This window comes from Isoptericola variabilis (assembly GCF_050311655.1).
GTDB classification, from domain to species: domain Bacteria; phylum Actinomycetota; class Actinomycetes; order Actinomycetales; family Cellulomonadaceae; genus Isoptericola; species Isoptericola variabilis.
In genome coordinates this window covers 1-115343 of record NZ_JBNOZM010000002.1, presented here as the reverse complement: position 1 = coordinate 115343, position 115343 = coordinate 1, and the positions used below count along the sequence as shown (strand labels likewise).

At 74.5% G+C, this 115343-nt stretch carries 99 protein-coding genes and 1 rRNA gene (1 of these 100 running past the window's edge); 31 read left to right on the top strand and 69 right to left on the bottom strand.

Translation table 11 applies throughout. From position 1 onward, the window contains the following. Window positions 1-1161, bottom strand: the 5' portion of a protein-coding gene (locus tag ACQP60_RS04950; RefSeq protein WP_429728981.1) for an acyl-CoA dehydrogenase family protein. It extends 51 nt beyond the left edge of the window; the window shows 1161 of its 1212 coding nt (coding positions 1-1161); its start codon is at window positions 1159-1161; its stop codon lies beyond the left edge, outside the window. A 99-nt stretch (window positions 1162-1260) separates the two neighbouring features. Here ACQP60_RS04950 and ACQP60_RS04945 point away from each other — a divergent pair, with 99 nt between their 5' ends. The 5 genes from ACQP60_RS04945 to ACQP60_RS04925 all read left to right on the top strand — a co-directional run bounded on the left by ACQP60_RS04945 (window position 1261) and on the right by ACQP60_RS04925 (window position 6616). Then, window positions 1261-2001, top strand: a complete 741-nt coding sequence (locus ACQP60_RS04945) for a QsdR family transcriptional regulator (protein ID WP_429728979.1) — start codon at window positions 1261-1263, stop codon at window positions 1999-2001. Between the two features lie 33 nt (window positions 2002-2034). Continuing rightward, window positions 2035-2436 (top strand): acyl-CoA thioesterase, encoded by a 402-nt coding sequence (locus ACQP60_RS04940; protein WP_429728977.1) that lies wholly within the window; start codon window positions 2035-2037, stop codon window positions 2434-2436. A gap of 122 nt (window positions 2437-2558) precedes the next feature. Next, a complete protein-coding gene (locus ACQP60_RS04935) occupies window positions 2559-3698 on the top strand; it encodes a phosphotransferase family protein (RefSeq protein WP_429728975.1) in 1140 nt (379 codons plus the stop codon). Between the two features lies 1 nt (window position 3699). Continuing rightward, window positions 3700-4917 carry an acyl-CoA dehydrogenase family protein gene (locus ACQP60_RS04930; protein ID WP_429728973.1) on the top strand — a complete coding sequence of 406 codons (1218 nt, stop codon included), beginning with the start codon at window positions 3700-3702 and terminating at the stop codon, window positions 4915-4917. A 52-nt stretch (window positions 4918-4969) separates the two neighbouring features. Beyond that, complete coding sequence (locus tag ACQP60_RS04925) at window positions 4970-6616, top strand: AMP-binding protein (protein WP_429728972.1); 1647 nt, start codon at window positions 4970-4972, stop codon at window positions 6614-6616. Between the two features lie 73 nt (window positions 6617-6689). Here ACQP60_RS04925 and ACQP60_RS04920 read toward each other — a convergent pair whose 3' ends face one another. From ACQP60_RS04920 to ACQP60_RS04880, 9 genes are all read right to left on the bottom strand, one after another. Next, window positions 6690-7964: an ABC transporter substrate-binding protein gene (locus ACQP60_RS04920; protein WP_429728971.1), complete on the bottom strand. Its 1275-nt coding sequence runs from the start codon at window positions 7962-7964 to the stop codon at window positions 6690-6692. 5 nt (window positions 7965-7969) lie between these two features. After that, on the bottom strand, window positions 7970-9142 hold the full coding sequence (locus tag ACQP60_RS04915) for a branched-chain amino acid ABC transporter permease (RefSeq protein WP_429728969.1): 1173 nt from the start codon (window positions 9140-9142) through the stop codon (window positions 7970-7972). After that, window positions 9139-10017 carry an ABC transporter permease subunit gene (locus tag ACQP60_RS04910; RefSeq protein WP_429728968.1) on the bottom strand — a complete coding sequence of 293 codons (879 nt, stop codon included), beginning with the start codon at window positions 10015-10017 and terminating at the stop codon, window positions 9139-9141. Before ACQP60_RS04910 ends, ACQP60_RS04915 begins: the two co-directional genes overlap by 4 nt. A gap of 63 nt (window positions 10018-10080) precedes the next feature. After that, the gene (locus ACQP60_RS04905; RefSeq protein WP_429728967.1) at window positions 10081-10812 is read right to left on the bottom strand and encodes an ABC transporter ATP-binding protein; all 732 of its coding nucleotides are present in this window, start codon (window positions 10810-10812) and stop codon (window positions 10081-10083) included. Continuing rightward, a complete protein-coding gene (locus tag ACQP60_RS04900; protein WP_429728965.1) occupies window positions 10809-11546 on the bottom strand; it encodes an ABC transporter ATP-binding protein in 738 nt (245 codons plus the stop codon). The genes ACQP60_RS04905 and ACQP60_RS04900 overlap by 4 nt, the downstream gene beginning before the upstream one ends. A 131-nt stretch (window positions 11547-11677) precedes the next feature. Then, window positions 11678-12448 carry a glucose 1-dehydrogenase gene (locus ACQP60_RS04895; RefSeq protein ID WP_429728963.1) on the bottom strand — a complete coding sequence of 257 codons (771 nt, stop codon included), beginning with the start codon at window positions 12446-12448 and terminating at the stop codon, window positions 11678-11680. A 120-nt stretch (window positions 12449-12568) separates the two neighbouring features. Then, window positions 12569-13621 (bottom strand): NADPH:quinone oxidoreductase family protein, encoded by a 1053-nt coding sequence (locus ACQP60_RS04890; RefSeq protein WP_429728961.1) that lies wholly within the window; start codon window positions 13619-13621, stop codon window positions 12569-12571. A gap of 73 nt (window positions 13622-13694) precedes the next feature. Then, window positions 13695-14279 carry a TetR/AcrR family transcriptional regulator gene (locus tag ACQP60_RS04885; RefSeq protein ID WP_429728959.1) on the bottom strand — a complete coding sequence of 195 codons (585 nt, stop codon included), beginning with the start codon at window positions 14277-14279 and terminating at the stop codon, window positions 13695-13697. 11 nt (window positions 14280-14290) lie between these two features. Continuing rightward, on the bottom strand, window positions 14291-15052 hold the full coding sequence (locus ACQP60_RS04880; RefSeq protein WP_429728958.1) for an SDR family oxidoreductase: 762 nt from the start codon (window positions 15050-15052) through the stop codon (window positions 14291-14293). A 159-nt stretch (window positions 15053-15211) separates the two neighbouring features. Here ACQP60_RS04880 and ACQP60_RS04875 point away from each other — a divergent pair, with 159 nt between their 5' ends. Together ACQP60_RS04875 and ACQP60_RS04870 are read left to right on the top strand one after the other, a co-directional pair. Then, window positions 15212-15742 carry a YbhB/YbcL family Raf kinase inhibitor-like protein gene (locus tag ACQP60_RS04875; protein WP_429729948.1) on the top strand — a complete coding sequence of 177 codons (531 nt, stop codon included), beginning with the start codon at window positions 15212-15214 and terminating at the stop codon, window positions 15740-15742. Continuing rightward, window positions 15739-16338, top strand: coding sequence for a YbaK/EbsC family protein (locus ACQP60_RS04870; RefSeq protein ID WP_429728956.1), 600 nt, complete (start codon window positions 15739-15741; stop codon window positions 16336-16338). Before ACQP60_RS04875 ends, ACQP60_RS04870 begins: the two co-directional genes overlap by 4 nt. A 102-nt stretch (window positions 16339-16440) precedes the next feature. Here the strand turns inward: ACQP60_RS04870 and ACQP60_RS04865 are convergent, their stop codons facing one another. From ACQP60_RS04865 to ACQP60_RS04835, 7 genes are all read right to left on the bottom strand, one after another. Then, window positions 16441-17430, bottom strand: coding sequence for a siderophore-interacting protein (locus ACQP60_RS04865; protein WP_429728954.1), 990 nt, complete (start codon window positions 17428-17430; stop codon window positions 16441-16443). Between the two features lie 54 nt (window positions 17431-17484). Continuing rightward, window positions 17485-18423, bottom strand: a complete 939-nt coding sequence (locus ACQP60_RS04860; protein WP_429728952.1) for a universal stress protein — start codon at window positions 18421-18423, stop codon at window positions 17485-17487. A 53-nt stretch (window positions 18424-18476) separates the two neighbouring features. Continuing rightward, window positions 18477-20585 carry an iron ABC transporter permease gene (locus tag ACQP60_RS04855; RefSeq protein ID WP_429728950.1) on the bottom strand — a complete coding sequence of 703 codons (2109 nt, stop codon included), beginning with the start codon at window positions 20583-20585 and terminating at the stop codon, window positions 18477-18479. Window positions 20586-20604: 19 nt separating this feature from the next. Next, window positions 20605-21591: an ABC transporter substrate-binding protein gene (locus tag ACQP60_RS04850; protein WP_429728948.1), complete on the bottom strand. Its 987-nt coding sequence runs from the start codon at window positions 21589-21591 to the stop codon at window positions 20605-20607. Between the two features lie 101 nt (window positions 21592-21692). Continuing rightward, the gene (locus ACQP60_RS04845; protein ID WP_429729945.1) at window positions 21693-22499 is read right to left on the bottom strand and encodes an ABC transporter ATP-binding protein; all 807 of its coding nucleotides are present in this window, start codon (window positions 22497-22499) and stop codon (window positions 21693-21695) included. 149 nt (window positions 22500-22648) lie between these two features. Beyond that, a complete protein-coding gene (locus tag ACQP60_RS04840) occupies window positions 22649-23503 on the bottom strand; it encodes a TrmH family RNA methyltransferase (protein WP_429728946.1) in 855 nt (284 codons plus the stop codon). Between the two features lie 49 nt (window positions 23504-23552). Further along, window positions 23553-24584 (bottom strand): AraC family transcriptional regulator, encoded by a 1032-nt coding sequence (locus tag ACQP60_RS04835; RefSeq protein ID WP_429728944.1) that lies wholly within the window; start codon window positions 24582-24584, stop codon window positions 23553-23555. 136 nt (window positions 24585-24720) lie between these two features. On the opposite strand from ACQP60_RS04835, the gene ACQP60_RS04830 reads away from it, so the two are divergent. Next, window positions 24721-25422, top strand: coding sequence for an SDR family oxidoreductase (locus ACQP60_RS04830; RefSeq protein WP_429728942.1), 702 nt, complete (start codon window positions 24721-24723; stop codon window positions 25420-25422). Window positions 25423-25494: 72 nt separating this feature from the next. Beyond that, window positions 25495-26046 (top strand): GNAT family N-acetyltransferase, encoded by a 552-nt coding sequence (locus ACQP60_RS04825; protein WP_429728940.1) that lies wholly within the window; start codon window positions 25495-25497, stop codon window positions 26044-26046. Window positions 26047-26100: 54 nt separating this feature from the next. Here the strand turns inward: ACQP60_RS04825 and ACQP60_RS04820 are convergent, their stop codons facing one another. The 8 genes from ACQP60_RS04820 to ACQP60_RS04785 form a co-directional block, all read right to left on the bottom strand. After that, window positions 26101-28080, bottom strand: a complete 1980-nt coding sequence (locus ACQP60_RS04820; protein WP_429728938.1) for a glycoside hydrolase family 43 protein — start codon at window positions 28078-28080, stop codon at window positions 26101-26103. A 102-nt stretch (window positions 28081-28182) separates the two neighbouring features. Further along, on the bottom strand, window positions 28183-29571 hold the full coding sequence (locus ACQP60_RS04815) for a non-reducing end alpha-L-arabinofuranosidase family hydrolase (RefSeq protein WP_429728936.1): 1389 nt from the start codon (window positions 29569-29571) through the stop codon (window positions 28183-28185). 267 nt (window positions 29572-29838) lie between these two features. Continuing rightward, window positions 29839-31869, bottom strand: coding sequence for an ABC transporter ATP-binding protein (locus ACQP60_RS04810; protein ID WP_429728934.1), 2031 nt, complete (start codon window positions 31867-31869; stop codon window positions 29839-29841). After that, window positions 31866-33617 (bottom strand): ABC transporter ATP-binding protein, encoded by a 1752-nt coding sequence (locus tag ACQP60_RS04805; protein WP_429728933.1) that lies wholly within the window; start codon window positions 33615-33617, stop codon window positions 31866-31868. The genes ACQP60_RS04810 and ACQP60_RS04805 overlap by 4 nt, the downstream gene beginning before the upstream one ends. Further along, entirely contained in the window at window positions 33617-34387 is a 771-nt protein-coding gene (locus tag ACQP60_RS04800; RefSeq protein WP_429728931.1) for a TetR/AcrR family transcriptional regulator, read from the bottom strand. Before ACQP60_RS04800 ends, ACQP60_RS04805 begins: the two co-directional genes overlap by 1 nt. Before the next feature lie 223 nt (window positions 34388-34610). Continuing rightward, window positions 34611-35798 (bottom strand): SPFH domain-containing protein, encoded by a 1188-nt coding sequence (locus tag ACQP60_RS04795; RefSeq protein WP_429728929.1) that lies wholly within the window; start codon window positions 35796-35798, stop codon window positions 34611-34613. A gap of 65 nt (window positions 35799-35863) precedes the next feature. Beyond that, a complete protein-coding gene (locus tag ACQP60_RS04790; protein ID WP_429728927.1) occupies window positions 35864-36337 on the bottom strand; it encodes an NfeD family protein in 474 nt (157 codons plus the stop codon). A 125-nt stretch (window positions 36338-36462) separates the two neighbouring features. After that, the gene (locus tag ACQP60_RS04785) at window positions 36463-37260 is read right to left on the bottom strand and encodes an ABC transporter ATP-binding protein (protein ID WP_429728925.1); all 798 of its coding nucleotides are present in this window, start codon (window positions 37258-37260) and stop codon (window positions 36463-36465) included. An 87-nt stretch (window positions 37261-37347) separates the two neighbouring features. Here ACQP60_RS04785 and ACQP60_RS04780 point away from each other — a divergent pair, with 87 nt between their 5' ends. Further along, window positions 37348-38112 (top strand): hypothetical protein, encoded by a 765-nt coding sequence (locus ACQP60_RS04780; protein WP_429728923.1) that lies wholly within the window; start codon window positions 37348-37350, stop codon window positions 38110-38112. A gap of 56 nt (window positions 38113-38168) precedes the next feature. Here the strand turns inward: ACQP60_RS04780 and glgA are convergent, their stop codons facing one another. Continuing rightward, on the bottom strand, window positions 38169-39461 hold the full coding sequence (gene glgA, locus ACQP60_RS04775; RefSeq protein WP_429728921.1) for a glycogen synthase: 1293 nt from the start codon (window positions 39459-39461) through the stop codon (window positions 38169-38171). A gap of 66 nt (window positions 39462-39527) precedes the next feature. Here glgA and glgC point away from each other — a divergent pair, with 66 nt between their 5' ends. The 4 genes from glgC (at window position 39528) to ACQP60_RS04755 (ending at window position 43594) form a co-directional block, all read left to right on the top strand. Next, window positions 39528-40772 (top strand): glucose-1-phosphate adenylyltransferase, encoded by a 1245-nt coding sequence (gene glgC / locus ACQP60_RS04770; protein WP_429728919.1) that lies wholly within the window; start codon window positions 39528-39530, stop codon window positions 40770-40772. A 49-nt stretch (window positions 40773-40821) separates the two neighbouring features. Further along, on the top strand, window positions 40822-41514 hold the full coding sequence (gene serB / locus ACQP60_RS04765; RefSeq protein ID WP_429729943.1) for a phosphoserine phosphatase SerB: 693 nt from the start codon (window positions 40822-40824) through the stop codon (window positions 41512-41514). Between the two features lie 62 nt (window positions 41515-41576). After that, complete coding sequence (locus ACQP60_RS04760) at window positions 41577-43031, top strand: purine-cytosine permease family protein (protein WP_429728917.1); 1455 nt, start codon at window positions 41577-41579, stop codon at window positions 43029-43031. Next, complete coding sequence (locus tag ACQP60_RS04755; protein WP_429728915.1) at window positions 43028-43594, top strand: cysteine hydrolase family protein; 567 nt, start codon at window positions 43028-43030, stop codon at window positions 43592-43594. The genes ACQP60_RS04760 and ACQP60_RS04755 overlap by 4 nt, the downstream gene beginning before the upstream one ends. 4 nt (window positions 43595-43598) lie before the next feature. Here ACQP60_RS04755 and ACQP60_RS04750 read toward each other — a convergent pair whose 3' ends face one another. The 3 genes from ACQP60_RS04750 to fabG are packed head-to-tail and all read right to left on the bottom strand — an operon-like array spanning window position 43599 to window position 45772. Continuing rightward, window positions 43599-44147: a SixA phosphatase family protein gene (locus ACQP60_RS04750; RefSeq protein ID WP_429728913.1), complete on the bottom strand. Its 549-nt coding sequence runs from the start codon at window positions 44145-44147 to the stop codon at window positions 43599-43601. Between the two features lie 49 nt (window positions 44148-44196). Beyond that, a complete protein-coding gene (gene fabI, locus ACQP60_RS04745; protein WP_429728911.1) occupies window positions 44197-44961 on the bottom strand; it encodes an enoyl-ACP reductase FabI in 765 nt (254 codons plus the stop codon). A gap of 58 nt (window positions 44962-45019) precedes the next feature. Continuing rightward, window positions 45020-45772: a 3-oxoacyl-ACP reductase FabG gene (gene fabG / locus ACQP60_RS04740; protein ID WP_429728909.1), complete on the bottom strand. Its 753-nt coding sequence runs from the start codon at window positions 45770-45772 to the stop codon at window positions 45020-45022. Window positions 45773-45987: 215 nt separating this feature from the next. Here fabG and ACQP60_RS04735 point away from each other — a divergent pair, with 215 nt between their 5' ends. Genes ACQP60_RS04735 through ACQP60_RS04725 form a run of 3 tightly spaced genes read left to right on the top strand, consistent with a single transcriptional unit; the run spans window position 45988 to window position 47689 of the window. Beyond that, window positions 45988-46428: a DUF3099 domain-containing protein gene (locus tag ACQP60_RS04735; RefSeq protein WP_429728907.1), complete on the top strand. Its 441-nt coding sequence runs from the start codon at window positions 45988-45990 to the stop codon at window positions 46426-46428. Continuing rightward, window positions 46428-46664 carry a hypothetical protein gene (locus ACQP60_RS04730; RefSeq protein ID WP_380319267.1) on the top strand — a complete coding sequence of 79 codons (237 nt, stop codon included), beginning with the start codon at window positions 46428-46430 and terminating at the stop codon, window positions 46662-46664. Before ACQP60_RS04735 ends, ACQP60_RS04730 begins: the two co-directional genes overlap by 1 nt. Continuing rightward, a complete protein-coding gene (locus ACQP60_RS04725) occupies window positions 46661-47689 on the top strand; it encodes an SURF1 family cytochrome oxidase biogenesis protein (protein ID WP_429728905.1) in 1029 nt (342 codons plus the stop codon). The genes ACQP60_RS04730 and ACQP60_RS04725 overlap by 4 nt, the downstream gene beginning before the upstream one ends. Here the strand turns inward: ACQP60_RS04725 and ACQP60_RS04720 are convergent. Next, a complete protein-coding gene (locus ACQP60_RS04720) occupies window positions 47662-49260 on the bottom strand; it encodes an ABC-F family ATP-binding cassette domain-containing protein (protein WP_429728903.1) in 1599 nt (532 codons plus the stop codon). The two genes, ACQP60_RS04725 and ACQP60_RS04720, sit on opposite strands and share 28 nt — an antisense overlap. A gap of 169 nt (window positions 49261-49429) precedes the next feature. Here ACQP60_RS04720 and ACQP60_RS04715 point away from each other — a divergent pair, with 169 nt between their 5' ends. After that, window positions 49430-50866, top strand: a complete 1437-nt coding sequence (locus ACQP60_RS04715) for a DUF2809 domain-containing protein (RefSeq protein WP_429728901.1) — start codon at window positions 49430-49432, stop codon at window positions 50864-50866. Window positions 50867-50884: 18 nt separating this feature from the next. Here ACQP60_RS04715 and ACQP60_RS04710 read toward each other — a convergent pair whose 3' ends face one another. Further along, window positions 50885-51619 (bottom strand): Type 1 glutamine amidotransferase-like domain-containing protein, encoded by a 735-nt coding sequence (locus ACQP60_RS04710; RefSeq protein WP_429728899.1) that lies wholly within the window; start codon window positions 51617-51619, stop codon window positions 50885-50887. An 81-nt stretch (window positions 51620-51700) separates the two neighbouring features. Between ACQP60_RS04710 and ypfJ the strand changes: the two genes are divergently transcribed. The 4 genes from ypfJ to ACQP60_RS04690 all read left to right on the top strand — a co-directional run bounded on the left by ypfJ (window position 51701) and on the right by ACQP60_RS04690 (window position 56041). Further along, on the top strand, window positions 51701-52606 hold the full coding sequence (gene ypfJ / locus ACQP60_RS04705; protein WP_429728898.1) for a KPN_02809 family neutral zinc metallopeptidase: 906 nt from the start codon (window positions 51701-51703) through the stop codon (window positions 52604-52606). 68 nt (window positions 52607-52674) lie between these two features. Further along, window positions 52675-53601 carry an ATP-grasp domain-containing protein gene (locus ACQP60_RS04700; protein WP_429728896.1) on the top strand — a complete coding sequence of 309 codons (927 nt, stop codon included), beginning with the start codon at window positions 52675-52677 and terminating at the stop codon, window positions 53599-53601. Continuing rightward, the gene (locus tag ACQP60_RS04695) at window positions 53598-54869 is read left to right on the top strand and encodes a glycosyltransferase family 2 protein (RefSeq protein ID WP_429728894.1); all 1272 of its coding nucleotides are present in this window, start codon (window positions 53598-53600) and stop codon (window positions 54867-54869) included. Before ACQP60_RS04700 ends, ACQP60_RS04695 begins: the two co-directional genes overlap by 4 nt. Then, window positions 54866-56041: a hypothetical protein gene (locus ACQP60_RS04690; RefSeq protein ID WP_429728893.1), complete on the top strand. Its 1176-nt coding sequence runs from the start codon at window positions 54866-54868 to the stop codon at window positions 56039-56041. Before ACQP60_RS04695 ends, ACQP60_RS04690 begins: the two co-directional genes overlap by 4 nt. On the opposite strand, the gene ACQP60_RS04685 is transcribed toward ACQP60_RS04690, so the two are convergent. The 7 genes from ACQP60_RS04685 to ACQP60_RS04655 form a co-directional block, all read right to left on the bottom strand. Then, complete coding sequence (locus ACQP60_RS04685) at window positions 56013-57737, bottom strand: sensor histidine kinase (RefSeq protein ID WP_429728891.1); 1725 nt, start codon at window positions 57735-57737, stop codon at window positions 56013-56015. The two genes, ACQP60_RS04690 and ACQP60_RS04685, sit on opposite strands and share 29 nt — an antisense overlap. Continuing rightward, the gene (locus ACQP60_RS04680; protein ID WP_429728890.1) at window positions 57734-58882 is read right to left on the bottom strand and encodes a PIG-L deacetylase family protein; all 1149 of its coding nucleotides are present in this window, start codon (window positions 58880-58882) and stop codon (window positions 57734-57736) included. The genes ACQP60_RS04685 and ACQP60_RS04680 overlap by 4 nt, the downstream gene beginning before the upstream one ends. Window positions 58883-59011: 129 nt before the next feature. Next, window positions 59012-62293, bottom strand: coding sequence for an RICIN domain-containing protein (locus ACQP60_RS04675; RefSeq protein WP_429728888.1), 3282 nt, complete (start codon window positions 62291-62293; stop codon window positions 59012-59014). An 89-nt stretch (window positions 62294-62382) separates the two neighbouring features. Then, window positions 62383-64194, bottom strand: coding sequence for a glycoside hydrolase family 35 protein (locus ACQP60_RS04670; RefSeq protein WP_429728886.1), 1812 nt, complete (start codon window positions 64192-64194; stop codon window positions 62383-62385). Between the two features lie 57 nt (window positions 64195-64251). Beyond that, the gene (locus tag ACQP60_RS04665) at window positions 64252-65595 is read right to left on the bottom strand and encodes an ABC transporter substrate-binding protein (RefSeq protein ID WP_429728884.1); all 1344 of its coding nucleotides are present in this window, start codon (window positions 65593-65595) and stop codon (window positions 64252-64254) included. A 64-nt stretch (window positions 65596-65659) separates the two neighbouring features. Then, window positions 65660-66571, bottom strand: a complete 912-nt coding sequence (locus ACQP60_RS04660) for a carbohydrate ABC transporter permease (RefSeq protein WP_429728882.1) — start codon at window positions 66569-66571, stop codon at window positions 65660-65662. A 3-nt stretch (window positions 66572-66574) separates the two neighbouring features. Continuing rightward, window positions 66575-67396: a carbohydrate ABC transporter permease gene (locus tag ACQP60_RS04655; protein WP_429729940.1), complete on the bottom strand. Its 822-nt coding sequence runs from the start codon at window positions 67394-67396 to the stop codon at window positions 66575-66577. Between the two features lie 268 nt (window positions 67397-67664). Between ACQP60_RS04655 and ACQP60_RS04650 the strand changes: the two genes are divergently transcribed. Beyond that, on the top strand, window positions 67665-68720 hold the full coding sequence (locus ACQP60_RS04650) for a LacI family DNA-binding transcriptional regulator (RefSeq protein WP_429728880.1): 1056 nt from the start codon (window positions 67665-67667) through the stop codon (window positions 68718-68720). Window positions 68721-68755: 35 nt separating this feature from the next. On the opposite strand, the gene ACQP60_RS04645 is transcribed toward ACQP60_RS04650, so the two are convergent. The 7 genes from ACQP60_RS04645 to ACQP60_RS04615 form a co-directional block, all read right to left on the bottom strand. After that, window positions 68756-69988, bottom strand: a complete 1233-nt coding sequence (locus tag ACQP60_RS04645; protein WP_429728879.1) for an ROK family protein — start codon at window positions 69986-69988, stop codon at window positions 68756-68758. A gap of 2 nt (window positions 69989-69990) precedes the next feature. Then, window positions 69991-72618, bottom strand: a complete 2628-nt coding sequence (locus ACQP60_RS04640) for a beta-galactosidase (protein ID WP_429728877.1) — start codon at window positions 72616-72618, stop codon at window positions 69991-69993. A gap of 17 nt (window positions 72619-72635) precedes the next feature. Next, window positions 72636-73565: a carbohydrate ABC transporter permease gene (locus tag ACQP60_RS04635; RefSeq protein WP_429728875.1), complete on the bottom strand. Its 930-nt coding sequence runs from the start codon at window positions 73563-73565 to the stop codon at window positions 72636-72638. Further along, window positions 73565-74548, bottom strand: coding sequence for a carbohydrate ABC transporter permease (locus tag ACQP60_RS04630; RefSeq protein ID WP_429728873.1), 984 nt, complete (start codon window positions 74546-74548; stop codon window positions 73565-73567). The genes ACQP60_RS04635 and ACQP60_RS04630 overlap by 1 nt, the downstream gene beginning before the upstream one ends. A 2-nt stretch (window positions 74549-74550) precedes the next feature. Further along, on the bottom strand, window positions 74551-75837 hold the full coding sequence (locus tag ACQP60_RS04625; protein WP_429728871.1) for an ABC transporter substrate-binding protein: 1287 nt from the start codon (window positions 75835-75837) through the stop codon (window positions 74551-74553). 192 nt (window positions 75838-76029) lie between these two features. Continuing rightward, the gene (locus ACQP60_RS04620; RefSeq protein ID WP_429728869.1) at window positions 76030-78462 is read right to left on the bottom strand and encodes a glycoside hydrolase family 43 protein; all 2433 of its coding nucleotides are present in this window, start codon (window positions 78460-78462) and stop codon (window positions 76030-76032) included. A 144-nt stretch (window positions 78463-78606) separates the two neighbouring features. Next, the gene (locus ACQP60_RS04615) at window positions 78607-80571 is read right to left on the bottom strand and encodes a DUF2264 domain-containing protein (protein WP_429728867.1); all 1965 of its coding nucleotides are present in this window, start codon (window positions 80569-80571) and stop codon (window positions 78607-78609) included. Between the two features lie 183 nt (window positions 80572-80754). Here ACQP60_RS04615 and ACQP60_RS04610 point away from each other — a divergent pair, with 183 nt between their 5' ends. Next, window positions 80755-82758, top strand: coding sequence for a heparinase II/III domain-containing protein (locus tag ACQP60_RS04610; RefSeq protein ID WP_429728865.1), 2004 nt, complete (start codon window positions 80755-80757; stop codon window positions 82756-82758). Window positions 82759-82798: 40 nt separating this feature from the next. Next, entirely contained in the window at window positions 82799-83905 is a 1107-nt protein-coding gene (locus tag ACQP60_RS04605) for a LacI family DNA-binding transcriptional regulator (protein WP_429728863.1), read from the top strand. A gap of 145 nt (window positions 83906-84050) precedes the next feature. Here ACQP60_RS04605 and ACQP60_RS04600 read toward each other — a convergent pair whose 3' ends face one another. From ACQP60_RS04600 to ACQP60_RS04560, 9 genes are all read right to left on the bottom strand, one after another. Then, window positions 84051-84410, bottom strand: a complete 360-nt coding sequence (locus ACQP60_RS04600) for a metal-sulfur cluster assembly factor (protein WP_429728862.1) — start codon at window positions 84408-84410, stop codon at window positions 84051-84053. A gap of 32 nt (window positions 84411-84442) precedes the next feature. After that, window positions 84443-84922 (bottom strand): Fe-S cluster assembly sulfur transfer protein SufU, encoded by a 480-nt coding sequence (sufU, locus tag ACQP60_RS04595; RefSeq protein ID WP_429728860.1) that lies wholly within the window; start codon window positions 84920-84922, stop codon window positions 84443-84445. A gap of 20 nt (window positions 84923-84942) precedes the next feature. Then, on the bottom strand, window positions 84943-86241 hold the full coding sequence (locus ACQP60_RS04590) for a cysteine desulfurase (protein WP_429728858.1): 1299 nt from the start codon (window positions 86239-86241) through the stop codon (window positions 84943-84945). Window positions 86242-86287: 46 nt separating this feature from the next. After that, on the bottom strand, window positions 86288-87055 hold the full coding sequence (gene sufC / locus ACQP60_RS04585; protein ID WP_429728856.1) for a Fe-S cluster assembly ATPase SufC: 768 nt from the start codon (window positions 87053-87055) through the stop codon (window positions 86288-86290). 42 nt (window positions 87056-87097) lie between these two features. Continuing rightward, entirely contained in the window at window positions 87098-87445 is a 348-nt protein-coding gene (locus ACQP60_RS04580) for a non-heme iron oxygenase ferredoxin subunit (protein ID WP_380316062.1), read from the bottom strand. A 7-nt stretch (window positions 87446-87452) separates the two neighbouring features. Then, window positions 87453-88673 (bottom strand): Fe-S cluster assembly protein SufD, encoded by a 1221-nt coding sequence (gene sufD / locus ACQP60_RS04575; protein ID WP_429728854.1) that lies wholly within the window; start codon window positions 88671-88673, stop codon window positions 87453-87455. Window position 88674: 1 nt separating this feature from the next. Further along, on the bottom strand, window positions 88675-90135 hold the full coding sequence (sufB, locus tag ACQP60_RS04570) for a Fe-S cluster assembly protein SufB (RefSeq protein WP_429728852.1): 1461 nt from the start codon (window positions 90133-90135) through the stop codon (window positions 88675-88677). Continuing rightward, entirely contained in the window at window positions 90132-90908 is a 777-nt protein-coding gene (locus ACQP60_RS04565) for a helix-turn-helix transcriptional regulator (protein ID WP_429728850.1), read from the bottom strand. The genes sufB and ACQP60_RS04565 overlap by 4 nt, the downstream gene beginning before the upstream one ends. Before the next feature lie 172 nt (window positions 90909-91080). Then, entirely contained in the window at window positions 91081-91719 is a 639-nt protein-coding gene (locus ACQP60_RS04560; protein WP_429728849.1) for an HdeD family acid-resistance protein, read from the bottom strand. Between the two features lie 134 nt (window positions 91720-91853). Between ACQP60_RS04560 and ACQP60_RS04555 the strand changes: the two genes are divergently transcribed. The 6 genes from ACQP60_RS04555 (at window position 91854) to ACQP60_RS04530 (ending at window position 97350) form a co-directional block, all read left to right on the top strand. Next, window positions 91854-92819: an ABC transporter ATP-binding protein gene (locus ACQP60_RS04555; RefSeq protein WP_429729937.1), complete on the top strand. Its 966-nt coding sequence runs from the start codon at window positions 91854-91856 to the stop codon at window positions 92817-92819. Beyond that, window positions 92816-93601 carry an ABC transporter permease gene (locus tag ACQP60_RS04550; RefSeq protein WP_429728847.1) on the top strand — a complete coding sequence of 262 codons (786 nt, stop codon included), beginning with the start codon at window positions 92816-92818 and terminating at the stop codon, window positions 93599-93601. Before ACQP60_RS04555 ends, ACQP60_RS04550 begins: the two co-directional genes overlap by 4 nt. Window positions 93602-93695: 94 nt before the next feature. Next, the gene (locus ACQP60_RS04545; protein ID WP_429728845.1) at window positions 93696-94667 is read left to right on the top strand and encodes a COX15/CtaA family protein; all 972 of its coding nucleotides are present in this window, start codon (window positions 93696-93698) and stop codon (window positions 94665-94667) included. 31 nt (window positions 94668-94698) lie between these two features. Continuing rightward, window positions 94699-95427, top strand: coding sequence for an aminotransferase class IV (locus tag ACQP60_RS04540; RefSeq protein ID WP_429728843.1), 729 nt, complete (start codon window positions 94699-94701; stop codon window positions 95425-95427). A 76-nt stretch (window positions 95428-95503) separates the two neighbouring features. Next, the gene (locus ACQP60_RS04535) at window positions 95504-96505 is read left to right on the top strand and encodes an ATP-binding cassette domain-containing protein (RefSeq protein WP_429728841.1); all 1002 of its coding nucleotides are present in this window, start codon (window positions 95504-95506) and stop codon (window positions 96503-96505) included. Next, window positions 96502-97350, top strand: coding sequence for an ABC transporter permease (locus ACQP60_RS04530; protein WP_429728839.1), 849 nt, complete (start codon window positions 96502-96504; stop codon window positions 97348-97350). The genes ACQP60_RS04535 and ACQP60_RS04530 overlap by 4 nt, the downstream gene beginning before the upstream one ends. Here ACQP60_RS04530 and ACQP60_RS04525 read toward each other — a convergent pair. The 15 genes from ACQP60_RS04525 to rrf all read right to left on the bottom strand — a co-directional run bounded on the left by ACQP60_RS04525 (window position 97332) and on the right by rrf (window position 115215). After that, a complete protein-coding gene (locus ACQP60_RS04525) occupies window positions 97332-100775 on the bottom strand; it encodes an AfsR/SARP family transcriptional regulator (protein ID WP_429728837.1) in 3444 nt (1147 codons plus the stop codon). The genes ACQP60_RS04530 and ACQP60_RS04525 overlap by 19 nt on opposite strands. 22 nt (window positions 100776-100797) lie before the next feature. Further along, window positions 100798-101454, bottom strand: coding sequence for an NUDIX domain-containing protein (locus ACQP60_RS04520; protein WP_429728835.1), 657 nt, complete (start codon window positions 101452-101454; stop codon window positions 100798-100800). Next, window positions 101451-103136, bottom strand: a complete 1686-nt coding sequence (gene pyrG / locus ACQP60_RS04515; RefSeq protein ID WP_429728834.1) for a CTP synthase — start codon at window positions 103134-103136, stop codon at window positions 101451-101453. Before pyrG ends, ACQP60_RS04520 begins: the two co-directional genes overlap by 4 nt. A gap of 58 nt (window positions 103137-103194) precedes the next feature. Then, a complete protein-coding gene (murJ, locus tag ACQP60_RS04510) occupies window positions 103195-104880 on the bottom strand; it encodes a murein biosynthesis integral membrane protein MurJ (RefSeq protein WP_429728833.1) in 1686 nt (561 codons plus the stop codon). A gap of 4 nt (window positions 104881-104884) precedes the next feature. After that, entirely contained in the window at window positions 104885-105787 is a 903-nt protein-coding gene (locus ACQP60_RS04505) for a hypothetical protein (RefSeq protein ID WP_429728831.1), read from the bottom strand. Then, on the bottom strand, window positions 105787-106785 hold the full coding sequence (locus ACQP60_RS04500) for a copper transporter (protein ID WP_429728829.1): 999 nt from the start codon (window positions 106783-106785) through the stop codon (window positions 105787-105789). The genes ACQP60_RS04505 and ACQP60_RS04500 overlap by 1 nt, the downstream gene beginning before the upstream one ends. A 75-nt stretch (window positions 106786-106860) precedes the next feature. After that, window positions 106861-108054 carry a putative cytokinetic ring protein SteA gene (steA, locus tag ACQP60_RS04495; RefSeq protein ID WP_429728828.1) on the bottom strand — a complete coding sequence of 398 codons (1194 nt, stop codon included), beginning with the start codon at window positions 108052-108054 and terminating at the stop codon, window positions 106861-106863. Window positions 108055-108059: 5 nt separating this feature from the next. Next, the gene (recN, locus tag ACQP60_RS04490) at window positions 108060-109835 is read right to left on the bottom strand and encodes a DNA repair protein RecN (protein WP_429728827.1); all 1776 of its coding nucleotides are present in this window, start codon (window positions 109833-109835) and stop codon (window positions 108060-108062) included. A 1-nt stretch (window position 109836) separates the two neighbouring features. Further along, window positions 109837-110805: an NAD kinase gene (locus ACQP60_RS04485; RefSeq protein WP_429728825.1), complete on the bottom strand. Its 969-nt coding sequence runs from the start codon at window positions 110803-110805 to the stop codon at window positions 109837-109839. Continuing rightward, a complete protein-coding gene (locus tag ACQP60_RS04480) occupies window positions 110802-111692 on the bottom strand; it encodes a TlyA family RNA methyltransferase (RefSeq protein WP_429728823.1) in 891 nt (296 codons plus the stop codon). The genes ACQP60_RS04485 and ACQP60_RS04480 overlap by 4 nt, the downstream gene beginning before the upstream one ends. Before the next feature lie 5 nt (window positions 111693-111697). Continuing rightward, window positions 111698-111919 carry a hypothetical protein gene (locus ACQP60_RS04475; RefSeq protein ID WP_429728821.1) on the bottom strand — a complete coding sequence of 74 codons (222 nt, stop codon included), beginning with the start codon at window positions 111917-111919 and terminating at the stop codon, window positions 111698-111700. Window positions 111920-112157: 238 nt separating this feature from the next. Continuing rightward, the gene (locus ACQP60_RS04470) at window positions 112158-113171 is read right to left on the bottom strand and encodes an HAD-IIA family hydrolase (protein WP_429728820.1); all 1014 of its coding nucleotides are present in this window, start codon (window positions 113169-113171) and stop codon (window positions 112158-112160) included. Next, on the bottom strand, window positions 113168-113974 hold the full coding sequence (locus ACQP60_RS04465; protein WP_429728818.1) for a tetratricopeptide repeat protein: 807 nt from the start codon (window positions 113972-113974) through the stop codon (window positions 113168-113170). The genes ACQP60_RS04470 and ACQP60_RS04465 overlap by 4 nt, the downstream gene beginning before the upstream one ends. 614 nt (window positions 113975-114588) lie before the next feature. Further along, window positions 114589-114963, bottom strand: coding sequence for a hypothetical protein (locus tag ACQP60_RS04460; protein WP_429728816.1), 375 nt, complete (start codon window positions 114961-114963; stop codon window positions 114589-114591). Window positions 114964-115098: 135 nt separating this feature from the next. Then, window positions 115099-115215: ribosomal RNA gene (gene rrf, locus ACQP60_RS04455) — 5S ribosomal RNA — on the bottom strand. Window positions 115216-115343 lie beyond the last annotated feature (128 nt).

Below are 115343 nucleotides of genomic sequence, written 5' to 3'. Positions count from 1 at the left end.
CATGTCCCGGGTGCCCTCGAACGTGTACACGGCCTCGGCGTCGGCGAAGTACCGCGCGACGCCGGTGTCGAGGGTGATGCCGTTGCCGCCGCAGGCCTCGCGGGCGAGGGCGACGGTCTCGCGCATGCGGGTGGTGACGAACGACTTGGCCATCGCGGCGTGCGCGTCGCGCTGCGTCCCGGCGTCCTGCAGCTGGGAGACGCGCACGCACACGGCCAGGCTCGCGGTGACGTTGGCGAGCGCGGTGGCCAGCTTGTCCTGGACGAGCTGGTAGCTGGCGATCGGGTGGCCGAACTGCTCGCGCTGCCTCGTGTACGCGACGGCCGCCTCGTACGCGCCGATCATCGTGCCGAGCGACTGCCACGCCACGCCGTCGCGGGTGACGCGCAGCACCTGGGCGACGTCGCGGAAGCTGTCGATGCGCTGCAGCCGGTCGGCCTCCGCGACCTGGACGCCGTCGAGCACGATGTCCGCGTTCTGCACGATGCGCAGCGACTGCTTGCGCTCGATCTTGGTCGCGGTGAACCCCGGCGTCCCCTTGCGGACGAGGAAGCCCTTGACCTGGTCGTCGGCGGTGTCCTTGGCCCAGATCACGACGACGTCGGCGAAGGTGGCGTTGCCGATCCAGCGCTTGGCGCCGTGCAGCGTCCAGGTGTCGCCGTCGCGGGTGGCGGTGGTGCGCAGCCCCTTGGCGGTGTCCGAGCCGGAGAGCGGCTCGGTGAGGCCGAAGGCGCCGATGACGTCGCCGCTCGCCATGGGCGGCAGCCACTGCGCGCGCTGCTCGGGCGAGCCGCCCAGCCCGATGGCGCTCATCGCGAGCCCTGAGGACACGCCGATGAAGGTGCAGAAGGAGGAGTCCACGCGGGCGAGCTCCATGCCGATCCACCCGCGGAAGACGGCGGAGCTCTCGAACGGCGCGCACTCGGGCCACGCCGCGCCCACCGTGCCCAGCTCGGCGAAGGGCTTGAACAGGTGCACGGGGCACTCCGCGCGCTCCCAGTAGTCGTCGGCGAGGGGGCGCACCTCGCGCTCCATGAACTCGCGCACGGCGAGCGCCGCCTCCTGCTCGCGGGGGGACAGCAGGCCCTGGAAGCCGTAGAAGTCGGCATCCAGCAGGGCGGGGACGGCGGCCACGTCGGGGGCCGGGGCGGTGAACGTCATCGTTGCTCCGATCGTCGTCGAACGCGACCAGTGTGCACCCGCGTGCATCATTTTCCAAGATGTTGCATGAACCTCGCCTCGCCGCACTAGGCTGCGGGCATGCCGGACAGCGCCACGAGCACCCCGACCGACCTGCCCGACGGCGCGCGCGCCGCAGCGCCCGACGCCGGGCAGGACGGCGCGCACCACGACGCGCCCATCGCGACCGTCGGCCTCGAGGCAGCGCCCACTCCGCTGTCCCTGCGCCTGGCGCCGGGCGCCCACGCGGACGCCCGGCGCGCGTTCGACCTCGCGCGCGAGACGTTCATCGCCGGCCGGCGCCTCGACATGGGCCCCCTGGCCGCGAGCCTCGGCGTCGACCGGACGTCCGTGTTCCGCTGGGTCGGCAACCGCGACGCGCTGCTCACCGAGGTGCTGTGGTCGCTCGCCGTCCCGACGCTGGTCCAGGCCGACCGCGCGACGGCGTCCGAGCACGGGGCGGAGCGGGTCGCCGACCTCCTCACGCGCTTCGCCGGCGACCTCATCGCCGCCCCCTACTTCCGGGAGTTCCTCGCCCGGGAACCCGCGCGCGCCCTGCGGCTGCTGACCACGAAGGCCAGCCCCATCCAGCACCGCTTCCTCGCCACGTGCGAGTGGCTGGTCCGCACCGACATCGGGGACCACCCGTTCGACGACGGCGCGGGCGACGGCGGCATCGACCCGGCATCCCTCGCCTACCTGCTGGTGCGCGTCTCCGAGTCGTTCACCTACGCCGACCTGATCACCGGCGAGGCACCGGAGGCCGACCGTGCCGCCGTCGCGTTCCGGCACCTGCTGCGGGTGCCCTCGCCCGCCGCCTGACCCCGAGACCCGCCTCAGACCTCAGGAGCACCGATGCCCCGCGCCCGCCACCCCTTCCCGCTGCGCTGGAACGACAACGACCAGTACGGCCACGTCAACAACACCGTCTACTACGCCGCGATGGACACCGCCGTGAACGCCTGGATGATCTCCCACGGCGGGCTGGACCCCCGCGGCGACGTCATCGGGCTCTGCGTGGCGTCGTCGTGCGAGTTCCGCGCCCCGGCGTCCTACCCCGAGGAGCTCGAGGTGGGCATCGGCGTGGAGCGGCTGGGGCGCACCAGCCTCACCTGGGACCTGCACGTGCTGCGCGCGGGCGGCGACGAGCCGATCGCGGTCGGGCGGTTCACGCACGTGTTCGTCGACGAGTCCACCCGGCGCCCGGTGCCCGTGCCGGACGGCATCCGCGAGGCGGTCGCCACCCTGCAGGACTGACCGGCCCCGCCCGCACGCCCCCCACACCCACGGAGCGGGCGACCTGGTCGCACCACATACCGACTGCGCGGTATGCTCGCTCGAGCCCCGGGACGGACCGGGTCGACGGAAGGTGGTCATCGATGACCGACGTGCCCGGACTGGACACCGCAGGGCTGCGGGCGTGGCTGGAGCGGGAGCACCCCGAGCTCACGGACGGGGGCACTGGCGCCGGCACGGGTTCCGGCGGCGAGCTCACCGCGAGCGTGATCGCGGGCGGCCGCAGCAACCTCACGTACCGCGTCGACGGGGCCCGCGTGCCGCTCGTCGTGCGACGGCCGCCGCTGGGCCACGTGCTGTCCACCGCGCACGACATGCGCCGCGAGCACCGCGTCGTCACCGCCCTCGCGGACAGCGCCGTCCCCGTGCCGCGCACCGTGGACGTCGTCGACGACACCGACCGCGGCGAGGTCACCGGCACCGTCTTCTTCGTCATGGAGCACGTGGCCGGCACGGTGCTGTCCCGCCCGGGGCAGAACGCCGCGTTCACGCCGGACGGCCTGCACGCCCTCGGCCTCGAGCTCGCGCAGGTGCTCGCCGACCTGCACGCCGTGGACCCGGCCGCCGTCGGGCTCGCGGACTTCGGCCGCCCCGACGGCTACCTCGACCGTCAGGTCGCCACCTGGCGGCGCCAGTACGACGCCTCCCGCAGCCGCCCCCAGCCGCGGCTGGACGCGCTGCAGGACCGGCTCGCCGCGAGCGTCCCCGCGTCAGGGGGGCGCGCCGGCGTCGTGCACGGCGACTTCCGCCTCGACAACGCGATCGTCGTCGGGCCGCCCGACGCGCCCCGCGTCGCCGCCGTCCTCGACTGGGAGATGGCGACGCTCGGCGACCCGCTGGTCGACCTCGGCATGCTCGGCCTGTACTGGGACATCCGCGGCCTCACGAGCACCACCCCGTCCGACGACGACGCGCTCAGCGCCGTCGTCCCCGGCGCCGGGTACCCGGAGTTCGGCGAGCTCGTCGACGCCTACGCCGCACGGTCACGCACCGCGCCGCCCGACCTGTCCTGGTACCGCGCGTTCGCCGCGTACAAGCTCGCCGTGATCCTCGAGGGCATCCACTACCGCTACCGGGCGGGCGAGACGGTCGGCGAGGGCTTCGACCGCATCGGCGCCCTCGTGGACCCCCTGGCCGCGGACGGCCTCGCGCACCTGCCGACGTCGAGCAGGCCGGCCACACCGACCACGCGGACCACCGCGGCACAGGCGGGGAGGGACTGACATGGACTTCGCCCCCGACGCCCGCACCGCGGAGCTCACCGGCCGGGTGCGCGCGTTCCTCGACGAGCACGTGCTGCCGGCGGAGCCGGTGCTCGACGCGCAGCTCGCGGCCGCCCCGGGCGACTGGTCGCCGCCCCCCGTGGTGCGCGACCTGCGGGCCGCCGCGCGCGAGCAGGGCCTGTGGAACCTGTTCCTCCCGGGTGACGGCCCCGCCGGGGACCGCGGCGCCGGACTCACGAACCTCCAGTACGCGCCCCTGGCCGAGCTCACCGGCTGGAGCCCTCGCCTGGCGCCGGCCGCGTTCAACTGCGCCGCGCCCGACACCGGCAACATGGAGCTGCTCGCCCACTTCGGCACCCCCGACCAGCAGCGCGAGTGGCTCGACCCGCTGCTCGACGCGCGCATCCGGTCCGCGTTCTGCATGACCGAGCCGGGGGTGGCCTCCAGCGACGCGTCGCAGATCGGCACCCGCATCCGGCGCGACGGCGACGACCTGGTGATCACCGGCCGCAAGTGGTGGTCGACGGGAGCCATGAACCCGGGCGCCGCGCTGCTCGTCGTCATGGGCAAGACCGACCCCGACGCGCCCCGCCACCGGCAGCAGTCGATGGTGCTCGTGCCGCGCGACGCCCCTGGGGTGACGGTCGTGCGCCCGCTGACCGTGTTCGGCTACGACGACCGCGACCACGGCGGGCACGCCGAGATCGCCTTCGACGACGTGCGCGTGCCCGCCGCGAACCTGCTGGGCGGCGAGGGCGAGGGCTTCGCGATGGCGCAGGCGCGCCTCGGGCCGGGCCGCATCCACCACTGCATGCGCGCCCTCGGCATGGCGGAGAGGGCGCTCGCGCTCGCCACGGAGCGGGCCCGCGAGCGCTCCGCGTTCGGCCGCCCGCTGGCCGACCAGGGCGTGGTGCGCGAGTGGGTCGCGACGTCCCGGGTCGAGATCGAGGCGCTGCGGCTGCTCGTCCTCAAGACCGCCTGGCTCATGGACACGGTCGGCAACCGGCGGGCCATGCGCGAGATCCAGGCCATCAAGATCGCCGTGCCGCGCGCGGTCCAGGCCGTCCTCGACCGCACGATGCAGCTCTTCGGCGCCGCCGGGCTGTCCGGCGACCAGCCGCTCGCGGAGATGTTCGCCGCGGCGCGCGCCCTGCGGCTCGCCGACGGACCCGACGAGGTGCACCTGAGCTCCCTCGGGCGGGCCGAGCTCCGCCCCTGAGGCCCGTCACCCCTCTCCCCGTCCACGATCGACGACGACGAAAGGACCGGACATGACCCCGACCCCCGACCCCGCCTCCCCCGGGCCCGACCGCCCCCTCGACGGCGTCACCGACGACGCCGTCGACGGCCCCGGCTTCGGGACGCTCTCGGCGGCGTCGCTCCTGGCGGAGACGGCGCGCCGCCACCCCGACTACCCTGCGCTGCACTTCGCGGGGACCACCACCACGTACGGCGCGCTGTGGGACCAGACCCGGGCCTACGCCGGCGCCCTGGCGGCGCGCGGGATCGGGCGCGGCTCGCGCGTGGCGATGGTCGTGCCGAACGTGCCCGACTTCGCGCGCGTGTACTACGCGGCGCTCACCCTCGGCGCCGTCGTCGTCCCGATCCACCTGCTGTTCCGGGCGGGCGAGATCGAGTTCGTGCTGCGCGACAGCAGGGCCGACGTCCTCGTCGCCGCCGCACCGATGCTCGCCGAGGCCGCCCCCGCCGCCCAGCGCGCGGGCGTCCGCCTCGTCACGGTGCTCGCTCCCCCCGCGGAGCAGGGCGGGCCGGCGCTCCCCCGCCTCGAGGACGAGGCCGCCGCCGCGACCCCGGTGGAGCGGCACACGCCGGTGCACCCGACGTCGGCCGCGACCATCCTCTACACCAGCGGCACCACCGGGCTGCCCAAGGGCGCCGTCGGCTCCCACCTCGCCGCCGTGGAGCAGGTGCACTGCTCCCTCATCGACTCCTTCGACCTGCGGCACGACGACGTCGTCTTCGGCGGCCTGCCCCTGTTCCACGCGTTCGGGCAGATGGCGGTGATGAACTGCGCCTTCCGCGTCGGGGCGTCGGTGGTGCTGCTGCCCCGGTTCGACCCGGACCAGGCGCTCGAGCTCCTCGTCGCGCACCGCGCCACGGTGTTCACCGCCGTGCCGACGATGTTCGTCGGGATGCTGGAGGCCGCCCGTCGCAGCGACGCCCGGCCGCCGCTGCGGTACGCCGTCTCGGGCGGCGCGACGCTGCCGGTGAGCGTGCTCGAGGAGTTCGCCGCGGCCTACGGCGCCGAGGTGCACGAGGGCTACGGCCTCACCGAGACGTCCCCCAGCGTCTCCTGCAACACGGTCTTCGAGCCCATCCGGCCCGGCACGGTGGGCCGGCCGATGTGGGGCGTGGACGTCGCGGTCGCCGACGCGGTGATCGACCACGAGGTGCACCTGCTGACCGAGCCGGGCGCGCTCGGCGAGATCGTGGTGCGCGGGCACAACCTGCTCAAGGGCTACCTGGGGCGGCCGGACGCCGACGCCGCGGCCGTCGTCGACGGCTGGTTCCGCACCGGCGACCTCGGCACACTCGACGCCGACGGGGTCCTCGCGATCACCGACCGCAAGAAGGACATGATCATCCGCAACGGGTACAACGTGTATCCCACCGAGGTGGAGGCGGCGCTGATCTCCCACCCGGACGTGGCGCTGGCCGCCGTCTTCGGCGTCGCCGATCCGGTGCACGGCCAGGAGATCCACGCCGCCGTCGTGCCCGCCGACGGGCGCACCGTCGACGCCGACGCGCTCGTCGCCTGGATCCGCGAGCGTGTCGCCGCGTTCAAGTACCCGCGCGTCGTGCACGTGGTGGACGAGCTCCCGCTCGGCCCGAGCGGCAAGATCCTCAAGCGCGAGCTGCCCGGCCGGTTCGCGCCGGACCCCACCCCTGCGGGATAGCGAGCCACGACTCGCGACACGGCGAGGGGGCGGACCGAGAGCTTCTCGGCCCGCCCCCCTTCGTCGTGGGTCGTCAGGAGCTCGGGACCCCCTCGTGGCGCAGCGGCACGGGCTGCGGCTCGACCGCGGTGACCTTCCCGCTGCCGACGGCGTAGGTCGCGCCGACGTAGTCCTGCACGCCGTCGGCGACGACCGTGATGCCGACGCCGTCGAAGGCGGAGTGGTCGTCCGGGCCGAACATGAGCGGCAGGATGCCGTTGCCCTCGAGCTTGCCCGACTCGACGGCCTCGATCAGGCTCTCGCGCGTCGGGTCCTCGCCCGCGGCGGCCAGCGCCTCGGCGAACAGGTAGCCCATGCTCATGCCGTACACGGTGTTGCCGTCGAACCGTGCGCCGTCGTTGTACTCGTCGTTGATCTGCCGGAACAGCTCGACCCACTCTCCGTCGGGGCCGAAGGGCAGGTAGTTGGCGCTGACGAAGCCGTCCAGCAGCACGGGCGCGACGTCCTCGCCGAGCAGCTCGGCGAGCGTCGGGTAGTCGCCGCCCGACGACGACGCCAGCCACCGCGGGCTCCAGCCCATCTTCGCGGCGGTCCCCACCGCGAGCGCCGTGAAGCCGTTCACCGTGGCGAGCAGCACGTCCTCGCACCCGGCGGCCTGCAGGGCGCCGATCTGCGCGGTGACGTCCTGGTTCGACGTCGAGTACGACTCGTGGGCGGTGACGCCGTCCGCGCCGAGGGCGAGCTCGACCCCCTCGAGGAACTCCTCGCCGAAGTCGTCGTCCTGCCCGAAGACGCAGACCTTGCTCCCGGCGTGCTCGTCGGCGGTGTACTGCGCGAGCGCGGCGCCCTCGACCACGTAGTCGGCGTTGAAGCCGAACGTGTTCGGGTGCCCCTCGGGGTCGTCCCACATCGTGCTGCCGGACGCGACGAAGAGGTCGGGCACGTCGTTCTGGGTGAGGTAGTCGAGCACGGACGAGTGGGTGGGCGTGCCGAGCCCGCCGAGCAGGGCGAACACCTCGTCCTCCTGCACGAGCTCGCGCACGACCGTCTGGGTGGTCGCGGGGTTGTACCCGTCGTCCTTGACGACGTACTCGATCGAGCGGCCGTGGACGCCGCCGCCCGCGTTGACGTACTCGAAGTACGCCTTCGTGGCGGCGGAGATCGACGCGTAGCCGGCGGCGGCCGGGCCGGTCAGCGGCTGGTGCGTGCCGACCGTGACGGTGTCGTCGCTGATGCCGGGCGCGGCGGCTGCCGGCGTGCTGCAGCCGGACAGGGCCAGGCACGCGGCGACGGACGCCGCGGCGATGCCGGCGGTGGTGCCGGCAGCGGCGGTGCGGGGGTTCCGCATGATGGTCACCTCTCTGTGGGTTCGGGCAGGGTCGCGGACGCGTCGGTGCGGCCACGGGGACGGAGACGGATGGCATGGCGAGCCGCGGCGCGGGCCAGCCCGCCCGGCCAGGCCAGGGTCACGACGATCAGCAGGGCGCCGAAGACGAGCACGGCGAGGTTGCCGGACAGCCGCTGCTCGAGGTCGGCGGGGACGCCGACGGCGGCCGTGACGGTGTCGACGAGCCACGGCAGCAGCACGACCAGAGCCGCGCCGGCGGCCGCGCCCCCGAGGCTGCCGAGCCCGCCGACGACGGCGGCCACGACCAGCAGCAGCGAGAACGCGAGGTCGTAGCGGCCCGGGCCGACCGACTGGGTGACGAGGCACAGGACGGCGCCGCCGAGGCCGGCCGCGAGCGAGCTCGCGACGAACGCGCCGACCTTGACCCGTCCGGGCGACACGCCGGACAGCCGGGCTGCGGTCTCGTCGCCGTGGACGGCGCGCATGCGCAGGCCCGCGCGGCCGGAGCGCAGCACCGCGAGGGGCGTGACGGCGACGGCGGCCACGACGATCGCGAGCCAGGCGTGCCACTGTTCCACGGCGATCAGCCGGGACAGCGCCTCGGGCACGCCCTCGAACGGGACGGCCAGGCCCTGGTCCCCGCCGAGCGCCGGCACCTGCGCCGTGAGCGCGGGCAGCGCGACGACCATGGCGAGCGTCAGGCCGGCCAGGTAGGGCCCGCGCAGGCGCGCGCCGGCCAGGCCGAGCAGTCCCCCGACGGCGCCCGAGACCGCGACGGCGCCCACGAGGCCCAGGACGACGCGGGCGAGCGAGGCGCCGCCGTCGCCGTCGAGGCCGGCGCCGGCCGCCGCGTTCACGGTGAGGGCGTAGCCGTACCCTCCGGCGGCCATGAGCACGGCGTGCCCGAGGGAGAGCTGGCCGGTGAGGCCGACGAGGAGCGAGAGCCCCGCCGTCGCGCAGAACGTCGCGGCGACGACGGCGAGCTGGTAGTTGCGGTACGGGTCGAGCACGAACGTCGCGGCGACGGCCAGCAGGGTGAGCACGACCGCGTGCACCAGGATGCGCTGGGTGCGGGTGAGCCGCCGGGGGGCGGTGTCGGGGGCGGGACGGTCGGCGCGCACGGCGGCCTCCTCGGTCGCTTCTGCTTCCTCGGTCCGGACGGGTCGCGTGGCGGTCATGCGGCACGCACCTGGGCCGTGGCGAAGATCCCGCCGGGGCGGACCAGCAGCACGAGCGTGAGCAGGGCGAGGACGGCGAGCGGGGCGACCCCCGCGCCGAGGTAGCCCGTGACGAGGCTGATCAGCACCCCCACGAGGACCCCGCCGACCAGCGCACCGGTCGGCGAGTCGAGCCCGCCCAGGACGGCGACGGTGAACGCGTGCACGAAGAGCAGGTCGGCGGAGTGGGCGTTGAGGCCGAGCTCGGTGGGCACGAGGAGGAGCGCCGCGAGGGCAGCGACCGCTCCCGACAGCGCCCAGCCGAGGGTGACCATGCGCGGCACGCGCACCCCCAGCAGCCGGGAGACCTCGGGCGCCGCCGCCGACGCACGCAGCTGCAGGCCGAGCGACGTGCCGTTGAAGAGCCACGCGAGCAGCCCGACCACCGCCAGCGCGACGACCAGCACGAACAGGTCGTACGGCGAGAGCAGGGGCACGCCGCCCACCACGAAGGGGCGCTCGTCGAACGGCGCCGCCATCGGCCGGTGCCGGGGGCCGAACGCGATCCCGAGGGCGGACTGCAGCACCATGACCAGCCCGATCGCGACGATCATCCCCGGCAGCGGGCTGCCGGACGGCACGCGCCGCATGAGCCCGCGCTCCACGGCGGCGTTGAGCGCGGCGCCCGCGACGAGGGCGGCGGCGAGGCCCGCCCAGGAGGACCCGGTGGCGCCGGTGACGGCGAACGCGGCGAAGACGGCGACGGTGGCCACGGCGGCCTGCGCGAAGTTCACGAGCCGCGCGGCGCGCCAGACGATCACCAGGGACAGCGCGAACAGCGCGATGACGAGGCCCCGGGCGAGCCCGGTGGCGAGGAGGAAGACGAGTCGGTCCATGGGGAGCCTCTCTCGGGGACGCAGGTCGGTGCTGGTCGGGTGGCGGTCGGGTGCCGGTGCCGGTCAGAAGCCCAGGTAGGCGTGCCGCACCGCGGGGTCGCCCGCGAGCTCGGCGGCCGGGGCGTCGGCCACGACCGCGCCGAGGCTGAGGACCACGCCGCGGTCCGCGATGGACAGGGCGGACGTGACGTTCTGCTCCGCGAGCAGCACGGTCAGCCCGGTGTCGCGCGCCGTCGTGCGCAGCACGCCCATGAGCTGCGCGACGACGCGGGGCGCCAGGCCGAGCGAGGGCTCGTCGAGCAGCAGCACGCGCGGGCGGGCGAGCAGGGCCCGGCCGAGCGCGAGCATCTGCCGCTCGCCGCCGGACAGCTGGTGCCCGAGGCTGGAGCGACGGCGGGCGAGCGGCTCGAACAGGTCGTACGTCCGGGCGACGGCGGCGCGCCGTGCCGCGCGTCCCGGGTGGCACCAGAGGGCGCCGAGCCGGAGGTTCTCGTCGACGGTCAGCTCCGTGACGACGCTGCGCCCCTCGGGCACCTGGGCCAGGCCGCGCCGGGCGCGGTCCTCGACGCTCAGGGCGGTGAGGTCGGCGCCGTCGAGCAGCACCCGGCCGGCGCGGGGCGGCGTGAGACCGGAGAGGGCCCGCAGCAGGGTGGTCTTCCCGGCGCCGTTCGCGCCGAGCAGGGCGACCACCTCGCCCGGCGCGACCGAGATCCGGAGGTCGTCGAGCACGGGCGCGCCGGCGTAGCCCACGGTGAGGCCCTCGACGGCGAGCGCGGAGGACGTGGCGGCGGTCATGCGGCCTCCAGCCCCAGGTACGCGGCCTCGACGGCGGGGTCGGTGCGCACCTCGTCGGGGGTGCCGCTCGCGACGACCCGCCCGAAGTCGAGCACGACCACCCGGTGGGCCACGGCCATGACGAAGTCGACGTGGTGCTCGACCAGGAGCACCGCGCAGCCGCCCGCGACGACGTCGCGCACGACGTCCGCCAGCCCGTCCACGTCGTCCTTGCCGAGGCCGCCGGCCGGCTCGTCGAGCAGCAGGAGCCGCGGTCGTGCGACGAGCGCGCGGGCGAGCGCCACCCGCTTGCGCACGGGGTACGGCAGGGCGTCCACCGGCGTGGCGGCGTCGGCGGTCAGGTCGAGCCGCGCGAGCGCGGCCGTCGCGGCCGCGACGGCGTCGTCGGCACCGGCGACCGGCACGAGGACGTTCTCGAGCACCGTGAGCCCCGCAAAGAGGCCGAGGCCCTGGAGCGTGCGCGCCAGCCCACGCTCGAGGAGGCGGGTCGCGGACGCCGGCGCGGGGAGCCCGTCGATCCGGACCCGTCCGGCGGTGGGGCGCACCAGGCCGCAGACCGCGTTGAAGACGGTCGTCTTGCCCGCCCCGTTGGGGCCGATCAGGGCGACGGTCTCCGCGCGGCCGGCGGCGCCCACCGTGAGGTCGACGCCGTCGAGGGCGGTCAGGCCGCCGAAGGTCACGGTGAGGCCGGAGACCTCGAGCCGGGGCGGGGTGGCAGGGGTGGGGCTGGACATCGGCACCTCTTCGTGTCGGGTGCCAGCCACGCTAGCGGAAAAACCGACTGGCCGGTATGCCCTAGCGCGACAAACTTCGGAATGTTGCACGGCCGTGACAGTCCGGCGCGCGCAGCCGTCGCCCCGGGCACTCAGACGCCGGCGGTGAGCCCCCCGTCGACCACGAGCTCCGCCCCTGTCAGGTACGCCGACGCGTCGCTCGCGAGGAACACCACGGCGCCCGTGACGTCGTCCGGCACCGCCGCACGACCGATCGGGATCGGCACGACGTCGGGGTCGATGCGCGTCGTCATCGCGGTCCGCACCAGGCCGGGGTGCACGGAGTTCACCCGGATGCCGTCGCGGCCCAGCTCCACCGCGAGCGACTTGGTGAGCCCCCGCACGCCGAACTTGGAGGCCACGTACCCGTGCAGGCGCTCACCGCCCCGCAGGCCCTCGACCGACGACACGTTGACGATCGACCCGCCCCCGGCGGCCTTCATCACCGGCACCACGGTGCGGCACCCCAGGAACGTGCCCGTGAGGTTGACCGCGATGACGGCGTCCCACTTGGCCGTGGAGTAGTGCTCGATCGGCGCGGAGTTGGCGATGCCCGCGTTGTTCACGAGCACGTCCACCCCGCCGAACGCGTCGACGGCGGCGTCCACCGCGTCGCCCCAGCCCGCCTCGTCGGTCACGTCCAGGCGCACGGGCAGCGCCCGGTCGCCGAGCGCGGCCGCGAGCGCCGCCCCCTCGTCGTCGAGCACGTCTGCGACGACGACGGCGGCGCCCGCTCCGTGCAGCGCACGGACGTACGCCGCGCCGAGGCCGCGGGCACCGCCCGTCACGAGCGCGACCCGCCCCTCGAGCGGTGGGGCGGCGTGCGGTCTGTCGGCGCGCGGCGGGGCGGGACGAGCGGGCATGAGGGACCTCCGGGTCGGGGTACGAGGGGGCGACATCCCGACCGGCGATCCGTCGCCGCATCCGGTGGGATGCCGCGACGGATCGCCGGCCGGAAGGCCTGGGGGTGGGGCGGGCGCCGGTCAGCCGGCGACGCGGACGACGAGCCGGCCGGTCGTGGCGCCACCGGCGAGGCGCTGCACGGCGGCGGGCGCGTCCTCGAACGGCACGACGTCGGCGACGACGGGCCGTACGGCGCCGTCGGCGGCGAGGCGCGTCAGCGCGTCGTGCGCGGCGTCGACCAGGTCGGGCCGGCGCTGCTGGTAGAGCGCCCAGTGCAGGCCGAGCACGTCGTAGTTCTTCACGAGGAGGTGGTTCGCGCGCACGTCCTGGACACGGCCGCCGGCGAAGCCGACGACGACGATCCGCCCCTCGAAGGCCACGCAGCGCACGGACCGCTCGAACGCGTCGCCGCCGACGGGGTCCACCACGACGTCCGCCCCGGCGCCGCCGGTGAGCTCCTTGACCTGGGCGGCGAGGTCGTCGCCGCGCACGAGGACGTGGTGCGCGCCCGCCGCCGTCGCGACGGCCGCCTTGGCCGCGCTGCCGACGACGCCGATCACCCGGGCGCCGGCGGCCGCCCCGAGCTGCACCGCGGCGGTGCCCACGCCGCCGGCCGCCGCGTGCACCAGCAGGCGCTCGCCCGGCCGGACGCGGGCCTTGCGGTGCAGGGCGAACCAGGCGGTCTGGTAGGCGATCGTCAGGGCGGCGGCCTCGGCGTCGTCCAGGTCGTCGGGGGCCGGGTGCACGGCGGCGGCGGGCAGCACCGCCAGCTCGGAGAGCACCCCGATGGCGGAGCCCACGACCCGCGCTCCGGGCACCAGCCCGCGCTCGCCGGCGGCCACCCCCTCACCGAGCGCCACGACGTCGCCGCACAGCTCGATGCCGGGCACGAACGGCGGCTCGGGCCGCACCTGGTACTCGCCGCGGGCCAGCAGGACGTCGGGGAAGTTCACCGCGACGGCGCGCACGCGGACGAGCACCTTCCCCGGCCCGGGCCGGGGCGCGGGCACCTCGTCGAGCCGCAGCACGTCGGCGGGCTCGCCCGGCCCGGTCACGCGCCAGGCGCGCATCGTCGCGGGCCTGCCCGGGGCGGCGGGGGTGGGGGCGGTGGAAGTGCCGGGCAGCGTCGTCATCGTCGCTCTCGTCTCGTCGGTGCGGTGCCCGCCGGGTCGTCGGCGCAGGATCGTCGGCGCGGGGCGGGCGGGGTCAGGACGCGGGGGTGCGGATCCCGCGCAGGAACAGCTCGGTGAGCTGCTGGGCCACCTGGGTCTTGGTCTCGGGGCCCGTGGGCGAGTACCAGTGCGAGAGGTAGTGCACGTCGCTGAAGAAGTGCGCCACGAGCAGCGGGCGCGGCACGTCGGTGCGGAAGACGCCCTCGTCCTGCCCCCGGCGCAGCAGCGCCGCGAACTCGTCGTGGTACTCGCGCCGCCGCTGCGTGACCTCCTTGAGCCGCGGCTCGGTGAGCATGTGCATGCTCCGGAAGAAGACGGTGCCCTCCGGCAGGAAGTCGATCGACGTCTCGACGACGTCGACGCACACGGCCCGGACGACGTCCTCGACGGGACCGCCCGCGGCGACGATCTCGTCGAGGTGCGCCTTCTGCAGCGCCAGCATCCGGTCGTAGATGGCGAACAGCAGGTCGTCCTTGGACTGGAAGTAGTGGTACATGGCGCCCTTGGTGACGCCGGCGGCCTCGACGATCTGCTGCACGCTGGTGGTGGCGTACCCCTGCGTGGCGAACAGGTCCAGGGCGGCCGCGGTGACCCGGTCGGCGACGTTCGTGCTCTTCATGCCCCCATCCTTCACCCGACGGGCGCGATGCTCGCGCCGCCGTCGATCCGGAGCGTCTGGCCCGTCACCCAGGCCGCGTCGTCCGAGAGCAGGAACGCGACCGGGCCGGCGACGTCGTCGGGCTCGCCGAGCCGCGCGAGGGGGTAGCGCTCGGCCGCCTGCGCCTCGTGCCCCTCGTAGAGCGCGCGGGAGAAGCGGGTCTTCACGACCGCCGGGGCGACGGCGTTGACGCGAAGCGCAGGCGCGAGCTCCTGGGCGAGCTGCTGCGTGAGGTTGATGAGGGCGGCCTTCGAGGCGCCGTAGAAGGCGATGTTCGGGCTGGACGACGTCCCGGAGATCGACGCGACGTTGACGATCGACCGGCTCAGCCCCGCGGCGACGGCGTCGCGGGTCCACTCGAGCGCGGAGACGACGTTCACCTCGAGGATCTTGCGCGCGACGCCCGGGTCGACGTCGAGGGCGGGCCCCCAGGCCGGGTTGATGCCGGCGTTGTTGACCAGGTGGTCGAGGCGGCCGTGCCGCTCGGCGACGTGCGCGAGGACGGCGGCGCGGTGCTCGGGGTCGTCGACCCGGCCGGCGACGCCCGAGGCGCGGTCGGGACCGAGCGTCTCGACGGCCGCGTCGAGCGCCTCCTGCTTGCGCCCGGTGACGACGACCGCGGCGCCCTCGTCGACGAGCCGCCGTGCCACGGCCAGCCCGATGCCCCGGCTGCCGCCCGTGACCAGCGCGACCCTGCCGGTGAACCTGCCCGTGGAACTGTCGACCGAACCCACCATCGCCTCCTCGCGACCGCCGTCGACGACCGCACGTACCGTCCAGTCGGTTTGCGCGAGCACCGTACCACGCGGCATCGGCGACACGCCCGCGTCGCGCCCTGGCCAGCGCCGCGGGCGGTCGGGCAGCATGGCCCCATGACAGGCACGGACACCGGCATGGACTTCACGCGACCGCTGCCCCCGGACCCGTACTCGCTGCTCCCCGTCCCGGCGACGTTCACGCTCAAGAGCGCCGACGTCACCGACGGCGAGCCGCTCGCCGTCGACTTCAGCGTCGACGGCGCCGACGTGTCGCCGCACCTCGCATGGTCGGGCGCTCCCGAGGGGACGCGGTCGTTCGTGGTGAGCTGCTTCGACCCGGACGCCCCCACGCCGTCGGGCTACTGGCACTGGACCGTGGTCGACGTCCCCGCGGACGTGACCTCGCTGGAGCGCGGCGCCGGCGCCGTGGGCGGGTCCGGGCTCCCGGCCGGGGCGTTCCACGTCCCGAGCGACGGCGGACGGCTCGGCTTCGAGGGCGCCGGGCCGCCGCCCGGTGACCACCCCCACCGGTACGTGTTCGCGGTGCACGCGCTCGACGTCCCGACGCTCGGCCTGTCCGAGGCGAACAGCCCGGTGCACGTCGCGTTCCACGTCTACTTCCACGTCCTCGCGCGCGCCACGCTCACGGCGACCTTCCAGCGATGAGCGGGACGACGACGCCCGGGCCGGCGACGCCGGGCCTCCCGACGCTCGGCGACCTGCCGTGGGCGCCCGCCCTCGACCACCCCGACCTGCTCGCCCCGCCGGTCGCGGCCGCGCTGGCCGCCTGGGCCGCGCGCGACGACCGCGTCCGCGGGCTCGTCGCCGTCACCGAGATCGACCCGGACCACGCGGACACGGCCACCCTGAACGACCGGCACGGCCTGCCGCCCAAGGCCTCCGCCAACTGCGTCGTCGTGGCGGGCCGGCGCGGCGACGCCGAGCGCGTGGCCGCGTGCGTGGTCACCGCCGCGACGTTCGCCGACGTGAACACCCGGGTGCGCAAGCTGCTCGACGCGCGCAAGGCGTCGTTCCTGCCGACGGACCGCGCGACGGCGGAGTCCGGGATGGAGTACGGCGGCATCACCCCGGTGGGCCTGCCGCCGCAGTGGCGCGTCCTGGTGGACTCGCGCTTCGCGGCGCCCGGTGCGCTCGCGCTGATGGGCTCGGGGGTCCGTCGGTCCAAGCTGCTCATGCCCGGGGAGCTCCTCTGCGCGATGCCGGGGGTCGAGGTCGTCGAGGGGCTGGGCGTCGCCCGTTGACGCGCCGTACGCACGACGGCGCCCCGCTCCCGACCGGCACGGTCGAGGGCGGGGCTTGGTCGTCGGGTCGTCCAGCGCCGGTCGTTCAGCGCTGGGCGGGCGTCAGCACTCCGCGCGGCCGCGGCGCCAGTAGCCCATGAAGGCGACGGCCTTGCGGTCGACACCCTTCTCCGAGACGAGGTAGCGGCGCAGCGTCTTGATCGAGCCCGCCTCTCCGGCGAGCCACGCGTAGAGCACCGTGTCCTGCTCGAGCGGGTGGCCCGCGGCGTCCACGGGGACCTCCCAGAGGATGTCCGCGTCGATGTCGACATCGGGGAGCTCGGGAGCCGGGGCGCCATCCGACGACGGGCGCACGCCCATGGCCAGCAGCCGGTCCGCGGCCTCCTTCACGGCGGGCACGAGCACGTCGCCGTGCTCGCGGTCCTCGCGCGGCAGCCAGGAGATCCGCACGCCCGCGGGCGCGGCCAGGGTCCAACGGTCCTCGGGGTGCGGCACCTCGAGGAAGACCTCGCCGACGGCGTCCTCGGGCAGCGACTCGCAGATCGCGGCGATCGCCGGGACGGCGGTCTCGTCGCCGGCGAGGAGGAGAGCGTGGCTGCGGGCGGGCGGGTTGAACTCGAGCCCGCCGTGCGGCCCGTCCGTGTACGCGGCGTTGGGGCCCATGATGACCAGGGGCGCACCCGGCGTCGCGCCGTTGGCCCACCGGGAGGCGGGACCGGTGTCGCCGTGCAGCACGATGTCGACGTCCACCTCGCGCAGGTCCTGACGGACGGCGCGCACGGTGTAGGTGCGCAGCGGGTTGCGGCGCTCCTCCGGGAGCGCACGCCACGAGGTGAACCAGTCGGGGTTCTGCCGGTCGAGGTACTCCCAGCCGCCGCAGGGCGCGGGGAGCAGGAACTTGATCCGCTGGTCCTTGCCGTTGTCGGCGAAGCCGTCGAGGTCGTCGCCGGTGAACGTGATGCGGATGAACGACGGGCAGAGCCGGGTGACCCGGGAGACGGTGACGTCGAACATGCGGTACGGCTGCTCGGGGACGACGTCCTGCGCGGCGGTCTGGTCGGCGCGCTCGGTCGCCTCGACGGTCTCGGTCACGCTGGTAAGCCTAACCTCACCTCTGCGGTGGTCCGCAAGCCCGGGTGACCGTCGTCACACGGCATGACCGGTCGCCTGACCGGCCGCACGGACCACGACGACTGGGCAGGCCGACGTCCGCACCAGCGTGTGCGTCGCGGAGCCCAGCAGCAGGGACGCGAAGCCGCCGCGACCTCGGGTGCCCAGCAGGAGGCGCTCGGCGCCCTCCGCCTCGCGGTGCAGCACGCGCACCGCCTGCCCCTCGCGCGTCTCGCCGAGCACCTCGAGCGCGCCCTCGGCCGCGCCGCGCTCCCGCAGCCGCTCCTCGACCCGGGCCAGGCCCCGCTGCAGCACCGGCCCGGCGTCGGCCTCGGTGATGTCGTGGGCCTCGTGCTCGGTCGGCCCGCGCGACGTCACCCACTCGGCGACCCCGGGACGCCAGACCACGACGAGACGGAGCGCGCGCCCCAGCTCCCACGCGGTCTCGACGCCGGCGTCGAGGGCCACGCCGGACGCCTCGGAGCCGTCGTAGCCGACGACGACGGGGGCGTCCGGCGGCAGGTCCGTCCGTGGGCCCTCGGCCGGCACGACGACGACCGGGCAGCGGGCGTGAGCGGTCACCTGGAGCACCACCGTGCCCCGGATCGCCTCGTACAGGCCGCCGTGCCGTGTGGCGCCCAGCGCGAGGGCGCCGGCGCCGGTCGACATGCCCACGAGCGCCGCGGACGGGGAGGCGTACTCGACGAAGGTCTCGACCGTCACGCCGGGGGCGACGTCGCGGGCGCGGGCCGCCGCCTCCTCGACGACGGGCCACGCGCCGCCGCCTCCCCGCTCCCCCAGGTCGTCGCCGTGCGGCCGCGCCGCGACCCCCGTGTCGTGGGCGTCGCGCACGTAGACGACCTGCAGGACGGCGCCCCGCGTGCGCGCCTCCCGCGCCGCCCACGCGAGGGCGACGTCGGCAGGCTCCGACGCGTCGTACCCGACCACCACCGGGGCGGCCCCGTGCTCGTCCACCCCGCCATCGTCTCTCGCCGCGGCTCCGCACGAAAGCGTGGACCCCAGGACGCTCAGGCGGTCGCGCGCCCCCGCGACCGCCAGAGCAGGTAGACGAAGTACGGCGCCCCCAGCAGCGCCGTCCCGAGGCCCGCGGGGATCTGGCCCGGCGCGATGACCACGCGGCCGAGCGTGTCCGCCGCGGACACCAGGACGGCGCCGACGAGGATCGCCACGGGCAGCACGCGTGCGTGCCGGGCGCCGACGAGAGCCCGCGCGGCGTGCGGCGCCACCAGGCCCACGAACCCGATCACGCCGACGGCGCACACCGCGGCGGCCGTGGTCAGCGCGGCGGCCCCCAGCAGCACGAGGCGCGAGCGGTCGACCGGCAGGCCGAGGACCCGCGGGGTGTCCTCGTCGAGCGACAGCACGTCGAGCTCGCGGCGGTACGTCGCGGCCAGCGGGACCACGACGAGCAGCGCGAGGGCGACGGGCAGGAGCTGCTCGAGGCTGCGCCCGTACGTCGAGCCCGACAGCCAGGTCAGGGCGAGGTTGACGTCCCACGGCGCGATCACCAGGACGACGAGGGTGATGAGCGCCGTCGTTCCGGCCTGCGCGCCGATCCCGACCAGCACGAGGCGCTCGGACCCCAGCCCGCCGCGCGACGACAGCAGGTACACCAGCGCGAACACGCCGAGGGCGCACGCACCCGCCGCGGCCGACATCGGCCAGATGCCGACCCCCGGCACGAGCAGGATCATCAGCACAGCGCCGAGGCCGGCTCCCGAGGTCACGCCGAGCAGGCTCGGCTCGGCGAGCGGGTTGCGGCACACGGCCTGCACGATCGTGCCCGCGAGCGCCAGCGCGGCACCCGCGAGCACGGCGGCGAGCACGCGCGGCACGCGCTGGTCGAGGACGAAGCTCACCTGCCGGCCGGCCGCGCCCTGCGCCCAGTTCGACACGTCGCCGAGGAGCACGACCCGGTCGCCGAGCAGCAGGCCCGCGACCACGGCCGCGACGAGGGCGGCGGAGAGGACGACGAGGACCGTGACGACGCGCGCCCGCGAGCGCGGGCGGCCGAGCGCGCCGCGGGCCCCGCGCGCGCCGGCGCCGGCGTCGCGCAGCCGGCGCGCCATCCAGACGAGGATGCCGGCGCCCAGCACCGACGTCACGACGCCCGTCGGTACCACGACGGACGCCTGGCCGGGCAGCACAGCCCGCAGCAGCACGTCCGCGCCGAGCACCACGACGACGCCGACGAGGGCGGCGAACGGCAGGAGCAGCATGTGCCGTCCGAGGCCGGGCACCTTGCGCCCCACGAGCCGCGCGATGACCGGGGCCGACAGGCCCACGAAGCCGATGGGGCCGGCGACGGTGACCGCGATCGCGGCGAGCAGCACGGCGGCCAGGACCGCGAGCACCCGCGTGCGGCGCACGTCGATGCCGAGCACGCGGGCGGCGTCGTCCCCCAGGCCGAGGAGGTCGAGCCGGCGGGCGAGCAGCAGCGCGCCGACGACCCCGACCGCGACGACCGGAGCCGCGAGGCTCACCGTCCGGGTGCCGGACTGCACGATGCTGCCGCTGCCCCACGCGAACAGGCCGGTGGTCTCCTGCTCGAAGAGGACGAGCAGCACCATCGTCAGGGAGTGCAGCGCGAGCATGATCGCCGAGCCGGCGAGCACGAGGCGGGTGGGCCCGTCGGCGCCGCCCCGGGCCAGGGCGAGCACGAGCGCCGCGGCGGCCAGCCCGCCCACGAACGCGAGCCCGCCCTGCAGGTAGAAGGGCACGGACAGGCCGAGCGCCGCGGCGGCGACCACCGTGACGTAGGCGCCGGCGTTGACGGCCAGCGTGTCGGGCGAGGCGAGCGGGTTGCGCGCGACCGACTGGAGCACCGCTCCGGCCACGCCGAGCGCGACCCCCACGAGCAGGCCCGCCAGCAGGCGCGGCAGCCGGGACGACACGAGCACCGCGACGGTGCCGTCGTGGTCGGCGCCGACGAGCGCGCGCAGCACGTCGAGCGCGCCGACGTCCGCCGTGCCCTGCGCGAGGTGCACCGCGGCCAGGACGAGCACGGCGACGACGGCGAGGACGAACGCCGCCACCACGCGGGCGGGCGCCGCCCGCCGTCCCGCCCCTGTGGTGGAGACGGGGGCGGAGGCGGCGGACGGCGGCGAGGCGGTCATGGACACGTGCGGCGGGTGCTCAGGCGAGCGCGTCGACGAGCGCGTCGATGTACGCCGCACCCGACAGCGGGCCGCCGAACATCCAGATGCCGTCGGGGATGCGGTGCACGTCGCCGGCCTCCACGAACGGGAGCTGCTCCCAGACCTTGTTGCCCTTCAGGCCGTCGGCGAACGGGTCCGCCTCGGCGTCGTTGGCCGCGTAGACGAACTTCACGTCGCCGAGCTTCGTCAGGCCCTCGACGTCGGTCTGCGCGAGCCCGTAGTCGGGGTCGCCGCCCTCGGTCCAGGCGTCCTTGAGGCCGACGGCCTCGCCCAGCGCGCCGAAGAAGGACCCCGGCGTGTACATGCGCACCGAGACCGTGCCGTTGGCGATCCAGCCGTCGGCCATCGTGAACTCGGCCCCGCCGAGCCCGGCCTCCTCGAGCGCCGCCTTGCCCTCGGCGACCTTCGCGTCGAAGTCCGCGAGCGCCTGGGTGGCGGCGTCCTGCGTGCCGGTGACCTCGCCGAGGGTGGTCACGGTCTCCCTCAGGTACCCGAGCGGGTCCTCGCCGTCCGAGCCGCGCAGCGTCAGGACGGGCGCGATCTCCTCGATCTGCGTGATGACGTTCTCGGGCAGGTCGGTCGTGGTCACCACGAGGTCGGGCTCGAGCGCCGAGATGGCGTCGAGGCTCGGCTCGCCGCGCGTGCCGACGTCGGGCGTGCCCGCGTCGATCGGCGCGACGGTGTCCCACGTGTTGTAGCCGGCCACGTCCGCCTGGCCCGCGGGCTCCACGCCGAGCGCGACGAGGTTCTCGGTGAGCCCCCACTCGAGGGAGACGACGTCGGTCGCGGGGGCGTCGAGCGTGTGCTCGCCGCGCTCGTCGGTGTAGGTGACCGGGCCGGTCGCGGCCGACGTCTCCGGGGCGGCCTCGGCCGCGGGGTCCTCGGTGGTGCCGCAGGCGGCGAGGGCGAGCGCGGCCACGGTGGCGGCGACGCCGGCGAGCAGCGGACGGGTGGGGATGCGCATGGGTGTCTCGGTGTCCTTCGGGTTCGGTGCGCCGCACGACGGCGCGACAAGGCCGGGCCGGGAGGCGCCGGCGAGAGAGACGGGCAGGGGTCGGGCGGGGGTCAGTCGGTGCGCGCGTCGTGCCGGCCGACGGCCTCGCAGCGGGTGCGGCCGGTGTCCGGGTGGGTGGTGACGTCGACGCGGATGCCGTACACCTCGGTGAGCAGCTCGCTGGTGAGCACCCGGGCGGCGGGCCCGGAGGCGCGCACCTCGCCGCGGTGCAGCACCACGACGTGATCGGCGACGGCGGCGGCCTGGTTGAGGTCGTGCAGCACGACGCCGACGGCGACGCCGTGCTCGGTGGCGAGGTCGCGCACCAGGTCGAGCAGCTCCACCTGGTAGCGCAGGTCCAGGTAGGTCGTGGGCTCGTCCAGCAGCAGGACGCCGGTGTCCTGCGCGAGGCAGGTCGCGAGCCACACCCGCTGCAGCTCGCCGCCGGAGAGCTCGTCGACGCCCCGCTCGGCCATGTCGGCCACCCCCGTGACGGCCATGGCGTGCGCGATGGCGCGCGGGCCGTCGGCGTCCGCGGACCGGAACCGCCCGCGGTACGGATGCCGGCCGTAGGCGACGACGTCGCGCACGGTCACGCCGCTCGGCGTCGGGTGGCTCTGCGACAGGAGCGTGACGCGCCGGGCGAAGTCCTTGGGGTGCAGCGCGAGCGCGTCGGTGGCGTTCTCGCCGCCGTCGTCGGCGAGCGTGACGGAACCGGCGTCGGGGCGGTGCAGCCGCGCGAGCGACCGCAGCAGCGTCGACTTGCCGGAACCGTTCGGCCCGAGCAGCGCGGTCACCGCGCCGGGCCGCAGCTCGATCTCCGCGCCGTCGACGACGGTGCGGCGGTCGTACGACAGCCGCAGGCCACGCCCGGCCATCGCGACGGGGCGGGACTCGGCCGCGCGGGACTCGACCACGGGGTGCGCCGAGGGCGCCAGGGTCTGACTCACGTAGGTGAGGCTAACCTTCACCGAAGGGTTACGTCATCCCCTTGTTGCGTAATTCCGCGTGTGACGCGGGTCACCGCTCAGGCGCGCGTCGCCCAGAACGCCACGGCGGACGCCGCCGCGACGTTGAGCGAGTCCACTCCCCCCGCCATCGGGATGCGCACGACGACGTCGGCCGCGGCCACGGCACCACGCGACAGGCCGTCGCCCTCGGTGCCGAGCACCATCGCGAGCCTCTCGGGCGGGTCGGCGACGAGGTCGTCGAGGGACACGGAGTCGTCGGACAGCGCCAGCGCGGCGACCGTGAAGCCGTCGTCCTGCAGCGCGTGCAGGCCGCCCGGCCACGACTCCAGCCGCGTCCACGGGACCTGGAACACCGTGCCCATGGACACGCGCACCGAGCGCCGGTAGAGCGGGTCCGCGCAGCGCGGCGAGACGAGGACGGCGTCGACGCCCAGGGCTGCCGCGCTGCGGAAGATCGCGCCCACGTTCGTGTGGTCGACGATGTCCTCCAGCACGGCGACGCGGCGCGCGCCCGCGCCCCCGCGGGCGCCGGCGAGCAGGTCGTGCACGGAGGGCAGCACGGGGCGGTGCATCGCCGCGAGCGCCCCGCGGTGCAGGTGGAAGCCGGTGATGCGCTGCACCACGTCGTCCGATCCCACGTACACGGGGGCGTCCGGGTGGGCGGCGAGCACGTCGGCCATCGAGTCGAGCCACTTCTCGGCCATGAGGAACGACCGGGGCCGGTGCCCCGCCTCGAGCGCACGACGGATCACCGACGACGACTCCGCCATGTACAGGCCCTCGGCGGGCTCCCGCACGGAGCGGAGCTTCACGTCCTTGAGGTCGGTGTAGTCGTGCAGGCGCGGGTCGGCGGGGTCGGTGACGCGGGTGGTGCGGGCGGCGTCCACGGTGCCGTGCTCGGTGTTGCTCACCGGGGCATTCTCCCCCGGCCGATCGGCACGCCCTCCCGGACCTGGCCGCTCAGCGCGCGAGCACCTCCGCCATCGACCGCGCCGGCCCGGCCGCCCGCCACGCGCCCGGCGTCGCGCCGTGGCGGCGCACGAACGCGCGGTGGAACCCCGGCACGGAGTCGTAGCCGACCTGACGCGCCACCCGCTCGACGCTGGCGTCCGGGTCGCGCAGCAGCCGAGCGGCGGCGTCCATCCGGCACCCGGCCACGTAGCTCATGGGCGGCTCCCCCACGGTGCGGGCGAACCGTTCGGCGAACGCGGACCGGGACAGGCTCGCGACGGCGGCGAGCGACTCCAGCGTCCACGGGGACTGGGGCCGCGCGTGCACGGCACGCAGCACGGGCCCGAGCGCCGGGTCGCGCAGGGCGGCGATCCAGCCCGACGCCGGCTCCTCGGCCTCGAGCCAGCGCCGCACCACGTGCACCAGGAGCACGTCGGCCAGCCGGGCCGTGACGACGTCCGTGCCCGGCCGCGGGTGGCGCACCTCGTGGTCGATCGCGGCCACGACGGCGCGCAGCCAGCCGCCGTCCGGCCCGTCGTCGTCCCCTCCCCCGCCGGCGTCGTGACCGGCGGAGCCGGGCGCCCGCAGCACGGCCGGCAGGCTCGCGAGCAGCCGGCCGACGCCCGGGTCGGTGAAGCCGACCGCGCCGCAGACGAGGGTGGCCGGCCGTCCGCCGCCGTCGATCCGCAGCTGCTCGTAGCGGTCGGCGACCACCGTGCGGTCGACGTCCCAGAGCCCGGTGGCGGGGTCGTCGCCGGTCCCGGTGATCGCGTGGCCGGCACCGTGCGGCACCAGCACGAGGTCCCCCGGGCCGAGGTCGTGCTTCTCGCCCTCGACGTCGACGAGGGCGCGCCCGTCGAGCAGCAGGTGGAACATCAGCACGCCCGGGAGCGCCGGCATGGCGATGCCCCACGGCTCGGAGAACCGGCCGGTGGAGCAGAAGACGGCGTCCATCTCGAGGGTCCCCAGCACGTCGGCCCAGGGGTCGACCTGGGGCTTCCCGGCGCCGGAGACGGGCAGCAGGGCGGCAGCGTCGCTCATCCCGTCATCCTGCGACCGTCCCGGACGAACGGTCAAGACTCCCGGACGACGCCTCATGGTTCGTCCGGCCCACGGGCGGAAGTCTGGAGCCAGACGCCGGGGCCGCACGGGGCCCGGCACGACGAGGAGGACTCTCATGGACGTCTTGGTGGTCGGAGCGACGCGAGGCAGCGGCCTCGCCATCACCCGCGAGCTCGTGGCCTCGGGGCACCGCGTGACCGCGTTCGGCCGGACGGCGAGCGCCGCGTTCGCCACCCCGCCCCTCGGCCCGGACGCGCAGCAGGGCCCTGGGCCCGGCAGCGTGCGGCCCGTGGACGGCGACGCCCTGGACCCCGAGGCGGTGGTCAAGGCCGTCGCGGGGCAGGACGCCGTCGTCGTCACGCTCGGCATCTCGGACAACCCGCTCGCGGTGCAGTGGCTGCGCCGGTCGAGCACCGCGCCGGACGTGCGCTCGCGCGGTACCAGGAACGTCGTGGAGGCGATGCGCGAGACCGGCGTGCGGCGCCTGGTCGTGCAGAGCACGTACGGGCTCGGCGACTCGTGGGCGCACCTCGACCTCACCTGGAAGCTGGTGTTCCGGTTCGTCATCGGCCGCCAGTTCACCGACTCGGGCCGGCAGGAGGAGGTGGTGCGCGCCAGCGGCCTCGACTGGACGCTCGTCCGCCCGGTCTCGCTCACGGACGCTCCCGCCGGCGCCGGTCCGGAAGGGCCCGCCCACGTCACGACCGACGACACGCGGCGCGGGCTGAGGGTGTCCCGCGCCCAGCTCGCGCGGGTGCACGCCGCCGCCCTCGTCGACCCCTCGACCGTCGGAGCCACGCTCAGCGTCTCCGCGTGAGGATCGCTCGACCCCGCACGACGGGGCCCCGACCGGCGCGAGCCTGTCGGGGCCCCGTGCCAGGATCGCCGGGTGTCCTCCGACGTGACCTCCGACGCCTCCCCGGCCCCCGCACCCGCCGTCGTGCTCCGCGACCGCCGTGCGGCCGACCTGCCCGCCCTCGTCGACGTGCTGGCCGCCCAGCAGCCGGCCTCGGGCTACCCGCACCGGTGGCCGCTGCCCTTCCCCGTCGAGGAGTTCCTGGTACGCCCGGACGAGGAGCGCGCCTGGGTGGCCGAGCTCGACGGCGCGGTGGTGGGGCACGTGAGCGTCACCGCGGTGCCCGACGACCGGTACGGCGCCATCTGGTCGGCGGGCGCCGGGCGGCCGGTCGACGAGCTGGGCTGCGTGTCGGTCCTCTTCGTCGGCCCGCAGGCGCAGGGCCGCGGCGTCGGCGGCGCGCTGCTGGACGTCGCCGTCGCGCACCTGCGCGCGCAGGACCGCACCCCCGTGCTCGACGTCGACGACCGGGACGGCGTGGCGCACGCGGTCTACCTGCACCGCGGGTGGCGCGTCGTCGGCGAGGCTCGGTTCGACTGGCAGCGCGTGGGGACGCCGCCCGCCCGGATGCTCGTGCTGCCCTGACCCCGGCGGCCGCGCCGGCGCCGGGTGGAGGTCCCGGCGCCGGCGCTCGATCACCTAGTCCGTGATCCGGACCTCGCGGACGGTCGTGTTGCCCTGCGTGTCCACGACGACGCGCCAGGGGCCGACGTCGAAGGTGCCGCCGGCGTTGTTGCGGATGACGAACGTCTCCGTGACGTCCTTGGCCACGCCCCGGGACCACGTCTCGGTCACGGTCACGGTGAGCCTGTTGGTCTCGTCGTTGACCTTCTCGACCGACGCCGAGGGCACCGCGTCGACCAGCGAGCCCCGGAGCTCGTCGCTGACGCGGTAGTAGTCGAAGTCGACGTGACCGCCGAGCTCCGCCGTCGCGAAGTCGTACAGGGCGAACCGGTACCCCATGAAGTGGTTGGTCGTGCTGTAGCTCATCTGCTGGGTGTCGCCCAGCTGCTGCCAGCGCGCGCCGTCGAGGCTGTAGTAGAACGTGCCGCGATCCGCCTGCCCGGCGAAGTCTGCCTCGGCCCTGAGGTAGACGGTGTCCGACTCGAGCGGGACGCTCTCGACGTCGGTGTGGCTGGTCGTCGACGAGCTGTTCACCATCACCAGCGTCGTGGCGCCGTCGTCCCTGCGGACCTCGATCGTGCCGTACCGGGCGGTGAAGAGCGCGAGACCGGCACGGTCCCCGTCCTTCATCCCGCTGACGTCCAGCGCGACCTGGGCCGAGGACGCCGGCCCGAAGGTCCGCTGGGTCAGGGTGTTCCGGGCGTCCAGCAGGGACGTCGCCGGCTGCCCGGTCGTGAGACGCAGCCAGCCGGGCCGGTCGGTCAGCGACCAGAACCGGTTGTCCGGGTTGTGGTTCCACTGCCAGTCCAGCCCGAGGTTCGACCCGTTGTACGCGTACTCCGGCAGGGGTGGGGCCCCGACGGCGTCGGCGTAGGTCGGCTTCGGGGCGTCGTTGTCGAACTCGTCCGACGAGACGACGCTGCTCGGGGCCGCGCCCTGGATCGGCTTCTGGCCGCCGCGCGTCAGGTGCAGGCCGGTCGCGTCGTCGCCGTACATCGGCCAGCCGTCGGTCCAGTGGATGGGCATGAGCCAGGGCAGGCGGCCGACCGCACCGCTGTCCCGGAAGATCACGCCGTACCAGCGGCCGTCGGCGAGCTGGACGATGTTGCCCTGCGCCGGCCCGCCGGTGCCGTTCCCCACCCGGACGTCCTCCTGGGCGATCGTCCTGGACTCCCACGGGCCCTCGAGGCTGGTCGACCGGTGGGCGACCTGGGTGCGCGGCTTGCCGGGCGGCCACGTGATGCACTCGACGTAGTAGGTGCCGTCGATCTTCTGGATGTGGCACCCCTCGGCCAGCCCGCCGGTGGGCGTGACCCCCGTGAGCGGGTCGGGGGCGTGGATGTTCTGGATCAGCACCCGCGACTGCGCGCCCGGGGCGAGACCCGTGACGGCCCGGTTCACCTCGATGATCCGTAGCGGGTTGTTGCCGTACACGAGCCAGTTCCGGCCGTCGTCGTCCAGCAGGAGGCTGGGGTCGTGGTAGACGCCCGGGACCTCGGTGCGGGTCCACGGCTGGTTCTCGGGGTCCTCGGTCTGGAAGAAGTAGGTGGTGTTCGTCGTCGCCGACGGGACGACGAGGTAGAAGGTGCCGTCCCGGTAGCGCAGCGTGCTGGCCCACGTGCCGCGGCTGTACATGTTCTGGCCGTCCTTCAGCGTCGTCGCGGGCCGGTCGTCCATGACCAGGTACGCGTAGCTGACGGTCTCCCAGTTGACGAGGTCGTACGACTTCATGATCGGCACGCCCGGGTTCATGTGCATGGTCGTGCTCGACATGTAGTAAGCGTCGCCGACCCGGATGACGTCGGTGTCGGGCACGTCCGCCCAGATCACCGGGTTGTCGTACGTCCCGTCGCCGTTGTCCGACGTGCCGACGACCGTCCCGTCGTCGGCCGCGGTCGCGGACGGGACGGCGCCGATGCCCCCGAGTGCCACGAGGAGGGCTGCGATCACCGTGATGCCTTTCCTTCGCCCGGTCGTCATGCGTCGTGTGCTCATGTTCGCGTACCTCTTCCCTGGTCGTCCCGGCCGTGGTCGGGCCGGGTGCTGAGGTCGACGGGGCGCGCGGGGGCCGGTGCTCGCGGCCCCCGCGCGCGACGGCTACCGGAGGCTGAACTGCGCCGCGACGCTCGCGCCGTCGGCCGTGCCGGCGGCCACCTCGAAGCACGAACCGGGGGTCCGCGGGGTCTTCCAGTCGACTTGGAAGTGGCCGTCGACGTACGCGGCCGCCCTCTCGCCGGGCTCGGCGAGCGGCTCGGACGTGTCGCAGCCGATCTCCGTCACGGTCACGGTCGCCACGTCGGGGTCGGTCAGCTCGGTGCCGTGCGACGACACGTCGAACTTGACCGGCAAGGTGCTCCCCGCCTTGACCTCGTTGACCCCGCCGGACATGTCGATCGGCCGCTCGAAGCCGCTGACCGTCTTCTTCTGCGTGAGCAGGCCCGGCCGGTACGGCAGGAGGCCGTAGTCCATGCCGTCGGACTGCGGGTCCCGGCCCTGGTACAGCAGCTGCAGGTTGCAGGCGTCGATCGTCATCGTCTGGTCGGCGCTGGTACGGATCAGCTCGCCGTGGCTGATGTCGTCGGTCCATGTGGCGCCGCTGTTCGCCTTGCCCGCGAAGGGCGCGGCCTCGGTGGCGGCCTGCGGGGTCCACGACCCGTCCAGGCTGTCGGCGGTGAACGAACGGAAGTACCGCCCGTCGGCGCCGATCGCCTCGACGATCATCAGGTACTGGTCCTGGCCGGCGACCTTGTAGACCTGGACGGCCTCGAAGAGGTTGTTGCGGGTGTCGCTCATGACGAGCGTCTCGTCGGGGCCGAAGTTCCCGGGGAAGTCCTCGATCGGCATGCTGGCGCGGTAGATGTTGCCGTTGTCACCGGCGAAGAACAGGTACATGTCCGTGTCGTCGCCGATGAGCGCCTGGTCGATCGGTCCCGTGCCGGAGTTCTCGATCTGCCCGGTGTACAGGGGCTGCGCCTGCGACCACCCGGCGGGGTCCGTGGGGTCGTGGGACGTCCGGTAGATGAACGGCCACGGACCCCACTGGTACGCCAGCACCCAGACGTCCTTCGGGGCGAAGTAGAACAGCGACGGCGCCACGGTCGAGCTCGGCATGATGTGCTGCGTCGCGCCCGCCATGTCCGACCAGTCGTCGAACAGGTCGAAGCTCAGCGACCCCCACCGCGTCCCCGTGTCGTGGGTGGTCGCGTAGACCAGCTGCCGCCCGTCGTACGGGACGGTCGTGAAGTCCTTCAGCGACACGTAGCCGGGGAGCGGCTCCGCGAGCGACCCCGTCGACGTCCAGTCGTACGTCTCGGGCAGCGGGCACACGGCGGACGCGCTCGCCGCCTGCGCCTGGGCGCCGTCCGTCTCCTCCGCGACGGCGCCGGCCACCGGGGCCGACATCGCGGCGACCGCGGCCAGGGACGTCGCCAGGCCGAGGCCGAGGCGACGAGCCCTCCTCGACGTTCTCGGTGTTCTCGTTCCCATCTCACACACTCCTCGTTGAGCTGGTGCCGTGGTGCACAGAACGGACCGCGGGCGGCCCTGCCCGCGGGGAGAGCCCGCCTCCTCCCCACCGTCATCATGTGAGCGCTCACATCCCGCGCTCGGCGTCTCCTGCGGCAGCCAGGCGTCGTCGCCGGGGCCGATACGCATGTTAGCGGTCACATCCGACGTCGGCCAGAGCACGACGAGAGGGGGCGCCTGGTGCGCTCCCCTCTCGTCGGGCTCTGAGGTCGTTCCTCGGCCGGGTGCTCAGACGCCGGCCGGCCCGGCCACCACGTCCTCCTCGTCCACCGCGGGGGCGCTGAACTGCGACTCGTAGAGCCGCGCGTAGGCCCCGCCCGCGGCGAGCAGCGTGTCGTGGTCGCCCTGCTCCACGATCTGCCCGTGCTCCATCACGACGATGGCGTCCGCGTCGCGGATGGTCGACAGGCGGTGCGCGATGACGAACGACGTGCGGTTCGCACGCAGCGCGTTCATCGCCTGCTGCACGAGCACCTCGGTGCGGGTGTCGACCGAGCTCGTCGCCTCGTCGAGCACGAGGATCTCCGGGTCGGCGAGGAACGCGCGGGCGATGGTCAGCAGCTGCTTCTCCCCCGCCGACAGCGAGGTCGCCTCGTCGTCCAGCAGGGTCGCGTACCCGTCGGGCAGCGTGCGCACGAACGGGTCCACGTGCGTGGCCTCGGTCGCGGCGAGGAACTCCGCCTCCCCGACCTGGTCGCCGTCGCGCACCCCGTACCGCAGGTTCTCCTCGATGGTGCCCTTGAACAGCCACGTGTCCTGCAGCACCATGCCGATCCGCGAGCGCAGGTCGTCCCGCGTCAGCTCGCGGGTGTCGACGCCGTCGAGCGTGATGCGCCCGGAGCTGACCTCGTAGAAGCGCATGAGCAGGTTCACCAGCGTCGTCTTGCCGGCGCCCGTCGGGCCGACGATCGCGATCGTCTGGCCCGGCTCCGCGACGAGGTCGAGGTGCTCGATGAGCGGTGTCTCGGGGTCGTAGGAGAACGAGACGTCCTCGAAGGCGACCCGGCCCTGGACGTGGTCCAGGCGGCGGGGGTCGGCCGGGTCCGGCTCCTGCTCCGGGGCGTCGAGCAGCTCGAACACCCGCTCGGCCGACGCGACGCCGGACTGCAGCAGGTTCATCATCGACGCGATCTGCGTGAGGGGCTGCGTGAACTGGCGCGAGTACTGGATGAACGCCTGCACGTCGCCGAGGGACAGCTGCCCCGAGGCCACGCGCAGCCCGCCGATCACGGCCACGATCACGTAGTTGAGGTTGGCGAGGAAGCCCATCGACGGCTGCATCGTGCCGGAGATGAACTGCGACTTCCGGGAGGCGTCGTACAGCGCCTCGTTCTCCGTACCGAACTTCTGGGCGGCGGCCTCCTGGCGCCCGTAGACCTTGACCAGCGAGTGGCCGGTGAACATCTCCTCGACGTGCGCATTGAGGCGTCCGGTCGCGGCCCACTGCGCCACGAACTGCGGCTGCGACCGCTTGGCGATCTGCATGGTGAGCACCACCGACAGCGGCACGGTCACCAGCGCGACCAGCGCCAGCACCCACGAGATCCAGAACATCATCCCGAGCACGCCGATCACCGTGAGCACGGAGGTCACGAGCTGCGCGAGCGTCTGGGTCGTCGTCTGCGCGACGTTGTCGATGTCGTTGGTGACGCGCGAGAGGATCTCGCCCTTGGCCTGCTTGTCCACGTAGCTCAGCGGGATGCGGTGCAGCTTGGCCTCGACGTCGTCGCGCAGCCGGCGCATCGTGTTCTGCACCGCGATCGTCATGATGCGCGCCTGCAGCCACCCGAAGAGGAACGCCCCCACGTAGACCGCGAGCACCCACAGGAGGATCTCGGTGAGTCGGGTGAAGTCCACGCCCTGGCCCGACACCACGCCGGGCAGGGAGGAGATCAGTCCGGCCTGGGCGGTGTCCCCGGAGGCGCGCAGCATCTCCGCGGCCTGCTCCCCGGAGGTGCCGGCCGGGACCCCGGCGGCCGACAGCCCCTTGCCGACCACGCCCGCGAAGATGACGTTGGTCGCCTCGCCCAGGATCTTCGGCCCCGCCACGGTGAGCGCCACCGAGACGACGCCGCACAGGGTCAGCAGGACGACGCGCGCCCGCTCGGGACGCATGACGCGCGCGAACCGCACGAGCGAACCGCGGAAGTCCATCGCCTTGGCGCCCGGGGCGCCGCCCATGCCGCCCATGGGGCCGTGGCCGCCGCCGCGCGGTCCGCCGGCGGGACGGGCGGGTGGTGCCTTGCGTTCGGTGCTCATGCCGCCTCCTCGAGGGACATCTGGGAGGTGACGATCTCTTGGTAGGTCTCGTTGTCGGCCAGCAGCTCGGCGTGCGTGCCGCGCCCGACGATGCGGCCGTGGTCGAGCACGAGGATCTGGTCGGCGTCGCGGATCGTCGCCACGCGCTGCGCGACGACGAGGACGGTCGCGTCCGCCGTGCGCGGCCGCAGGGCGGCCCGCAGCCGCGCGTCCGTGCTGTAGTCGAGGGCCGAGAACGAGTCGTCGAACAGGTACACGCGCGGGCGACGGACGACGGCGCGCGCGATCGCGAGCCGCTGGCGCTGCCCGCCGGAGAACGTCGTGCCGCCCTGCGCCACCGGCGCCTCCAGGCCCTCGGGGAGCGCCTCGACGAAGTCGCGCGCCTGCGCGATCTCCAGCGCGGCCCACATCTCGTCCTCGGTGGCGTCGGGCTTGCCGTAGCGCAGGTTGTCCGCGACCGTGCCGCTGAACAGGAACGCCTTCTGCGGCACCAGGCCGAGCTGCGACCCGAGGTCGCCCGTGGCCAGGTCGCGCACGTCCACGCCGTCCAGGAGCACCCGCCCGCCGGTGACGTCGAAGAGCCGCGGCACGAGGTTGAGCAACGTCGTCTTGCCCGCGCCCGTCGAGCCGATGATCGCCGTCACCCGCCCGGGCGACGCCGTGAACGTCAGGTCGTGCAGGACCGGCTCGTCGGCCCCCGGGTACCGGAACTCGACGCCCTCGAACCGCACCTCGCCGCGCGGCCCCTCGCCGTCGGCGAGGGAGGAGAGGCTCACCGGCGCGGCCGGCTCGGTGACCGACGTCTCGGTCTCGAGCACCTCGGTGATGCGGCCCGCCGCCACCGAGGCGCGCGGCACCATCATCACCATCATCGTCGACATCATGACGGCCATGAGGATGTACATGATGTAGCTGAGGAACGCCATGAGCGCGCCCACCTGCATCTCGCCGTTGTCGATGCGCTGCGCGCCGAACCACAGCACGGCGACGCTCGAGGCGTTCATGATGAGCATGACCATCGGGAACGCCAGTGCCATGAGCTTGCCCGCGTTCAGCGACGTGTCGTACAGCGCCTCGTTCGTGGCACCGAACCGCTCGAGCTCGCGGCGCTCGCGGACGAACGCCCGCACCACGCGCAGGCCGGTGATCTGCTCCCGAAGCACCCCGTTGATCGCGTCGATCCGCTTCTGCATCGCCCGGAAGTACGGCACCATCCGCCACATCAGCAGGCCCATCGCGATGCCCAGCACGGGCACGACGACGAGCAGCAGCGCGGAGAGCTCGACGTCCTCCTGGAGGGCCATGATGACGCCGCCGACCAGCATGATCGGCGCCATCACCATGATGGTGAAGGTCATCAGGACGACCATCATCACCTGCTGCACGTCGTTGGTCGTGCGGGTGATGAGGGAGGGGGCGCCGAACTGGCCGAGCTCGCGGGCGGAGAAGCCCTGCACCGAGTCGAACAGGTCGCGGCGCACGTCACGGCCAAGCGCCGTCGCGGCCCGGGCGCCCAGGAACACCGCGCCGATCGCGCACGCGACCTGGACGAGGCTCACGAGGAGCATCCACCCGCCCACGCGCATGATGTAGGCCGTGTCCCCCGTCGTCACGCCGTTGTCGACGATGTCCGCGTTGAGGGACGGCAGATAGAGGGAGGCGAGCGTCGCGAGCAGCTGGAGCACCAGCAGCAGGCCGACGGCGCCGGAGTACGGGCGCAGATAGCTCCGCGCCAGGGAGACGAGCATCAGGGCTCCTGGGGGTGGGGGGTGCGGGACGTCGCCGTCCCGGCGGGATTCTCGGACGCGGGGTCCTTCTGGTGCGCAGTGTTCTGCGCCGCGGTGGCCTCGGGCACGTGTTTTTCTCCTCGATCCTCCGCGATGCCGTGCACGAGCGCATCGGCGACGACCCGGGGCGAGGGCGCCGGCAGCAGGTGGTCGACGCGGGCGTGCGTGCCGGCGATGCTCGCCTCGACCAGGGCCACCGCGACCTCGATCGGCACGCGCAGCCGGTGCTCGTCGGGCTGCAGCACTCCGATCAGCCCCGCGACGGTGGCCTCCCGCTGCTGCTCGCGCTGCTGCATGAGCTGGGTGCGGAAGTCCTGCACGTGACCGGGCTCCGCCTGGTCGCGGGCTCCGGTGCGGTGGTGCAGCGCGCGCAGCACCCCCATCCAGCGCATGACGTCCGCCATGCGCCGGCGGCCGAGCTCGATGACCCGCTCGAGCCGTTCCTCGAGCGGCGCCTCACGATCGATCGCGGCCAGCTCCGCGCGGGTCTCGACCGGCCCGGAGGCGCGGTGCAGACCCTCGACGGCGACCGCGCCGATGAGCGTGTACTTATCCCCGAAGGCCCGGAACAGAGTGCCCTCGGCGACGCCCGCGGCGTCGGCGAGCTCGCGGGACGTGACGTCGACGCCGAACTCCCCCACCAGCGGCATCACGGCCTGGGCGATCGCGGCGCGGCGGTCGTCGGGCGTCATGGGCGCGGCACGACCGGTCGGCGTGGGTGCGGGGCTCATGGGCGCCACACTAAATGAGTGAGCACTCACTCCGCAAGGTCGACCGAGTGGCGCGCCGCTGCCCGCCCGACGGCCGCCACGGCTTCTTCGAGCCCGCCCGGCGCCGGTTCGTGGCGGCCCGGATCAGGCGCGGGGCAGGGCACGACGAGAGGGCCGCCACCCCCGGGTGACGACCCTCTCGACCGACCTGTGCGACACCGCGCGACGACGGCGCCCGACGGCGCTACTGCTGCGGCTCGTCCGGCTCGCCGCCGAGCGGGCGCGGCTGCGCCCCCGGCGACGGCGGCGCCGTCGGGCCGCCGGACGGCCGCTGACCGCGCTCGGCGGACGGGTCGAACGGCGCACCCGACCGGGTGCCCGCGCTCGTCGCGTCGGCCGTGGCGGCCTCTGCCTGGCGCCGCGCCTCCGCGAGCGCCTCGCCCGGGTCCTCGAGGGCCTGCGCGGGGAGCGTCGACGGCCGCGGCCGCGCCTCGGCACCGCCCTCGTCGTCGGCGGGCGGGGTGGGGATGCCGGGGGTGCCGGGCACGCCGCCGAAGCCCTTGGCGATCGAGCCGAGCGCCGCGGTGAACTCCGTCGGCACGACCCACAGCTTCGACGCGTTGCCGTTCGCGATCTCCGGCAGCATCTGCAGGTACTGGTACGCCAGCAGCTTGGGGTCGGCGTCGCCCTCGTGGATGGCCCCGAACACCTGGAGGATGGCGCGCGCCTCACCCTCGGCCTGGAGGATCTTCGCCTGGGCGTCACCCTCGGCCCGGAGGATCTGCGACTGCTTCTCACCCTCGGCCGTGAGGATCTGCGACTGCTTGACGCCCTCCGCCGTGAGGATCGTGGCGCGGCGGTCGCGCTCGGCGCGCATCTGCTGCTCCATCGCGCCCTGCACGGACGCCGGCGGCTCGATCGACTTCAGCTCGACGCGGTTCACGCGCACGCCCCAGCGGCCGGTCGCCTCGTCGAGCACGCCGCGCAGCTGGCCGTTGATCTGGTCACGGCTGGTGAGCGTCTGCTCGAGGTCCATGGACCCGACGACGTTGCGCAGCGTGGTGACCGTGAGCTGCTCGATACCGGTGATGTAGTTCGCGATCTCGTAGACCGCCGACTTCGGCTCGGTCACCTGGAAGTAGATGACCGTGTCGATGCTCACCACGAGGTTGTCGCTCGTGATCACCGGCTGCGGCGGGAACGACACGACCTGCTCGCGCAGGTCCACGCCGGCGCGGATGCGGTCGACGAACGGCACCAGCAGGTGCAGCCCGGGCTCGAAGGTCTTGTTGTAGCGGCCGAGCCGCTCGACGATCAGCGCCGTCGCCTGCGGCACGATGCGCACGGCCTTGACCAGCGCGACGATCAGCACGATCGCCAGGATGATGAGCACCACGTAGAGCACGATGGTGCCGGGTTCGGTGTCGTTCACAGGAATCCCTTCCGTCGACACGGTCGACGATCGGAGGCGGTCACCGGTCGCCGACCGGCGGCGGGTCAGGCGGGGCGCTGCTCGTGCGTCGTCGCCACCGGTGCGACCACGGCGGTGGCGCCGTCGATCCGGACGACGCGCACCTCGGCGCCGACGGGCACGTGCCCGGTGGAGTTCGGGATGCCGTCGTCCTCCAGGCGGGCGCTCCACACCTCACCCTGCAGCTTGACGCGGCCGCCGGTCTCGGTGACCTCCGCGAGGACGAGCGCCGTGCGGCCGACCTGGGCCGCGGCGTTGGTCTCGACGAGCGGGACCCGCTGGCGCAGGTGCCGCAGCAGCCACGGGCGCAGCGTGAAGAGCAGGAGGGCGGAGACGACGCACGCGACGACGATCTGCAGCCACAGCTCGCCACCGGCCGCGGCCGTGACGGCGCCGCCGAGGGCGCCACCGGCGAGCATGATCAGCACGAGGTCCAACGAGAGCATCTCGATCGCGGCGAGCAGCAGCGCGCCTCCGACCCACCACAGCCAGGAGTCCACGGTCCTCTCCCCTCGTCGTCCCTCGCGGGAGCGTGCGGTGCCGGGAGGCCCCTCAGGGAAGCGACGCCCCCGCCACCAGGTTTTGCACAGACTTTACCAAGCCTGAGCCGACGCGGGAAGCCGTCTCAGCGGCCGGCGGGTCGGGCAGCGCGAGCCAGCCAACGGCCCCCACCGTGGGCGACCATGAGGGGCGTGCCGAACGCCTGCGAGAGGTTGTCCGCGGTGAGCACCTCCTGGATCGGGCCCGCGGCCTGGATACCGCCACGCTTCATGAGCAGGAGGTGCGTGAACCCCGGCGGGATCTCCTCGACGTGGTGCGTCACGAGCACCAGGACCGGCGACGCCGGGTCGGCCGCGAGCTCGGCGAGGGCACCGACGAGCTCCTCGCGGCCCGCGAGGTCCAGTCCGGCGGCGGGCTCGTCGAGCAGCAGGATCTCCGGGTCGGTCATGAGGGCGCGGGCGATCTGCACGCGCTTGCGCTCGCCCTCCGACAGGGTCCCGTAGAAGCGGTCCGCCAGGTCGGCGACGTCGAACGCCGCGAGGAGGTCCTTGGCCCGCTGCTCGTCGAACTCCTCGTACGTCTCCTGCCACCGACCGGTCACGCCGTACGCCGCCGTGAGCACGACGTCACGCACGGTCTCGCTGCCCGGGATGCGGTCGGCGAGCGCCGCGGAGGCGAAGCCGATCCGCGGGCGCAGCTCGAAGACGTCGACGCGGCCCAGCCGCTCGCCCAGCAGCTCGGCCGTGCCGGCCGTGGGGTGCGAGCGCGCGGCGAGGATCTGCAGCATGGTCGTCTTGCCGGCACCGTTGGGGCCGAGGACGACCCAACGCTCGCCCTCGTTCACCTGCCAGTCCACGGCGTCGAGGATGGTGGTGGTACCGCGTCGAACGGTGACGCCCTGCAGGTCGAGAACCGCGCTCATGAGGCCCGACCCTACCCGAGCACGCGCCCCCGCCCGGACGACCGCCCCGCCCTGCGGACGCGCTTCCCGGACGTCTACTGTGAGCCCGTGGAGACCGACCCGACCGTCCTGCCGCGCAGCGTCGTGCTGGCCCTGTGGCTGCAGACCGCAGGCGCCGCGCCCGGCGTCGTCGTGCGCAGCGTGCAGGGCGACGACGAGCCCCATGGCGTCGTCGGCCTCCCCGGCACCGACGACGCCGACCTGCGCGACCTCGTCACGACGTGGCTGGACGGCCCGCGCGAGGTGTGCGCGCTGCTCCCCGCTCCGGGCGACCTCGGCGGGGTGCCCGCGGACGTCAGCGGCCCGGCGACCGACGCCGGCGAGTGCGTGGTGGTCACCACCCCGGCCGGCTCCTTCGCCGCCGTGCCCGCGGTGACGGCGTTCGGCAGCGTGCTCGAGCCCGGCCACCTCGTCGCGTGGCAGGTCCGGCCCGTCCCGGCGTGGTCCGCCCTCGTCGCCGGCACCCTCGGCTCGCTCGCCGACGCGGAGCGGGAGCTGCGCACCAGCCTCGTCACCGCCACCGACGCGCTCGACGCCCTCGACGTGGCCCGCTGGCGCGACGACGCCGCGGACGCGATCGAGCGCCTGCGGCGCGGGACGACGGACGGCTGGCCGGTCCCGCAGCTCGACGGCCGCCGTGCTCGGGTGCTGCAGCTCGCGACGCGCCTGCTCGCGATCGTCGACCTCGCGACGGTCGACGAGGGCGGCGCCGTGAACGTCTGGCAGTCGGACCAGCGCGCCACCGCGCTGCGCGAGGTGGAACGCACCGCACGGCGGGCGCTCAGCGCCGCGACCTACGGCTCCGTGGGCTGACCCGCCCGGCCCGCGCGCCCCCGGCCCCCCGGCTCGTGCGGGTCCGCCCGCGTCCGTCAGCCCGCGAGGACCGACCGGTAGACGTCCAGGGTGCGCTCGGCGACCGCCTCCCAGGAGAACAGCGCCTCGGCCCGGCGCCGCCCGGCCTCGCCCTGCTGCGCGGCCCGCGCCGGGTCGGCGAGCGCCCGCTCGAGGGCGGCGGCCAGGTCCGCCACGAACCGCTCCGGGTCCAGCGGCGTGCCCGTGCCGTCGTCGGCCTGCTCGATCGGCACCAGGGCGCCCGTGACGCCGTCGTCGACCACCTCGGGGATGCCGCCCGTCGCCGTGCCCACCACGGGCAGCCCCACGGCCATCGCCTCGAGGTTGACGATCCCGAGCGGCTCGTACACCGACGGGCAGACGAACACGGTGCTCGCGGCGAGCACGGCGACGAGGTCCGGGCGCGGCAGCATCTGCTCGATCCACACCACCCCGGCCTCCGCGCCGGAGCCGCCGGGGCCCGCCTCACCCGTGCCGCCCCGCGCGCGGCGCAGGTCGGCCACGAGCTCGCGCACCTCGGCCATGAGCTCGGGGGTGTCGGGGGCGCCTGCGCACAGCACGACCTGCACCTCGCGCGGCAGCCGCGCCGCGGCGCGCAGCAGGTACGGCAGGCCCTTCTGCCGCGTGATCCGGCCGACGAACACCACGGCGGGACGCTCGGGGTCGATGCCGAGGTCGCGGACGACGCGCTCGGCCGCCGGGTCCCCGGCCTCCGGGCGCCGCCAGCCTGCGAGGTCGATGCCGTTGTGCACGACGTGCACGCGCTCCGGGTCCAGCTCCGGGTAGACGCGCAGGATGTCGGCCCGCATCCCGGCCGACACCGCGATCACGCCCGCGGCGCCCAGGTACGCCGTGCGCTCCGCCCACGACGACAGCGCGTACCCGCCGCCGAGCTGCTCCGCCTTCCAGGGCCGCAGCGGCTCGAGGGAGTGCGCCGTCACGACGTGCGGCGCGCCGTGCAGCAGGCCGCCGACGTGCCCGGCGAGGTTGGCGTACCAGGTGTGCGAGTGCAGGACGTCCGCTCCCCCCACGTCCTGCGCCATCGCCAGGTCCACGCCGAACGTGCCGAGGGCGGGGTTCGCGGAGGCGAGCTCGGCCGGCACGCGGTACCCGGTGACGCCCGGCTCGGCGTCGTCGCCCGTGCGCGGCCCGTCGAAGCAGCGCACCCGCACGTCGGCGTGCCGGCGCAGCACGGCCGACAGCTCGGCCACGTGCACGCCGGCGCCCCCGTAGACGTGCGGCGGGTACTCGCGGGTGAGCAGGTCGACGCGGAACGGGGTGCCGGCGGGGCTGCTGGTGGGCGTGCTCACCCGGCCAACCTAGCGGGGTCGGCGGGTCGCGGGCGCGGCGGCCCACGACGCCCTAGGGTCGTGGGCATGGCGTCGACCCAGCCCCGCGTGCTCGCGATCGTCCTCGCCGGGGGCGAGGGCAAGCGCCTCATGCCGCTCACCGCGCACCGCGCCAAGCCGGCGGTCCCCTTCGGGGGCATCTACCGGCTCGTCGACTTCGCGCTGTCCAACATCATCAACTCGCACTACCTGCACGTCATCGTGCTGACGCAGTACAAGTCGCACTCGCTGGACCGCCACATCTCCAAGACGTGGCGCATGTCGTCGCTGCTGGGCAACTACGTGTCGTCGGTGCCCGCGCAGCAACGGGTCGGCAAGCACTGGTACCTGGGGTCGGCGGACGCGATCTACCAGTGCCTCAACATCATCGACGACGAGCGGCCCGACATCGTCGTCGTGGTGGGCGCGGACCACGTGTACCGGATGGACTTCTCCCAGATGGTCGAGGCGCACGTCTCCTCGGGCGCCCGCGCCACGGTCGCCGCCATCCGGCAGCCGATCGCGATGGCCGACCAGTTCGGCGTCATCGAGGTGGACCGCGAGGACCCGACGCGGATCAGCGAGTTCCTCGAGAAGCCGGAGAGCCCCGTCGGGCTGCCCGACTCCCCCACCGAGGTGCTGGCGTCGATGGGCAACTACGTGTTCGACGCCGACGCGCTCGTCGAGGCCGTCACGAAGGACTCGGCCGACCCGGACTCCCGGCACGACATGGGTGGCGACATCATCCCCGCGTTCGTCGCCGAGGGCACGGCCGGCGTGTACGACTTCATCCGCAACGACGTCCCCGGCTCCACCGACCGCGACCGCGACTACTGGCGCGACGTCGGCACCATCGACGCCTACTTCGAGGCCAACACCGACCTCATCGCCGTGCAGCCGGTGTTCAACCTGTACAACCAGGACTGGCCGCTGCTCACCGGCTACACGGGCCTGCCGCCGGCCAAGTTCGTGCACGCCGGCCCCGGGCGCCTGGGCCACGCCGCCGACTCGATCGTCTCGCCTGGTGTCCTCATCTCCGGCGCGACCGTCGCAGGGTCCATCCTGTCCCCGGGCGCGTACCTGCACTCGTGGGCCACCGTCACGGACGCCGTCCTCATGGACAACGTCCAGGTGGAGCGGCACGCCCAGGTCCACCGCGCCATCCTCGACAAGAACGTGGTGGTGACCGAACGGGCTCGGGTCGGCGTCGACCACGACGAGGACCGGGCCCGCGGCTTCACCGTCTCCGAGTCGGGGATCACCGTCGTCCCGAAGGGCACCGTCGTTGCTTGATCCCGCTCCCCGCACCGCCCCTGCTCCCGCTCCCGCCCCTGGCGCCACCGTGGACGGCGGCGCGGGCCCGCGCCGCCGCCTCGTCGTCACCGACGTCGACTCGACGTTCATCACCGCCGAGGTGATCGAGCTGCTCGCCGACCACGCCGGCACCCGTGCCCAGGTCGCCGAGGTGACCGAGCGCGCGATGCGCGGCGAGCTCGACTTCGCCGGCTCGCTGCGCGAGCGGGTCGCCACCCTGCGCGGCGTGCCCGTCGAGGCCCTGACCGCGGTGCGCGAGGCCGTCGTGCTGACCCCCGGCGCGGCCGACCTCGTGAGCGAGGTGCACCGGCGGGGCTGGGAGTTCGGCCTGGTCTCGGGCGGGTTCGCCGAGATCCTCGGCCCGATCGCCGACGCGCTCGGCATCGGGCGCTGGCGCGCCAACCGCCTCGAGGTGGCCGACGGCGTGCTCACCGGCCGCACCGTCGGACCCGTCGTCGACCGCGCCGACAAGGCCGCCACGCTGCGCCGCTGGGCCGCCGAGTGCGGGCTGGAGATGGTCGACACCGTCGCCGTCGGTGACGGCGCCAACGACCTCGACATGATCGACGCCGCCGGCATCGGCATCGCCTTCGCGGCCAAGCCGCTCGTGCGCGCGCAGGCGCCGTTCAGCGTGGACGGCCCCCGGCTCGACGACGTGCTCGGCGTCATCGACGCGGTCGACGCCGCCGCGGGCCGCGGGCCCGGCACCGCGCAGCGGTGACCCCGCACGGCCTGAGCGCGCACCCGTAGCGCGAAACCCCTGGCAGGGGCCAGGATCGGAGCATGGCGACGACGGTCGAGACCAACGCGCTCAACACCATCGACGAGTCCGAGCGGCACGGGAGGCCGCGGGACCTGTTCTGGCCGTGGTTCGCGGCCAACGTGTCCGTGCTGGGCCTCGGCTACGGCGCGTACCTGCTGGCGTTCGGCGTCTCGTTCTGGCAGGCCGTGCTGGTGGGCGCGGTCGGCATCGTGGCGTCGTTCCTGGCCTGCGGGTTCATCTCGCTGGCAGGACGGCGCGGCTCCGCGCCCACGATGGTGCTGAGCCGGGCGGCGTTCGGCGTGGACGGCAACCGGCTGCCGTCGCTGCTGTCGTGGATCCTCACCGTGGGCTGGGAGACGGTGCTGGTCGCGCTCGCGACACTCGCCACCGCCACCGTGCTCGGCACCCTCGGGTGGGGCGGCGGCACCGTGACGCAGGTCGTGACGCTGGCCGTCGTGGCGCTGGTCGTGGTGGCCGCGGGGATCTTCGGGTTCCAGCTCGTGATGCGGCTGCAGCAGGTCATCACCGTGCTCACCGCGGTGCTCACGGTGATCTACGTGGTGCTGGTCGCGGGCCACGTCGACTGGGCGACGGTCGCGGCGATCCCGCCCGGGCAGGCGCCGCAGGTGATCGGCGGCCTCGTCTTCATGATGACGGGCTTCGGCCTCGGCTGGGTGAACATGGCGGCCGACTACTCGCGCTACCTGCCGCGCACCGCGTCCGGGCCGGGCGTCGTGGGCTGGACGACGTTCGGCGCCTCGCTGCCGCCCGTGCTGCTGCTCGTCGCCGGGCTGCTGCTCGCCGGCTCGGACCCCGCGCTGGCCGACGCGATCGGCGCCGACCCGATCGGCGCGCTGGCGGTGCTGCTGCCCGAGTGGTTCCTGATCCCCTTCATGGTCGTGGCCCTCGCCGGGCTGATCGGCGGGGCGGCGCTCGACATCTACTCCTCCGGCCTGGCGCTGCTGTCGCTGGGCCTGCCCGTGCCGCGCTGGGCGGCGGCCGCGATCGACGGCGTCCTCATGGTGCTCGGCGCGACCTACGTCGTCTTCGTCGCCGACGACTTCTTCGGCCCGTTCCAGGGCTTCCTCATCACGCTCGGCGTGCCGATCGCGGCCTGGTGCGGCGTGCTGCTGGCCGACATCGCGCTGCGGCGCCGCGACTACGCGGACGCGGAGCTCGCGGACCGGCGCGGGCGGTACGGCAGCGTGCGGTGGTCGGCGGTGCTGCTCGTGGTGGCGGGCACCGCCGTCGGGTGGGGCCTGGTCACCAACACGTACGCCGGCTGGCTGTCGTGGCAGGGCTACCTGCTGGGGCCGCTCGGCGGCCGCGACGGCCAGTGGGCGGGCGCGAACCTCGGCGTCCTCGTGGCCCTCGCGCTCGGGCTGCTCGGCACGTTCGCGTTCTCCGCGCGGGCGGTGCGGCGCCAGGAGTCGGTGGCGGCGCCCGGCCCGGAGTCGGCCCAGGAGCCGGAGTGAGCACCGCGCTCGTCGTGATCGACATGCAGGTGGTGTTCGCGCGGCCCGGCAGCCCGTGGGCGTCGCCGGACTTCGCCGCCGCGGCCGCCGGCCTGCGACGCCTGCTCCCGGCGTTCGCCGGCCGCACGACGTGGACCCGCTACGTCGCGCCGCTCGCGCCGCAGGGCGCGTGGCGGGAGTACTTCGCGCAGTGGCCGTTCGCCCTCGTGCCGCCCGACGACCCGCTGTACGGCTTCGCGGACGGCCTGGACCCCGCGGGGGCGCCCGTCGTCACCGCGGCGACGTTCGGGAAGTGGGGGCCAGAGCTCGACGCGGCGACGGGGCACGCCGACGAGCTGGTGGTGGCCGGCGTCTCGACCGACTGCTGCGTGCTGTCCACGGTGCTGCCCGCCGCCGACGCGGGGCGGCGGGTGCGGGTGGTGGCCGACGCCTGCGCCGGGGCGAGCGACGCCGACCACGCGCGGGCGCTCGACGCGATGCGGCTCTACGCCCCGCTGGTGGAGGTCACGACCGTCGACGAGGTGCTCGCCGGGCTGCCCGACGACGGTCGCGGCACGGCCTGACGGTTCAGGACGGCCGGCCGACGTGCACCAGCCGGGCGCCGTCGCGTCCCCACTCGGCCCACGGCTCCGCGGACTCCAGCACCGCGTAGGTGGCCGTCGGGACGCCCACGCGCACCTGCGCGACGGCCGCGGCGTCGGAGCCGTCCCCCGCGAGGTACGCCGCCGTCGCCGCCATGGTCGGCTCGTGCCCGACGACGAGCACGGTCCGCGCCGACGCCTCGACCTCCCTCAGGAGGCCGAGGACGTCGCGGACGCTCGCCTCGTAGAGCTCGTCGCGCACGTCGAGCGCGGTGTCGGCGGAACCCTCGAGGTGGGAGGAGGCCAGGTCCCAGGTCTGGCGGGTGCGCAGCGCGGACGACACCAGCGCGACCTGGGGCCGCACGCCCGCCGCGGTGAGCGCCATCCCGACGCGGCTCGCCTGCTTGCGCCCGTTCAGCGCCAGCGGGCGACGATCGTCGGGGATCACGCCCTTGCCGGGCTCCGCCTTGGCATGGCGCAACAGCACGAGGCGCCAGGTCGGCGCCTCGCCCTCGGCCTGCGTCACCGCTCTCATGGGCTCCGTCTCACAGGTCGTTCCAGGGGCCGCTCCGGGCCCCGACCCGTCACTGACCCATCGCGTGCACACCGCCGTCGACGTGGACGATCTCCCCGGTCGTGGCGGGGAACCAGTCCGAGAGAAGGGCCACGACGGCGCGCGCAGCCGGCTCCGCCGTCGTCTGGTCCCAGCCCAGCGGGGCCCGCTGCGGCCAGGCGTCCTCCATGGTCGCGAACCCCGGGATGGACTTCGCGGCCGTGGTGCGGATGGGCCCGGCGGAGACGAGGTTACACCGGATGCCGTGGGGCCCGAGGTCACGAGCCAGGTAGCGGTTCGCGGACTCGAGACCGGCCTTCGCGACGCCCATCCAGTCGTAGACGGGCCAGGCGAACGTGGCATCGAACGTGAGGCCGACGTACGCGCCGCCGGACATCAGCGGGCGGGCCGCCTCGATGAGCGACTTGTACGAGAACGTGGAGACCTGCAGGGCCGTCGCGACGTCGCCCCACTCGGCGCCCAGGAAGTTGCCGCCCATGACCGACTGCGGGGCGAAGCCGATCGAGTGCACGACGCCGTCGAGGCCGTCGACGTGCTCCTTGACGCGCTCGGGGAGCGCCGCGAGGTCCTCGTCGCTGGTGACGTCCAGCTCCACCACGGGCGCCGTGACGGGCAGGCGCTTCGCGAACGCCTGCGTCAGCTTCATCTGGCGGCCGAAGGAGGTGAGCACCACCTCGGCGCCCTCCTCCTGGGCGAGGCGGGCGGCGTGGAACGCGATCGAGCTGTCCGTGAGGACGCCGGTGACGAGGAGCTTCTTGCCGTCGAGCAGAGCCATGATGACCTTCCGGTTGTGCGGGGGCGGAGGAACGAGGAGCGAGGGCCGGTCGGCGCGGTCAGTGGCCCATGCCGAGACCGCCGTCGACCGGGATGACGGCGCCGGAGACGTAGGCCGCCGCGTCGGAGGCGAGGAACTCCACGACGCCGGCGACCTCGTCGGTGGCGGCGAAGCGGCCCGCGGGGATGGACGCCTTGTACTGCTTCTGGGTGGCCTCGGGCAGCGCGGCGGTCATGTCGGTCTCGACGAAGCCGGGCGCGACGACGTTCGCGGTGATCCCCCGGCCGCCGAGCTCGCGGGTGATCGACCGGGCCATGCCCACGAGGGCCGCCTTGGACGACGAGTAGTTCACCTGACCGGGGCCACCGTAGAGGCCCACCACCGAGCCGACGAGCACGATGCGGCCCTTGCGGGCCCTGATCATGCCCTTCGACGCGCGGCGCACGCAGCGGAAGGTGCCGGTGAGGTTCACGTTGAGCACGGTCTCGAACTCCTCGTCGCTCATGCGCATGAGGAGCTGGTCGCGCGTGACGCCGGCGTTGGCGACCAGCACCTCGACCGGGCCGAGGTCGGACTCGATGCTGGAGAACGCGGCGTCCACGGCGGCGCTGTCGGTGACGTCCGCGACGTAGCCGTGCACCCCGGCCGGGAGGTCGCCGCCGCGGTAGAGCGTGGCGACCGTGTCGCCCGCGGCGACGAAGCGCTCGGCGATGGTGCGGCCGATGCCGCGCGCCGCGCCGGTCACGACGACGACCCGGCCGGCGGAGGTGCCGGCACCGGCGGCGGGCTGGGGGGCGGGGGCGTCGGTCACGGATTCTCCTCGGCGGTCGAGCTCGGGTGGTCACGGACGGGGTGGGCGGGACGGCGCGCGTCGGCCGTCGGCGCCCTGGTGACGGTACCCCGCCGTGGCGCCCTCGCAGGGTCGCGACGCGTCACACGTCCTTCCGGCGGTTTGTCGGATCCCTACAAGGCGACGTGCCCGGCGGAGGGTCCCGGGGGCTCCGCGCGCCGCCTTAGACTGGCCGGGTGAGCAACGCCCGCGCGACCTCTCCCGGTCCGCGCCCCTCCGGAGGCCGCGGCCACGGTGCGGACCAGGTGCCCGAGGTCCCCTCGATCACCAGCGCCCCCGAGCCGCTGGAGGAGGACCAGGCGCGCCGCACGCGGCGCTACCTGATCCAGATGGGCATCCGGATCGTGTGCTTCCTCGGCGCCATCGCCGCGGACGGCTGGGTGCGCTGGACGCTCGTGGTCCTCGCCGTCGTCCTGCCGTACTCGGCGGTGCTGTTCGCGAACGCCGGGCGGGACCGGGTCTCCTACGACACGTCGCCCATGGTCGACGTCCCCCCGGCCGAGCTCACCGCCGCCGACCCCGCGCAGCCGGAGCCGTTCGGCGGCGACGGGCACCGCGTCGTCGAGCACCAGGACGACCCCGACCCGACCGACCCGGAGCCTGGAGGAGATCGCTGATGGACGTGCTCGGGACGGGCGCCGACCCGGTGGCGGGCGAGCTGGTGTGCTCGGCCAAGGGCTGCCGCGCCGAGGCCGCGTGGGGCCTGCTGTGGAACAACCCGCGGCTGCACACCCCGGAGCGCCGCAAGGTGTGGCTCGCGTGCGACGACCACCGCGAGCACCTGGAGCAGTTCCTCGGCGCGCGCTCGTTCTGGAAGCAGACCGTCCCCGTCGCGGAGCTCGATCGCGCGTGACGACCGACCACACCTCGACCCGCACCCCCCTGCCGCCGGACGATCGCCGCTCCCCCGACGCGCCGGCGGCCCCGCGCACCCGCCGGCAGTGGATCACCCTCGGCCTGGGGGCCGTGCTGCTGGCCGCCGTGTGCATCCTGGCCGCCGTGTGGCAGTGGCACCGGTACACCTGGCGCGAGGCGCAGATCGACCTGGTGCAGTCCAACTACGCGGCGGCGCCCGTCCCCCTCGCGGACGTGCTGCCCGAGCCCGGCGCCGTCCTCGACCCGGACGACGAGTGGCGCCCCGCGGTGGCCACCGGCTCCTACCGCCCCGAGGACACGGTGCTGCTGCGCAACCGGCCCGTCGGTGGCCAGCCCGGATTCCACGTGCTGGTGCCCTTCGAGACGACCGGGGCGGACGGGCAGCCGGTCGTCCTCGTCGTCGACCGCGGCTTCGTGCCGCTGGGCGAGGACGCGAGCTCGCCGTCCGCCGTGCCCGACCCGCCCGCGGGCGAGGTCGAGGTGACGATGACGATGCGGCCCGACGAGCCGGCCTCCGACCGCGGCACCCCCGCGGGGCAGGTGCAGGCCATCCACACCGACCAGGTGCTCGCCGCCGGCGCGGACGGCGCCGCGTGGGCCGAGGGCTCCACGGTGGGCGGGTACGGGCAGCTGCGCTCCGAGGACCCGGCACCCGCGACGACGCCGGGCGCGCTCCCCGAGCCGGACACCGACCCGGGGTCGCACCTCAGCTACACGGTGCAGTGGTGCATCTTCGCGCTCGGCGCGCTGGGCGGCTACGTCGTGCTGTGGCGGCGCGAGACCCGGCCGGTGCACGTGACGGCGGGCGACCTCCTCGCCGCCGCCGACGGCCCGGACCCCCTGGACGGGACCGGGCGGCCGGGCGCCGCCGTGCGGCCGCAGCGCCCCCGCCGGCAGCGCGTGGACGAGGACTTCGAGGACGCCCTGCTGGACGCCGCCGAGCGGCCGCGCGCCGACCGGACGGCCGGCGGGCCTCAGGCCAGCGACACCAGCTCGGCGTAGTCCGCGGACCACAGGTCCTCGTCGCCGTCGGGCAGGAGGAGCACCCGCTCGGGGTTCAGCGCCTCCACGGCGCCGTCGTCGTGGGTGACCATCACGACCGCGCCCTCGTAGGTGTCGAGCGCCCCGAGGATCTCGGCGCGCGACGCCGGGTCGAGGTTGTTGGTGGGCTCGTCGAGCAGCAGCACGTTCGCGCTGGACACGACGAGCGTGGCGAGCGCGAGGCGCGTCTTCTCGCCGCCGGACAGCACGCGGGCGGGCTTCTCGGCGTCGTCGCCGCTGAACAGGAACGACCCGAGCACCGAGCGCACCTGGGTGTCCGTGAGGTCGGGCGCGGAGTGCCGCAGGTTCTCGACCACCGTCGCGTCCATGTCCAGGGTGTCGTGCTCCTGGGCGTAGTACCCGATCTTCAGCCCGTGCCCCGGAACGACGCGGCCGGTGTCCGGCTCCTCGACGCCGCCGAGGATGCGCAGCAGCGTCGTCTTGCCCGCGCCGTTGAGCCCGAGCACGACGACCCGCGAGCCGCGGTCGATGGCCAGGTCGACGCCCGCGAAGACCTCCTGCGAGCCGTAGCTCTTCGACAGCTCGGTGGCCGTGAGCGGCGTACGGCCGCAGGGCGCCGGCTTCGGGAACCGCAGGTGCGCGACCTTGTCGCTGCGCCGCTCCCCCTCGACGCCCGACATCATCCGCTCGGCGCGCTTGATCATGTTCTGCGCGGCGGTCGCCTTGGTGGCCTTGGCGCGCATCTTCTCGGCCTGTGCCAGCAGGGCACCGGCCTTCTTCTCGGCGTTGGCGCGCTCGCGCCGGCGGCGGCGCTCGTCGGTCTCGCGCTGCTCGAGGTAGGCGTCCCAGCCGAGGTTGTACTGGTCCAGCTCGCCACGGTTCGCGTCCAGGTGGAACACCTTGTTCACCGTGGCCCGCAGCAGCTCGACGTCGTGGCTGATCACGACGAACCCGCCGCTGTACGCCTTGAGGTAGTCGCGCAGCCAGACGATCGAGTCGGCGTCGAGGTGGTTCGTCGGCTCGTCGAGGAGCAGCGTGTCGACGCCGGAGAACAGGATGCGCGCCAGCTCGATGCGGCGGCGCTGGCCGCCGGACAGCGTGTGGAGCGGCTGGGCGAGCACGCGGTCGTCGAGGCCGAGGTTGCTCGTGATCCGGTGCGCCTCGGACTCCGCGGCGTAGCCGCCGGCGGCCAGGAAGCGCGCCTCGAGCTTCGGGTAGCGCTCGAGCGCGGCGGCCTGGGTGTCGGCGTCGGCCGAGGCCATGAGGCCCTCGGTCTCCCGCATCTGCGTGACGATGTGGTCCAGCCCGCGCGCGCTGAGCACCCGGTCCATCGCGACGACGTCGAGGTCGCCCGTGCGCGGGTCCTGCGGCAGGTAGCCGATGTCGGTGCCCCGCGTGATCTGCCCGGCCGCGGGCAGCGTCTCGCCCGCGAGCGTCTTGGTGAGCGTCGTCTTGCCCGCGCCGTTGCGGCCGACGAGGCCGATACGGTCGCCCGGGGCGATGCGGAACGTCGCCTCGTGCAAGAGGGTGCGGGCGCCGAAGCGCAGCTCGACGCCGTGGGCGGTGATCAAGGCAGGGGTGTCCTTCGACGGGGGGTGGGGGGCTCCGGCGAGTCTAGTGCGCCGGGGGTCGGTCCCACGACGACTTAAGTCACACCGTCGCCCGCTCCCGATCCCGCTCCCGATAGGGTTCGCGCGTGAACCGCGCCCCCGCCCGACGACGGCCGGCCTCGCCGTCCTCGTGGTCCTCGCCGGCCTCGGCGGCCGTGCCCTCCTCCCGCCCGCGGTCGGCGGGCCGCTCGGGGACGCCCTGTTCGCGACGCTCGTCGTGCTGCTCGTCGCGTTCCTCGTCCCGCGCACCCGCCCCCTCGTGGCGGGGATCGTCGGGCTCGTCCTGTGCGCCGGGATCGAGGCGGCGTGGCTGACCGACGTGCCGGGCCAGGTCGTCGAGCGGTTCCCGGCCGCGCGCTACGCGCTCGGCACGGCGTTCACGCCCGCCGACGTGGCGTGGTACGCCGTCGGCGCGGTGGTGGGCGGGGCCCTGGTCGCCCTGGTTCGCCCCCGGCCGCGCGGGGTGGACCACTCGCTGCGGCACGTGCGCGCGGCGAGCGGGAGCCGGCGCCGGGCCGCCCGGGTCGTGGTGCCCGTGGTGATCGTCCTCGCGCTCGCCGGGGCCGGCGGTGCCCTGGCGTGGGTGCTGCGGGGGGAGACCCAGGACCTGAGCGCCCGGCTCGCCGTCGCGCAGGACACCCTCGACGGATCCGCCGGCAGGGTGACCGACGCCGGCGTGCGCGACGACCTCGCCGCGACGATCGACGACGCCCGTGCGCTGCTCGACGCGACGCCCGTCCTGGACCGGATGCCGGGCGACGCGCCCGCGCTCGGCGCCCGGCTCGACGACGACGTCGCGGCCGTGCAGGCCTCGCGCCTCGCGTTCGCCCGCGCGCAGGCCGCCGAGGCGCGCGACGCGCTCCCGCCGGTGGTGCGCCGGGCCGACCGCGTGCTGGCCGCGACGGACGAGCTGGCCGCGGACGGGCACGACGCCGGCGAGACGCTGCGGGCCTCGTCCCGCGACGCGCTCGGGACCGCCGACGAGCTGACCGCCGAGACCCAGGACGACCGGCTGGCCACGGCGTCGCTGGCGGACCTCGAGTCCGCCTCGGCGGACCTCACCGCGCTGCGCGACGACCTGGCGGACGCGACCGTGGACCTCATGACCGCGCAGGACGCGGTCGTCTGCCCCGAGCCCGACCAGGTGTGGTTCCCGGAGGCCGGGAAGATCTCGGCGAAGAAGCTCGCACCGATCCCGTGGGCGCCGCAGTACTCCGTGCGTGCGGACGTCCTGGACGGGCTGGTGGCGCTCGACGCCGCCTACCGCGCCGAGTTCGGCCAGCACCTGACGGTGAACTCCGCGTACCGCAGCTACGACCAGCAGGTCGCGGTGTACGACCCGGACGACCCGAACCCGCTCGCCGCGCCGCCCGGCTGCTCCAACCACGGCCTGGGCACCGCCGTCGACATCTCCATGGGCCCCGAGGGCTTCGACGGCGCGCGGTACGCCTGGCTCAAGGAGCACGCCGAGGAGCACGGCTGGACCCACCCGGGCTGGGCCGAGCCCGACGGCCGGCTGCCCGAGCCGTGGCACTGGCAGTCGGTCGAGACGCCGACGGAGTACTGAGGACCCCGCCCGCCGAGATCAGGTCCCGGGGAGCCGGCGCACGTCGAACGGGACCTCCCGGGCACGGTCGCCGTCGCGCTCGACGCGCAGCACGGGGCGGTCGGGCCGCTCGCTCACGGCCTCGACGGGCACGCCGTCCACGAAGCGCAGGGCGGCGTACTCGTCCACCGCGTACCCCTCCGCGAGCGCCCCGGAGGCCACCCAGCCGAGGTACGCCTCGCGGCGGTCCGCCTCGCCGAGGTAGTGCGGGCAGGCGCTGCCCGGGACGAACCCCAGGCCGTCGTCGAGCGGCGCGAGCGGGCCGAACGAGTCGGTCGAGGACGACTCGAACCAGCAGTTCATCCCCGCGCTGATCCCCGCGAGGGCCGTCCCCTGCGCCGCGGCCCGGGCGAGCAGGTCGGGCAGACCGTGCCGGCGCCAGACGACGAGCAGGTTCGCCGTCGAGCCCCCGCCCACGTACACGACGTCCTGCTCCAGCAGGAGCTCCGGGTCGGCGTAGCCCCACGGCTCGCGGCAGAACAGCGACAGCACCGACGTGCGGGCCCGGCCGGCGAAGGCCTCCTCGAAGCGGCGCGCGTACCCGTGGTCGTCGCCGCTCGCGGTGGGCACGAAGCACACCCTCGGGGTGGCCTTGCCGGTGAGGTCGAGCAGGTGGTCGTCGATCGCGGACGCGCCGTCGTCCGACATGGAGAACCCCCCGCCGCCGAGGGCGAGCACGGTGCCGGTCATTCCTGCGGGCTGCGTGGCGGGCATGCCCGCACCCTACGGACCGGGCGGTCGCCGCGCGCCTCCTTTCCCGCGCGATCGCCCCGACCCCGACCTAGCGTGGTGCCCGTGACCTTCAACGAGGGCGGCGAGTTCGAGGGTGGCCGGGTCCGCAAGGGTGCGGGCGGACGGCGCGGCGCGGTGGTCGGCGGCGGCATCGGCGCCATCGTCGTGGCGCTGCTGGCCGTGTTCCTCGGCGGCGGCGACCTGGGCCAGCTCACCGGCGCGCTGGGCGGGGCCGTGCAGGACGCCGGGGCGCCCGCGGGCGACGGGCAGGAGCAGTACGTCGACGACTGCACCGCCGAGCAGGCGAACACCGACCGCGAGTGCCGGCTGTCGGCCACCGTGCAGTCGCTCGACGCCTACTGGGGGCGGGTGCTGCCGCAGCAGGCCGGCGTGGAGTACGCGCTGCCGCCGGTGGAGAGCTTCTCCGGGTCGACGACGACGGGGTGCGGGGCCGCGACCAGCGCGACGGGCCCGTTCTACTGCCCGCCGGACCGGACGGTGTACGTCGACGTCTCGTTCTTCGACCAGCTGAGCTCGCAGTTCGGCGCCGAGGGCGGGCCGCTCGCCGAGGAGTACGTCGTGGCGCACGAGGTGGGCCACCACGTCGAGCAGCTCACCGGCGCCATGGACGCGGCCGACCGCCGCGGCAGCGGGCCCGAGTCGGACTCCGTGCGCATCGAGCTCATGGCCGACTGCCTCGCGGGCATGTGGGCGGGCTCCGCGGCGACCGAGGTGGACCCCGACACGGGAGTGACGTTCCTCGACCCGATCTCCCCCGCCGAGCTGCGCCAGGCGCTCGGCGCCGCGGCGGCGGTCGGTGACGACCGCATCCAGCAGCAGGCCACCGGCCAGGTGAGCCCCGAGGGCTTCACGCACGGCACCTCCGAGCAGCGGGTGCGGTGGTTCACAGTCGGGTACGAGGGCGGCACGCTGGACGACTGCGACACGCTCTCGGCGCGGACGCTCTGACCGCCGCGCCAGGTCGCCGTCGGACGCTCCCGGCTGCATCGACGCAGGCTGGCTCCTACGATCCGACCATGGATGGGGCGCCGAGGCAGCAGACGATCCTCGTGACCGGAGCGGCCGGACCTGCGGGGAGGGCCCTCGGCCCCCAGCTCGCGCGACGCGCGGACGCCGACCTCCGGCGGGTGGTCGGGGTGGACCTGGCACCGTCGGCGGGCACCGGCTACGACATGGTCGAAGCCGTGCCCGCGGCGGCCGACCCCGCCTACGACGCGGCGACGCTCGACCTGCTGCGCCGCCACCGTCCCCGCCTGGTCGTGCCCACGGTCTCCGACGAGCTGCCGCGGCTCGCGGTGCTCGCCGCGGCGGCCGGGCTCGGGGAGACGGTGGTGCTCTCGGCGCCCGGCCCCACCGCCGTCGCCGCCGACAAGCTCCTCACGATGTGGTCGCTCGAACGGCGCGGGGTCTCCGTCCCGCGGCACCTGCCCGCCGACGCGCTCGGATCGGCGGCCGAGGCCCTGGCGTGGGCCGACGGCCCGGTCGTCGTGAAGCCGCGCGTCGCCCGCGGCGGGCGGGGCGTGCACGTGGTGGAGGACCCCGACGACCCGGTCTGGGCGAGCACGGACGCGTCCTGGGTGGTGCAGGCCTTCGCCCCCGGCACCGAGTACAGCCCGCAGGTGTACCGCTCTCCCGCCGACGGACGCTGCGTCGTCGTCGTGCTGGAGAAGACGGGCCGCAAGGAGGGCCGCGTCGGCAACGCCACCGCGGTGGAACGGCTGCCCACCGGGGCGGCGGACGACGTCGCGAAGCTCGCCGCGCGCACCGCGGAGGCGCTCGACCTCGTCGGCCCGCTCGACATGGACGTCCGGCTCCTCGCCGACGGCACGCCCGTGGTCCTCGAGGTCAACGCCCGGTTCGGCGCCGTCTCGGCAGGCGCGCCGGAGGTGCTGGACGCCGTCCTCGACGAGTGGCCCTCGACGGGCGACCGGACCGCGTCGTGACGTCCGTCCTCGTCGCGCTCGTCCTGGTCCTCGGGCTCTCTCTGCTGGTCGTCGGGCTGGTGCGCCTCGCGTTCGTGCCGGCCGCGCTCGTGTTCGAGGCCCGGCGCCGTCGCGACGACCTCGGCCCGGCCGGGTGCGGCCCGATGTTCCCCGAGGCGCCCCTGGTGAGCGTCGTCGTGCCGGCGTACGAGGAGTCCGTGGTCATCGAGAACTGCGTGCGCTCCGTGCTGCGCAGCGAGCACCCGGCGCTCGAGATCGTGTGCGTCGACGACGGCTCGTCCGACGACACGTTCGCGCGCATGGAGCGGCTCGCCGCGGAGCACCCCCGGGTGCGGGCCCTGCGCCAGGACAACGCCGGCAAGGGCGCGGCGCTCAACACCGGGATCGCGGCGGCGCGGGGCGACATCCTGGTCCTCGTCGACGCGGACGGCCTGTTCCGGCCGGACACCGTCACGCGGCTGCTCCGCGGGTTCCGCGACGAGCGGGTCGGCGCCGTCTGCGGCAACGACCGACCGGTCAACCTCGACCGCGTCCTCACCCGGCTGCTGTCCCTCATCAGCCACGTCGGGACGGGGCTCATGCGCCGCGCGCTCGACGTGCTGGGGTGCCTGCCGATCGTGTCGGGGAACATCGGCGCGTTCCGGCGGGACGTGCTCGACCGCGTCGGTCCGCTGCACACCGACACCCTCGGCGAGGACCTCGAGCTGACGTGGCGCGTGGCCCGGGCGGGCTACCGCGTGACGTTCGCGCCCGACGCGCTGGTGTACGCGGAGTCGCCGTCGACCCTGCGCGGTCTGTGGCGCCAGCGCGTCCGGTGGGCGCGCGGCCTGCTCCAGGTGACCTCCCTGCACCGCTCGATGGTCGGCAACCCGCGCTACGGCGCGTTCGGGATGTACCTGCTGTACAACACCGCGGCCCAGGTCGTCGCGCCGTTCGTGCAGGTGCTGGCCATGATCGTGCTTGCGGTCCTGGTGCTCGTCGACGGCCCTTCCTGGGTGCCGTCCTCGTGGTGGGGCTGGGTGCTGCTGCTCGGCCTGCCGCTGTCGCTCGGGCTGCTGCTGCTCGCGGTCCTCCTGGACCGGGCGCCCGGTGACCTGCGGCAGCTGTGGACCCTCCCCCTGTGGCCCGTCTACTCGCTGATGATGACCTTCGTCCTGCTCGACGCCGCGCGGCTCGAGCTGGGGAACGCGGAGAACCGATGGAACAAGCTGGACCGCAGCGGGACGGTGTCGGTGCAGGGGCTCGTCGACGATGGCCCTGGCTCTTGACGGTCGTCGTCGTGCTCGTCGCCGCCGTCGGCGCAGCCCTGCTCCTCGCACGCCCGTGGGAGGACGTGCCGCCGGCCATGCGCCCCGTCGTCGCCCCCGACGTGGTGCACTCGGTCAGCGTCGACTTCGGGATCGTCACCGATCCGGACACGGACTGGGCCGCGATCGACCGGCACCTCGACGCGGTGGGCGCCAACGGCGTCGACCTCAACGCGGGACGGGTCGAGTTCACGGCGTACGACTGGCCCGCCCACCCGGAGGCGGCGGCCGAGCCCGGCACCGACCACCTGTCGCGGGCGGCGCGGGCCCTGCACGAGGACGCGGACGGAACCCCGCGCGAGATCGGGCTCATCGTCGACGCGTACGTGCCCGAGTGGATCAAGGCCGACCCCTCGATCGCCGGCGTCTCCGCCGACGGCCGCCGCTCTCCCTACCGGGCGTCGGCCTCCCAGCTCGCCACGGGCGAGGTGGGCGACCGGCTCGTCGAGTACGTCACCGACCTCGGCGAGCGCTACGACCCGAGCCGGATCGCCGTCACCGAGCTCTTCCTCAACCACTACAGCTTCGGTGACGACGACCTCGCCCTCTACCGCGAGATGACGGGCGCCGACGACTGGCCGCGGGACGCGGACGGCCAGATCGACGACGACGATCCCGCGCTCGGCACCTGGCGGTCGGAGGTGCTGGCGGGGCTGCTGGCCCGGATGCGCGCGGGGCTCGACGAGGTGCGCGACGGTCAGGGCGAGCAGATCGAGCTCGCGATGGACGTGCGGGTCGACTGGGACGACCCGGCCGCCGGCGTGCCGTCGAGCGGGCACGACTACGCGATCCTCCTGCAATCCGCCGACCGCCTGGTCGTGTGGGCGTACGTCGGGTCGCAGGACCACACTCCCGCGGACGTCGAGGGCGCCACCGGCGCGCTCCAGGCCGCGGGCTTCGACATGTCCCGGTTCACGATGTCCGTCGGCCTGTGGGCGGGGTCGGCGGACGCGGACCCGCCCCAGTCGATCGCCCCCGCGCTCATGGCCGAGACCGTCGAGGCGGCCGGTACCCACGGTGTCACCGACGTCAACGTCACGCCGCTGTCGCACCTGTCCGAGGCGCACTGGGCGACGCTGGCCCGGGTCTGGGGCACCGCGGCCCCTAGTGCGTCGCGAGGTCCGGCAGGGTGACGTCCACCTCCGTGCCCTCGCCCGGTGCGCTGCGGATCGCCATCGCCCCACCGTGGTCCTGCACCACCCGGTCCACGAGGGTGAGACCCAGGCCGACGCCGCGCACGCGCCGTCGTCGCGTGTCGAGGGAGCGGTAGAACCGCTGGGTGACCCGCTCGAGCTCGTCGGCCGGGATCCCGACGCCCTCGTCCTCCACCCGCAGGCGCGCCAGGTGCGACCCCGTGGACGTCGCCTCGCCGGACACCGTCACCCGGACTCGCCCCCCACGGTCGCTGTACTTCACCGCGTTGCTCAGCAGGTTGTCGACGACCTGGCCCAGCCGGTCGGGGTCGGAGACGAGCGGCACGAACGGGTCGCCCTCCACCACGACATCGACGCCCGCGGCCTCGGCGGTCGGGCGCGCGCTCTCGACGGCCTCCCGCACCACCTGCGCGACGTCCACGTCCCGTCCGTCGAGGATCTTGCGGCCCGCGACGATCTGGGCGCTTGCCAGCAGGTCGTCGACCAGCGAACGCAGGCGCCGGGCGTTCCGCTCGACGACGTCCAGGTACCGCCGCTGCTCGTCGCCCAGGCCCTCCTCGAGCCGCATCAGGTCGAGATAGCCGAGGATGGACGCGAGCGGGGTGCGCAGCTCGTGGCTCACGAGGCCGATGAACTCGTCCTGGACGCGCTCCTCCTCGTACCGGGCGGTGACGTCGGTGACCACGACGAGGTACCCGGCGGAGAGCTCCGGCTCGCTCCCCGGGAGGGCCGGCCGCTCGGTCACCGTGAACTGGAGGTGCCGCCGGTCCTCGCCGAGCGGCGACAGGGGCCAGTCGGCCACGTGCGTCTCCCCCGCGACGGCGCTCCCGAGCACCACCCGGTTCGCCGCGTCCGCCCCCCCGGGCGCGCCCGGCTCGGCCAGCCGGGCGGCGAGGCTCCTCGGGTCGACGAGCTGCGACACCTCCAGGCCGATCAGCTCTTCCTCGGCGCGTCCCAGGATCCGCACGGCCCCCGGGTTCGCCCACGTGACCCGCCCGCCGAAGTCGGTGGCGAGGAACCCCTGCTCCGTCGCGGCGATCATGATCCCCCGCAGCGTGTCCCGGGACTCGCGGAGCTGTCGCGCGCCCGCCGCGACCTCGTCGCGGGCCCGCTCGAGCTGTGCGGCCTGACGCCGCGCCAGGCCGACGACGCCGTGCGTGCCGACGGCGACGAGCCCGAGCACGAGCAGGACCACGAGCGAGTGCATCACGGGGTGCACGCGCTCGACCGAAGTGAGCGGCAGGAGCTTCGGCCCGAACAGAGCCAGCACAGAACCGATCAGCGCGAGGGCCATCCCCCAGGGCCCCGGCTGGAGCGCCAGGCTGACGACGGGCAGGAACAGCAGGGCGTCGAAGCTCGCGAGGATCAGGCCGGAACCGATCTCCAGGACGCCGACCGCCAGCATCTGCACCAGGGGCAGCGCGTACCGCCAGGCGCGCGGCCACCGGTCCCAGCGGCCGAGGCTGCCCACCAGCTGTACCGCGACGACCAGAGCCACGGCGAGCGTGAGCCAGACGAGGTCCCCGGCGATCCCGCTGATGCGCATGATCACCAGCACCACGACGAAGGAGATGGTGAGCGGAAGCTGCCGGAGGCCCACGGCGTCGTCGTCGAACCACGCGGTCCAGACCCGGTCGTACGTCTGGCCGAGACGGTGGACCAGGCCTCGCGTCATCGTGGGGCCGCCCCGTCCCCGCCCGGCCCGACGTGCTGGTGCGCGGCGGGTCCCGGCGGGGTCAGCAGGGACGACAGGCCGTCGGCCGGGGCGCCCGAGTCCTGGCCGTCCACGGCGGGCGTCGCACGCACGGCCGACGACCGGCCGAACGTCTCGCTGGCGCGCACCGTCTCCAACGGCTCCACCTCGCGCGCGGGGCTGAACCGCGCCCAGTACCGCGCCGTCGCGCGCACCACGTCCGGCTGCATGTACTCCCGGTGCGCCTGCGACACGTACGCCGCGAGCATCCGCAGCTTGGTCTCGACGAAGCCGTCGACGTCCACGAACCGGTTCGGGGCGAAGGCCACGGTCGAGGACGGGCTCTGGAAGCACCACAGGCTGGGCACCTGGCGCGCCGCGATCTGCACCGCCCCGTTCACCGCCCGGTGGTCCTGGTGCCGGTCGTTCGCGCTGTGCGTGTAGACCCGGTGCGGGTCGACCTCGGCGACGACGTCCTCGATCGCCCCGATCACGCCCGCGGCGGGGTCGATGTGGGTGTCCGGGAAGTCGAGGTGCACCAACCGCGCGCCGACCACCTGCGCCGCCGCGAGCGCCTCCTCGTGCCGCTCCGCGGCCGCACCGCCGACCGAGCCGCCCGAGAGCGTGAGGATCACCAGCTCGTCCCCCGCGGCCCCGTGGGCCGCCAGCGTGGCGCCCACCCCGATCTCGACGTCGTCCGGGTGGGCGCCGACCGCCAGGACCCGTTGCCGCGACGTCTCCCGCTCCCGGCGGGCGCGCTGGGCGAGCTCGGTGGCGCGCTCCACCACCGTGGACGCCGCGACCGGCTTGACCAGGAAGTCGTCGGCGGCCTCCCGCAGGGCCGTGACCGCGTGCGACACGGTCGGGAAGGCGGTGACGATCATGATCGGCAAGGTCGGGTCGATCGTCCGCACCTCGGGGAGGATGTCCAGCCCCGACAGGCCCGGGAGCTGGATGTCGCTCACGAGGACGTCATAGGTGGAGCGCCGGAGCGCGGCCAGCGCCTCCTCGGCGTCGGCGGCGAGGTCGACGTGCATCCCCCCGTACCGCGCCAGCGCGATGCGCACGAACTCGGCCGAGTCCGGGTCGTCCTCGAGCACGAGCGCCCGGAATGCGTCGTCGGACACCGAACCACCCCCACGGCTGCGATCTGGCACGACCGTACGCGTGGCGCGCCGTCGGCGCGCGAGGACGGTGTCCCGGCGTCGTCCTCGTACCCCCGCGGAGCGTCGCGACGCTCCGCGGGGGTACGACGGTCAGTCGGCCTCGACGACCTTCCACGGCCCGTGCTTCGACGCGCCGGGCTCCTGGTCGCGGGTCCACCACCGCGCCTGGTACCGCGCGCCGTCGTGCACCACGACGTCGCCGGCGTCGAAGATCCGCGACTCCGTCCAGACCGCCGTGCCGTCGCCGGCGCGGACGAGCTCCTGCCACGCCCCGGTCACCGACGTGCCCGGCTCCTGGCCGCGCGTCCACCAGGTGGCGGCGAACTGCCCGCCCTCGTGGAAGACGACGTCGCCGTCGTCATAGGTCGCCGTCGCGTCCCACGCGGGCGCGGCGTCGCCGGGCACCTTCGCCAGCACCTCCACCTCGCTGACGACCAAGTGCGTGTCCTCGTGGGCCGTCATCACCACGCGCACCGCGTCCGCGCGCACGTCCGCGGGGACCTCGGCCACGAGCGTCCCGCCGTCGGTCGACGCCTCGCCGACGGCCTGCCAGGCGCCGTCGACGCGCGCCTCGACGGCGACGCCGGTGGCCCAGCTCCGGTGCGAGCCGTCCCGGTAGAACCGCGTCACGACGCCGGTGACGTCGCGCGCGCCGGGCAGCGTCACGGTGAGCGTGTCCTCGGGGTTCTTGGCGTCGGAGCGCCAGTTGGACCAGCCCTTGTCGGACGTGTCGCCGTTGATGACGCGCGACGCCGGGTAGCCGGGCTCGGTGGACGTGGCGGCCGCCGTGGTGCCCTCGGCCAGCGCGGCGTTCGCCTCGCCCGGAGGGGTGACCAGCACCCGCACCGTGGCGGGCAGCGTGCCGCCCGCGCCGTCGTCGGCGGCGCCGGTCAGCTCGACCACGCCGAGCTCGTCGAACGCGCCCACGGGCACGTCGTCCCAGGTCACGGGGCGCTGCACCTCGTCACCGCCGGTGGCGACCGCGGTCACCGTGGCGGGCAGCCCGACTTCGGCCGCCGCCTCGCCCGCGTACGCCTCGGCGCGGGCCGTCGTGGTGCGCTCGAGGGTGTCGACCAGCACGGTGGCCGTCGCCTCGACCGTGCCCCCGGCCGGGACCTGCACCGTGCCGGCGACCTCGACGGTGCCGGCCTGCGCCCACGCGACGTCGCCGGGGAGGTCCCACGTCACCGGCAGCTCACCGCGCGCGCCGCCCGGGTAGACCGGGGTGACGACGTCGGGCAGCCGGGGCGCGACGCCGGGCGTGGTGAACACGTCCACGGCCTCGGTGCCCAGCACGGTCTCGTCGACCAGGGCCCAGCGCTGGTTGGCGCCGGAGGTCGCCCGGTACGTCCCGACCGGCGAGCCGTCGGCCGTGGCCTCGCCGCCCACCTCGAGCAGGGTGCGCGACGACGCGTTGACCAGGGTGTACGTCCCGTCGCCGGTGGTCGAGAGGATCCAGCGGGCGGCGGCGGGGGTGTCGGCGGGGTCCGCCGGGGCGTCGGCGAGCACCGCGGAGGTGTCCTCGCCCACCGCGAGCTGCTGCCCCGTGGCCACGTTGGTCACGGCGTACCGCGTGCGGTGCGAGCCCGAGCCCTCGGGGGCGCCGAGGTCCTCGAGCGACCACAGCTGCTCGGCCGCGCCCGCGTCGTCCGTCACGATCTGAAGCCCGTCGCCGTCGGGCGCCAGCGAGCGGTCCGACTGCGCGCCGTCGATCCGGAGCACGTGGCCGTCCTGGGCCAGCGGCGCGTCGTCCGCGACGCCCGAGACGCCGTCGACGACGAACGTCGTCACCGATTCGGCGGGCACCGTGAGGGTGGCCGCCGCGTCCTGGACCGCCACCGGCTCGCCCTCCACGAGGTACCCGTCGGTGCTGGTGGTCACCGGCGTGACGGTCGCGCCCGCCGTGGCGGCGAAGCCGGACAGGTCGAGCGTGACGTCGCGCGCCGCCGCCGTGTCGTTGACGTGCACGACCGTCGCGGCGTCGCCCGCGGCCGAGACCGCGGCGGTGCTGTCGGCGTCGTCCACCCCGACCAGCCGGTCGCCGGGCGCGATGTAGTGCGTGAAGTTCTGGGTGACCCAGTACTTGGTGTTGGTGTGGATCGGGCAGGTCTCGAGCGTGTCGTCCGCGGTGCAGGAGAACGAGAGCTGGATCTCGCCCCAGTTGCCGCCCTCGGGGCTCTCTCCGCCGGGCGCCATGTTGTCGTAGTCCTCCACGGGCTGCCAGAACACCCAGGCGGACGGCTCCAGCTCGCGCAGGTCGTCGACGATCTGGTGCGCGCTGCCCAGGCCGGACTCCATGGACTCGAAGTCCTGTCCCGTGCTGGACCAGGAGCCGCCGACCTCGCTCATCCACAGCGGCTTGTCCTCGCCCTTGGCGATGTCACGGACCGTGGTCCGCTGGCCCGTGCCGTACGTGTGGACGTTGAGCTGCGACACCTGGCGGCGCACCGCGTCCGGGTAGGAGTTCCAGTTGGTGGCGAAGCGGCCCGGGTTGGTCTCGTCCATCGCCGAGATCACCGCGCCCGTGCCGGAGCCGTCGAGGGCGTCCGCGAGCGCCGGGATCACCTGCTGCTGCAGCTCCGGGCCGATGTGCGCGCCCTCCTGCCGGCCCCGGGTCGGGTTGCCGTCGGCGCCGAGCTGGGTGCCCCAGTAGTTCGTGTTCGGCTCGTTGAACGGGTCGATGGTGTCGACGTCGATGCCGTGCGCGTCCTCGAGGCGCTCGACGGCGCCCACGAGGTACTGCGCGAAGTCGTCGACGCTCTCGGCCTTGAGCTGGTCCGCGTTCGCGTCGAAGTTCCCCGACACGTAGCCGGACTCGGTCATGAACCAGGGCGGGGAGTTGCTGAACGCCTCCCAGTGCGTGACGTCGTCCTTGATGCGGTCCACCCACCAGCGCTGCGTGGCGTCGGCGTCCGCGTCCCAGTGGTCCGGGTCCGCCGGGTCCCACCAGTCCACGTCCTCGCGGGTGGTGCCCTCGGGCGCCTTCCACCAGCCGTCGACGGCGCCGCCCGCGCGCAGGTAGTCCGGCACGTCGGGGGCGTTGCCGCCGCCCACGTTGTAGCGCGCGATGTTGAGGTTCAGCCCCTCGTCGCCGAAGACCATGTCGGCGAGCCGGTCGCGGATCTCGTCCGGGTAGCCGCCGGTCGCGTTGGCGAACCACACGAGGCTCGTGCCCCAGCCCTCGAACGGCTCCCCCGCGTACGACGGGTCGGGACGGACCGTCACGCCGCCGGCGGCGGTCGCGGTCGCCGTCCCGACCGCCGCCGCCGTCGGCTGAGCGTGCGCCGGGACCAGGCCGGTGGCCAGGAGCGCACCCGCCGCCCCGGCGACGACGGCGATCCGTCGTCGGTCGTGCCTTCTCGTCGGGCTCATCGGTGAACCTCTCTCTCGCGTCGGTGCGATGGGTGGGGTCGTGCGACGGGTCGTGCGGGAGTCGTCGTGCGGTGGGTCGTGCGGGGCGGTCAGGCCTCCGTCGGGCCGAGGTCGGGGGCCGCGACGAACCGCGCCCGCGGCGCGGCGGCCCCGTGCAGCTCGAGCAGGAGCAGGTCGTTGCCCGTGGCGCGGACCAGCGGGCCGGGCACGTAGAGCGTGCCCGTGGGCCCCTGGCTCGAGTACCGGCCGAGCAGCTCACCGTTGACCCAGGCGAGCCCCCGCGTCCAGCCGTCGAGGCGCAGGAAGTGGTCGGCGCCCGCGACGGCGTCGAACGTGCCGCGGTGGAACGACGGCCCGGCGACCGGCCCTGCGCCCCCCGCGCCGTCGTCGCCCGCCGCCACCCACTCGGCACCGGCCAGGAGCGCCGGCGCGTCGTCGAGCCGCAGGGGCACCGCCTCCCAGTCGGTGAGGTCGCGCGTGGCGGTGCGCACCGTGCCGACGAGCCCCTTGGGCTCGCCGATCCGGGGGCCGTAGTTGACGCGGCCGCGGTCCTCGACGAGCAGGGTCAGGGTGCCGGCCCGCCGCGGCAGGGGCAGCGACCAGGCGTGGGTGGTGCGGTCGAGCACGCCCACCGGGTCGCCGTCGAGCGCGACGATCGCCCGGTCGCGCACCTCGTCCACCACGAGGACCGCGTCGTCGGCGGTGACCCGCGTGCCGTACAGCACGAAGCCGGACCACTGGCGCAGGTCGTCCGTCGTGGGGGGCTGCGGGGCCGACGTCCGCGTCCTGCGCCCGGACACCCGGTCCAGGACGGCGTCGAGCGGCACCCGCCGGTCGAGGACGACGTCGAGCTCCGGCGCCGGGGCCGGATCGAGCGGCACCTCGTCGGGCACCGGGGCGTGCTTGGCGATCACCGCGCGCAGGGCGTGGAACTTCGCGGTGGGCGCGCCGTGCTCCGACAGCGGGGCGTCGTAGTCGTACGACGTGGTGATGGGCAGGTACGTGCCCTTGTCGTTGGCCCCGCTGGTCAGCCCGAGGTTGGTGCCGCCGTGGAACATGTAGAGGTTGACCGACGCGCCCGCGCCGAGCAGGTCGTCGAGGTCGGCCGCGGTGGTCTCCGGGGCGGTGATGTGATGCTCCAGGCCCCACGAGTCGAACCAGCCGTCCCAGAACTCCATGCACATCAGCGGCCCGGTGGGCTGGTGCCGGCGCAGCACGGCGAGCCGCTCCAGGGAGCGGGAGCCGAAGTTCGCCGTCTTGTGCAGCTCGGGCAGGCCGCCGAGCGACAGGTGCTCGTCGTCGGCCTGGTCGCAGGTGAACAGCGGGACGTCGATGCCCTGCGCCCGCGTGAGGTCGACGAGCGCGCGCAGGTAGCGCTCGCGCTCGTCGGCCGGCACGCCCGGGTAGGCGCCGTACTCGTTCTCCACCTGCACCATGAGCACCGGGCCGCCGCGCGTCACCTGCCGCTCGGCGACCACGGGCAGCAGGTGCCCGTAGTACGTGCCGATCGCCTCGAGGAACGCCGGGTCGTGCCGGCGCACCCCCGTGCCACGACCGTCCGGCCCGCCGGCGAACAACCATGCAGGCAGGCCGCCGCCGTCCCACTCCGCGCAGATGTACGGCCCGGGGCGCACGATCGCGTGCAGGCCCTCCGCCGCGACCAGGTCCAGGAATCGGCCCAGGTCGCGGCGGCCGGTGAGGTCGAACGCGTCGGGCTCCGGCGCGTGGAAGTTCCACGGCACGTAGGTCTCGATCGTGTTCAGCCCCATGAGCCGCGCCTTGCGGACCCGGTCGGCCCACTGGTCGGGGTGCACGCGGAAGTAGTGCAGCGCCCCGCTGATCACCTGGACGGGGCGGCCGTCGAGCAGGAAGTCCCGCTCGCCGATCTCGAACGTGGGCATGGGGCGGAGAACCTCTCGGGGTCGGTGGGGGCGGAGGCCGGAGACGGGCGTCCGGGGCTACTTGTTGACGGTGAAGCCCTGGCTGTTGCCGTACGTGGCGGACTGCTCCTGCCACGTCGCCAGGCCGTCCGTCAGCGTGGTGCCCGAGACGTACGCCTGGCCCACGGTGTCGTTGAAGATCGAGTTCGCGTAGACCTGGAAGGGCAGGTACTGCCAGCCCTCCACGACGTTCGCGGCGGAGTCGGCGAGCACCTCGTTGATCTTCTGGCCGCCGAAGTACTCCGACTCGGCGCCGCGGAACTCGTCCGACTCGAGGTCGGCCGTGGTGGCCGGGAACGCACCGCCGTCGAGGCGCGCCTGCACGCCGTCGCCGTTCGTGGCGTAGTCGACGAAGGCGTACGCCAGCTCGGCGTTCTCGCTGGCGGCGGGCACGGTCAGCGACGAGCCGCCGTTCTCCGACGTGGCGTGCTGCCCCGCCTCCCACTGCGGCATCTCGGCGACGCGCCACTTGCCCTTGCCCTGCGGGACGCCGGACTCGAGGTTGGCGGGCATCCACGCGCCGATGGTCAGGGTGGCGATGGTGCCGTTGCCGAGGCCCTGGTACCACTCGTCGCTCCACGAGCCGACGGGAGCCAGCAGGTCCTCGTCGATGAGCTGCTGCCACACCTCGGTGAACTTCTGCGTGCCCTCGTCGCCGGCGAAGTCGATCGACACGTCCGTGCCGTCCACCTGGTACGGGTGGCCGCCCGCCTGCCAGATCATGCTGGTGGTGAAGCCGGCGTCACCGATGTCGTTGGCGATGTACGCCTTCGGGTCCTTCTCGTGGATGGTGCGGGCCGCCTCGAGGTACTCGTCCCACGTGGTCGGCACGTCGACGCCGTACGTGTCGAAGACCTCCTCGTTGTAGAAGAGGGCCATCGGGCCGGAGTCCATGGGCAGGCCGTAGACGCCGTCGCCGCTGTGCACGGAGTTCCACGGGCCGGTGCTGAACGTGCCGTCCAGGTCGTCCGCGCCGAGCGGGCCGAGGTTCGTCAGGGCCTCGGAGATGGCGAACTGCGGCACCGCGAAGTACTCGATCTGCGCGACGTCGGGCACGCCGTCGCCGGCGGCGATCGCGTTCTGCAGCGCGGTGTACTGGTCGTTGGACGTGCCGACGTTCTCCAGGTTCACCGTGACGTTCGGGTACTGCTCCTCGAAGTCCTTCACGACGTCCTCGAGGGTGGGCTCCCACGCCCAGACGGTGATCTCGCCGCCCTTCTCCAGGACGGCGGCGGTGTCGACCGGCGCGGCGTCGCCGCCGCCGGAGCCGCCGTCGTCGCCGGAGCCGCAGGCGGCCAGGCCGAGGGCGAGCACGCCGGCGAGGGCGGTGCCGCGTGCCACGTGGCGGGATCGTGCGTTCATGGGGTCCTCACTTCATCGTCAGACGCGGGGTGGTGCCGGGAAAGGTGCGGGTGGAGGGTGCGGGTCATTCCTTGACGGACCCGGCGGCGAGGCCGGACTGCCAGTAGCGCTGCAGCAGCAGGAAGGCGGCGACGAGCGGCAGGATCGTCAGCAGCGCGCCGGTGATCACGAGGTTGAAGATCGCCTCGCCGCCGGCGGTGGCGGCCTGCGCGTTCCACGCGTTGAGGCCCAGCGTCAGGGGGTACCAGGACGAGTCGCGCAGCATGATCAGCGGCAGGAAGTAGTTGTTCCAGGTGGCGACCATCGTGAACAGCAGCACGGTGACGATCCCTGGCGCGAGCAGCGGCAGGCTCACGCGGAAGAAGGTGCGGAACTCCCCCGCGCCGTCGATCCGGGCGGCCTCGAGCAGCTCGCCGGGGATAGCCTCCGCCGCGAACGTCCACATGAGGTACAGGCCGAACGGCGAGATCAGCGACGGGATGATCACGGCCCACGGCGTGTTCGTCAGGCCGAGCTGGCTGAACATGAGGAAGGTCGGGACGGCGAGTGCCGTGCCCGGCACGGCCACCGCGCCGATGACGAGCGCGAAGACCCCGCGCTTGCCCGGGAAGTCGAACTTCGCGAGGGCGTAGCCGCCCAGGATGGCGAGGAACGTCGCGCCGCCGGCGCCCACGACCACGTACAGCACGGTGTTGCCGAACCAGCGCACGAAGACGCCGTCGTCGTAGGTCAGCGTGGTGACGATGTTGTCCCACAGCGAGAACGAGTCGCCGAACCAGAGGCCGAACGAGGAGAACAGGTCCGCCTGCGTCTTGGTCGCGTTGATCAGCAGCCAGGCCAGCGGCACCAGCGAGTACACGAGCACGACGGCGGTGAGCACCGTGAGCAGCGGGCTGCGGCGCGGCCGGGCCACCGAGTGGTGGCGCGGGGTGCGCAGCCGCGGGGCGGGACGGGCGGGGGCGGTCAGCGTCGACACGGGTCACGCCTCCTTGCGCATGCCGCGCAGCTGCACCACGTAGGCGATCACCATGGTGATCAGGCCCATGATGATGGCCACGGTCGCGGAGTAGTTGTACTGCTGGCCGGAGAACGACAGCGAGTAGGCGTACAGGTTGGGCGTGTACGACGTCGTGATGGCGTTCGGGGCGAGCGACTGCAGGATGCTGGGCTCGTTGAACAGCTGGAAGCTGCCGATGATCGAGAAGATCGTCGCGATGACGAGCGCGCCACGGATGGCGGGCAGCTTGATGGCGCCGATGACGCGCCACTGGCCGGCGCCGTCGATCTCCGCCGCCTCGTACAGCGAGTGCGGCACGACGCGCAGCGCGGAGTAGAAGATCAGCATGTTGTAGCCGACGAACTCCCAGGTCACGATGTTGCCGATCGACGCCAGGACGAGGTCGGGCGACAGGGGGTTCGGCAGGCTGACCCCGAAGGCCTCGTTGATGTTGCCCACCAGGCCGAAGCGCGTGCCGTACATGAAGCCCCACATGAGGGCCGCGACCACGGCCGGCACCGCGTAGGGCATGAAGATCGAGATCCGGAAGAAGCTCTTGCCGTACAGGCGGCCGCTGTCGATCGCGAGCGCGACCAGCAGCGCGATGCCGAGCATGATCGGCACCTGCACCACGAGGAACAGGCTGACGCGGCCCAGGCCCTCCCAGAACTGCGGGTCGGCGAGCGCCTGCGCGTAGTTCTCGAGCCCGACGAACGTCGTGCCGCCCACCATCTGCGTGCGGAACACCGACAGGTACAGCGAGTAGGCGATCGGGGCCAGGAACACCAGCGCGAACACCAGCATGAACGGGCCGACGAACATCCACCCCGTCCAGCGCCGACGGCTGCGGCGCACGCCGGGCACGACGGGCACAGGGGTCGGGGCGGGCGGCGAGGATGCCGGAGCGTCTGCGGTCACGAAGCAACTCCCAGGAGGACGGGCCAGATGTTTACGTAAACATCGCGGCCGGACTAGAGTGTCGCGAGGCGCCGGGGATGTCAAGCCCCGGACGCCGGCAGAGTCAAGCGACGCAGCGCGAACGGCAGCACGAGACGCGGCACGAGAGGCGGCGATGGTGGAGACGAACGGCACGCCCGGCGTGCAGTCCCGCGGGCGAGGACGCCCCCGGACGGCGCCCTCGATGGCCGAGGTCGCGGCGCTCGCGGGCGTCTCCTCGCAGACCGTCTCCCGCGTGTCGATGGGCCTCGACAACGTCAGGCCCGCGACGCGCGACCGCGTGCTCGCCGCCATGGCCGAGCTCGGCTACGCGCCCAACAACGCGGCCCGCGCGCTGCGTTACGGCAGCTTCCGCACCCTCGGGGTCATCGCGCACCAGCTGGCCCGCACGGGTGAGTCGCGCACGGTCGAGGCCGTCGTCGAGGCCGCCCGGGCCGAGGGCTACACCGTCACGATCGTCGACGTCGAGAGCCCGTCGCCCGACGACGTCTCCGCGGCCGTCACCCGCCTCTCCCACCAGGCGATCGACGGGCTCGTCATCGTGCGCGCCGAGTCGGCGACCCCGGACACGCTCGCCCTGCCCGCGCAGCTGCCCGTGGTCGTCTCCGACTCGCGCTTCGTCGGCACGCACCCCGCCGTGCGCGCCGACCAGACCGAGGGCGCCCGGCTCGCCGTGCAGCACCTGCTCGACCTGGGGCACCGCACCGTGCACCACGTCGCCGGACCGGACGACTCGCTGCCCGCCCGCAGCCGCATCGACGCCTGGCGGGCCACGCTCGAGGCGGCCGGCCGGCCCGTCCCCGAGCCCCTGCACGGCGACTGGACCGCGCGGACCGGATACGCCGTCGGGCGCGATCTGGCCGCCGACCCCGACGTCACCGCCGTGTTCTGCGCCAACGACGAGACCGCCGCCGGCGTGCTGCACGCCCTGCACGAGGCCGGGCGCCGCGTGCCCGACGACGTGTCCGTCGTCGGCTTCGACGGCATCACCCTCGCCGAGCACCTGTGGCCGCCGCTGACCACCGTGGAGCAGGACTTCGCGCGCATCGGCAGCAGCCTCGTCGACCTGCTCCTGCGCCAGGTGCGCGACGACGTCGACCTCAGCGGCACGCACGAGACCGTGCCGGTGCGGCTCGTCGTGCGCGAGAGCACCGGTCCGGCGCCACGCTGACCGGCGCTGACCGGCGCTGACCGGCGGCGGGGCGGTCAGAGCGCGATCGCGGCCCGGGTCGTGACCAGGCCGACGTCGCCGAGGAAGCGCTCCAGCGCGATCATCGCGACCCCCGTGGCGACGGAGTTGCCGCGCACGGTCGAGATCTCCAGGCTCAGCCCGGCGGCCGACTCCCCCGGCGCCTCCTCGACGAGCCGCGCGCGGGCGAGCGGCAGCAGCCGCTCGCCGAGAGCCCATGTCGTCCAGCCCGTGAGGGTCACCCGCTCCGGGTTGACCACCGCGACCAGGTCCGCGAGCGCCGACCCGAGGTAGCGGGCGGTCGTCGCCAGCGTCTCCTCGACCGCCGGGTCGGGCGTGCCTGCCGCGCCGGCCGACGCGAGCGCCTGGATGAACTCCCGCTGGAGGTCGAGGTCGCACAGCGGGTGGTCGGGCGCGATCTCGCGGAGCGTCTGCCGGATGCCGGGCGCGCCGACGTACGCCTCGACGCAGCCGCGCCGGCCGCACCGGCACCGGCGGCCGTCGATCGCCAGCAGGGAGTGGCCCCACTCCCCCGCGGCGTTGGTGGCGCCGCGGAGGATCCGCCCCTCCAGGACGATGCCCGCCCCGACCCCGGTGCCGAGGTTGACGGTCACCATCGAGCCGGAACCGCGGCCTGTGCCGAACCACAGCTCCGCGGTCGCGATCGCCTTGAGCGGGTTGTCGAGCACCAGGGGCACGCCGATCCGGTCGCGGAGGCTGTCCAGCTCGACGGAGTGCCAGCTCCAGTGCGGCACCACGACGGCGACCCCCGACGCCCGCTGCACGATGCCGGGGAGGGCCACGCCCACGCCGAGCACGTCGGTGGCGGCCAGGCCCGCCTTCGCGAGCGCGGCGTCGAAGGTGCGACCGATGCCCTCGACGACGTACTCGGGCGAGCTCTCGTGCTCGTCACGCGGCGTCTCGGTCGCCGCGACCTCGTTCAGGGCCGCGTCGAACACGATCGCGCGCACGTACGTCTCCGCGACGTCCACGCCCACGACCCGGCCGCGGTCGGCGTTGATGCGCAGGCTCGTGGTCGGCCGGCCCACCCGGCCCGCGCTCAGCCGCGACTCGGTGACGATGCCCTCGGTCAGCAGGTCGCCGACGACGGTCGCCACCGTGGCGGGGCTGAGCCCGGTCGTGCGGGCCAGGTCGTTCCGCGTGGCCTCCTCGGCCGACAGCAGGGCGTGCATCACGTCCAGCCGGGACTCGCTGCGGATGTCGCGCGACGTCCGCCTCTCGACTGCCATGGTCACTCCTGGGTGGCGACGGTGCGAAGACGCGCCAGCTGCGGTCGGTTCGGCCCGGCGGTCGCGCGCACGAGCAAGCGTAGCCCGCCGTCGTTCCAGGTCGCGGGAAGCCACAGGCGGGTCGGGCGCCCCCCGGAGAACCGGGGTGCGGACGGGTCGTCGAGCCAGACCCGGCCGAGCAGCTCCCCGCGCGCGAAGGCGCTCACGCGCACCTGCGTCCCGGTGAACCACAGCGACCACCCGCCGGGCGGCAGCGCGACGTCGAACCACGCCTCGTCGCCGGGCTCGAGGTCCAGCGGCAGCTCGACGCGCACCCCGGCGGCCGGTCGCGCGGCGAGCCCCAGCAGCGCGGTGTCCGGCTGGGCCTCGACCTGCCAGCCGTGGACGGCGTCGAGGCGCAGCAGCTCCGCGCCCCCGAGCGACCCGGGCACGTGCGGGAGCGTGACGACGACCTCCGCGCCCTCGCCGGGCGCCAGGTGGAGCCACGGGTCCTCGGCCGTCACCGTGCGGCGCACGCCGTCCACCTCCACGTCGACCGCACCCGGCACCCCGTCCAGGCGCAGGGCGTGGTGGTGGGCGCCGTCCACGGGGAGGGACCGCCGGTAGCTCACCGGCCGGCCGACGCGCGTGCTGCTCCACCCGCCGAGCGTGCGCAGCGGGGCGGGCTCGCCGGCCCACTGCTCCGCGCCCGCGACGCTCCACAGCGCCGACACGTCGGTGCGGGCCACGACGGACCAGACGCGACCGATCCCGCGCAGGGACCCGGCCCGCAGCGCCGGCAGGCGGGCGTCGTCGAAGTTCGCGTGGCCCCACGTCTCGACGGTCGCCTCCAGCCGGCGCGCGCCGCCGGTGGCAACCACGGTGGTGGCGCCGAAACCGGCGAGGGTCGGGCGGGCGACGCCGTCGAGGCTGAGGTCCACGATGTCGGCCGCCCCGGCCAGCAGGAGCTCGTCGACGCCGTGCACGTCGGCGGCGTAGTGCGTGCGGCCACGGTGGACGCCGAGCTCCTCCGAGGCGGGCGGGAGGTCGTACGCCTCGGGGCGGCCGTCACGGGCGGGCAGGTCGAGACGCACGGCGCGGACCACGTCCGTCGCCGGCACGGCCTCGTCGTCCGCCGGGTCGGCGTCCGCGTCCCGCCTCGACGCGGGCGGGACGGGCACGCCGCCGGGTCCCGCCACGTCCTCGGGGTGGCGCACCACGACGTCCCACCGCGCGGCGCCGGCCCGCGCGAGCGCGCGGACCGGCCCGCCCGGCTCGGGCGCCGCCAGCTCGAGGAGCGTCGCGGCCCCGTCGGGCGACTCCAGCGCGAGCGCGGCCGGGCCACGGGAGGCGAGTTCGAGGCCCTCCGGTCCCGCGCCCACGAGGTCCGCCGTCGACAGGCGCAGCGTGCCCGACGCGCCGTAGCGGTCGAGGGGCAGGTCCCGCAGCACCAGCAGGCACGACTCGGGCGGGACGTCGACCTCGACGGTGGCGCGCCCGGCGACGTCGGCCGGCAGCAGCGCCTCGGCCCACGACTCCCCGAGGTTGGGCACGCCCAGCAGCGAGCCGCCGCCGTCGAGCTCGAGGCAGGACGGCGAGCCGCTCGTCGGAGCCGCGGTCGCGTACGCGCCGGGCGCCGGGCGGGGCACGGCCCGCGCCAGGGCGGGGCCGAGCGTCCGCACGACGGCCGCGAGGACGCGCGCCTCCGCCGTCTCCGGGCGCGCGGCGCCGACCGGTGAGAGGAAACCGCCGAAGTCGTAGTCGTGCGTCATGAAGCTGCCCGGGTCGCCCCAGTTGCCCACCGACGGCGTGTACCCGAGGTCGAACCCCGAGGCCTGCAGGTAGGGCGCCAGCAGCGTGGCGCCGCTCACCAGCAGCCGCCGCAGCGTGACGTGCCGCCGGTTCGTCTCGGTGACCAGGAGCGGCAGCCCGCGCGAGGCGACCAGCTCCGCGTAACGTCGTACCTCCGCCTCGACGTGGGGCGAGCGGTCGTCCGGGTAGAAGTTGAACGCCGGCGCCACCCCGTCGACGCCGCCCGTCGCGCCGACCAGGTCGCCCTGGCCGGCGCACGCGACGAGCGGCACCGTGATGCCGTGCTCGCGGGCCATGTCCGCGAGCGCCCCGACGTAGCCCGCCCGGTCCTCGCAGTCGAAGAAGTCGAGCTCGTTCTCCAGCTGCACGGCCACGACGCTGCCGCCGCGGCCGTGCTGGCGTGCGGCCAGGATCGGCAGCACCTGGTCGAACCACTCCCGCACCCGGGCCAGGTAGCGCGGCTCGGCCTGCCGCAGCCGCAGCCCGGGCTCGAGCGTGAGCCAGGCGGGGAGAGCCCCGCCGTCCCACTCCGAGCAGATGTACGGGCCGGGCCGGGCGACGACGAGCAGGCCGGCCTCGTGGGCCAGGTCGAGGAACGTCCCGACGTCGCGCCGCCCGGTGAAGTCCCACTCGCCGGGCTCGAGCTCGTGGAAGTTCCACGGCACGTAGACGTCGACCGCGTCGTACCCGGTGGCGCGTACCTGCGCCAGCCGCTCGGCCCACTCCTCGCGGGGCAGCCGGAAGGAGAAGAGCGAGGCGCACAGGAGCGCCTTCTCCTCGCCGTCCACCACCAGGCCCGAGGGGCCGAGCGTCACGGTGCTGGTCGCACTGCTGGTCACGCTGTTGCTCAGGACCGTCACTTCACACCCGCGCTTCCGACGGAGACGTTCATCTCGTACAGGTACTTCTGGCCGAGGTAGTACACGACGATCATCGGCAGCGTGAGCATGATGGAGCCGACCATGACGAGGTTCCACGGCGGCAGCTGCATGGCGTTGCTCGTGGAGGTCATGTACTGCAGGCCGAGCGCGAGCGGCATCATCTCCTCGGAGTTGAGGTAGATGAGCGGACCCATGAAGTCGCCCCACGCGTGGGTGAGCGTGAAGATCGCGATCGCCGTGAGGATCGGCCACATCATCGGCAGCACGATGCGCCGGTAGATGCCGAAGTAGCCGAGCCCGTCCACCTGCGCGGCCTCGTCCATCTCGCTGGGGATGCGGGAGACGAACTGCCGCACGAGGAACACGTTGAAGGCGTTGGAGAAGAAGCTCGGCACGATGAGCGGGAGGTAGGTGTTCACCCAGCCCAGCTCCTTGAACAGGAGGAACTGCGGGATCATCGTGATCTGCGCCGGGATCATCATCGTGGCGAGCACGACGACGAACATGACGTTCTTGCCCGGCGCCCGCAGCCGGGCGAAGGCGTAGCCGACCAACGACGACGAGAGCACCTGGCCGACGGCGGACAAGGTCGCGATGACCACCGAGTTGAGCACGAACCGCCCCACCGGCAGGCCGGTGGCCGTGAACACGGTGCTGAAGTTCGACCAGAGGAACTCGGTCGGGATGACGGTGAAGGCGTTCTGCGCGCTGGTCTGGTCGCTCGACAGGGCGATGGAGACCATGAGGATCAGCGGCACGAAGAAGACCGCCGAGACGACGATCAGCACCGCGTACGTGGCGGGCGTCGCCTTGAACGCCTTGAGCGTGCGGGCCGTGGCGCCGCCGCCGGGCGCGACGCCCGGGTCGACGACGGCGGCGGGTGGGGCCTGGGTCGCTGCGGCCATCACCGCACCTCCGTCTCGTAGAACACCCAGCGCCGCGACGTGCGGAACGCGAGCGCGGTGAAGCCGATGATGACGACGAACAGCAGCCAGGCGACGGCCGACGCGTAGCCGAAGTGGTAGAAGCCGAAGGCCTGGTCGAACAGCAGCGGCACCATCATCTGGCTGGCGTTGTCGGGGCCGCCCTGGGTGAGGATGTACACCTGGGAGAAGATCTGGAAGGCGCCGATCAGCCCCATGATGAGGTTGAAGAAGATGATCGGCGTGATCTGCGGGAACGTGATCGACCAGAACTGCCGGAACGGCCCGGCGCCGTCGATCTCGGCCGCCTCGTAGAACTCCCGCGGGATGCCGTTCATGGCGCTGAGGAGCAGCACGGTGGCGCTCCCCGCGCCCCACGCCGACAGCACGACCAGGGCGGGCTTGACCCACAGGGGGTCGAGCAGCCAGTTGGGGCCCTGCACCCCGAACACGCCGAGGAGGTCGTTGAGCGGCCCGGACGGCGCCAGCACCATCTTGAACACCATCGCGGTGGCCACGAGCGGCACGAGCGTGGGCAGGTAGATCATCGTGCGGAAGAACTTGCGGCCGCGGACCCGCTTGTTGAGCAGGTTGGCCAGCCAGAGGCCGACGGCGAGGCCGAGGGGCACCGAGATCGCGGCGTAGTAGAAGGTGTTCCAGAGGGCCTTCCAGAACACCGGGTCGCCGGTGAGCGCCTGCACGTAGTTGTCGAGCCCCACGAACACGGGCGGCGTGAACGAGTCCCACTCGGTGAGCGAGATGTACACCGACGCGATCATCGGGCCCAGCAGGAAGCCGACGAAGCCGACGAGCCACGGCGAGATGAACAGCCAGAAGAACAGGGCCTCCGTCCTGCCGCGCCGGGACAGCTTCGGGCGCGGCAGACGGGCGGCGCGCCGGCCGCCGGTGCGGCGCGAGCCCTGGGCCCGCGCCGCACCGAGGACGGCGCCGAGGTCGGCGGCCATCGTCAGCCCTGGCCGACGATCGACTCGAGCTTGGTCTGGATCGCGTCGAGCTGCGTCTTCGCGTCGCCGCCCTCGTTCCAGAACGTGCCCAGGTTGTCGTCGAACGCCGCCTGCATCTCGTTCCACTCGGGGATGAGCGGCGAGGTGAACACGAACTCCGACGAGTCCGCGAACGCACCCATGTTGATGTCCTTGGTGGCCCACTTCGGCTTGAGGAACGCGTCGGACTGCTGCACCTGGACGTTCGCCGGCACGTCCTGCGCGTTGTCAATGATGACCTGCTGCGCGTCGGCGTCGGTGAGGTAGTCGATCGCCTCGAACGCCTTGTCGGGGTGCTCGGAGTCGCGCGAGATCGCCAGCCCGGAGCCGAAGGCCGAGACGGCCTGCTCCTCGCCCTGCCACATCGGCGCGATGTCCCAGTCGAAGTCCGACTCGAGCAGGCCGCCGATGGCCCAGAACCCGGTCGTGTTCATCGCGACCTTCTGCGCCGCGAAGGCCGGGTCGCCGCCCATGTCGGGCCCCATGTCCGCGTACTCGGCCGCGGTGGGCACCACGTGGTCCTTGAACGTGAGGTCGTTCGCCCACTGCAGCGCGTCGACGACCTCGGGGGTGTTCACCGTCGGCGCACCCGCGTCGTCGATGATCTGGCCGCCGTTCTGGTACGCGAAGCTCCACCACTGCGCCCACCAGCCGGCCCCGCCGTAGCCCCACTGCTTGCCGGGGACGGTGAGCTTCTCCATCGCCGCCTGGGCGTCCTCCTGCGTCCAGTCGGCCGTGGGGTAGTCCACGCCGGCGGCGTCGAAAAGGTCCTTGTTGTAGTAGACGATCATCGCGCCGGAGCGGTCCGGGATCGCGTACACCTTGTCCTGGTAGGAGTACAGCGTGCCGGTGGGTCCGAAGCGCTCGTCGAGGTCCAGCCCGGACTTCGACACGTACTCGTCGAGCGGCAGGATCTGGTTCTTGGACGAGTAGACGTTGACGCCCTCGGCCACCTGCATGATGTCGGGGCCGTTCCCGCCCGCGATCATCGTCTGCACCTTCTGCTCGTACTGCTCGCTCGGGATGAGCTGGAGGTCGACCTTGATGTCGGGGTGCGCCTCCTCGAGCATGTCGACGCGCTCCTGGTACGACTTCTTGTCGACGTCGCCGCCCCAGACCGTCATCGTGAGCGTCGTCGTGCCGCCGCCGCCGGAATCGTCCGCCGACCCGCACGCGGCCAGCGCCGACATGCTCAGCACGGCCACCGCCACTCCGGCGACACCGCTGCTCCATCGCGTCCTTGCGTTCATCGTCTCCGCCTCTCTGCGGTCGGGCGTCGGTCGTCGTCGACCGCGCCTCATTTACAACGTGGGTAAATCTAACCGGTAGATAAATTGAGGGCGATAGCCCCGAGGTCACGAAGCGGTCACAGTCGTGACGCGGGACCACCTGCCGGGTGCCGGGGTCGACACCGCTCTGCGGCGCCGACCCCGGCCTCTGCGTCAGGCGCAGGTGCGCGCCGCGTACCCGGCGACGACGGCCGGACCGTCGCCGAGCGCGACGGCCACCCCGCCGGCGCCGAGGGCGCCGTCCCGCGTGCTCACGACCGCCTCCCCCGTCGCACCCGGCGCGACGCCTCGCACCGTGCGGTCGCCGAGCGCCGTCCGGACCCGGACGTCCCCCGTGCGGTCGGTCGCGTTGCGCGCGGACACGACGAGCTGCACGCGCCCCTGCCCGACGCACCGCGTCGTGACGGCCGGCTCGACCGTCGTCGGCGGCGCGTCGACCGTGAGCTCCGGGATCTTGAGGTAGGAGCCCGGGGTCGCGAAGGTGAGTCGCACGGCCGTGGCCCAGACCGGGTCGAGGGCGACCGCCGTCCGCGTGCCGTTCGCGCCCGGCGCCACGTCCTGCGCCGTCGTCGGGTGCCACGTGCCGTCGGCGTCGCGGTACTCGACCCCGAACCTCGCGATCGTGCCCTCGATGTTCGTGAAGGCCACCTGGTCGACGACGTGCGGGACGGCCGGCTCCACGGTGAAGGTGACCTCGTCCTTCGTCGAGCCGCTCGCCCACGTGGACCACGAGGTCGACGCCCTGCCGTCGCAGGCGCTCTGGGCGGGCATCGTCTCCCAGTCGGTCTGGTGGAAGCTCGCCGAGACGGTCGTGCCGTCCGCACCGCACAGCTCGACCACGCCCTCCTGCCACACCTCGATCGTGCGGGTGAAGGCCCGGCCCGCCGCGAACCGCTCGTCGGCCGCGAGCGTGCCGGTGATCGTGTGCTCGCCCCGCGTGTCGAACGACGTCGCGTCCCAGGACACCGCGACCTGGGTGGTCTCCCCGTCCACCTCGACCGGGACGGTCTGCGGCAGAGCGTCCGCGAAGTCCTCGCCCGGGCCCACCCGGTCCGGGAGGCCGTCGTCGACCACCGACCAGACCCCGTCGCCCAGGCCACGGTCGTCCCACCAGCTCGCGTCCCAGCCCTCGCCCCAGCGCTCCGGGTCCTCCGTCGCCGGGTTGCGCAGCTCGGCGCGACCGTTCTCGCCGATCGTGATCGGGAGCCACACGTACGTCGAGTCCGCGGCGCCGGAGTTCCAGCGGTCGCCCATGTAGACGAACCTGCCCCCGCCGAGGTCGAGCACGTTCGTCGACTGCGAGCCGAACGTGGACCGGCGCGTGTCACCGACCGACAGCAGGCCGTCACCGCCCTCGGGGATCGAGCCGTACGGGACGTCCTCGTCCTCGTCGTCGGGCTCGACGCCGCGGATCCACGGCCCGAGCAGGCTGTCGGCCGTGTAGTAGGTCTGCGGGTTCGGGTCCCAGCCCGTCGCACCCGACGCGACGGCGTAGTACGTGCCGCCGTGCTCGAAGAGCGCGGGCGCCTCGAGCATCCCGCACTCCTTGACGATCTGGAAGTCCTCGCCGCGCACCGGCGCCTCGGGCGAGCCGTCCGCGAACAGGTACGGGTAGCGGCCGTCCTCGGAGTACTGGCCGGCGTCCACCATGTCCGTGCCCGTGGTGTGGGTGACGTTCGTGTACGTGTCGTCCAGCTCGGCCACGTAGAGCGACCGGTTCTCCTCCGAGGAGTAGACGATGTACGCCGTGCCGTCGTCGTCCTGGAAGACGGTCATGTCGCGCGCCTGTCCCGGCACGGCGGCCGAGATGCAGTCCTGGTAGTTGGTCCGGTTGGGCATGCGGTACACGCCCGTCATGCGGAACGGGCCGGTCGGGCTGTCCGACACCGCCACGCCCGCCATCGAGCGGGCGTACATGCTGCCGCCGGCCGTCGTCTGGCCGTCGGAGTGCCACCACAGCACCCACTGACCGGTCTTCTCGTTGTGCAGCACCTTGGGCCGCTCGAAGATCGTGGTGCGGTCGGCCGCCTCGTTCGTGTCGAGGTGGTAGTCCAGCTCCGCGATCCGGTCGGCGCGCGGCTGCCCGGCGTCGTCCACGGTGTCGTAGAGAGCGTCGAAGTACTCCGACTCCAGCTCCGACGGGTCGGACACGGACCGCAGGACGACGCCCTCGTCCGTCCAGCTCTTGGTGTCGTACGACTTGTAGGCGTGCACCCCGGGGCTGCCGTAGTAGCCGTTGCTGCGGTCCTCGCCGTACCAGTAGTAGACGGTGCGGCCGTCCTCCTCGGACGTGACCACCTGGCCACCGTGGGCCTGGATGTGCTCGCCGTCGGCGTCGGGCCACGGCGGCGTGAAGTAGTCGTCCGCTCCGACGCCCGGGTCGAGGACGGCCGGGTAGCCGATGGACCCGGCCGCGCCGACGGCCGTGCCGGACGTGCCGTCGGAGGTGCTGCCGGTGGGGTCGTCGGTCGCGGCGCCGGCCGTGGCCTGCAGTCCGACCAGTGCGAGGGCGAGGCAGACGCCGCCGGCGGCGGCCCGGCGCGCGGGAGGCGGCGCCAGACCGCGGTCGTCACGGGGATGGGGCATGTCGTTCTCCTTCGTCGTCGAAGCGAGAGGTGCATGGCGGGCGACCGTCGCCGATCGCCCGCCACGCAGGCTGGCACGGAGCAATGTTTACGTCAACATCCAGCCCGCGCGCCGTTTCGCTTCTGCACGTTTCGGGGTGGGCCGTCAGGGCAGGCGCACGGTGGTGCGCGCGCCGTCGGGCCAGACGGCGACGAGAGCGGCACCGTCGATCGTCACGGCCGCGCCCCGAGCCGGGGCGTCGCCGGTGGCGACGACGCCGCGCAGGGTGACGAGGCAGGCCGCCCAGACGCCCGGCGTCGCGGGGAGGTCGACCCACGGGACGCGGCCGTGATCGCCGAGGGGGCTGACGTCGTCGCGCACCGTCTCCCCGGGGGTACCGTCCCCCAGCACGGCCTCGACCCGGGACGTCAGGCCGTCACCCGCGACGGTCGGCCAGCCGGAGACGCGCAGCCGGAGGGCCGCGACGTCCTCGCCGTCGGACCGGCCACCCGCGAGCGCGTCGACGCGGACGGCACGCAGCTCCCACGGGCCGCGGACGACGGAGACGACCGTCAGGACGCCCGCGTCGACGGCGTCTCCGGTCGCACCGGACCCGTGGCCCTGCTGGTCCTCCGCGGGGAGCATCCAGTGCGCCGCGACGCGTGACGCCGCCACCGCCGCCACCGCCTCGCCGGCGGCGGGCTCGACGACGCGCACCTCGAGGATGGTCATCCCGGTGCGGTGCGTGGTCCGCCCGCTCGCGTCGACGAGGCCGACCGACTGGTCGACGGGCGAGAGCCAGCTGTCGTCGTCGAGCCACGGGCAGGTCGCGGTGGAGTAGCCGAGCCGTGCGTACAGGGGCGAGTCGCCGGTGCGGTCACCCTCGCGGGCGTGGTCGGTGCCGTGGTTGACCACCCGGACGACGCCGTCGGCGCGGGTGCCGCTGACCACCCAGCCGGGCGCGCGGACGACGCGCAGCACATCGCCACGCTCGACCGGCAGCGGCTCCTCCGGCGCGGTCCACGCCGGGTGGTCGGCGGACAGCGCGAGGCCGAGCAGCCCCTTGCTCGCCCAGTACGGCGACCCCGGGCCGGAGTACGACTGCGCGAGGCGCGGCCAGGCGTGGTGCCAGCCGAGCGTGAGCAGTCCGTCGTCGTCCGGGGCGCCGCGGTCGACGAAGTGCCCTACGACGGCGGACGCCGCGCGGCGCAGCAGGCCCGGGGGCAGTGACGGCACCTCCGCGATGGCACCCACCCAGAACGGCGCCGCCGCGGCGAACCGGTACGTGAGCGACCGCCCCTGCACCAGCGGCGACCCGTCGCCACCCACGAGCGTCACGGCGTCCTGCAGGTACCGGTCGAGCAGCGCGGTGTCGCGCTCGCGGCGGGACGCGGCGAGGTCCGCGGCCCCCGCCATCCGCGCCCACAGGGTCGGGTACAGGTGCAGCGCCCAGCCGGCGTAGTGGTCGTAGGCGCGCTCGGCGCCGTCGGACATCCAGCCGTCGGCGCGCTCGAAGGAGTCGTGCGTCGCCAGGTCCGCGGCCATCTCGTCCAGGGAGTGCGGGCCGCCGACCGAACGCAGGAACGTCTGCACCACCAGCCGAAACCAGACCCAGTTGATCCGCGGGTAGGTGTCGTCGCCGACCGCCTCGGCCAGGTACTCCACGACCCGTTCCTGGACGGCCGGGTCGAGCCGGTCCCAGATCCAGGGCCGGGTCAGGTCCAGGACCAGCGCGATCGACGCCGCCTCCACCTTGGCCTGCCCGTGCTCGGACAGCCGTACCCAGCGCTCGGGATGGCGGGGGTCGGTGCCGGCCGCGAGGCCCTCGGCGTACCGCTCGGCGTACCCGTGCGGGTCGGCGCCGCGCTCCCCCGCCAGCCGGAACCCCGCGAGCAGGAAGGTACGTGCGAAGCCCTCGAGACCGTCCACGGCGCGGCCGTAGCCGCCCTCCGCCCCGGGGAGCGTGACGAGCGACCCGCCCGGCGAGGCGTACCGCCGCACCGCGGCGAGCATCGTGTCCGCGAGCGCCGCCCAGCGGCCACGGTCCCCGCCGGAGAGCCGGCTGCCGACGCGGGCGCCGGTCTGCCGCGCGCTGCCGCCCTCTCCTCGGGGCGCACCTGCGAGATCCATCGTGCCCTTTCTCGTCGAGCGTCCGACCGCCGTCTTGGCGATCACGCTCGATCCCGGCGATCGAACAGGAACAGAGTCAAGCGTTCAGAATCTCGCCACGTCAAGGGCGTTGCTGTACTCTCATGTTCGCTTTCGTTCGTTTGCTTCTCGCCCCTCCCAGACCCCTCCCGAGACGAGGACGTCGTGGACACCCCGCCGGACCGCTTCTCCGGGCCGCTCGCCGCGTCCCTCCCCCTGCCGCCGCCCGGCGCCGAGCGCGCGGCAGCGCTGGGGGCGCTGCTGCTCCCGGCCGACGCGGCACTCCCCATCCCGACCGCCGTCGAGCGTGACCGGTGGGACCCCGCCCACGGGTCGGTCGACGCGGGCACGGCCGCCGCCGTCGTCGGCCGCGCCCGGGCCGACCTCGACGCGCCGTGGCCCCTCCCGCTCGCGAGCACCGCGGCCCGCGTGCACCGCGACGGCGACCGCGACACCCACGAGCAGCTCGTCTACGGGCGTGAGCGGCGCCTGTCCCGCGCGGCCGTCGCCGCCGCGGTCTCGCTCGGCGCCCCGGGTGCCGAGCGCTGGCTCGACGAGGTGGCGGACGGCGTCTGGCTGCTGTGCGAGCAGAGCTCCTGGTGCTGGCCCGCCCACGACGACTCCCGGGCCCGGCACGGGTCGGTGCTGCCGACGGTCACCGACCCGTACCTCGACCTCGGTGCCGGCGAGGTGGTCGGGCAGCTCGCCTGGGTGGACCACCTCCTCGGGCCCGCGCTGGACGCGCGCTACCCGGGCCTGCGCACCCGGGTGCGGCACGAGGCGCGCACGCGCGTCGTCGAGCCGTTCCTGCGCCGCCGCGACTGGCACTGGCTGGGGCTGGACGGCGACGTGCACAACTGGAATCCGTGGATCCACGGGAACGTCCTCGTCGCGGCCCTGCGCCTGCTCGACGACGAGCACGAGGCCGCGGAGCGCGCCCACGTCGTCGAGCTGGTGCTGCAGGGCCTGGACCGCTACGTCGCGTGCCTGCCCGACGACGGCGCGATCGACGAGGGGTACGCCTACTGGTGGAACGGCGCCTGCCGCGCGCTCGAGGCCCTCGACCTGCTGGCGCACGCCACCGGCGGCGCCGTCGACGCCCTCGACCCCGCACGGTCGCCCGCCGCGCTGCGCGGGACGGTCGCGTTCCCGCACCGGATGCACCTGGGCGGGGCGTGGTACGTCAACCTCGCCGACGGCCAGGCCCGCCCGCACCTGACGCCGCCCTGGCGCGCCCTGCACCGCGCGGCGCTCCGCACGGGTGACCCCGACGCCGCCGCCCACGCCGTCGCGCACCGCGTGCCGGGGGCGGGTGCCGAGGAGCAGCAGGGTCTCGGACGGCTGCTGCGCGCCCTCACCGACCGCGAGTGGCAGGCGGCGCCCGACGCGCTCCCGCCGCTGCCCGCCGAGACCTGGCTCGGCTCCACCGAGGTGCTCGTGGCGCGCGAGCGCACGGGCGACGCGGCCGGGCTGGCCCTCGCCGTCAAGGGCGGGCACAACGCCGAGGCGCACAACCACAACGACGTCGGGTCCGTCGTCGTCGCCTCCGACGGCGTGCCCGTCGTGGTCGACGCGGGTCGTCCCACGTACACCGCCCGGACGTTCGGCCCCGACCGGTACCGGATCTGGACCATGCAGTCGTCGTGGCACTCGGTGCCCGAGATCGCCGGGACCCCGCAGGCCGTGGGCGCCGACGCGCGGGCGCGCGACGTCCACCCCACCCGCTCCGGCGCGGACGCGGCGGCACCGTCCGGTGTGACGATGGACCTCGCCGCCGCCTACCCGGTGCCAGGGCTGCGGTCCTGGCGGCGCTCGGCGCGCCTCGAGCGCGGACCCGACGCCCGTGTCGTGGTCTCGGACGCCTGGGACCTCGACGACGGGCACGACGACGGGCACGACGCCGCCGCGACCACCGTCCGCTTCCTCCTCGCCGGCGAGGTCTCGCTGACGCCGGGACGCGCCGTCGTCGTCCCGCTCGACGGCGCCCCTCCCCTGCACCTGACGTGGCCGCCCGAGGTCCCGGCCGCGCTCGTGGACCGCCCCCTCGACGACCCCGTGCTGACCGAGGTGTGGGGCGACCGTCTCACCCGCCTGGACCTCGACGTCACCCGCCGCCGCGACCTGGAGGTCGTCGTCGCGAGGGACGTCGACGCGGAGAGGACAGGATGACCGGGCGGCGGCCCGTCGCCCGCGGGAGCGAGGAGGACCAGTGACCACCGAACCGGAGCGGCGTGCGCCGCTGCCCGCCGAGCGTCGCGCCCACCTGCTGGACGCCCTCGACCGCGAAGGCGTCGTGCGCGTCGCCGACGTGTCGCGAGCCCTCGGCGTGACGGCCGTGACCGTCCGGCGCGACATCACCCGGCTCGAGCGGGAGGGCCGCCTCGTGCGCGTGCACGGCGGTGCGGTGCCCGTCACGACGGCGGGGCGCGACGGCGCCTCGCCCGCCCCTCCGCCGACGGCGCAGGCGATCGGGGTGCTCGTGCCCTCGCTGGACTACTACTGGCCCGGGGTGGTGCGCGGCCTGGAGGCCGAGGCCCGGGAGCACGGGCTGCGCGTGGTGCTGCGCGGGTCGTCGTACGAGACGTCGGACGAGCGGCCCGCCCTGCAGCGGCTGGCCGAGACCGACGGCGTCAGCGGGCTCGTCGTCGCCCCGCGGACCGACGGCACCCGCGGGGCCGACGTCGCCCTGTGGCTGCGGGACTCCGGCATGCCGCACGTGCTCGTCGAGCGCGAGGCGGCGCTGGCGCCCTATCGCGAGGCGCTCGAGTCCGTCGTCTCGGACCATGCCCTCGGCGCCCTCATGGCCGTGCACCACCTGGCCGAGCTGGGGCACCGCCGCGTGGGGCTCGTGCTGTCCCGCGAGTCGCCGACGTCGCGCAAGATCGCCGCGGGCTGGCGCGCCGCCTGCACCGAGCTCGGCCTGTCGACCGAGGAGCACTTCGAGCGGCTCGCGCCCGGCCGCCGCAACCCCGATTTCCCGGGCGTCGTGACGGAGGTCGTCGACACCGCGGTCGCGTCGGGAACGACGGCGCTGCTAGTGCACTCGGACCCCGAGGCCTCGGCCGTCGTGCAGGAGGCGATGGACCGCGGCCTCCGTGTCCCCGGCGATCTGTCCGTCCTGTCGTACGACGACGAGGTCGCCGGCCTCTTCAGCCCGGCCCTCACCGCCGTGCGGCCGCCGCGCGCCGCCGTCGGCCACGCCGCCGTCGACCTGCTCGTCAAGCGGCTCGCCGACCCCGACCGGCCCGTCCACCGCGTGGCGATCAGCCCACGTCTGGTCGTGCGCGAGTCGACGGGGCCGGTGCGGACGAGCTAGTCCGGGGCGCCCCCCCTACGAGGCCCGTGACGAGCTCGTCGGCGACAAGATCAGGAACGGTCGGGGCCGTGTCTCGCCCGAGACCATGAAGGTCCCGCCCTCGAGGAGGACGGGACCTTCGCTGGACGTGCCGCTTCTGATCTGGTCAGACGTTGAACCCCAGCATCCGCAGCTGCTCGCGGCCCTCGTCGGTGATCTTCTCCGGGCCCCACGGCGGCATCCAGACCCAGTTGATGCGGAAGCCGTCGACGAGCCCCTCGAGCGCGGTGCCGGCCTGGTCCTCGATGACGTCGGTCAGCGGGCAGGCCGCGGACGTGAGCGTCATGTCGATGGTGGACATGTTGTTCTGGTCCACCTGGATGCCGTAGACGAGGCCCAGGTCGACGACGTTGATGCCCAGCTCGGGGTCGATGACGTCGCGCAGCGCCTCCTCGACGTCGGCGGCCGTGGTGGGCGTCGGCGCCGCGGCGGGCGGTGCGGCCGCGTCGGTCGTGTTCTCGGTCATCGTCTCCTCCGGTGTCCGGGTGTCCCGGGTCGTCATCCTGCCAGCGCGCCGCTGCGCGCCAGCGAGTCCTTGAGCGCCGCCCAGCCGAGCAGCGCGCACTTGATGCGGGCGGGGTACTGCGAGACGCCGGTGAACGCGCTCGCGTCGCCGAGGGCGTCCAGCGCGTCCTCGTCGTCCAGGCCCTTGCCCCGCGAGGCCATGAGGTCGTGGAAGACGGCGTCCAGGCGGGCGACGTCGGCCAGGTCGTGCCCGGTGACGAGCTCCGTCATCACGGAGGCGGAGGCCTGCGAGATGGAGCACCCCTGCCCCTCCCAGGACACCCCGGCCACGGTAGCCCCGGCTCCGTCGCCCTGGACGTCCACGCGCAGCGTGATCTCGTCGCCGCAGGTCGGGTTGACCTGGTGCGACTCCCCCGACCGGTGGTCGTCAGGTGCCTCGACCAGGCCACGCCCGTGCGGGCGCTTCGCGTGGTCCAGGATCACCTGCTGGTACATCTGCTCGAGCGAGCTCACTGCTGTCCTCTCCGCCGACGTCAGTCCACACCGAAGAACGCGCGCACGCCCGCCAATGCTTCCCGGAACGCCGCGATCTCCTCGGTTGTGGTGTACACGGAGGCCGACGCGCGCGCGGTCGCGGCCACGCCGAAACGGCGGTGCAGCGGCTGCGCGCAGTGGTGCCCCACGCGGACGGCGATGCCCTGGTCGTCGAGCACCTGCCCGACGTCGTGCGCGTGCACGCCGTCGACGACGAACGACACGACGGCGAGGCGGTCGCGCGCGTCGGCCGGGCCGACGATCCTGACGCCGGGGATCTCGTCGATGCGCACCAGCTCCGCCGCGAGCTCCCGCTCGTGCGCGGCCACGCGGTCCATGCCCAGCTCGTCCAGCCACTGCGCGGCGACGCCCATGCCGACGGCCTGGGCGACCATCTGCGTGCCGGCCTCGAACCGCTGCGGCGGCGGTGCGTACGTGGTCTCGGCCATGGTGACGACCTCGACCATCGACCCGCCGGTGGTCACGGGCGGCATGGCCTCGAGCAGCTCGCGCCGCCCGTACAGCGCGCCCACGCCGGTGGGGCCGAGCATCTTGTGCGCGCTGAACGCCGCGAGGTCGACGTCGAGGGCGTGCAGGTCCACGGGCAGGTGTGGCACGGACTGGCACGCGTCCAGCACCGTGAGCGCCCCGACCCGCTTCGCCGCCGCGACCAGCTCGGCCACGGGGGCGATCGCGCCCGTCACGTTCGACACGTGGCCGAACGCCACCACGCGGGTGCGCTCGGTGACCACGCCCGCGACGTCGGACAGGTCGATCCGCCCGTCGTCGTCGACCCCGAACCAGCGCAGGACGGCGCCCGTGCGGGCGCACAGCTCCTGCCACGGCACGAGGTTGGCGTGGTGCTCCGCCTCGGTGACGACGATCTCGTCGCCCGGCGCCAGGCGGAACCGTTCGGCGGCCGCTCCCCCGCGCCCGGCCGTCGCGTTGGAGAACGCGTAGGCCACGAGGTTGATCGCCGCCGTCGCCCCGGAGGTCCAGACGATCTCGTCGGCGTCCGCCCCGACGAAGGACGCCACGGCCGACCGGGCGTCCTCGAACGCCTCGGTCGCCTCCTCCGCGAGCTGGTGTGCGCCGCGGTGCACGGCGGCGTTGCGCTGCTCGTAGAAGTCGACCTCGGCCTCGAGCACCACGTTCGGCTTCTGCGACGTCGCGGCCGAGTCCAGGTAGACGAGCGGCCGACCGCCCCGCACCGTGCGCCCGAGCAGCGGGAAGTCCGCCCGCACGGCCGCGAGCTCCGCCGCGGTGAGCGGCGGGCGCACGGTGTCGGTGGTGGTCATGCTGTCCTCCTGGTGACGGCTCCTGGTCGAGTGCTCGACGAGGAGGTCAGGCCATCGTCGCGCCGGTGCCGACGTACTTGTCGTAGCCGTTCTCCTCGAGCTGCTCCGCGAGCTCGGGGCCGCCCTCCTCGGCGATCTTGCCGTCGACGAAGACGTGCACGAAGTCCGGCTTGATGTAGCGCAGGATGCGCGTGTAGTGCGTGATGAGCAGCACGCCGACGTCGGTGTTCGCCTTGGCGCGGTTCACGCCCTCGGACACGACGCGCAGCGCGTCGACGTCGAGGCCGGAGTCGGTCTCGTCGAGGATCGCGAAGTGCGGCTTGAAGAGCTCCATCTGCAGGATCTCGTGGCGCTTCTTCTCACCGCCGGAGAAGCCCTCGTTGACGGAGCGCTCGGCGAAGGTCGAGTCGATGCGGAGGTTCTCCATCGCACCCTTGACCTCCTTGCCCCACGTGCGCAGGGCGGGCGCCTCGCCGTCGATGGCGGTCTTGGCGGTGCGCAGGAAGTTCGCCACGGACACGCCGGGCACCTCGACCGGGTACTGCATGGCGAGGAAGAGGCCGGCGCGGGCGCGCTCGTCGACGGTCATCGCGAGGAGGTCCTCGCCGTCGAGCGTGACGGTGCCCGAGGTCACCGTGTACTTCGGGTGGCCGGCGAGGGCCGAGGCGAGGGTCGACTTGCCGGAGCCGTTCGGCCCCATGATGGCGTGCGTCTCGCCCGAGTTGATGGTGAGGTCGACGCCGCGCAGGATCGGCTTGGCGCCTTCCTTGGTCTCGACGCTGACGTGCAGGTCGCGGATCTCCAGGGTGGGCATGCTTCGAGTCTCCAGGTCTGAGTTGCGAAAGTCTGAGGCAGGTCAGGACGCGACGGCGAGCCGCTCGTCGACGTCCACGAGGATGCGGTCGCCGTCCACGGTCACCGGGTACACCGGCACGGGCTGCGTCGCGGGGAGCTGGACCGGCTTGCCGGTGCGCAGGTCGAACTGCGAGCCGTGCAGCCAGCACTCGACCAGGCAGCCCTCGACCTCCCCGTCGGACAGGGAGACCTGTCCGTGCGAGCAGATGTCCGAGAGGGCGTGCCAGCCGCCGTCGGCGTCGCGCACGACGGCGACCGGGACAGGGGCCCCGTCCGCGCCGTCGAGCTCCACGAGCATGGCCTCCTCGGGGGCGAGGTCGTCGGCCATGCAGGCCAGCTGAGAGGTCATCGCCGCGTCACTCCGCGACGCCGGTGATGGCGCTCATCGACTTCTCCAGCTCCGCCTCGATCGAGGCGAGCAGGCGCTCCTCGACCGACGGGACGCCGATCTCGTCGATCAGCTCCGCGAAGAAGCCGCGCACGACGAGACGACGCGCGTCGACCTCGGGGATGCCGCGGGCCATGAGGTAGAAGAGCTGCTCGTCGTCGAACCGGCCGGTCGCCGACGCGTGCCCCGCGCCCTCGATCTCGCCCGTCTCGATCTCCAGGTTCGGCACCGAGTCGGCGCGGGCGCCGTCGGTGAGGACCAGGTTGCGGTTGAGCTCGTACGTGTCGGTGCCCTCGGCCTCGGCCTGGATCAGCACGTCGCCGACCCACACCACGTGGGCGCCGGCGCCCTGCAGGGCGCCCTTGTAGGTGACGCGCGACTTGCAGCGCGGCACGGCGTGGTCCACGAACAGGCGGTGCTCCTGGTGCTGGTCCGCGTCTGCGAAGTACAGGCCGACCATCTCGACCTCGCCGCCCTCGCCGGTGAACGTGGCGTCCGGCGTGATGCGTACGACGTCGCCGCCGAAGGTCACGACGACGTGCTTGAGCTTGGCGTCGCGACCAATGCGGGCGCGGTGGCTGGAGGCGTGCACGGCGCCGTCGGCCCAGTCCTGGACGCTGACGACGGTGAGGTGCGCGCCCTCGTCGACGACGATCTCGACCGTCTGGTTGAGGGTTGCGTCACCGCGGTGGTCGATGACGACGACGCCCTCGGCGTGGTGCTCGGCGTGCACCAGCAGGTGCTGCGCCGTGAGGTCCTTCGTCGCGCCCTCGACCCGGATCGAGGTGACGTCGCTGGCGACGGCCTCGGCGGGGAGCGTGACGACCGTGGCCTCGGCGGCCGCGTTCCACGCGGTGACGGCGGTGCGGTCGCCCGGCTTGCCGGTCGTGCCCAGGCGCGGGTCGCCCTTGGCGACGATCTCGACCTTGGCCTCGGGGGCCTCGACGACCGTCGTCAGGACGCCGCCGGCGCCCTGCTCCTCGCCGAACAGCGGCTGGAGCCGCGCCACGGGCGAGAAGCGCCACTCCTCCTCGCGCCCGGTGGGCACGGGGATGTCGGCGAGGTCGAACGACGTCTTGCGCTCGGCGCGCGAGCCCGCCGGGACGACGCCCGGCTGGATCGAGTGGGAATGCGCGCCGTCGGCCACGGCGCGGGAGTGATCCGTGGACAGATCAGTGGTAGCAGTCATTTCAGCCGACGGACCCTTCCATCTGCAGCTCGATGAGGCGGTTGAGCTCGAGCGCGTACTCCATGGGCAGCTCGCGCGCGATGGGCTCGACGAACCCGCGCACGATCATGGCCATCGCCTCGGTCTCCTCCATGCCTCGGGACATGAGGTAGAACAGCTGGTCCTCGCTCACCCGCGAGACCGTCGCCTCGTGCCCCATGGACACGTCGTCCTCGCGGACGTCGACGTACGGGTAGGTGTCGGACCGGGAGATCTGGTCGACGAGCAGCGCGTCGCACAGCACGGTCGACGCGGAGTGCTTGGCGCCCTCGAGCACCTGCACCAGGCCGCGGTACGACGTGCGGCCGCCGCCGCGGGCGACGGACTTCGACACGATCGACGACGACGTGCGCGGCGCGGCATGCACCATCTTGCAGCCGGCGTCCTGGTGCTGGCCCTCGCCGGCGAAGGCGATGGACAGCGTCTCGCCGCGCGCGTGCTCGCCCAGCAGGTAGATCGCCGGGTACTTCATCGTCACCTTGGAGCCGATGTTGCCGTCGACCCACTCCATGGTGGCGCCCTCGGCGGCCGTGGCGCGCTTGGTCACCAGGTTGTACACGTTGTTCGACCAGTTCTGGATGGTCGTGTAGCGCACGCGGGCGTTCTTCTTCACGACGATCTCGACGACCGCGGAGTGCAGCGAGTCGCTCGAGTAGATCGGCGCGGTGCAGCCCTCGACGTAGTGCACGTAGGAGCCCTCGTCCGCGATGATCAGCGTCCGCTCGAACTGGCCCATGTTCTCCGTGTTGATGCGGAAGTAGGCCTGCAGCGGGATCTCGACGTGCACGCCCGGCGGCACGTAGACGAACGAGCCGCCCGACCAGACGGCCGAGTTCAGCGCGGCGAACTTGTTGTCACCGGCGGGGATGACGGTGCCGAAGTACTCCTGGAACAGCTCCGGGTAGTCGCGCAGGCCCGTGTCCGTGTCCACGAAGATGACGCCCTGGGCCTCGAGGTCCTCGCGGATCTGGTGGTAGACGACCTCGGACTCGTACTGGGCGGCGACGCCGGCCACGAGGCGCTGCTTCTCCGCCTCCGGGATGCCGAGCTTGTCGTAGGTGGCGCGGATGTCCTCGGGCAGGTCCTCCCAGCTGGCGGCCTGCTTCTCCGTGGAGCGCACGAAGTACTTGATCCGGTCGAAGTCGATGCCGCTGAGGTCGGCGCCCCAGTTCGGCATGGGCTTCTTGTCGAACAGGCGCAGCGCCTTGAGGCGCGCCTTGCGCATCCACTCGGGCTCGTCCTTCAGCTCCGAGATGTTCTTGACGACGTCCTCGTTGAGGCCGCGCTTCGCGGCCTCGCCCGCGGCGTCGCTGTCGCGCCAGCCGTACTCGTACGCACCGATCGAGGCGATGATCTCGTCATCGGACCGCTTCTCGGTGCTCTCCGCTGCCGCCTGGGCGGCGTCCTGGGTGGGAGCGCTCATCGTGTTCCTTCCTGCGTGCCGCGGGTGCGGTGGGCCGGGGTGGGGAGGTTCTGGGGAGTGACGACCGGGACGTTCGTGACGCACGCGTGCGCGCCGCCCGCGATCGTGGCCAGGCGCTGGACATGGGTGCCGAGCAGCTCCGAGAACGCGCGGGCCTCGGCCTCGCACAGCTCGGTGAACTCCTCGGCGACGTGCTGCACCGGGCAGTGGCCCTGGCACAGCTGGACGGTGGGCAGCAGCGGGCCGCTCACGGGGCGGACCGAGGCGGCGTAGCCGTCCGCCGACAGCAGGTCGGCGAGCTGGGCCGCGCGCTCCTGCGGGTCCGTGGCGGTGAGGCGCGGCGCGTACCGCGCGACGACGGCGTCGTAGCGGTCGGCGGCGAACCGCGCCACGGCGTCCGTGCCGCCCGTCTCGCGCAGGTAGCGCATGACCTGCGCCGCGAGCTCGGAGTAACCGCCCGCGAGGTCCGACTGACCGCGCGCGCTCACGACGTAGCGGCGGGCGGGGCGGCCGCGGCGGCCCGACGACGGACCGGCGTCGTGCACCGCGATCGTGCCGTCCTCCTCGAGACAGGCGAGGTGGCGACGGACTGCGGCCGAGGTGAGGCCGAGCCGGTCGGCGAGCTCGCCGGCGGTCACCGGACCCTCGCCGGCGACGAGCTCCAGGACGCGGCGGCGGGTGGTGCCGTCGGCCTCGGGCGCGCCGTCGAGGATCACCGGGACGCCGACGGGGGCGCGGCGCGCGGACGTGCGGTCGGTCGTGCTCGTCGGCATGCGCTCACCCCCTACGGTTCGTGGACCACCGGGGAGGCCTCAGGAGCAGACCTCGACCTCCGGCGACGACGTCGATATAGGGAACATCCTTGTTGCGTAATCCAGGATGTCAAGCAAGGCAAGCCTCACCGGGGCCCTCCGGGGCCATGTCACGTGGCCGGTGTCGCGAACGTCACTCGTCGGCGACGATCCGCCCCTCGATGACCTCGCCCGGGCGGCCACCCTGTCCCCCGCCGGGGCCCTGCTGCCCGAGCTGGCGGAGCTTGACGCCGAGCACGATCATCACGATCCCGATCACCACCGCGAGCACACCGATCACGATGGACAGGCCCACGATGGCGCTGCTCGGGTTGACGAAGCACACGACGGCGAGCGCGACCAACAGCAGGCCCACGACGAGGTTCCACACCCAGGACGCGCCGCCGCGACGGCGCATGGTCGGGACCACGAACAGCTGCAGCAGGCCCACCAGCAACGCCCAGATCGCGATGAGCACCAGCACGAACCCGAGGAAGAAGTTCGGGATGAAGACCATCAGGGCGCCGACCACCAGCGAGACGATGCCGATGCCGGTGTTGACGGAGCCCGCCGACGTCCCTCGCCGCCGGATCCCGTCCACGATGCTCACCAGGCCGTCGACGAGCACGAACACCCCGAAGACCTGCACGAGAAGGCCGGGAGTCTTTTCCGGCAGAAAGATCGCCAGCAGCCCGAACAGCAGCGCGAGCACGCCCCGCACCACCGGCCAGTACCAGAGCCGCCGCGCGAGTGCGGCGACGTCCTGAGGCGGTGTGAACGCGTAGAAGGTCATGTCCGTCGTGCTCCTCGAGTCGTACGAGCGTGCGCCGCCCGGCCGGGCGACGTCCGTAGAATCTTCCGGTGCCCACCTCGATCGCGCCATCGGGCGCGGACGGCGTCACGCCGCCCGCGCACTCTGCCGAGGACCTGCGCGCCGGCTCCGTCGACCCCGCTGCCGGGGCCGCCGTCCGCGTGCGGGGCCTGGTCAAACGCTACGACGGGCGCGACGTCGTCGCAGGCCTGGACCTCGTCGCCGACGCGGGTGCCGTCACGGCCGTGCTCGGCCCGAACGGCGCGGGCAAGACCACGACCGTCGAGTGCTGCGAGGGCCTGCGCTCCCCCGACGGCGGCACCGTGCGCGTCCTCGGCCTCGACCCGGTGGCCGACGCCCGCGCGCTGCGCCCCCGCGTCGGCGTCATGCTGCAGGACGGCGGGCTGCCCACCGGCGCCCGCGCCGGCGAGGTGCTGCGGCACGTCGCCTCCATGTACGCGGCGCCGCGGGACCTGGGAGAGCTCGGCGAGCGCCTCGGGCTCGCCTCGTTCGCCCGGACCACGGTGCGGCGGCTGTCCGGGGGGCAGCGCCAGCGGCTGTCCCTCGCGGCGGCGGTCGTCGGGCGGCCCGAGGTGGTCTTCCTCGACGAGCCGAGCGCAGGCATGGACCCGCAGAGCCGGCACGCCGTGTGGGACCTCGTGCGCGAGCTGCGCGACGAGGGCACCGCCGTCGTCCTCACCACGCACCTCATGGACGAGGCCGAGGACCTCGCCGACCGCGTGCACGTGGTCGACCACGGCCGCGTCATCGCCAGCGGCAGCGTGCCCGAGCTCCTCTCCCCGGACGCGCAGGACGACCGCACGCTGCGGTTCGACGCCGCACCCGGCCTCGACGTCGCGGCGGTCGCCGCCGTGCTCGGCGGCGACGGCGAGCCCGGTCCCTGGGCGGTGTCCGAGCCGCAGCCCGGCTCGTACGTCGTCGCCGGCCCCGCGGGGCCACGGACGCTGGCCGTGCTCACCGCGTGGCTCGCCGACCACGACGTCCTCGCGACTCGCCTCAGCGTGGGCCGGCGCACGCTGGAGGACGTCTTCCTCGACCTGACGGGACGACACCTGCGATGACCACCGCCACCACCGGACCGGGCCCTGCACCCGCCCCCGCCGCCGCACCCGCCTGGCGGCGCGTGCTCTCGCAGACCGGGTTCGAGACCCGCGCCGTGCTGCGCAACGGCGAGCAGCTGCTCGTCACGATCGTGCTCCCCGTCATGGTGCTGGTCGGCCTGACCCGGACCAGCGTGGTCGAGATCGACACCGGCGGCCTGTCGCGCATCGACTTCGTGACACCGGGCGTCCTCGCGCTCGCGTGCGTCTCGACCGCGTTCACCTCGCAGGCCATCGCCACCGCGTTCGACCGTCGCAACGGCGTGCTGCGGCTGCTCGCGACGACGCCGCTCGGACGCGGCGGGCTCCTCGCCGGCAAGCTGCTCGGCGTCCTGGCCGTCGAGGTGGTGCAGGTCGTCGTCGTCGGCGCGGTCGCGCTCGCGCTGGGCTGGCAGCCCGCGGCCGGGGGCATCCTGCCGGCCGTCGGCGTCGGGCTGCTCGGCACCGCGTGCTTCACCGCGCTCGCGCTCCTGCTGGCCGGCACGCTGCGCGCGGAGGGTGTGCTGGCGCTCGCCAACCTCGTCCTCGTGCTCCTCGTCGTGGGCGGCGGGCTCCTGGTGCCGCCGGAGCAGCTGCCCGGTCCCCTCGAGCACCTGGCGACGTTCCTGCCCTCGGGCGCGCTCGGCGAGGCGATGCGCGGCGCGCTGATCGGCACCGGCGTGCCCGTGCTCGCCCTCGGCGTGCTCGCCGTGTGGACCGCGCTGTTCTCCTGGGCCGCCGCCCGGTTCTTCCGCTGGCAGTGACCGCGCCCCGCCCGGCGGCGGCACCGGGCCAAGGTCACACCCCTGCGGGCCCTGAGGAGCCCGAGCGCCGAGGTGCTGGCGATACCGTGGACCCGTGACCTCGCCGAGCCCTCCCGCGCCCGCCCCCGAGGCGGGTGCGGGCGCCACGCCCGATCCGGCCGACCGCCCCGACCGCCTCGCCCGGTTCCGCCCCTGGACCCGCGGCGTCCTGCTGGCGAACGTCATCGGGCAGATCCTCATCATCGGCACCGGCGGCGCCGTGCGGCTCACCGACTCGGGGCTCGGCTGCTCCACCTGGCCCATGTGCGAGCCCGGGCACTTCACCCCGGTGTTCCACGAGGCGTCCTCGATCCACTCGTTCGTCGAGTTCGGCAACCGGACGATGACCGGCGTGCTCAGTGTCATCGGCGTGATGCTGCTGGTCCTGGTCTGGACCGACCGGCGCCGGTCCGAGTCGTACCGCGCCCTGGGCATCGTGCCCCTCGCGGGCGTGCTCACGCAGGCGGTCATCGGGGGCGTCGTGGTGCTGCTGCACCTGCACCCGGGCTGGGTCTCCCTCCACTTCGGCGTCTCGGTGGCGCTCGTGTGGTTCAGCGCCTACCTGCTGCACCGGCACGGCGAGGGCGACGGCCCCCCGCAGCGCATCGCCGGCCGCGGCGTCGCGACGGTGGGCGCCCTGCTCGGGCTGCTGCTGATCCCGGTCGTCACCCTGGGCGTGCTCGTCACCGGCTCCGGCCCGCACTCCGGCGACGACACGGTCGGGTACCGGCTGGCGCTCGACCCGCTGACCATGACCCGGGCGCACTCCGAGTCCGTCTGGCTGTTCCTCGCCACCCTCGTGGTGCTGCTGGTGCTCCTGCACCGCACGACGACGAGCCCGCGGGTCGCCGCGGCGCGCAAGGCGGCGTGGGTGCTCCTCGCCGTCGCCCTGGCGCAGGGCCTCGTCGGCTACGTGCAGTACTTCACCGGCCTGCCCGAGCTGCTCGTCGGCGTCCACCTGGTGGGCGCCGGCTGCCTCGCCTGGGCCACGGCGAACGCCGTCCTGCGGCTGCGCACCCGCGCCTGACGGCGTCGTCCGCCCGCGCTACCGTGCAGGCGTGCGCATCGAGGTCGACGGCCGCCCCGCGGCGGCAGAGCAGGTCGCGTCCACCGACGGCCACTTCACCGCCATGCAGGTGCGCGGCGGTGGGGTGCAGGGCCTGGGGCACCACCTGCGACGGCTCGACGCCGCCCATCGCGAGATCTTCGGGCTGCCGCTCGACGGCGACCGGGTCCGCCGGCTCGTGCGCCATGCCCTGGCCGGGCAGGCCGACGCCTCCGTGCGGGTCGTGCTGCGCGACCCCGACCACGTCGCCGTCCAGGTGGCCGACCCCCGGTACCCGCCCGCGCGGCCCCAGCGCCTGCGCTCCGTGCCGTACCTACGCCCGTTCGCCCACCTCAAGCACCTGGGCGGGTTCGCGCAGGCCCAGTGGGCGCGGCAGGTGGAGCGCCAGGGGTACGACGACGCGCTCCTCGTCGGCCCGGACGGCGCCGTCGCGGAGTCGACCATCGCGAACGTCGGCCTCCTCGAACCGGACGGCGGCGTGGTGTGGCCCGACGCCCCGCACCTGCGCGGCACCGGCCTGGCCCTGGTGGAGGAGACCGCGCCGAGCCGCTCCGCCCCCGTGCACCTCGACGACGTCGGACGCTTCGCCGGGGCCTTCCTCGTCAACTCGATCGGCATCGTCGCCGTCGCCTCGATCGACGGGGTGGACCTCCCGGACGCGACGGCCCGCGTGGCGGAGGTCCGGCGCCGGGTGGCCGCCCTGCCCTGGCAGGCGCCGTAGGTCGCCGAGCGCGGGCGGCGGGCGCGTGACAGCGCCGTGACAGCGCGCTGGGAGCGGCGCCGCGCACGGTGGTGCCATGACCACCACCGCGATCGAGGCCGAGGGCCTCGTCAAGACCTTCGGCGACAACCGCGCCGTGGACGGGGTCGACCTCGAGGTCGCCACCGGCACGGTCTACGGGGTCCTCGGCCCGAACGGCGCCGGGAAGACCACCACGATCCGCATGCTCGCGACGCTCCTGCGGCCCGACGCCGGACGGGCGTCCGTCTTCGGCCACGACGTGGCGCGCGAGCCGTTCATCGTCCGGCAGCTCATCGGCGTCACGGGCCAGTACGCGTCGGTCGACGAGACGCTCAGCGCCACCGAGAACCTCCTGCTGTTCTGCCGGCTCAACGGGCTCAAGGGCGCCGCCGCGACGCGCCGCACCCGCGACCTGCTCGAGGAGTTCAGCCTCACCGACGCCGCCGCGCGGCCGCTGAAGAACTTCTCCGGCGGCATGCGGCGCCGCCTCGACCTGGCGGCGAGCCTCATCGCCCAGCCCCCGCTGCTGTTCCTGGACGAACCCACCACCGGCCTCGACCCGCGCACCCGCGCCCAGATGTGGGACACCATCCGCCGCCTCGTCGCGACCGGCTCCACCGTCCTGCTCACCACGCAGTACCTCGACGAGGCCGACCAGCTCGCCGACCGCATCGCGGTGATCGACCGCGGCCACGTGGTCGCGGAGGGCACCGGGGACGAGCTCAAGTCGTCCGTGGGGCAGCAGTCGCTGCAGCTCGCGCTCGTGCGTTCCGACGACGCCCCGGCCGCCCAGGCGGCCGTGCAGGACGTGCTCGGCGTCGCCGCGACGGTCTCCCCCGAGGCCCGTCGCCTCACCGTGCCCGTCGCCGACCCCGCCCGCGTCACGGACCTGCTGGTCCGCCTGCGCGGCGCCGGCGTCGACCTGGACGGGCTGTCGATGGACAAGCCGACCCTCGACGAGGTGTTCCTGACGCTGACCGGCCACGACGCCACCGACCAGTCCACGACCGACCGAGCCGGCTCCGGCTCCCCCGAGCTCGAGGAGATCTCCGCATGACCACGCTCACCACCGCCCCCGCCCCCGCGGCGCCCGGCGGACGCATCGTCCCCGGCGCGGAACGCACCCTGCGCAACCGCGTGACCGTCGGGCAGGCCGTCTCCGACTCCCTCGCCATGGCGCGCCGCGGCCTCATCAAGATCCGCCGCACCCCGGAGCAGCTCATCGACGTCACGGTGCAGCCGATCATCTTCACCCTGATGTTCACGTACATCTTCGGCGGCGCGATCTCCGGCAGCGTCTCCGCCTACCTGCCCGTCATCATCCCGGGCATCCTCGTGCAGACGGTCATCACGACGTCGGCGGTCACCGGCACCCAGCTGCGCGAGGACATGGACAAGGGCGTGTTCGACCGCTTCCGCTCGCTGCCCATCGCCCGCATCGCGCCGCTCGCCGGCGCGCTCGTGGCGGACACCGTCCGCTACCTCATCGCGACCACGCTGACCATCGTCATGGGCCTCATCATGGGCTGGCGGCCGGGCGGCGGCGTCGGCGGCGTGCTCCTCGCCGGGCTGCTGGTCGTCGTCTGCGCGTGGTCGCTCAGCTGGATCTTCGCGTTCCTCGGCGTCATCGCCCGGTCCGCGTCGTCGGTGCAAGGGATGTCGTTCCTCATCCTGTTCCCGCTGACGTTCCTGTCCAACGCGTTCGTGCCCGTCGACACGATGCCCGGTTGGCTGCAGGGCTTCGTCAAGGTCAACCCGGTGTCGCACCTGGTGACCGCCGTGCGCGACCTGGCGAGCACCGGCAGCCTCACCGGCCAGGTCGGCATCGCGCTCCTGAGCTGCGCCGTCGTCGTGGCGGTCTTCGCCCCGCTCGCCGTGCGCACCTACATGAAGAAGGCCTGAGCGGGCCCGTCCGGTCCGGGCTCCTGGTCCGCCTCCCCCGCGAGGCGGGCCAGGAGCTCGTCCGCGCGCGGCACCAGGTCCTCGCCCTGCAGGGCGTCGGCCCGCGCCTGGCCCGCCCCGACGACGTCCGCACCCACGGCGTCCGCCACCTCGGACCGCAGCCGGTCGAGCCGCAGGGCGGGCAGATCCTGGCGGGATCCCAGGCGGCCGGCCAGCGCGAGCAGCTCGGCGCCGTCGGCCCGCCGGTCGGGGCCCGCCCCTCCCGACGCGGGGGCGCCGAGGCACGCCCAGACGGCGACGCCGACGGCCGACGTCGCGAGCACCGGCCGGTCGACGAAGCCGCGGCCGTCGCCGCGCAGGCGGCGCCCCACCTCGACGATCCGGCGGACCAGGCCGGCGTCGTCGGCCCCGGCCTGCACCCGGCGCACGAGGGTGGCCGACGCGAGCAGCAGGAACCACGGCGCCGCGTCCCCCTGCGGCTGGCCCGGCCCGAACGTCTCGAGCGCGCGCGCCAGGGACGCGAGCGCCCCGGTCCGGTCGCCGCGTGCCCACGCCAGCTCGCCTCGCCCCAGCTCGACGACGCCGCGTGCCTGGGCCTCCCGGCCGTCCCGGCCCCCGTCCGCGGCGGGCACCAGGGTGCCGATGACGGCCTCCGCCTCGTCGAGGTTCCCGAGCGTGAGGGCGGAGCCCAGCTCGATCCAGCTGACCTGCCACTGCATCTCCTCGGCGCCGATCGCCAGGACGCCGTCCTTCGCGGCCGCGACCCAGCGGACCGCCTCGGCCGGCTCGCCGTGCTCCGAGAGGAACGACGCGAGCACCATGGCCGTCATCGCGGAGGCCGCGTCGTCGTCGATCCCCCGGGCCACCTCGTGCGCCGCGCGCGCGAGCTCGACCGCGCGGGCGATCTCGCCGTCGTTCTCGCGCTGCTGGGCCTCGAACATGTGCCCGAGCAGCGCGGTGTACCCATCGTCCGACCGCTGGAGCCGCGCGAGCACCTCGAGGGACTCCTCGGCGGTCCGCGCCAGGACGAGGTCGGAGAGCTCGCGCGTGCGCGCCCCCACGGCCCGGCTCGTCCGCAGCAGCCGACGCAGCCGCGCCAGCGGGCGGGCCGCCTGCCCGGGGACCCCGAAGACGGACGCCGCGGCGATCGCCTCGAGCGCGATGGCGGTGGCGTCGGCGTGCTCCTCGGGCACCGCCCACCCCTCGAGGGAGCGCAGCACCCCGGGCACCAGCCCGATGACGCGCTCCTCCGCGCCGCGCACGGCCCAGCTCCCGAGCAGCGCGACGAAGCCGTGCACCACGACCTCCGGGCGGCCCCGCTCCATGCCGCGCCGGACGGCGAACACGAGGTTCTCCTGCTCCCGGCCGAGCTCCGCGACGGCCTCGCGCTGGCGCGGGCTCAGCATCCGCGCCGCGCACCGCCGCGACACCGTCAGCGACCACGCGAGCACCGCCGCCTCGGCGGTCTCCTCCTCCCCGGCCGCGGCGAGCCGCAGCAGCCCGAACTCCCGCACGGTCTCGACCATCCGGTACCGGGTGGCGCCGTCGGCCTCCTCGACCCGGACCAACGACTGGAGCACGAGGGCGTCGACGTCGTCGTCCACGCGCCACCCCGGGGCGTCCGGCAGCACCGCGCGCGCCGCCTCGGCGGAGAACCCGTCCGGCAGGACCGCCGCGCGCCGCCACAGCGCCTGCTGGCCCGCCGTGAGGAGGTTCCAGCTCCAGTCGAGCACGGCCTCGAGCGTGCGGTGCCGGTCGGGCACCGAACGGTCGCGCACCCGGAGCAGCGCGAACCGCTCGTCGAGCCGTGCCTCCACCTCGGCGACACTGAGGGTCCGCACGCGCGCGGCCGCCAGCTCGATGGCGAGCGGGAGCCCGTCCAGGCGGTCGCACAGGCGCGCGACGGCGGCGCGGTCGAGCAGGGCGTCGGGGCGCACCGCGCGGGCGCGCTCGACGAACAGGCGCACCGCGGGGCCGCCGTCGTCCTCGTCCGGGTCGGCGCCGAGCGGAGCGGGCGCGTAGGTCGACTCCTCCTCGAGCAGCAGCGGCGTCCGGCTGGTGGCCAGCACCCGCAGCCGCGGCGAGACGTCCAGGAGCGCGCCGGCCCACCGGGCGGCCCCCTCGACGACGTGCTCGCAGTTGTCCAGGACGACGAGCGCGTCGGCGTCGCGCAGCCGCGCGGCGACCTGGGTCGCCAGGTCGCCCGCCTGGAGGCGGTCGGCCAGGCGCAGGGTGCTGGACCCGGGCGCCACGCCCAGCGCGTCGGCGAGCGCCAGGACGACGTCGTCGTCGGAGCGCACGCCGACCAGCTCGACGGCGACGACCAGACCCGTGCCGGGCACGGACCGGCGCGCGACCTCCTGCGCGAGGCGGGTCTTGCCGAGCCCGCCCGGCCCCAGGACGGTCACCAGCCGGGACGTCGCGAGCGCGTCGCGCACGGCGGCGACGTCGTCCTCGCGGCCGACGAGCGGGGTCGGGTAGGTCCGCAGCCCGCGCGCCGCGCCGCCCCGCACCCCGGCACCGGGGGCGGCCGGGACCGCCGGGCCCTGCGCGGCCGGGAGGCGCGCGTCGTCCGGCGGGCCCGCGGGAGCCTGTCGCTCGACGTCGGCCGCGAGGCGTTCGTAGAGGGCGACGGTGGCCGGCCCCGGGTCGCTGCCGAGCTCCCGGACGAGCACCGAGCGCAGCCGGGTGAACACGCGCAGCGCCTCCGCGGGCCGGCCGAGCCCGCCGAGGGCGCCCATGAGCGCGCGGGCCGCGTCCTCGTCGGTCGGGTCCGCGGCGACGTCCGCGCCGGCCAGCTCGGCCACCACGGCATGCTCTCCCGCGGCCTCGGCCGCGTCGCGGCGCAGCTCCCGCAGCTCGTCGCGGCAGCGCTCGGCCACCGTGGCCAGCTCGCGCGCGGCGGTCGCGAACTCGCCGCCCTCGAGGTCCCCGCCCGGCACCCCGAGCCACAGGCCGAGGGCGCGCTCCGCCGTCCTGGCCGCGGCGCTCGGGTCGCCGGCCACGAGCTCGTGTCGGGCCGTCGTCAGCGCCGCGCGCGCGAGGGAGAGGTCGGACGGCACGTCCAGCGCGTAGCCCGTCTCGGTCGCCCGGACGACGCCGCGCCCGGCGACCGCCCGCAGCCGGGAGACCAGGTTCTGCAGCGCGGCCCGCGGGTCGGCCGGCAGGGACTCCCGCCAGAGCCGGTCGACCAGGGAGGCCGACGAGACGCCGCGCTCGCCGCCGAGGGCGAGGAGCGCCACGAGCGCCGAGGCGCGGGCCCCTCGCGGCGCGCGGGGCCCGCCGTCCGGCCCGGCCACCCGGACCGGGCCGAGCACCCGCACCGCGGGAGCGACCGACGGCCGTGCGGGTCCGTCCCGGCGGGGGACGGACCCCGGCGCCGGGGCGGCGGTCGGATCGACGGCGGGGTCGGGGGCGTCGTGCACGCCTGTGGAGCCTACCGGCCGCTCAGGCTCCCGGCCGGGAGGGCCAGGGGGCGTCGGCCGGACGCAGGGACGCCCAACCTCCCGCCCGGCTCGCCGCCGCGGCCAGCACGCCCACCACCGCCGACGGGTTGTGCAGGCTGCCGTCGAGCACCCGGGCCACCGCCTCGTCGAGCGGTACCCAGCGCAGCTCCATGCCCACCTCCTCGCCGGTGCGCACGTGCCGGTCGGCGTCCGCCACCGCACCAAGACCGCGGGCCAGGAAGACGCGCACCGCCTCGTCGCTGCTGCCGGGGGTGGTCGAGTAGTCGGCGAGCACGGACCAGCTCTCGGCGGTGAGGTCCGCCTCCTCGCCGAGCTCGCGCGCCGCGGCGACGACCGCGGGCTCGCCCTCGACGTCGAGCAGCCCGGCCGGCACCTCCCACAGGAACGAGCGCACCGGGTGCCGGTACTGCCGCAGCAGCAGCACCCGCTCCTGCTCGTCCAGCGCGACGATCGCCACGGCACCCGGGTGCTCGACGTACTCGCGGCTCACCACGCCCGCGTCACCGAGGTCGACCTCGTCGCGCACGACGTCGATGATCCGCCCGCGCACGAGCACCTCACGGCGCAGCACGGGCCGCGGGTCCACCTCGTCGACGAGCGTGACGCGCCCGTCGGAGGCGTCGGCCGGCGTCGTCACGCCTGGGAGCCCTGCCGCTCGAGCGCCGCCGCGACCAGGCCCGAGAAGAGCGGGTGCGAGCGGGTCGGGCGGGACTTGAACTCCGGGTGCGCCTGCGTGCTGACGTAGTAGGGGTGCACGTCGGCGGGCAGCTCGACGAACTCGACGAGCTTCGCGTCGGGGGACGTGCCGGAGAACACCAGCCCCGCCTCCTCGAGCTGGGCGCGGTACGCGTTGTTCACCTCGTACCGGTGGCGGTGACGCTCCGAGACCCGCTCGCTGCCGTACGCCTTCGCCACGACCGAGCCCGCGCCCAGGTGCGCGTCGTAGGCCCCGAGGCGCATGGTTCCGCCGAGGTCGCCGTCGCCGCCCACGATCGCGAGCTGCTCGGCCATCGTCGCGATGACCGGGTGCGTGCTGTTCGGGTCGAACTCGGTGGACGAGGCGTCCTCCAGCCCGAGCACGTTGCGGGCGTACTCGATGACCATCGACTGCAGGCCCAGGCAGATGCCGAGCGTCGGCACGAGGTTCTCGCGCGCCCAGCGCAGCGCGCCCACCTTGCCGTCGATGCCGCGCACGCCGAAGCCGCCGGGCACGAGCACCGCGTCGACGCCCTCCAGCGCCTCCTGCGCGCCCTCCGGCGTCTGGCAGTCGTCGGCCGCCACCCACCGGATGCCGACCTTCGTGTCGTTGTCGAAGCCGCCGGCGCGCAGCGCCTCGGTCACGGACAGGTAGGCGTCGGGCAGGTCGATGTACTTGCCGACCAGCGCGATCTCGACGTTGTGCTCCGGCTCGTGCACGCGCTCCAGGAGCTGGCTCCAGCCGTCCCAGTCGACGTCGTGGAACGGCAGGTCGAGGCGGCGCACGACGTAGGCGTCCAGGCCCTCGGCGTGCAGCACCCGCGGGATGTCGTAGATGCTCGGCGCGTCCGCGGCGTTGACGACGGCCTCGTTGTCGACGTCGCACATGAGCGCGATCTTGCGCTTGATCGACTCGGGGACCACGCGGTCGGAGCGCAGCACGATCGCGTCGGGCTGGATGCCGATGGAGCGCAGGGCGGCGACGGAGTGCTGGGTCGGCTTGGTCTTGAGCTCGCCCGAGGGCCCGATGTAGGGCACCAGCGAGACGTGCAAGAAGAAGCAGTCGTCGCGGCCCAGCTCGTGCCGCACCTGGCGCGCGGCCTCCAGGAAGGGCTGGGACTCGATGTCGCCGACGGTGCCGCCGATCTCGGTGATGATCACGTCGACCTCGGGGCCGGCCTGGTCACGCATGCGCGACTTGATCTCGTCCGTGATGTGCGGGATCACCTGGACGGTGTCGCCGAGGTACTCGCCGCGGCGCTCCTTGGCGATCACGCGGGAGTAGACCTGGCCGGTCGTGACGTTCGAGGAGGCCGGCAGCTCGACGTCGAGGAACCGCTCGTAGTGGCCGATGTCGAGGTCGGTCTCGGCGCCGTCCTCGGTCACGAAGACCTCGCCGTGCTGGAACGGGTTCATCGTGCCCGGGTCCACGTTGAGGTACGGGTCGAGCTTCTGCATCGTGACCCGCAGGCCCCGCGAGCGCAGCAGGCGCCCGAGCGAGGAGGCCGTGAGGCCCTTTCCGAGCGAGGAGGCCACACCGCCCGTCACGAAGATGTGCCGCGTCTGGTGCGTGGCACCCGTGCGGCTGGAGGATCGGGGCTGGAGTCGATTGGTGTCGGCCACGGAACTCCATCCTAACAGCGGGTGGCGCTCCGGCACGCGGGTCGCGCGGTGCGCCTGGTCACTCCGCGCGTCGCCCCGGCGCGTCGTCGACGGCGTCCCCGGCGGGGTCGTCGGTCCTGTCCGACGGCGCGGCGCGCCCTCGTCGCACGATGCCCGTCACGGCCGACCGGTCGGCGACGAGGAAGGCGCCCACGACCACGGCGCCGGCGACCAGGGCGACGAGCACGCCCACCCCCAGCGCGGGCAGGATCGTGGCCTCGGCGGGCAGCAGCGCGCCCGAGAGGAGCGACCCCGCCCACGCGCCCAGCGCCGTCGCCACGACGAGCACCACCAGGGTCCGGGGGATCCCCCGCAGCGCGTCACGCCCCGCGTACCGGCCGACGGCCACGAGCAGCCCCGCCCCCGCCACCGTCATGCCCAGCGCCGTCGCCAGGCCGAGCTGGGTGAGCACGCCCACCTGGTCGCGCACGCCGGTCGCGGCGGGCAACGCGAACGCCGCCACGGCCACGACCAGCCACCCGGCCGCGGTGACGACCACGGCCACCCGCTGGTGATCGATGGCGTACAGGGCCCGCGACAGGTGCAGGATCAGCGCGAACCCGACGATCCCCGGGGCCATCCACGCGACGGCGTCGCCGAGCCCCGCCACCGATCCGCTCGCGATGCGGGCGAACACGGCCTCCACGGCCCCGGACGCGGCGACGAGCGCACCCACGCCCAGGCCGGACACCACGAGCAGCGTGCGGGTGGTCGTGGCGAGCAGACCGCGGAACCGGTCGCGACGACCGTGCGCCACGTGCTCCGCGAGGCGCGGGAACGCGCTCGTCGCGAGCGGGAACGCCAGGACCGCGTACGGCAGCAGGTAGACCTGCTGCGCGAACGTGTACGTGGGGAACGTCTGCTGTGGCCCGAACTGGAACGCCGCCCCCATCACCGCGAGCACGGACAGCTGCTGCGCCACGAGCGCGCCGACCCCGGCCAGCGCGAGGTTGCGTGCCCGGACGCCCTCGCCGCCGGGGAAGCGCAGCGTGGGGCGCAGCCGCGTCCCCGTCCGGCGCACCGGCAGCACGAGCGGGAGCGCGAGGAACGCGACGCCCGCCGTCGTCCCCCAGCCGAGCCAGGCGATCGCCGTCGTGGAGAGGGCCGCGACGTCGCCCTGGTTCCCGTCCGCCATGCCGACGAACACGAGGTAGACGGCGATGACGGCGAGGCTGGACAGCAGCGGCGCGAACGCCTGCCAGAAGAAGTGCTTGTGCGCCTGGAGGATGCCGCCGAGCACCACCGCCAGCCCGTACAGCGGCACCTGGAGCGCGAACGTCCGCACGAACGTGGCGGTGACGTCCACGAGTTCGGGGTGCTTGGCGCCCATGAGGAGCGTCGCGATCGGCCCCGCGAGGAGCGCGAGCAGGGCCCCGAGCGGCACGAGCACGGCGAGGGTCCAGCCGAGCAGCGCCGAGGCCACGCCCGAGGTCTCCTTCGCGGAGCGCCGCGCGATCGGTCCGGCCAGCAGGGGGACGACGGCGCCCGCGAGGGCGCCGCCCGCCGCCACCTCGAACAGGACGTTCGGCAGCTGGTTCGCCGCGCTGTACGCCGACCCGACGCCCTCGGTACCCACCGCCCACGACAGCACCAGCGACCGGGCGAACCCGACCAGCCGGCTCGCCACCGTCACGACGGTGATCATCGCGGCGGCGCCGGCGAGCGTCTGGGTCGCCGCCCGCAGCCCGCCCGGGCGCGACGTCATGGGTTCACTCCCCCGCGGCGGGGTCCTGCGCCGGGTCCGGCGTCTCGTCCGACGACTCGGCCGGCCGCCGACCCCAGCCGTCCGCGGCGCGCAGCCAGGGCGTGCGCTCGATCACCGCGGAGAAGCTCACCCGCTCGGACGCGAGGGTGAGCCCGACGACGGACGCCAGCGCGGCGAGCCGGACCGCGCGCGGGGCGCCGAAGGCCCACTGCGCGCCCACCAGGGCCCCGAGGGCGTTCGCGCCGCCGTCGCCCAGCATGTCGCGCTCGGCGAGGTCGCCCGGCGCGGCGACGGCCGCAGCCCCGAGCACGACGCCGGTGCCCGCGCCCGCGGCGCCGCCCGCGACGGGCAGGCTCAGGGCGGCGGACGCCTTGAGCGCCCGGCCGGGGCGCAGGTCGAGGAGGTTGAGGAGGTTGGCGGTGCCGGCGATGAGCGCGCCGTTCACCGCGACGTCCAGCAGATGCCCGGCCGCGCGCCCGCCGGGGCGACGACGGGTGCCGACCGCGGCGCCGACCAGCGCCGTCGTGCCGATGCCGAGCACCTTCAGCCCGCCGGTCGTGAGCCGGCCCTCGGCGAGCGCACCGAGATGGCCCCGGAGGCCCTTGACCCGGGTGCTGGTGTCCTCCGCGAGGTCGTCGACGAGCCCGAAGGCGGCCGCACCGGCGGTGGCGACGGCGGCACCGGTCCGTTCCCGGCCCCCGCCCGCGGCGAGGGTCCCCGCGACGAGGCCGGCGGCCACCGCCGGTCCCTCGAGCATGCTCACGGGCTCGCCGCGGTGGTTGGTCCGCGTCCAGCGCGCGGCGCCGCCGGGCGGGTCGGTGTCCAGCGCCCGGCGCGCCAGCGCCGCGCCTGCCGCCGCCACGACAGCCCCGCGCAGCAGCGCGACGACCCCCGTCCCGCCGGGCATCAGCCGTTCCCCTGCGGCTCGCCGTGCTCGACGACGGGCGGCAGCACGGACGCGCCGTCCTCGAAGCCGTACTGGTCGACGGCGCCGGCCTCCTGGGCGGCGATCGCGAGGGGCACGACGATCTGCCCGGTCGTCTGCTCCACGCCGCTCACGGTGCTGACCTTGTCGGCCAGCTCGTCGTCCGCACGGACGGTGGCCACCAGGTCGCCGTCCTGCGTGGTCGGGCCGGCGACCACCGAGGTGCCGGCGATCTCCGCGGACGTGCCCGCGAGCGCCGCGAGCGCGTTCATCCCGATCTGCTCCGGGTCGGCGTCCTGGGTCTCGGACTGGTCGCCGTCGCCGGTGTCGCCGCCCGACAGCAGCAGGATCGCGTCCGCCGGCGAGCTCGGCTCGGCGATCTGCTCCACGAGACCCACCTGCTCCAGGAGGTGCTGCTGCTCGAGCGCGGCGTCGCTGAACGACCCCGGCTCGGCCGGCGCGGTGTCCGTCAGCGCCACCGTGAGCGACGCGGCCAGCAGGTCCGCGGTGCCGGACTCGTCGTCGATGACGCCCTCGACCGCGTCGGTGGGCAGCTTCTCGCGCAGCCCGTCGGCGACGGTCTCCCGCATGGTCAGCTCGTCGGCCGACGTCCACGATGCGGCCAGCCGCTCCTGCGCGACGACGGTCCCGTCGGCCGCCTCCAGCTCGTCCAGCACGGCCTTCCGGCTCGCGTCGCTGACCTCGTCCACCTCGACGACGGCGACGTTGAGCCCCGCGAGCGAGCCGGCGACGAGCTGGTCCCCGGCGCTCTCGATGAAGCGCCGCTGGTCCTGCGACGTCGCCTGTGCCTGGACGAGCTCGTCCCGCAGCTCGTTCCGCTCGGTGCGCAGCGTGTCGACCTGCTCGGTGAGCTGGTCCCCGAGAGTGCCCTGCAGCGGTCCGGCACCGAGGATGATGCCCACCGCGAGGGCGAGGAAGACGGAGATCAGCGAGACGAGGTGATACCTGAAGTCGATCACGGTCGGCAGAGGTTCCTTGTCAGGTCGGGACGGTCGGGTGGGTCTGGCGGGGTGCCGGGCGGGCGTGCAGCGGCGTCACCCGCCGAAGAGGCTACCCACCCAGGAGACGAGGTCGTCGATCCGGGCACCGATCAGCCCGAAGAGCGTCTGCCCGGCCGCGGTGGACCAGAGCGCCGCGACGACGGCGGCGACGCCCGCCAGCGAGAGCAGGGTGAGCTGCAGGTTCGAGATCCGGGTGCGGTACAGCCGGGACACGCCCTTGGCGTCGACGAGCTTGCCGCCGACCCGCAGGCGGGTGAGGAAGGTGCTGGCCATGCCCGCCCGCCCCTTGTCGAGGAACTCGACCAGCGTGGCGTGGGTGCCGACGGCGACGATGAGCTCCGCGCCCTTGTCGTCGGCGAGGAGCATGGCGATGTCCTCGCTGGTCCCCGTCGCGGGGAACACCACGGGCTCGACGCCGAGGGCCTGCACGCGGTCCAGCCCGGGAGCGTTCCCGTCGCGGTACGCGTGCACCACGATCTCCGCGCCCGAGGACAGCGCCCGGTCGGACACCGAGTCCATGTCGCCGACGATCATGTCCGGCTTCCAGCCCGCGTCGATGATCGCGTCGGCGCCGCCGTCGACGCCGACCAGCACCGGCCGGTTCTCCGTGATGTAGGACCGCAGCATCGCCAGGTCCTCGCGGTAGTGGTAGCCGCGCACGACGATGAGCACGTGCCGGCCGTCGAACTTCGTCCGCACGTCCGGGACGCCGACGCCGTCGAGCAGGAGGTCCCGCTCGCGACGCAGGTACGTCATCGTGTTCTCGGCGAAGTTCTCGATCTCCTCCGAGAGGCCCTCGCGCGCCGCGACCATGTCCGCCGCGACGGTCTCCGGGGTCTGCCGGACGCCGTCGGCCACCGTGGTGCCGTCGACGACCACCGTGCCGCCGTCGATCCGCACCGTGGCGCCCTCGGGCAGCGCCATGACGGCGGGGCCCAGGTCGTCGACCAGCGTGATGCCGGCGTCGACGAGGATGCCCGGTCCCGCGTTGGGGTAGCGGCCGGACGTCGAGCGGGCGGCGTTCAGCACCGCGGCGGGGCTCACCGCCACCAGGGCGTCGGCCGCGACGCGGTCGATGTCGACGTGGTCGATGACGGCCACGTCGCCGGCGTGCAGCCGCTTCGTCAGGTCCTTGGTCCGTGTGCCGACCCGGGCGGGCCCCGTCACGTCGGTGCTCTCGTCGCCGGCGTCGGGCGCACGCTCCGACTTGCGCAGGATCATTCTCATCGCCCCTATCGTCCCACGGTGGAGGACGCCAGGAGCTCGACCGCGTGCTGGCGCGCGGTCGCGGACTCCTCCTGGCCCGAGAGCATCCGCGCCAGCTCGCGGACCCGGTCGTCGTCCGTGACCTCGCGCACTCCCGTCACCGTGACGCCGGCCCCGTCCTCGGAGTCGCCGTCGGCCTCCCCGTCGGGCGTGGACTTCGTCACGACGAGGTGCGAGTCCGCGAAGGCCGCCACCTGGGCGAGGTGCGTGACGACGACCACCTGCGTGCTGCGGGCGAGCACCGCGAGCCGCCGCCCCACCTCGACGGCCGCGCGGCCGCCCACCCCGGCGTCGACCTCGTCGAAGACGAACGTCGGCAGCGGTGCCGCCGCCCGGCCCGACGTCGAGCCCGCCGCGGAGCCCAGCTCGACGCGCGACGTGGCGAGCGCCACCTCCACGGCCAGCATCACCCGGGAGAGCTCGCCGCCCGACGCGCCCTTGCCCAGCGGGCGCGCCGGCGCGCCGGGGTGCGGCTCCAGCAGGAACGCGACCTGGTCGGCACCCCACGGTCCCGGCTCGTCCGCGGGTGCGACGTCGACGACGAGCCGCGCGCCCTTCATGGCCAGCCCGGACAGCTCCTGGGTCACGGCGTCCGACAGCGCCTCCGCCGCCTTGCGCCGGCCCGTCGTCAGCCGCTCCGCCGCGCCCGCGAGCTCCGCGTCCAGCTCGGCCGTGCGCTCGCGCATCCCCGCGAGCCGCTCGCCGCCGTCGTCGAGGTCGAGCAGCCGCAGCCCGGCGTCGCTCGCCCACCGCAGCACGTCGTCGATCGTCTCCCCGTAGCTGCGGGTGAGCGTGGTGAGCTCCGCGAGTCGCGCGTGCGCGGTCTCGAGGCCCGCCGGATCGGCCTGCAGGTCGTTCACGTACGACGACAGTTCGGTCGCGACGTCGGCGAGGAGGTACCCCGCCTCGGCGAGCCGAGTCGCGTGGGCGCCGAGCGTCGGGTCGTCCGAGGCCGCCGCCTCCAGCGCCCGCCGTGCCCGCTCGACCGCCTCCACCGCGCTGCCCGCCGTCTCCACGTCGTCGCCGGCGACGGCGTCGTGCGCCTCCTGCGCCGCGACGCGCAGCTGCTCGGCGTTGCCCAGCCGCCCGACGAGGGCCGTGAGCTCCGCGTCCTCCCCCGGCTGCGGGTCCACGCGCTCCACCTCGGCGAGGCCGAGACGCAGGAGCTCCGCCTCGCGGGCGCGCTCGGCGGCCCGCGCGGTGAGGTCGTCGATCTCCGCGAGCAGCCCGGCGCGCTCGGACCACGCCGCCCGGTAGGCGTCGAGGTCGTCCTGGTGGTCCGGCCCGGCGAACGAGTCCAGCGCCTCGCGCTGCTTGGCCGCCGTGCGCAGCCGCAGCTGGTCGGCCTGGCCGTGCACCGTGACGAGCTCGTCCGCGATCTCCGCGAGCACCGCCTGCGGCACGCCGCGCCCGCCGAGGTGGGCGCGTGAACGGCCCGCCGCGGCGACCGTGCGCAGCACCACGACCGTCCCGTCGTCGTCGACCTCGCCGCCCGCCTCGTCGACCCGCGCCACCACGGCGGGATGCGCGGCCACGCGCAGCCGGCCCTCGACGACGGCGCCGTCGGCCCCGGGGCGCACCGCGGCGGGATCTGCCTTGCCGCCCATGAGCAGGCCCAGTCCCGTGAGCACCATCGTCTTGCCCGCGCCCGTCTCGCCCGTGATGACGGTCAGCCCGTCCGCCAGGGGCACCCGGGCGGCGCGGATCACGCCCAGGTTCTCGATCGCGATCTCCTCGAGCACCTCACGCCTCCTTGTCGTGCTCGTCGTCGTGCTCACCGTGCACGTCCGGACCGGGCGCCGGCGCCCGGTGGTCGGGACGGTTGGCCGCCAGCTCCCGCCAGCCGACGACCGGCAGCGAGAACTTGGACACCAGCCGGTCGGTGAACGGCGCGGGCGAGAGCCGGGCGAACCGCAGCGGCAGCGCGCCCCGCCGCACCTCCACCCACGAGCCGACCGGCAGGTCGATGCGCCGCCGGCCGTCGCAGGTCAGCACCGCCGGGACCGGGCTGCGCTCCAGCACCTTGACCGTGTACGTCGAGCGGGGGCCGATCACCAGGGGACGCGCGAACAGGGCGTGCGCCGACAGCGGCACCAGCAGCACGCCGTCCACCTCCGGCCACATGATCGGGCCGCCCGCCGAGAACGCGTGCGCCGTCGAGCCGGTCGCCGTGGACATCACGACGCCGTCGCAGCCGAACGACGACAGCGGCCGCCCGTCGACGGCGATGCCGACCTCGACCATCCGCTCGCGGCGCGCCTTCTCGACCGTGGCCTCGTTGAGCGCCCAGCCCGTGCGCGGCGTGTCCTCCCCGGGCAGATGGACGGCGACGTCGACGACGGCGCGCTCCTCGACCTCGTAGTCGCGGGCGGCCAGCCGCCGCACCGCGTGCCGCAGGTCGTCGCGCTCGCTCTCGGCGAGGAAGCCGACGTGCCCGAGGTTGACGCCGAGGAGCGGGACGCCGGTGCCGTGCGTGAGCTCGGCGGCGCGCAGGATCGTGCCGTCACCGCCCAGGACCATGACGGCCTCGGAATCGGTGACGCCCTCCCGGACGCGCGCGGCGGCCATGTGGTCGCCGAAGGACTCGGCGAGGTCGTCGTCGTGCAGGGCCACCTCGAAGCCCGCCGCGGTGAGCTCGCGCACGGCCTCCGAGAGCGCCGCCACGGCCTCCGGGCGGCCCCCGTGGGTGACGATGAGGACTCGGCGGCTCACGGTGCTCCTCCGATCGGCAGGACGGGCGGGACGGACGGTGACGCGTCGGGGGCGCCGGGGTGCCAGGCGACGGCGGCGGTCGTGGCGGACTCGGCGTCGGCCGCCGCACCGCCTGCACCCGGCCGCAACCAGCAGAAGTACTCGCGGTTGCCGCTCGGCCCGGGCAGCGGGCTCGGCACCACCGCGCACGCCCGCAGGCCGTGCTCCGCGGCGGCCCGCACGACGGCGAGGACCGCCTCGGCGTGCAGGGCCGGGTCGCGCACGACGCCGCCGCTGCCGAGCCGCTCGCGGCCGACCTCGAACTGCGGCTTCACCAGCAGCAGGGCGTGCCCGTGCGGGGAGAGCACGGCGGCGAGCGGTCCCAGCACGAGCGTGAGGGAGATGAAGGACAGGTCCCCCACCACGACGTCGGGGGCGCGTCCCAGGTCCGACGGTGTGAGGTCGCGCAGGTTGAACCCCTCGACGACCGTGACCCGGGGATCGTCCCGCAGGCTCGGCACGAGCTGGTCGTGCCCCACGTCGAGCGCCACCACGTGCCGCGCTCCACGGCGCAGCAGCACGTCGGTGAAGCCCCCGGTCGACGCGCCCACGTCCAGGCACCAGCCGCCGGCCACCGCACGCAGCAGCTCGCGGCCGGCGGGATCGCCCGCGAGCGCGTCGAGCGCTCCGGCCAGCTTGCCGCCCGCTCGCGACGCGTAGCCCGGGTCCTCCGGGTCCGGGCGCACCGTGACGGCCGTGCCGTCCGGCACCGGCGTGGAGGGCTTCGTGACCAGACGGTCGCCCAGCCGCACCCGACCCGCGTCGATCAGGTCCACCGCCTGTCGGCGCGACCGCGCCAGGCCGCGGCGGACGAGCTCGGCGTCGATCCGGACGTCGGTGCGTGCCACCGCCGTCAACGCCGCGGCCCCGCGTCCGCGCCGCCGTCGTGCCCTCCGTCGTCCGGGGCGCCGTCGAGCCGCGCCCGCAGGGCGTCGTGCACCCGGGTGAAGCGCTCCACGTGCTCGGCGACGGGGAGGTCGTCCAGCCCCTCGAGGTCACCAACGCGCGCGCCGGTGCACGGCTCCGCCGTCGGGTCGGCAGGTGGGGCTCCGTGCGTCGACGGGTCCTGCGTCATGGTCCCTCCCCTACCGCTCACGGTCCTGGTCTCGTCGCCGGCACACCTGCCGGTGCTCCCGGACCGCCGGTCCGAGGGGCGGCCGATCACCATGGATGCCGCCGTCCGAGGTCCGGGTCCACGCTACCCGCTGGCGCGCCCCTCCCGTGCGCGACCCACAGCCCGCGAGCAGGTTCGTCGCCACCCGCCGACCGGGCATGACACGGGCGCGGCACGGAGCCAGGCCCGCGCCGCCGGGTCAGGCGGACAGCTCCGGCACGGTGGCGGGCGCCGCCGGGGCCCCCCGGTCCGCGGCGTCCCACGCGGCCGCGCACGCCGCGCGCACGACGTCGATCCCGTGCGGCCCCTGGCGGTCCAGCTCCAACGAGCCGTCCACCACCCGCGCCGCGCGGCCCGCGCACCTCCACCACCCGTCGCCCGAGGGCTCCGGCAGGGGGTGCGGCTCGTGCAGCGCACGCAGGTCGGCGCCGACGTAGTCCGGCCGCAGCCCGGGCTCCGCCAGCACGGCGTCGCGCGCCGTGGACACGCCCGTGAGGACGTGCAGGCCCGGGTAGCCGCCCGCGCGCGCACCGGCCAGGTCGGTGTCGAGGCGGTCCCCGATCACCAGCGGACGCTCCGCGCCCGCCCGGTCGACCGCCAGGCGGTACATGGTGGGCGACGGCTTGCCCGCGCTGTCCGGCTCGACGCCCGTCGCGGCCACGACCGCGCCGACCAGGGCCCCGTTGCCGGGCGCGAAGCCGCGCGCCGTCGGGAGCGACAGGTCGAGGTTGCTCGCCACGTGCCAGGCGCCCCCGGCGACGGCGTACGCCGCCTCGGCGAGGTCGCTCCAGGCCAGCCCGGCCGCGTACCCCTGGGCCACCGCGTCGGGGGCGTCGTCGGCGGAGTCGACGACCGTCAGTCCTGCCCCGGCGACCGCCGTCCGCAGTCCGGCCCCGCCGACCACGAGGACCCGTGCGCCCGGCTCGAGCCGCGTGCGCAGCAGGGCCGAGCACGCCTGGGCCGCGGTCATGACCTCGTCCGCGCCGGTCGGGATGTCCAGCCCGGTGAGCTGGGCCGCGACCTCCTCCGGCTCGCGCGAGGCGTTGTTCGTCACGAAGACGAGCCGGAGCCCGGCGGCCCGCGCCGCCGTCAGGCTCTCCGCGGCGTGCGGGATGGGCAGGTGCCCCTTGTACGCGACCCCGTCCAGGTCGACCAGGGCCAGGTCGTGGGCGGCAGCCAGCGGGACGGTGCTGCACGACAGCGTCGCCGTCATGCCTCGTCCGTGTCGGGCTCCACGGCGGACCCCGCCCCGGGACGCTCCCCGGCGCCGTCCTCGTCCTCGTCGGACGGACCCGCCCCGTCGTCGCCCACGTCGTCGTTCGTGTCGTCGTCCTCGACGTCCTCGTCGTACGTGTCGTAGACGACGACGTCCTCGGTCTCCTGCGGCACGCCCGACACCCGCTCGAGCTCGGCCGGGTCGACCCCGGCCAGGAGCGCCGCCGCCTCGTCCGTGCGGCCTGCCGCCTCCAGGGCCGAGGCACGTGCCTGCAGCACCCGGAGGCCGAGGTCACCGCGCCGCTCGGCGGCGGGGATCCGGTCGAGAACCGCCAGCGCGGCGTCGTGCTCACCCAGGTCGCTGCGCGCCCCGCTCGCGACAATGGCGAGCTCGGTGCGGCCCTCGGCGTCCAGCGTGCGCGCCTCCTCGCTCGCGGCGAGGGCCAGGGCGCGCTCGGGCCGGCCGAGGCCGCGCTCGGCGTCCGCCATCAGCGGCAGGTGCTCGGAGGAGCCGTTGAGCCGGCGCACCGTGCGCAGCTCGCGCAGCGCCTCGGCGAACCGCCCGGTCCGGTACGCCGCGATCCCCGCGGCCTCCCGTACGACGTCGACCCGGCCGCCGCGACGTACCGCGGCCTGCGTGTGCTCGTACGCGCGCTCGGGGTCGACGTCGAGGAGCCGGCCCGCCATCACGAGGTGCAGGCCGATGCGCTCGGCGTTCTCCTTCGTCAGACCGCGCAGGCGCCCGCGGACGTCCCTGCTGAGCTGGCCCATCGAGGCGTCCTCGGCGATCTCCGGCTCCACGACGCGCGGGCGACGCTCCGCCGCCGGGCGGGCGACAGGACGTCCCGGGCGAGACGGCGCACCGCGGCGTCCCTGCTGCGCCCCGCCGGGACGACCTCCGGCCGACCGGGCGCCGCCGTCGCGAGCGTCGCCCCGCGCCGGACGCCGGTCGTCCCGGCGCTCCCGGTCCCCACGGCGCACGTCATCGCGCCGCTCGTCCGGGCGACCGCGACGCGCATCGCCCCGCTGACCACGACCACGCTGCTCGTCCGGGCGACCGTCACCCCGCTGCTCACCACGACGCGGCTCGCCACGGCGCTGCTCATGACCGCGCTGCTCGCCACCACGACGCTCCTCGGAACGACCGCGCGGGCCGTCGCGACGCTCGGACCGTGCGTCGTCCCTCCGGCGAGCGCCCTCGGCTCCTCGTCGGTCGCCCCGGCCGTCGCCGGCTCGTCCGGCTCCGCGGCGACCGGCGTCGCCACGGCGCGCGCTCGACCGGTCGTCGTCGCGGCCCTGCTCAGGGGCGGAGTCGTTCACGCTGTTCCTCTCGGGTGGTGGGATCGCCCGATTCTCCCACGTCGCGAGGTCGTGAGCGTGCCGGATGTGCCCCGTCCGAGGTGACGTGGTCGAGGTCACGCGCCGCCGCGGGCGCTCGCTGCCGTGGCGGCGACGCGGAGCACCTCGGGGTTGAAGGCCCCCGGATTGCGAGAGCACCAGACCCCGATCGCGACGGGCGACACGATCGCCCAGGAGAAGCGCGACCCCACCAGCGCCGTTCCCCGCGGCGGCGCCGACCGCCCGCAGCGCAACCACGTCTCCGGCGAGGCGCCCCCGACGCCCTTCCCGATGGCGCGCTGGAACCCGCCACCTTCCACGAGGCCGCGAACCGCCTGCCGTTCATCCGGTGCACGACGGCCATGATCAGGTACGCCACGAGGAAGATCGTGCCCGAGCGAGTGCAGCAGGACCACCGTCTGGCTGACGCCGGTGCCGAAGATGTCGTTCACGGCGATCACGGCAGAGCCGGAAAGAGAGTCCTCGAAGGTCGGCGCGTCGGCGCCCCCCTGCCCCAAAGGCTGATGCCGGTTTCCGGGTATGCGAAAGGCCCACCCCGGGGTGGGGTGGGCCTTTCGTGAATGGGTGTCCGGCGGCGTCCTACTCTCCCACCCCCTCGCGAGGGCAGTACCATCGGCGCTGAAGGGCTAAGCTTCCGGGTTCGGAATGGGACCGGGCGTTTCCCCGACGCTATGACCGCCGTAACAGTATCGAGTTGTTCGGGACCCCCTTCGTGTCCACCAGCTGGTGGTGGTGGGGGTGGTGCCCGTTTCTCGGGAACCGCACAGTGGACGCGGAGCAGATGATTGTCAAACAGTGTTTGAGTGTGTGT

Coding starts and splice junctions, on each gene's coding strand:
- ACQP60_RS04945 (WP_429728979.1), top strand. CDS start 1,261: ATGCCGGACAGCGCCACGAGCACCCCGACCGACCTGCCCGACGGCGCG.
- ACQP60_RS04940 (WP_429728977.1), top strand. CDS start 2,035: ATGCCCCGCGCCCGCCACCCCTTCCCGCTGCGCTGGAACGACAACGAC.
- ACQP60_RS04935 (WP_429728975.1), top strand. CDS start 2,559: ATGACCGACGTGCCCGGACTGGACACCGCAGGGCTGCGGGCGTGGCTG.
- ACQP60_RS04930 (WP_429728973.1), top strand. CDS start 3,700: ATGGACTTCGCCCCCGACGCCCGCACCGCGGAGCTCACCGGCCGGGTG.
- ACQP60_RS04925 (WP_429728972.1), top strand. CDS start 4,970: ATGACCCCGACCCCCGACCCCGCCTCCCCCGGGCCCGACCGCCCCCTC.
- ACQP60_RS04920 (WP_429728971.1), bottom strand. CDS start 7,964: ATGCGGAACCCCCGCACCGCCGCTGCCGGCACCACCGCCGGCATCGCC.
- ACQP60_RS04915 (WP_429728969.1), bottom strand. CDS start 9,142: ATGACCGCCACGCGACCCGTCCGGACCGAGGAAGCAGAAGCGACCGAG.
- ACQP60_RS04910 (WP_429728968.1), bottom strand. CDS start 10,017: ATGGACCGACTCGTCTTCCTCCTCGCCACCGGGCTCGCCCGGGGCCTC.
- ACQP60_RS04905 (WP_429728967.1), bottom strand. CDS start 10,812: ATGACCGCCGCCACGTCCTCCGCGCTCGCCGTCGAGGGCCTCACCGTG.
- ACQP60_RS04900 (WP_429728965.1), bottom strand. CDS start 11,546: ATGTCCAGCCCCACCCCTGCCACCCCGCCCCGGCTCGAGGTCTCCGGC.
- ACQP60_RS04895 (WP_429728963.1), bottom strand. CDS start 12,448: ATGCCCGCTCGTCCCGCCCCGCCGCGCGCCGACAGACCGCACGCCGCC.
- ACQP60_RS04890 (WP_429728961.1), bottom strand. CDS start 13,621: ATGACGACGCTGCCCGGCACTTCCACCGCCCCCACCCCCGCCGCCCCG.
- ACQP60_RS04885 (WP_429728959.1), bottom strand. CDS start 14,279: ATGAAGAGCACGAACGTCGCCGACCGGGTCACCGCGGCCGCCCTGGAC.
- ACQP60_RS04875 (WP_429729948.1), top strand. CDS start 15,212: ATGGACTTCACGCGACCGCTGCCCCCGGACCCGTACTCGCTGCTCCCC.
- ACQP60_RS04870 (WP_429728956.1), top strand. CDS start 15,739: ATGAGCGGGACGACGACGCCCGGGCCGGCGACGCCGGGCCTCCCGACG.
- ACQP60_RS04855 (WP_429728950.1), bottom strand. CDS start 20,585: ATGACCGCCTCGCCGCCGTCCGCCGCCTCCGCCCCCGTCTCCACCACA.
- ACQP60_RS04850 (WP_429728948.1), bottom strand. CDS start 21,591: ATGCGCATCCCCACCCGTCCGCTGCTCGCCGGCGTCGCCGCCACCGTG.
- ACQP60_RS04845 (WP_429729945.1), bottom strand. CDS start 22,499: ATGGCCGGGCGTGGCCTGCGGCTGTCGTACGACCGCCGCACCGTCGTC.
- ACQP60_RS04835 (WP_429728944.1), bottom strand. CDS start 24,584: ATGAGCGACGCTGCCGCCCTGCTGCCCGTCTCCGGCGCCGGGAAGCCC.
- ACQP60_RS04830 (WP_429728942.1), top strand. CDS start 24,721: ATGGACGTCTTGGTGGTCGGAGCGACGCGAGGCAGCGGCCTCGCCATC.
- ACQP60_RS04820 (WP_429728938.1), bottom strand. CDS start 28,080: ATGAGCACACGACGCATGACGACCGGGCGAAGGAAAGGCATCACGGTG.
- ACQP60_RS04815 (WP_429728936.1), bottom strand. CDS start 29,571: ATGGGAACGAGAACACCGAGAACGTCGAGGAGGGCTCGTCGCCTCGGC.
- ACQP60_RS04810 (WP_429728934.1), bottom strand. CDS start 31,869: ATGAGCACCGAACGCAAGGCACCACCCGCCCGTCCCGCCGGCGGACCG.
- ACQP60_RS04805 (WP_429728933.1), bottom strand. CDS start 33,617: ATGCTCGTCTCCCTGGCGCGGAGCTATCTGCGCCCGTACTCCGGCGCC.
- ACQP60_RS04800 (WP_429728931.1), bottom strand. CDS start 34,387: ATGAGCCCCGCACCCACGCCGACCGGTCGTGCCGCGCCCATGACGCCC.
- ACQP60_RS04785 (WP_429728925.1), bottom strand. CDS start 37,260: ATGAGCGCGGTTCTCGACCTGCAGGGCGTCACCGTTCGACGCGGTACC.
- glgC (WP_429728919.1), top strand. CDS start 39,528: ATGGCGTCGACCCAGCCCCGCGTGCTCGCGATCGTCCTCGCCGGGGGC.
- ACQP60_RS04760 (WP_429728917.1), top strand. CDS start 41,577: ATGGCGACGACGGTCGAGACCAACGCGCTCAACACCATCGACGAGTCC.
- ACQP60_RS04750 (WP_429728913.1), bottom strand. CDS start 44,147: ATGAGAGCGGTGACGCAGGCCGAGGGCGAGGCGCCGACCTGGCGCCTC.
- fabI (WP_429728911.1), bottom strand. CDS start 44,961: ATGGCTCTGCTCGACGGCAAGAAGCTCCTCGTCACCGGCGTCCTCACG.
- ACQP60_RS04730 (WP_380319267.1), top strand. CDS start 46,428: ATGGACGTGCTCGGGACGGGCGCCGACCCGGTGGCGGGCGAGCTGGTG.
- ACQP60_RS04710 (WP_429728899.1), bottom strand. CDS start 51,619: ATGCCCGCCACGCAGCCCGCAGGAATGACCGGCACCGTGCTCGCCCTC.
- ACQP60_RS04700 (WP_429728896.1), top strand. CDS start 52,675: ATGGATGGGGCGCCGAGGCAGCAGACGATCCTCGTGACCGGAGCGGCC.
- ACQP60_RS04685 (WP_429728891.1), bottom strand. CDS start 57,737: ATGACGCGAGGCCTGGTCCACCGTCTCGGCCAGACGTACGACCGGGTC.
- ACQP60_RS04675 (WP_429728888.1), bottom strand. CDS start 62,293: ATGAGCCCGACGAGAAGGCACGACCGACGACGGATCGCCGTCGTCGCC.
- ACQP60_RS04670 (WP_429728886.1), bottom strand. CDS start 64,194: ATGCCCACGTTCGAGATCGGCGAGCGGGACTTCCTGCTCGACGGCCGC.
- ACQP60_RS04665 (WP_429728884.1), bottom strand. CDS start 65,595: ATGAACGCACGATCCCGCCACGTGGCACGCGGCACCGCCCTCGCCGGC.
- ACQP60_RS04655 (WP_429729940.1), bottom strand. CDS start 67,396: ATGCTGGTGTTCGCGCTGGTGTTCCTGGCCCCGATCGCCTACTCGCTG.
- ACQP60_RS04650 (WP_429728880.1), top strand. CDS start 67,665: ATGGTGGAGACGAACGGCACGCCCGGCGTGCAGTCCCGCGGGCGAGGA.
- ACQP60_RS04645 (WP_429728879.1), bottom strand. CDS start 69,988: ATGGCAGTCGAGAGGCGGACGTCGCGCGACATCCGCAGCGAGTCCCGG.
- ACQP60_RS04635 (WP_429728875.1), bottom strand. CDS start 73,565: ATGGCCGCAGCGACCCAGGCCCCACCCGCCGCCGTCGTCGACCCGGGC.
- ACQP60_RS04630 (WP_429728873.1), bottom strand. CDS start 74,548: ATGGCCGCCGACCTCGGCGCCGTCCTCGGTGCGGCGCGGGCCCAGGGC.
- ACQP60_RS04625 (WP_429728871.1), bottom strand. CDS start 75,837: ATGAACGCAAGGACGCGATGGAGCAGCGGTGTCGCCGGAGTGGCGGTG.
- ACQP60_RS04620 (WP_429728869.1), bottom strand. CDS start 78,462: ATGCCCCATCCCCGTGACGACCGCGGTCTGGCGCCGCCTCCCGCGCGC.
- ACQP60_RS04615 (WP_429728867.1), bottom strand. CDS start 80,571: ATGGATCTCGCAGGTGCGCCCCGAGGAGAGGGCGGCAGCGCGCGGCAG.
- ACQP60_RS04600 (WP_429728862.1), bottom strand. CDS start 84,410: ATGACCGAGAACACGACCGACGCGGCCGCACCGCCCGCCGCGGCGCCG.
- ACQP60_RS04590 (WP_429728858.1), bottom strand. CDS start 86,241: ATGACCACCACCGACACCGTGCGCCCGCCGCTCACCGCGGCGGAGCTC.
- sufC (WP_429728856.1), bottom strand. CDS start 87,055: ATGCCCACCCTGGAGATCCGCGACCTGCACGTCAGCGTCGAGACCAAG.
- ACQP60_RS04580 (WP_380316062.1), bottom strand. CDS start 87,445: ATGACCTCTCAGCTGGCCTGCATGGCCGACGACCTCGCCCCCGAGGAG.
- sufD (WP_429728854.1), bottom strand. CDS start 88,673: ATGACTGCTACCACTGATCTGTCCACGGATCACTCCCGCGCCGTGGCC.
- sufB (WP_429728852.1), bottom strand. CDS start 90,135: ATGAGCGCTCCCACCCAGGACGCCGCCCAGGCGGCAGCGGAGAGCACC.
- ACQP60_RS04565 (WP_429728850.1), bottom strand. CDS start 90,908: ATGCCGACGAGCACGACCGACCGCACGTCCGCGCGCCGCGCCCCCGTC.
- ACQP60_RS04560 (WP_429728849.1), bottom strand. CDS start 91,719: ATGACCTTCTACGCGTTCACACCGCCTCAGGACGTCGCCGCACTCGCG.
- ACQP60_RS04550 (WP_429728847.1), top strand. CDS start 92,816: ATGACCACCGCCACCACCGGACCGGGCCCTGCACCCGCCCCCGCCGCC.
- ACQP60_RS04535 (WP_429728841.1), top strand. CDS start 95,504: ATGACCACCACCGCGATCGAGGCCGAGGGCCTCGTCAAGACCTTCGGC.
- ACQP60_RS04530 (WP_429728839.1), top strand. CDS start 96,502: ATGACCACGCTCACCACCGCCCCCGCCCCCGCGGCGCCCGGCGGACGC.
- murJ (WP_429728833.1), bottom strand. CDS start 104,880: ATGACGTCGCGCCCGGGCGGGCTGCGGGCGGCGACCCAGACGCTCGCC.
- ACQP60_RS04505 (WP_429728831.1), bottom strand. CDS start 105,787: ATGCCCGGCGGGACGGGGGTCGTCGCGCTGCTGCGCGGGGCTGTCGTG.
- steA (WP_429728828.1), bottom strand. CDS start 108,054: ATGAGAATGATCCTGCGCAAGTCGGAGCGTGCGCCCGACGCCGGCGAC.
- ACQP60_RS04475 (WP_429728821.1), bottom strand. CDS start 111,919: ATGACGCAGGACCCGTCGACGCACGGAGCCCCACCTGCCGACCCGACG.
- ACQP60_RS04470 (WP_429728820.1), bottom strand. CDS start 113,171: ATGACGGCGACGCTGTCGTGCAGCACCGTCCCGCTGGCTGCCGCCCAC.